Origin of the sequence: Mycolicibacter algericus DSM 45454 (assembly GCF_002086455.1) — a bacterium.
Classification (GTDB): domain Bacteria; phylum Actinomycetota; class Actinomycetes; order Mycobacteriales; family Mycobacteriaceae; genus Mycobacterium; species Mycobacterium algericum.
On sequence record NZ_MVHC01000014.1, the window covers coordinates 1 to 100,255 of the forward strand.

Annotated in this window: 95 protein-coding genes, 2 pseudogenes and 1 riboswitch; of the genes and pseudogenes, 62 read left to right on the plus strand and 35 right to left on the minus strand. The window is 68.7% G+C overall.

Annotated elements, in window-relative coordinates; genetic code table 11:
- Positions 1-463 precede the first annotated feature (463 nt).
- Genes BST10_RS13765 through BST10_RS13780 form a run of 4 tightly spaced genes read right to left on the minus strand, consistent with a single transcriptional unit; the run spans position 464 to position 3,500 of the window.
- Complete coding sequence (locus tag BST10_RS13765) at positions 464-1,342, minus strand: SDR family NAD(P)-dependent oxidoreductase (protein ID WP_205277375.1); 879 nt, start codon at positions 1,340-1,342, stop codon at positions 464-466.
- Positions 1,339-2,220: an LLM class F420-dependent oxidoreductase gene (locus tag BST10_RS13770; RefSeq protein ID WP_083038341.1), complete on the minus strand. Its 882-nt coding sequence runs from the start codon at positions 2,218-2,220 to the stop codon at positions 1,339-1,341. Before BST10_RS13770 ends, BST10_RS13765 begins: the two co-directional genes overlap by 4 nt.
- A 24-nt stretch (positions 2,221-2,244) precedes the next feature.
- Positions 2,245-2,997: an SDR family NAD(P)-dependent oxidoreductase gene (locus tag BST10_RS13775; RefSeq protein ID WP_083038343.1), complete on the minus strand. Its 753-nt coding sequence runs from the start codon at positions 2,995-2,997 to the stop codon at positions 2,245-2,247.
- Positions 2,994-3,500: a nuclear transport factor 2 family protein gene (locus tag BST10_RS13780; protein WP_083038346.1), complete on the minus strand. Its 507-nt coding sequence runs from the start codon at positions 3,498-3,500 to the stop codon at positions 2,994-2,996. The genes BST10_RS13775 and BST10_RS13780 overlap by 4 nt, the downstream gene beginning before the upstream one ends.
- Before the next feature lie 547 nt (positions 3,501-4,047).
- On the opposite strand from BST10_RS13780, the gene BST10_RS13785 reads away from it, so the two are divergent.
- From BST10_RS13785 to BST10_RS13805, 5 genes are all read left to right on the plus strand, one after another.
- The gene (locus tag BST10_RS13785; RefSeq protein WP_083038348.1) at positions 4,048-5,142 is read left to right on the plus strand and encodes a CaiB/BaiF CoA transferase family protein; all 1,095 of its coding nucleotides are present in this window, start codon (positions 4,048-4,050) and stop codon (positions 5,140-5,142) included.
- A 40-nt stretch (positions 5,143-5,182) separates the two neighbouring features.
- Complete coding sequence (locus BST10_RS13790) at positions 5,183-5,764, plus strand: nuclear transport factor 2 family protein (RefSeq protein ID WP_083038350.1); 582 nt, start codon at positions 5,183-5,185, stop codon at positions 5,762-5,764.
- Between the two features lie 132 nt (positions 5,765-5,896).
- The gene (locus BST10_RS13795) at positions 5,897-6,787 is read left to right on the plus strand and encodes an alpha/beta fold hydrolase (RefSeq protein WP_083038351.1); all 891 of its coding nucleotides are present in this window, start codon (positions 5,897-5,899) and stop codon (positions 6,785-6,787) included.
- Positions 6,788-6,810: 23 nt separating this feature from the next.
- Entirely contained in the window at positions 6,811-8,043 is a 1,233-nt protein-coding gene (locus BST10_RS13800; protein ID WP_083038456.1) for a WS/DGAT/MGAT family O-acyltransferase, read from the plus strand.
- Positions 8,044-8,053: 10 nt separating this feature from the next.
- Positions 8,054-8,575 (plus strand): DoxX family protein, encoded by a 522-nt coding sequence (locus BST10_RS13805; protein ID WP_083038460.1) that lies wholly within the window; start codon positions 8,054-8,056, stop codon positions 8,573-8,575.
- On the opposite strand, the gene BST10_RS13810 is transcribed toward BST10_RS13805, so the two are convergent.
- Positions 8,536-10,020, minus strand: a complete 1,485-nt coding sequence (locus BST10_RS13810; protein ID WP_083038458.1) for a short-chain fatty acyl-CoA regulator family protein — start codon at positions 10,018-10,020, stop codon at positions 8,536-8,538. The two genes, BST10_RS13805 and BST10_RS13810, sit on opposite strands and share 40 nt — an antisense overlap.
- A gap of 120 nt (positions 10,021-10,140) precedes the next feature.
- Between BST10_RS13810 and prpD the strand changes: the two genes are divergently transcribed.
- The 5 genes from prpD (at position 10,141) to BST10_RS13835 (ending at position 16,744) form a co-directional block, all read left to right on the plus strand.
- Positions 10,141-11,646 carry a 2-methylcitrate dehydratase PrpD gene (prpD, locus tag BST10_RS13815; protein WP_083038352.1) on the plus strand — a complete coding sequence of 502 codons (1,506 nt, stop codon included), beginning with the start codon at positions 10,141-10,143 and terminating at the stop codon, positions 11,644-11,646.
- Positions 11,643-12,560 carry a methylisocitrate lyase gene (prpB, locus tag BST10_RS13820; protein WP_083038354.1) on the plus strand — a complete coding sequence of 306 codons (918 nt, stop codon included), beginning with the start codon at positions 11,643-11,645 and terminating at the stop codon, positions 12,558-12,560. The genes prpD and prpB overlap by 4 nt, the downstream gene beginning before the upstream one ends.
- Complete coding sequence (locus BST10_RS13825; protein WP_083038357.1) at positions 12,557-13,675, plus strand: bifunctional 2-methylcitrate synthase/citrate synthase; 1,119 nt, start codon at positions 12,557-12,559, stop codon at positions 13,673-13,675. Before prpB ends, BST10_RS13825 begins: the two co-directional genes overlap by 4 nt.
- Before the next feature lie 116 nt (positions 13,676-13,791).
- Positions 13,792-14,952: an acyl-CoA dehydrogenase family protein gene (locus tag BST10_RS13830; protein ID WP_083038360.1), complete on the plus strand. Its 1,161-nt coding sequence runs from the start codon at positions 13,792-13,794 to the stop codon at positions 14,950-14,952.
- Positions 14,953-14,998: 46 nt separating this feature from the next.
- Positions 14,999-16,744: a DUF3556 domain-containing protein gene (locus tag BST10_RS13835; protein ID WP_083038362.1), complete on the plus strand. Its 1,746-nt coding sequence runs from the start codon at positions 14,999-15,001 to the stop codon at positions 16,742-16,744.
- Positions 16,745-16,807: 63 nt separating this feature from the next.
- Here the strand turns inward: BST10_RS13835 and BST10_RS13840 are convergent, their stop codons facing one another.
- The 3 genes from BST10_RS13840 to BST10_RS13850 all read right to left on the minus strand — a co-directional run bounded on the left by BST10_RS13840 (position 16,808) and on the right by BST10_RS13850 (position 21,129).
- Positions 16,808-17,686 (minus strand): crotonase/enoyl-CoA hydratase family protein, encoded by an 879-nt coding sequence (locus tag BST10_RS13840; RefSeq protein ID WP_083038364.1) that lies wholly within the window; start codon positions 17,684-17,686, stop codon positions 16,808-16,810.
- A 130-nt stretch (positions 17,687-17,816) separates the two neighbouring features.
- Positions 17,817-20,087, minus strand: coding sequence for a 5-methyltetrahydropteroyltriglutamate--homocysteine S-methyltransferase (gene metE, locus BST10_RS13845; RefSeq protein WP_083038365.1), 2,271 nt, complete (start codon positions 20,085-20,087; stop codon positions 17,817-17,819).
- Between the two features lie 150 nt (positions 20,088-20,237).
- Positions 20,238-20,407: riboswitch (cobalamin riboswitch) on the minus strand.
- Between the two features lie 71 nt (positions 20,408-20,478).
- Entirely contained in the window at positions 20,479-21,129 is a 651-nt protein-coding gene (locus BST10_RS13850; protein ID WP_083038462.1) for an SDR family oxidoreductase, read from the minus strand.
- A gap of 115 nt (positions 21,130-21,244) precedes the next feature.
- Between BST10_RS13850 and BST10_RS13855 the strand changes: the two genes are divergently transcribed.
- From BST10_RS13855 to BST10_RS13870, 4 genes are read left to right on the plus strand one after another with little or no spacing between them, the layout of a single operon-like run.
- Positions 21,245-22,390, plus strand: a complete 1,146-nt coding sequence (locus BST10_RS13855; protein WP_083038366.1) for a thiolase family protein — start codon at positions 21,245-21,247, stop codon at positions 22,388-22,390.
- Positions 22,387-23,175, plus strand: a complete 789-nt coding sequence (locus BST10_RS13860) for a crotonase/enoyl-CoA hydratase family protein (RefSeq protein WP_083038367.1) — start codon at positions 22,387-22,389, stop codon at positions 23,173-23,175. Before BST10_RS13855 ends, BST10_RS13860 begins: the two co-directional genes overlap by 4 nt.
- 4 nt (positions 23,176-23,179) lie before the next feature.
- Positions 23,180-23,698, plus strand: coding sequence for a gamma carbonic anhydrase family protein (locus BST10_RS13865; protein ID WP_083038369.1), 519 nt, complete (start codon positions 23,180-23,182; stop codon positions 23,696-23,698).
- Between the two features lie 44 nt (positions 23,699-23,742).
- Entirely contained in the window at positions 23,743-24,462 is a 720-nt protein-coding gene (locus BST10_RS13870) for a CPBP family intramembrane glutamic endopeptidase (protein WP_083038371.1), read from the plus strand.
- A gap of 102 nt (positions 24,463-24,564) precedes the next feature.
- On the opposite strand, the gene BST10_RS13875 is transcribed toward BST10_RS13870, so the two are convergent.
- Positions 24,565-25,374, minus strand: coding sequence for an enoyl-CoA hydratase (locus tag BST10_RS13875; RefSeq protein WP_083038373.1), 810 nt, complete (start codon positions 25,372-25,374; stop codon positions 24,565-24,567).
- 51 nt (positions 25,375-25,425) lie between these two features.
- Here BST10_RS13875 and BST10_RS13880 point away from each other — a divergent pair, with 51 nt between their 5' ends.
- The 3 genes from BST10_RS13880 to BST10_RS13890 are packed head-to-tail and all read left to right on the plus strand — an operon-like array spanning position 25,426 to position 28,344.
- Positions 25,426-26,511, plus strand: a complete 1,086-nt coding sequence (locus tag BST10_RS13880; protein ID WP_083038374.1) for a CaiB/BaiF CoA transferase family protein — start codon at positions 25,426-25,428, stop codon at positions 26,509-26,511.
- Between the two features lie 41 nt (positions 26,512-26,552).
- Complete coding sequence (locus BST10_RS13885) at positions 26,553-27,305, plus strand: 3-hydroxyacyl-CoA dehydrogenase (protein WP_083038376.1); 753 nt, start codon at positions 26,553-26,555, stop codon at positions 27,303-27,305.
- Between the two features lie 40 nt (positions 27,306-27,345).
- Positions 27,346-28,344 carry an NAD(P)H-dependent flavin oxidoreductase gene (locus BST10_RS13890; RefSeq protein ID WP_083038378.1) on the plus strand — a complete coding sequence of 333 codons (999 nt, stop codon included), beginning with the start codon at positions 27,346-27,348 and terminating at the stop codon, positions 28,342-28,344.
- Positions 28,345-28,617: 273 nt separating this feature from the next.
- Here BST10_RS13890 and BST10_RS24185 read toward each other — a convergent pair whose 3' ends face one another.
- Positions 28,618-28,743 carry a hypothetical protein gene (locus tag BST10_RS24185; protein WP_019738104.1) on the minus strand — a complete coding sequence of 42 codons (126 nt, stop codon included), beginning with the start codon at positions 28,741-28,743 and terminating at the stop codon, positions 28,618-28,620.
- 165 nt (positions 28,744-28,908) lie between these two features.
- On the opposite strand from BST10_RS24185, the gene BST10_RS13895 reads away from it, so the two are divergent.
- Positions 28,909-29,547 (plus strand): class I SAM-dependent methyltransferase, encoded by a 639-nt coding sequence (locus BST10_RS13895; protein WP_083038380.1) that lies wholly within the window; start codon positions 28,909-28,911, stop codon positions 29,545-29,547.
- A gap of 32 nt (positions 29,548-29,579) precedes the next feature.
- On the opposite strand, the gene BST10_RS13900 is transcribed toward BST10_RS13895, so the two are convergent.
- A complete protein-coding gene (locus tag BST10_RS13900) occupies positions 29,580-30,299 on the minus strand; it encodes an NAD-dependent deacylase (protein WP_083038382.1) in 720 nt (239 codons plus the stop codon).
- Positions 30,300-30,327: 28 nt separating this feature from the next.
- Between BST10_RS13900 and BST10_RS13905 the strand changes: the two are divergent.
- Positions 30,328-30,687 (plus strand): annotated as a pseudogene (locus tag BST10_RS13905) (Rv1152 family transcriptional regulator); the annotation flags it as partial.
- 20 nt (positions 30,688-30,707) lie between these two features.
- Here BST10_RS13905 and BST10_RS13910 read toward each other — a convergent pair.
- The gene (locus BST10_RS13910; protein WP_013828080.1) at positions 30,708-31,529 is read right to left on the minus strand and encodes a class I SAM-dependent methyltransferase; all 822 of its coding nucleotides are present in this window, start codon (positions 31,527-31,529) and stop codon (positions 30,708-30,710) included.
- A 24-nt stretch (positions 31,530-31,553) separates the two neighbouring features.
- Positions 31,554-32,072, minus strand: coding sequence for a DUF1697 domain-containing protein (locus BST10_RS13915; protein WP_041319627.1), 519 nt, complete (start codon positions 32,070-32,072; stop codon positions 31,554-31,556).
- Positions 32,073-32,124: 52 nt separating this feature from the next.
- On the opposite strand from BST10_RS13915, the gene BST10_RS13920 reads away from it, so the two are divergent.
- Both BST10_RS13920 and BST10_RS22575 read left to right on the plus strand, forming a co-directional pair.
- On the plus strand, positions 32,125-32,568 hold the full coding sequence (locus BST10_RS13920) for a PPOX class F420-dependent oxidoreductase (RefSeq protein ID WP_083038384.1): 444 nt from the start codon (positions 32,125-32,127) through the stop codon (positions 32,566-32,568).
- A 69-nt stretch (positions 32,569-32,637) separates the two neighbouring features.
- Complete coding sequence (locus BST10_RS22575) at positions 32,638-32,811, plus strand: DUF5302 domain-containing protein (protein WP_013828083.1); 174 nt, start codon at positions 32,638-32,640, stop codon at positions 32,809-32,811.
- Here BST10_RS22575 and BST10_RS13925 read toward each other — a convergent pair whose 3' ends face one another.
- Entirely contained in the window at positions 32,812-33,108 is a 297-nt protein-coding gene (locus BST10_RS13925; RefSeq protein ID WP_041317379.1) for a hypothetical protein, read from the minus strand.
- Between the two features lie 97 nt (positions 33,109-33,205).
- On the opposite strand from BST10_RS13925, the gene BST10_RS13930 reads away from it, so the two are divergent.
- Together BST10_RS13930 and BST10_RS13935 are read left to right on the plus strand one after the other, a co-directional pair.
- A complete protein-coding gene (locus BST10_RS13930; protein WP_083038464.1) occupies positions 33,206-33,814 on the plus strand; it encodes an HhH-GPD-type base excision DNA repair protein in 609 nt (202 codons plus the stop codon).
- Positions 33,811-33,957 (plus strand): hypothetical protein, encoded by a 147-nt coding sequence (locus tag BST10_RS13935; protein WP_013828086.1) that lies wholly within the window; start codon positions 33,811-33,813, stop codon positions 33,955-33,957. The genes BST10_RS13930 and BST10_RS13935 overlap by 4 nt, the downstream gene beginning before the upstream one ends.
- A gap of 4 nt (positions 33,958-33,961) precedes the next feature.
- On the opposite strand, the gene BST10_RS13940 is transcribed toward BST10_RS13935, so the two are convergent.
- On the minus strand, positions 33,962-34,996 hold the full coding sequence (locus BST10_RS13940; RefSeq protein ID WP_083038387.1) for an Rv1157c family protein: 1,035 nt from the start codon (positions 34,994-34,996) through the stop codon (positions 33,962-33,964).
- A gap of 86 nt (positions 34,997-35,082) precedes the next feature.
- Between BST10_RS13940 and BST10_RS13945 the strand changes: the two genes are divergently transcribed.
- Positions 35,083-36,369, plus strand: coding sequence for a mannosyltransferase (locus BST10_RS13945; RefSeq protein ID WP_083038389.1), 1,287 nt, complete (start codon positions 35,083-35,085; stop codon positions 36,367-36,369).
- Here the strand turns inward: BST10_RS13945 and BST10_RS13950 are convergent.
- Complete coding sequence (locus tag BST10_RS13950; RefSeq protein ID WP_083038391.1) at positions 36,347-36,631, minus strand: 4a-hydroxytetrahydrobiopterin dehydratase; 285 nt, start codon at positions 36,629-36,631, stop codon at positions 36,347-36,349. The genes BST10_RS13945 and BST10_RS13950 overlap by 23 nt on opposite strands.
- A 33-nt stretch (positions 36,632-36,664) precedes the next feature.
- On the opposite strand from BST10_RS13950, the gene BST10_RS13955 reads away from it, so the two are divergent.
- The 14 genes from BST10_RS13955 to BST10_RS14020 all read left to right on the plus strand — a co-directional run bounded on the left by BST10_RS13955 (position 36,665) and on the right by BST10_RS14020 (position 54,361).
- Positions 36,665-37,057, plus strand: coding sequence for a (deoxy)nucleoside triphosphate pyrophosphohydrolase (locus tag BST10_RS13955; RefSeq protein WP_083038392.1), 393 nt, complete (start codon positions 36,665-36,667; stop codon positions 37,055-37,057).
- A gap of 151 nt (positions 37,058-37,208) precedes the next feature.
- The gene (locus BST10_RS13960) at positions 37,209-40,931 is read left to right on the plus strand and encodes a nitrate reductase subunit alpha (RefSeq protein ID WP_083038394.1); all 3,723 of its coding nucleotides are present in this window, start codon (positions 37,209-37,211) and stop codon (positions 40,929-40,931) included.
- Between the two features lie 2 nt (positions 40,932-40,933).
- A complete protein-coding gene (gene narH, locus BST10_RS13965; protein WP_083038396.1) occupies positions 40,934-42,544 on the plus strand; it encodes a nitrate reductase subunit beta in 1,611 nt (536 codons plus the stop codon).
- Positions 42,541-43,209 carry a nitrate reductase molybdenum cofactor assembly chaperone gene (narJ, locus tag BST10_RS13970; protein WP_083038397.1) on the plus strand — a complete coding sequence of 223 codons (669 nt, stop codon included), beginning with the start codon at positions 42,541-42,543 and terminating at the stop codon, positions 43,207-43,209. Before narH ends, narJ begins: the two co-directional genes overlap by 4 nt.
- Complete coding sequence (gene narI, locus BST10_RS13975) at positions 43,206-43,955, plus strand: respiratory nitrate reductase subunit gamma (protein WP_013828094.1); 750 nt, start codon at positions 43,206-43,208, stop codon at positions 43,953-43,955. The genes narJ and narI overlap by 4 nt, the downstream gene beginning before the upstream one ends.
- The gene (locus BST10_RS13980; RefSeq protein ID WP_013828095.1) at positions 43,952-44,278 is read left to right on the plus strand and encodes a DUF732 domain-containing protein; all 327 of its coding nucleotides are present in this window, start codon (positions 43,952-43,954) and stop codon (positions 44,276-44,278) included. The genes narI and BST10_RS13980 overlap by 4 nt, the downstream gene beginning before the upstream one ends.
- A 30-nt stretch (positions 44,279-44,308) precedes the next feature.
- Complete coding sequence (locus tag BST10_RS13985; RefSeq protein ID WP_083038399.1) at positions 44,309-44,695, plus strand: RidA family protein; 387 nt, start codon at positions 44,309-44,311, stop codon at positions 44,693-44,695.
- A gap of 39 nt (positions 44,696-44,734) precedes the next feature.
- Positions 44,735-45,124: a MarR family winged helix-turn-helix transcriptional regulator gene (locus BST10_RS13990; RefSeq protein WP_083038400.1), complete on the plus strand. Its 390-nt coding sequence runs from the start codon at positions 44,735-44,737 to the stop codon at positions 45,122-45,124.
- A 63-nt stretch (positions 45,125-45,187) separates the two neighbouring features.
- Positions 45,188-47,071 carry a translational GTPase TypA gene (gene typA, locus BST10_RS13995; protein WP_083038402.1) on the plus strand — a complete coding sequence of 628 codons (1,884 nt, stop codon included), beginning with the start codon at positions 45,188-45,190 and terminating at the stop codon, positions 47,069-47,071.
- A gap of 23 nt (positions 47,072-47,094) precedes the next feature.
- Positions 47,095-48,999: an ABC transporter family substrate-binding protein gene (locus BST10_RS14000; protein WP_193374417.1), complete on the plus strand. Its 1,905-nt coding sequence runs from the start codon at positions 47,095-47,097 to the stop codon at positions 48,997-48,999.
- A 357-nt stretch (positions 49,000-49,356) separates the two neighbouring features.
- Positions 49,357-50,160, plus strand: coding sequence for a hypothetical protein (locus tag BST10_RS14005; RefSeq protein WP_083038404.1), 804 nt, complete (start codon positions 49,357-49,359; stop codon positions 50,158-50,160).
- Positions 50,161-50,199: 39 nt separating this feature from the next.
- The gene (gene mshB / locus BST10_RS14010) at positions 50,200-51,126 is read left to right on the plus strand and encodes an N-acetyl-1-D-myo-inositol-2-amino-2-deoxy-alpha-D-glucopyranoside deacetylase (protein WP_083038406.1); all 927 of its coding nucleotides are present in this window, start codon (positions 50,200-50,202) and stop codon (positions 51,124-51,126) included.
- A 174-nt stretch (positions 51,127-51,300) separates the two neighbouring features.
- Positions 51,301-51,699 (plus strand): hypothetical protein, encoded by a 399-nt coding sequence (locus BST10_RS14015; protein WP_109559520.1) that lies wholly within the window; start codon positions 51,301-51,303, stop codon positions 51,697-51,699.
- A 58-nt stretch (positions 51,700-51,757) separates the two neighbouring features.
- On the plus strand, positions 51,758-54,361 hold the full coding sequence (locus tag BST10_RS14020; protein ID WP_083038410.1) for a bifunctional FO biosynthesis protein CofGH: 2,604 nt from the start codon (positions 51,758-51,760) through the stop codon (positions 54,359-54,361).
- Positions 54,362-54,395: 34 nt separating this feature from the next.
- Here BST10_RS14020 and BST10_RS14025 read toward each other — a convergent pair whose 3' ends face one another.
- Both BST10_RS14025 and BST10_RS14030 read right to left on the minus strand, forming a co-directional pair.
- Positions 54,396-56,426, minus strand: a complete 2,031-nt coding sequence (locus tag BST10_RS14025; protein ID WP_083038412.1) for an NADPH-dependent 2,4-dienoyl-CoA reductase — start codon at positions 56,424-56,426, stop codon at positions 54,396-54,398.
- 10 nt (positions 56,427-56,436) lie between these two features.
- Entirely contained in the window at positions 56,437-56,985 is a 549-nt protein-coding gene (locus BST10_RS14030) for a PadR family transcriptional regulator (RefSeq protein WP_083038414.1), read from the minus strand.
- A 167-nt stretch (positions 56,986-57,152) separates the two neighbouring features.
- Between BST10_RS14030 and dapC the strand changes: the two genes are divergently transcribed.
- From dapC to BST10_RS14050, 4 genes are all read left to right on the plus strand, one after another.
- Positions 57,153-58,262 (plus strand): succinyldiaminopimelate transaminase, encoded by a 1,110-nt coding sequence (dapC, locus tag BST10_RS14035; RefSeq protein ID WP_083038416.1) that lies wholly within the window; start codon positions 57,153-57,155, stop codon positions 58,260-58,262.
- Between the two features lie 388 nt (positions 58,263-58,650).
- The gene (locus tag BST10_RS14040; protein ID WP_235673562.1) at positions 58,651-59,775 is read left to right on the plus strand and encodes a PPE family protein; all 1,125 of its coding nucleotides are present in this window, start codon (positions 58,651-58,653) and stop codon (positions 59,773-59,775) included.
- A gap of 355 nt (positions 59,776-60,130) precedes the next feature.
- Positions 60,131-60,430 carry a PE family protein gene (locus BST10_RS14045; RefSeq protein WP_013828108.1) on the plus strand — a complete coding sequence of 100 codons (300 nt, stop codon included), beginning with the start codon at positions 60,131-60,133 and terminating at the stop codon, positions 60,428-60,430.
- 9 nt (positions 60,431-60,439) lie between these two features.
- Positions 60,440-61,627 carry a PPE family protein gene (locus BST10_RS14050; protein ID WP_083038420.1) on the plus strand — a complete coding sequence of 396 codons (1,188 nt, stop codon included), beginning with the start codon at positions 60,440-60,442 and terminating at the stop codon, positions 61,625-61,627.
- 13 nt (positions 61,628-61,640) lie between these two features.
- Here the strand turns inward: BST10_RS14050 and BST10_RS14055 are convergent, their stop codons facing one another.
- On the minus strand, positions 61,641-62,525 hold the full coding sequence (locus tag BST10_RS14055) for a GmrSD restriction endonuclease domain-containing protein (protein WP_083038466.1): 885 nt from the start codon (positions 62,523-62,525) through the stop codon (positions 61,641-61,643).
- 83 nt (positions 62,526-62,608) lie between these two features.
- On the opposite strand from BST10_RS14055, the gene BST10_RS14060 reads away from it, so the two are divergent.
- Together BST10_RS14060 and ctaD are read left to right on the plus strand one after the other, a co-directional pair.
- Positions 62,609-63,511 (plus strand): pseudouridine-5'-phosphate glycosidase, encoded by a 903-nt coding sequence (locus tag BST10_RS14060; RefSeq protein ID WP_013828111.1) that lies wholly within the window; start codon positions 62,609-62,611, stop codon positions 63,509-63,511.
- Between the two features lie 147 nt (positions 63,512-63,658).
- On the plus strand, positions 63,659-65,380 hold the full coding sequence (gene ctaD, locus BST10_RS14065; protein ID WP_013828112.1) for an aa3-type cytochrome oxidase subunit I: 1,722 nt from the start codon (positions 63,659-63,661) through the stop codon (positions 65,378-65,380).
- 21 nt (positions 65,381-65,401) lie between these two features.
- Here ctaD and BST10_RS14070 read toward each other — a convergent pair whose 3' ends face one another.
- Positions 65,402-66,136 carry a helix-turn-helix transcriptional regulator gene (locus tag BST10_RS14070; RefSeq protein ID WP_013828113.1) on the minus strand — a complete coding sequence of 245 codons (735 nt, stop codon included), beginning with the start codon at positions 66,134-66,136 and terminating at the stop codon, positions 65,402-65,404.
- A 131-nt stretch (positions 66,137-66,267) separates the two neighbouring features.
- Between BST10_RS14070 and BST10_RS14075 the strand changes: the two genes are divergently transcribed.
- The gene (locus tag BST10_RS14075; RefSeq protein ID WP_083038422.1) at positions 66,268-67,668 is read left to right on the plus strand and encodes an acyl-CoA synthetase; all 1,401 of its coding nucleotides are present in this window, start codon (positions 66,268-66,270) and stop codon (positions 67,666-67,668) included.
- A gap of 40 nt (positions 67,669-67,708) precedes the next feature.
- Positions 67,709-67,996 (plus strand): hypothetical protein, encoded by a 288-nt coding sequence (locus BST10_RS14080; RefSeq protein ID WP_083038425.1) that lies wholly within the window; start codon positions 67,709-67,711, stop codon positions 67,994-67,996.
- A 15-nt stretch (positions 67,997-68,011) separates the two neighbouring features.
- Here BST10_RS14080 and BST10_RS14085 read toward each other — a convergent pair whose 3' ends face one another.
- Positions 68,012-68,704, minus strand: coding sequence for a TetR/AcrR family transcriptional regulator (locus tag BST10_RS14085; RefSeq protein ID WP_083038468.1), 693 nt, complete (start codon positions 68,702-68,704; stop codon positions 68,012-68,014).
- Positions 68,705-68,830: 126 nt separating this feature from the next.
- Here BST10_RS14085 and BST10_RS14090 point away from each other — a divergent pair, with 126 nt between their 5' ends.
- Positions 68,831-69,256, plus strand: coding sequence for an MmpS family transport accessory protein (locus tag BST10_RS14090; protein ID WP_013828117.1), 426 nt, complete (start codon positions 68,831-68,833; stop codon positions 69,254-69,256).
- Positions 69,253-72,138: an MMPL/RND family transporter gene (locus tag BST10_RS14095; RefSeq protein WP_083038427.1), complete on the plus strand. Its 2,886-nt coding sequence runs from the start codon at positions 69,253-69,255 to the stop codon at positions 72,136-72,138. Before BST10_RS14090 ends, BST10_RS14095 begins: the two co-directional genes overlap by 4 nt.
- 8 nt (positions 72,139-72,146) lie before the next feature.
- Here the strand turns inward: BST10_RS14095 and dapD are convergent, their stop codons facing one another.
- A complete protein-coding gene (gene dapD, locus BST10_RS14100) occupies positions 72,147-73,100 on the minus strand; it encodes a 2,3,4,5-tetrahydropyridine-2,6-dicarboxylate N-succinyltransferase (RefSeq protein WP_109559518.1) in 954 nt (317 codons plus the stop codon).
- A gap of 103 nt (positions 73,101-73,203) precedes the next feature.
- Here dapD and dapE point away from each other — a divergent pair, with 103 nt between their 5' ends.
- Positions 73,204-74,280 (plus strand): succinyl-diaminopimelate desuccinylase, encoded by a 1,077-nt coding sequence (gene dapE / locus BST10_RS14105; protein ID WP_083038431.1) that lies wholly within the window; start codon positions 73,204-73,206, stop codon positions 74,278-74,280.
- Here dapE and BST10_RS14110 read toward each other — a convergent pair.
- Positions 74,270-76,333 carry an ATP-binding protein gene (locus tag BST10_RS14110; protein ID WP_083038432.1) on the minus strand — a complete coding sequence of 688 codons (2,064 nt, stop codon included), beginning with the start codon at positions 76,331-76,333 and terminating at the stop codon, positions 74,270-74,272. The two genes, dapE and BST10_RS14110, sit on opposite strands and share 11 nt — an antisense overlap.
- A gap of 47 nt (positions 76,334-76,380) precedes the next feature.
- On the opposite strand from BST10_RS14110, the gene BST10_RS14115 reads away from it, so the two are divergent.
- The 7 genes from BST10_RS14115 to BST10_RS14145 all read left to right on the plus strand — a co-directional run bounded on the left by BST10_RS14115 (position 76,381) and on the right by BST10_RS14145 (position 82,017).
- Entirely contained in the window at positions 76,381-76,944 is a 564-nt protein-coding gene (locus BST10_RS14115) for an LOG family protein (RefSeq protein WP_013828122.1), read from the plus strand.
- Positions 76,945-77,037: 93 nt separating this feature from the next.
- Positions 77,038-78,819 carry a long-chain-acyl-CoA synthetase FadD6 gene (gene fadD6, locus BST10_RS14120; protein ID WP_083038434.1) on the plus strand — a complete coding sequence of 594 codons (1,782 nt, stop codon included), beginning with the start codon at positions 77,038-77,040 and terminating at the stop codon, positions 78,817-78,819.
- A 177-nt stretch (positions 78,820-78,996) separates the two neighbouring features.
- A complete protein-coding gene (gene folP, locus BST10_RS14125; protein WP_235673707.1) occupies positions 78,997-79,821 on the plus strand; it encodes a dihydropteroate synthase in 825 nt (274 codons plus the stop codon).
- Positions 79,818-80,765: a glucosyl-3-phosphoglycerate synthase gene (locus BST10_RS14130; protein ID WP_083038438.1), complete on the plus strand. Its 948-nt coding sequence runs from the start codon at positions 79,818-79,820 to the stop codon at positions 80,763-80,765. The genes folP and BST10_RS14130 overlap by 4 nt, the downstream gene beginning before the upstream one ends.
- 37 nt (positions 80,766-80,802) lie before the next feature.
- Positions 80,803-81,114: a DivIVA domain-containing protein gene (locus tag BST10_RS14135; RefSeq protein ID WP_013828126.1), complete on the plus strand. Its 312-nt coding sequence runs from the start codon at positions 80,803-80,805 to the stop codon at positions 81,112-81,114.
- Positions 81,111-81,683 carry a DNA-3-methyladenine glycosylase I gene (locus BST10_RS14140; protein ID WP_013828127.1) on the plus strand — a complete coding sequence of 191 codons (573 nt, stop codon included), beginning with the start codon at positions 81,111-81,113 and terminating at the stop codon, positions 81,681-81,683. The genes BST10_RS14135 and BST10_RS14140 overlap by 4 nt, the downstream gene beginning before the upstream one ends.
- A gap of 166 nt (positions 81,684-81,849) precedes the next feature.
- Positions 81,850-82,017 carry a DUF3117 domain-containing protein gene (locus tag BST10_RS14145; RefSeq protein WP_003885506.1) on the plus strand — a complete coding sequence of 56 codons (168 nt, stop codon included), beginning with the start codon at positions 81,850-81,852 and terminating at the stop codon, positions 82,015-82,017.
- Between the two features lie 26 nt (positions 82,018-82,043).
- Here the strand turns inward: BST10_RS14145 and glgA are convergent, their stop codons facing one another.
- Entirely contained in the window at positions 82,044-83,210 is a 1,167-nt protein-coding gene (gene glgA / locus BST10_RS14150; protein WP_083038440.1) for a glycogen synthase, read from the minus strand.
- 121 nt (positions 83,211-83,331) lie between these two features.
- Here glgA and glgC point away from each other — a divergent pair, with 121 nt between their 5' ends.
- Positions 83,332-84,546 (plus strand): glucose-1-phosphate adenylyltransferase, encoded by a 1,215-nt coding sequence (gene glgC / locus BST10_RS14155; protein WP_083038442.1) that lies wholly within the window; start codon positions 83,332-83,334, stop codon positions 84,544-84,546.
- 18 nt (positions 84,547-84,564) lie between these two features.
- On the opposite strand, the gene BST10_RS24355 is transcribed toward glgC, so the two are convergent.
- The 6 genes from BST10_RS24355 to BST10_RS14185 all read right to left on the minus strand — a co-directional run bounded on the left by BST10_RS24355 (position 84,565) and on the right by BST10_RS14185 (position 90,605).
- Positions 84,565-85,869 (minus strand): DUF2599 domain-containing protein, encoded by a 1,305-nt coding sequence (locus BST10_RS24355; RefSeq protein WP_163762301.1) that lies wholly within the window; start codon positions 85,867-85,869, stop codon positions 84,565-84,567.
- 97 nt (positions 85,870-85,966) lie between these two features.
- Positions 85,967-86,641 (minus strand): methyltransferase family protein, encoded by a 675-nt coding sequence (locus BST10_RS14165; RefSeq protein ID WP_083038444.1) that lies wholly within the window; start codon positions 86,639-86,641, stop codon positions 85,967-85,969.
- A 10-nt stretch (positions 86,642-86,651) separates the two neighbouring features.
- Positions 86,652-88,289: an ABC transporter permease gene (locus tag BST10_RS14170; protein WP_205277376.1), complete on the minus strand. Its 1,638-nt coding sequence runs from the start codon at positions 88,287-88,289 to the stop codon at positions 86,652-86,654.
- Entirely contained in the window at positions 88,286-89,191 is a 906-nt protein-coding gene (locus tag BST10_RS14175) for an ABC transporter ATP-binding protein (protein ID WP_013828133.1), read from the minus strand. Before BST10_RS14175 ends, BST10_RS14170 begins: the two co-directional genes overlap by 4 nt.
- Positions 89,181-89,807, minus strand: coding sequence for a TetR/AcrR family transcriptional regulator (locus tag BST10_RS14180; protein ID WP_013828134.1), 627 nt, complete (start codon positions 89,805-89,807; stop codon positions 89,181-89,183). Before BST10_RS14180 ends, BST10_RS14175 begins: the two co-directional genes overlap by 11 nt.
- Positions 89,808-89,933: 126 nt before the next feature.
- Positions 89,934-90,605 (minus strand): O-methyltransferase, encoded by a 672-nt coding sequence (locus tag BST10_RS14185; protein WP_083038446.1) that lies wholly within the window; start codon positions 90,603-90,605, stop codon positions 89,934-89,936.
- 192 nt (positions 90,606-90,797) lie between these two features.
- Here BST10_RS14185 and sigE point away from each other — a divergent pair, with 192 nt between their 5' ends.
- From sigE to tatB, 4 genes are all read left to right on the plus strand, one after another.
- Complete coding sequence (gene sigE, locus BST10_RS14190) at positions 90,798-91,589, plus strand: RNA polymerase sigma factor SigE (RefSeq protein WP_041317407.1); 792 nt, start codon at positions 90,798-90,800, stop codon at positions 91,587-91,589.
- Positions 91,590-91,734: 145 nt separating this feature from the next.
- The gene (gene rseA / locus BST10_RS14195; protein WP_013828137.1) at positions 91,735-92,142 is read left to right on the plus strand and encodes an anti-sigma E factor RseA; all 408 of its coding nucleotides are present in this window, start codon (positions 91,735-91,737) and stop codon (positions 92,140-92,142) included.
- 84 nt (positions 92,143-92,226) lie between these two features.
- Positions 92,227-93,726, plus strand: a complete 1,500-nt coding sequence (gene htrA, locus BST10_RS14200) for a serine protease HtrA (protein WP_041317411.1) — start codon at positions 92,227-92,229, stop codon at positions 93,724-93,726.
- A 12-nt stretch (positions 93,727-93,738) separates the two neighbouring features.
- Positions 93,739-94,125: a Sec-independent protein translocase protein TatB gene (gene tatB / locus BST10_RS14205; protein ID WP_083038448.1), complete on the plus strand. Its 387-nt coding sequence runs from the start codon at positions 93,739-93,741 to the stop codon at positions 94,123-94,125.
- 100 nt (positions 94,126-94,225) lie between these two features.
- On the opposite strand, the gene BST10_RS14210 is transcribed toward tatB, so the two are convergent.
- From BST10_RS14210 to BST10_RS14225, 4 genes and pseudogenes are all read right to left on the minus strand, one after another.
- Positions 94,226-95,380 carry an Mrp/NBP35 family ATP-binding protein gene (locus tag BST10_RS14210; protein ID WP_013828140.1) on the minus strand — a complete coding sequence of 385 codons (1,155 nt, stop codon included), beginning with the start codon at positions 95,378-95,380 and terminating at the stop codon, positions 94,226-94,228.
- Positions 95,381-95,429: 49 nt separating this feature from the next.
- Positions 95,430-96,815, minus strand: coding sequence for a lytic transglycosylase domain-containing protein (locus BST10_RS14215; protein ID WP_013828141.1), 1,386 nt, complete (start codon positions 96,813-96,815; stop codon positions 95,430-95,432).
- Between the two features lie 118 nt (positions 96,816-96,933).
- Positions 96,934-97,455 carry a DUF1003 domain-containing protein gene (locus tag BST10_RS14220; protein WP_083038450.1) on the minus strand — a complete coding sequence of 174 codons (522 nt, stop codon included), beginning with the start codon at positions 97,453-97,455 and terminating at the stop codon, positions 96,934-96,936.
- Positions 97,454-98,750: pseudogene (locus BST10_RS14225) on the minus strand (magnesium transporter MgtE N-terminal domain-containing protein); the annotation flags it as partial. The gene BST10_RS14220 and the pseudogene BST10_RS14225, both read right to left, overlap by 2 nt.
- A gap of 24 nt (positions 98,751-98,774) precedes the next feature.
- Between BST10_RS14225 and BST10_RS14230 the strand changes: the two are divergent.
- Positions 98,775-99,743, plus strand: a complete 969-nt coding sequence (locus tag BST10_RS14230; protein WP_083038452.1) for an HpcH/HpaI aldolase/citrate lyase family protein — start codon at positions 98,775-98,777, stop codon at positions 99,741-99,743.
- Positions 99,744-99,830: 87 nt separating this feature from the next.
- On the opposite strand, the gene BST10_RS14235 is transcribed toward BST10_RS14230, so the two are convergent.
- The coding region (locus tag BST10_RS14235; protein WP_133054434.1) for a DUF4190 domain-containing protein at positions 99,831-100,255 on the minus strand (425 nt) is incomplete at its 5' end.

Sequence of the window (100,255 nt, forward strand, 5' to 3'; positions counted from 1 at the left end):
TAGCATCCACCACGACTCGTTGATCACCACGCGTGACTCACGCCGATCCGAAGTCCACCACCCCACGGGGCACTGCCGGCGCCAATCGCAGCTGCGGCCGTTGGTACGCCGGCTGGTAGGTCTGACTTTCAGCGGCCATTGGGCTGATCCGATTCGAGGAGAGCGGTATGACCGGTACTGCTCATCTACAGGAACCTCCTTGTATCCGAGGGGGTGCAGCGGGACGGGCGGATGCGAGACGGGCGCTTGTTACCGGTCACAATACGACGCGCGCCTGTGCGGAACCGGCGCTTGCACCTGCCTCAACGACTTACTGCTCAGGCCACCATGGTCGCGGTTGCGCCTCGGCTGGTCGCGAGACCAGGTGTCGTTATCGGTGTCCTTCGCGTTTCGCGTTTTCAACACGGTGTCGGCACTATTGCCCAGCCCAGCTATTTCCGTCCTGGCGCCGATGCTGAGCAGATCAGGCCGGTGCCCCACCGTCGCACTGATTCAGCCAGCGGGTCAGCGGCCGATCGCTGCCGCCGACCGGGGGAACGGCCACCGCGCCGACCGTCCACGATGCCGGGTCGGCGTCGACCGCCACCACGTCCCCGACGCCGACCGCCACCCGGCTGACCGCTCCAATCCCGACTTCGAAGGCCTGGCCGGTAACGGTGGTGGTGTCATGGGCTAGCCACAACACCACCGGCGAGACGTCCGACGCAGGGGCGTACCGGTCGATCGCGTCCTGCAAATCGGGCGCGCCGGCGGTCCGGGCGCGCGCCAGCCGCGACGCTGCGAACGGCGCCACCGCATTGGCGGTGATCCCGAACCGGGCGCCTTCGAGTGCGAGCGACTGTGTCATCCCGTGCAGTGCACCCTTCGCTGTGGTGTAGGGCAGCGCGCGCGGCAGGCCGAAGTACCCGGCGGCCGATGTGGTGGTCACGATTCGGCCGTGGCGCTGCTCGACGAAGTGCGGCCAGGCCGCCGAGCACACCGTCCAGGTGCCGAGCACGTGCACCCGGAAAAAGTCGATCAGCAGCTGCGGTGTGACGTCGCGCAGCGGGGTAATCTGGTCGATGCCCGCATTGGCGACCACCACGTCGATCCGGCCGAATTGGGAAATAGCCCTAGCTACCGCTGATTCAGCAATATCAGGCGCGCTTATGTCGCCGCGGTGCGCGATCGCCGAGCCGCCGCCGGCCAGGATCTCGCCGGTGACCACGGCGGCGCTGTCGTCGAGGTCGTTGACCACGACGGCGGCGCCGCGTTCAGCGAACGCCAACGCGTGTGCCCGCCCGACTCCGCGTCCGGCGCCGGTGACCAGCACCGCGCGATCGGCGAATGACAGGCCGCTCACAGTGCCGCCGTCGGGCCTACGAGCTCATCGCCGAGTCGGGCGACCTCGTCGCGCATCTCGGCTACGGTGCGGGCGCGGACCGCGACGGTCAGCCGATGCACCCCGAACTCGGCGTACACCTTTGCCTCGTCAACGGTGCGTGCGCCGCCCGCGGTGAACTCCATCGCCTCGGGGTCGCGCCCGGCTGCCGCGGTCTCCGCTCGCACCCGGCCCAGCAGGCGCGGCAACTCGACGAGCGGGTCCTGGCCGGGGAAGACGAACGGGAAATAGCCGTCACCGCGGATTGCGGCGCGCCGGATCGCCGCGTCCGAGGCACCACCGATCAGCAGCGGTATCGACCGGCGCACCGGCCACGGCCGGGACTCCACCTGATCGAAGCGGACGTAGTCGCCGTGAAACGACGCCGTGTCCGCACGCCACAGCAGCCGTATCGCGTCGATGTACTCGTCCATTCTGCGGCCGCGATCACTAAAGTTCATGCCGACCGCCTGATACTCCTCGGGCAACTCGCCGACGCCCACCCCGAGCATCAGCCGGCCGCCGCAGAGGTGGTCCAGCGTCGCGGCGGATTTCGCAAGTACCGCTGGTTGATGTTCCGGCAGGATCAGCACGCCGGTGCCAAACCGGATGCGCGTGGTGTGCCCCGCGACGTAGGCGAACCAGATCAGCGGGTCGGGAATGCCGCCACGGCGACCCAGCCGGGCCATGCTGCCGTCGGTCGAGCCGCGATAGGGGGTTGCGTCTGGGCTCTTCGGCATGATCACGTGCTCGGGTGCCCACAACGATTCGAAGCCGGCCCGCTCGGCCGCCTGTGCCAGGGCCACCGCACTGTCAGGGTCGGGAAACCCTGTGCTGGCGAAGACAATTCCCCACTTCACTTGGTTCTCTCCTTGCTCAGGGAGTCATCTCAGATAGTCGAACCCACCGTCGACCATCAGCGTGGTTCCGGTGATGTAGCCGGAGTCGGGCCCAGCCAAAAAAACCACTGCGCGGCCAATATCGTGCTCGGCGTCGCCGAGGCGCCCGAGCGGAACCTGGCTCACGAGCTCGTCGCCCGCGCCGGGTAGGTCGGTCATCCAGCTATCCATCCCGGGCGACGCTGCCAGGGGACAGACGACGTTGACCCGTATCCCGTAGCGGCCCCACTCCGCGGCGGCGACCCGGCTCATCGTCCGCAGCGCCTCCTTCACCGCCGCGTAGGCGCCCATCGCCGGCCGCGCGGTCAACCCGCTGCCCGAACCCACGTTGATCACTGCGCCCCGGGTGGCCCGCAGGTCGTCGAAGCAGGCCTGCATCATCCGCAGTGATCCGACCGCGCCGGACTGCCACACCGCGTCCAGGTTGTCCTCGGTGAGCTTGCGCAGCGACGAATAGTGTGTCTGCTGAGCGGCATTGACCAAGCAGCTGATCGGGCCCAGCTGCGCGCGTACCGCCGCCACGCAGCTGTCGACCTCGCCGCGACGGGTGATGTCGGCTGCGACCGCGACGGCCCGCCCGCCACGCTCGGCGATTTCGGCGGCCACCGTCTGGCATTTCGCCGCGGTGCGGCCCACCACCGCAACCTGTGCGCCGTCCGCGGCCAGGGCTAGCGCGATGCCGCGCCCGACGCCTTGTCCGGCGCCGGTGACCAACGCGACCGTACCGTCCAAGATCACGCCGGCCGCCGATACGCCAGATCGCTGCGGTCACGGCGCGGCAGGTACTCGCCGAACCCGCCGATCCGCCCGCGGTCGGCCTCCCAGGCGTCGGTCCACTCGATCACGGTGACCCGCGCGGCGATACGCCACTGGCCGTCCCGGCGGGCGAAGGTGTCGACGTAGCGGAACCCGGCGACGTAGTTCCAGCGCACGTCACCGGGCGGTTCACCGGAGTGATACGCCACCCCGTACGTCTCGGCGTGCGCGCTGTCGCCGTCGAGGTCGATCAAGATGTTGCCCAAATGGTGCATGGTCATCGTGTGCCGTCGCAGCAGTGGCCCCACCCACGCCACGAACTCGTCACGTGTTCCGGTGAACGGCCCGTGCCGGTCGGTGGCCTCCGGCCAGTAGCAGTCGCGCAGCAGTTCGATGTCGAGCCGGTCGATCGCGCGGCAGTAGGTGAGCAGGACACGGCGGATAGCGCGCTCGTCGAGCAACGCTGCGAGCTCATCGGTGACCACACCTTAACCAAGCCACTTTTGACAGTGAAATGTCAAGAGCGTGGCCGCGGTAGGTTGCCCATTGGCGGTCGTCCCTCGGCATTGTCCGTGGTCCGTTCGTGGTGTATGGCAGTGTACTGTCATGTGTCAACATGAAGCGCTGAACGGCGCCCAAAAGGCGATGCGCTGACGTGCCCGCGCCTGACGCACCGGCGGTGGTTGGGTTCACGCGTGAGCACCGGTCGGGCACGCGACGGTGGGATTTGGCGGAGCGAGCCGCACTGGAGTCCCTGCAGCAGCGCGTGTGATGGCCGCGGCATTGGCTCGGATGCAAGAACATACTTGAAATGTCTTTTGCCGGACCGAGGATCGTTCCTGAACGGGCTAGCGGACGGCGCACAAGTCCGAGGCCTTCGACGTAACTCGGCCGAGCTCTTCGAAGGGAACGGGAGTCGCCCTGTCAGGTGTTCATGATTGTCAGATTGGGTTACGGCACTCGCAGCACGGGCTGCTATGAGACCAAGATGATGGTCGATCGCGGCAAGTCTAATATGTACAGCATGTCAGAATGGCGGCCCCGAGGGTGACGCACGGATTCGCCCTTGCGCGGATACGGGTCGTCGAACTCGCTGGTATGGGGCCGGGTCCTCACGCCGCGATGGTGCTGGCCGATCTGGGCGCAGACGTCGTGCGGGTGCAACGCCCCGGGCAGGCGGGTGGCCGATCAAATCCGCAACTGCGGGGCCGGCGGATCGTGGAGGCGGATCTGAAGAACCCAACCGAGCATGCGGGGGTCAAACGGCTCATCGACCGGGCCGACGTGCTGATCGAGGGATTCCGGCCCGGTGTCACCGAACGACTCGGTCTGGGGCCCGACGTCTGCTTGGCCACGAACCCGGCTCTGGTGTACCTGCGAATGACCGGATGGGGGCAGACAGGGCCACGTGCTCAGCAGGCGGGCCACGATATCAACTACATCGGGTTGACCGGGTTGCTGCATGCGATCGGTCCCGCCGCGCACCCTCCGGTTCCGCCGTTGAATCTGATCGGCGATTACGGCGGAGGCTCGATGCCAGCCGTCATCGGGGTGCTGGCCGCGCTCATCGAGCGCCACGCCTCAGGCCGCGGCCAAGTGATCGATGCCGCCATCGTCGACGGCGCAGCCCAACTCTCGCAGGCGATCTGGTCGATGCGTGTCGATGGCCGATGGTCCGACGAGCGGGGCACCAATATCTTTGACGGATCGGCTCCGTTCTACCGCACCTACCGCTGCGCGGACGGTCGCTATGTTGCAGTCGGAGCGCTCGAGCCGGAGTTCTTCGCAGCGATGTTGGCGGTGTTGGATATCGACCCCGAGGTTCTCGGTCCGCAGCGTGACACGTCGCGGTGGCCGGCGATGCACTCAGTGCTGTCGGAAGCATTCGCGCAACGGTCCCGCGATGAGTGGTCCGAGGTGTTCGCGAGCACGGATGCATGCGTGACGCCGGTGTTGAGCATGACCGAAGCGGCTTGTGACGAACACCTGTCCGACCGTGGCGTGTTCATCGAGGTCGACGGCGTGACGCAACCAGCACCAGCGCCGCACTTCTCCCGAACTCCGCGGCCACCGCCATCGGGGCCGCCTCGCCACCGCGAAGCGCTCGACGCTGTTTGGCAGGACTGAACACAGGCCATGTCGGCAACGATTCAGAGAGGACACTGCAATGGCGGACCGTGATGAGGTCGAACGGGAGTTCCGGCGCTACTACATGACCGGGCCCGTGATGGAGGACTGGACCGGCTGGGCCAATCTCTTCACCGAGGACGCCTCCTACTTCGACCATTTCTACGGCACCTTTACCGGTCCAGATGAGATCGGACCGTACCTCGAGGGCACCATGGGTGCCGCGCCCATGGTGTACACCGTGCTGAAGTGGTACGTCATCGACGGAGAACGGGTGGTGTACGAATGCGTCAACCGTGCCGATAACCCGGAACCGGGGGCACCACCGATCGATTTCTCGTCCTATCAGATCGTCGACTACGCCGGCGGCGGCCAGTGGTGCCGAGAAGAGGACATCTGGATCATGGCCGAAATGAAGCGGTTTGCGCAGCGCTACCGGGACGCAGAGCGATCATTTCCGCAGACACTTGAGGACAAGCTCAGTCGGCGAGATTGGGGCCAATGGGTCGAGTGGGCCAGACCGCAACCCGGTCATCGCGCCAGCCCGTCGTGGTCAACCAAGCCGGATTTCACACCGTTCCGTGGGATTGGTGACATCGAATTCGGTATTCGTTCGCACTGAGCTATCCCGTCAGTCTGGTCGCGGGAGCCGTTCCCCGGTCGGAGAGGTCCGGATGCAGCGTCCGGGTCGTCCTGGAAAAGATCGGCGGACGTGGGCTGCTCTTGTGCTCGACACCATCTAGAATTCGCGGTGATGCCTGAACCACGCTGGATCGAGGTAGCTGCTCCCGAGGTGGCGCTCAAGGCGCTGAGTTGGGGCACGCCCGGTAATCCGGTGGCGTTGTGCCTGCACGGTTTTCCCGACACCGCCTACGGATGGCGCCGGCTCGCGCCCCGGCTGGTCGACGCCGGCTGGCATGTGGTGGCACCGTTCATGCGGGGTTACGCGCCGTCGTCGATCCCGGCCGACGGCAGCTACCACATCGGCGCACTGATGGAAGACGCGTTGCGGGTGTACGAAACCGTCGGCGGCACCGGCGGTGACGTGGTGATCGGCCACGACTGGGGTGCGCTGGCGGCCACCGGATTGGCCGCGTGGCCGGACAGTCCGTTCACCAAGGCGGTGATCATGTCGGTGCCCCCACCGGCGGCGCTGCGCAAGGTCGGGGCGGCAGACCGGGTCACCATGACCGGTTATCTGCCGGCGCAGATGCTGCGTAGCTGGTACATCGGCTATTTCCAGCTGCCATGGCTGCCGGAGCGGTCTGCGTCCTGGGTGCTGCCGCGGCTGTGGCGGCGATGGTCGCCGGGATACCCAGCCGAGGAGGATCTGCGACATGTCGACGCCGCGATCGGGACGCCGGAAGGCTGGCGTGCGGCGCTCGGGCCGTACCGCGCGCTGCGCAGTGTCCGGGCGCCGGCCCGCTACGCGGAGCTGCACCGGCACTGGCTGCAGCTTCCGGTGCTGCCGAGCCTGTACCTGCACGGGCGCACCGACGGCTGCATGTCAGCGACGTTCGCCCGGTGGGTGGGCCAGGCGCTGCCCGACGGCAGTGACGTGGCCGTGGTGGAGAACGCCGGGCACTTCCTGCAACTCGAGCAGCCCGACGAAGTCGCTGATCGGGTGCTGCCCTTCTTGACGTGAGCCGGGTCTGGCGTGAGCCGTTGATGCGTGGACACCCGATGGCCGCGATCGACGCGCAGTTCTACTGGATGTCGGCCAAGATCCCCAGCGATCAGTTCCTGTTGTACGCCTTCGCCGGCGTGCCGGCCGACGTCGACGGTGCGGTCGCCGCTGTGCTGGATCGCGCTCGGGCCAGCCCGGAGCTGACGATGCGCGTCGAGGACACCGGCGGGCTGGGTTATCCGCTGTGGGTGCCGGCGGCCGACCAGCTACCTGCTGTCGTCCACCGCACCCCGGACTGGGCCGGCTGCCTGGATGCGGTCACGCGGTTCACCGGTGACCAACTCGATGTCCGGATAGCGCCGTGGCGGTTGCACCTGTTCGCCGGTGTGGACGGTATCCCCGGTCACCGCGGCGCCGGTACGGTGGCGGTGTTGCAGGTCGCCCATGCCCTGGCCGACGGCGCGCGGGCGTCTGCGTTGGCGGCGTGGCTGTTCGGCCGCGACGCGCCGGTCGCCGCGGTGGCTGCACCGGCGCGCGGTTTTCTGCCCTGGCGCGCGATCGTGGCAGCACGGGCTCACCGCGGCCGCGTCGAGGACACTCGGGCCGGGCTGTTGCCGGCGCCGGTCGGCGACCGGCCGCCGTTGGCCACCAACAATCGGCCGGCCGGAACTCGTGCGATACGCACCCTGGTGCGCCGGCGCGCCGAGTTGGGCGGTCCGACCGTCACCGTCGCAGTGCTCTCGGCGGTGTCCGCGGCGCTGACGGAGTATCTCGGCGAGCCGTGTGATGAGCTGGGTGCCGAGGTGCCGATGGCCAAAGCCGGTGCCCGACTGGCGAATAACCACTTCGGAAACATTCGGGTGGGGCTGTACCCGCAGTGCGATCGGCTCACCCGTGAAGGGCGGATCGTCGCCGAGGTGGCCGGGGGCCGGTTACGCGCCCGTCATCCCGCAACGGCTGCCGCCGACCGGGCATTCGCCGCGACCCCGGCGGCGCTGCTGCGCTGGGGCGTACAGAAGTTCGACCCGCAGACTCCACCGGTGCGGGTAGCCGGCAACACCGTGGTGTCCAGCGTGCACCGTGGCGCTGCCGACCTGCGCTTCGGTAGCGCGCCGGTGGTGTTGACCGCGGGATTCCCGGCGCTGTCCCCGGCCATGGGGCTCACCCACGGCGTGCACGGCATCGGGGACACCGTGGTGGTCAGCGTGCACGCGGCCGAGTCGGCGATCGCTGATATCGACGTCTATGCGCGGCTGCTGGAGGCGGCATTGTAAGTTGGGGTATATGGCTACTGCTGCTGATGTCGCATTGCTGATCTTGCGGCTGGTTCTGGGTCTGACGCTGGCCGCGCACGGCTTCAACAAGTTCTTCGGCGGGGGCCGCATCCCTGGAACCGCGCGATGGTTCGAAAGCATCGGGATGAAGTACGGGAAATTCCAGGCGCTGACGGCGGCCGTCGCCGAGATCGCCGCCGGGCTGGGATTGGCCGTGGGGCTGTTCACTCCGATCGCCGCTGCCGGATTCGTGGCGCTGATGGTGGTCGCGGCATGGACCGTGCACCGCAAGAACGGTTTCTTCATCGTCAAGGAGGGCTGGGAGTACAACCTCGTACTGGCCGCCGGCGCCGTCGCGGTGGCGATGATCGGACCGGGCTACCTCAGCCTGGACCACCAGATCTTCTGCCACTGCTGGCAAAACGGCTGGCCCGGCCTGTGGATCTCGGTCGGCCTCGGCCTGGCGGGCGCGATCGGCCAGCTGGCGCTCTTCTACCGCCCGCCGACCAAGTCCGACGTGACCGGCGAGTAGGGCAGCCCGCTGCCGGCGTTCTCGTCGACGAGGACCGGTCGGCCCAGATAGGGGAATGCGCGCTGGGGGCATGTCTTGCGGTCGCAGATCTTGCAGCCCGCTCCGATCGGCACCACGGTGGCCTCGTCGTCCAGGGCGACACCGGTGGAATACACCAGCTTCTCGGCATGCGCCAGATCACAGCCCAGCCCGACGGCGAAGGTCTTGTGCTGGCCCAGATAGCCGCGGCCCTCGGGCGGCGTGGTGGTGGCGATCCAGAAGTACTTCCGCCCGTCGGGCATCTGCGCGACCTGAGTGATGATCCGACCGGGTTGGCTGAACGCGTCGTGCACCACCCACAGCGGACAGCTCCCCCCGACCCGGCTGAAATGAAAAGCGGTGGCCGACTGCCGTTTCGAGATGTTTCCCGCCTTGTCGGTGCGGACGAAGATGAATGGCACCCCGCGCCGGCCCGGCTGTTGCAACGTCGAGAGCCGGTGGCACACCGTCTCGAACCCGACCTCGAAACGGCGGCCCAACAGGTCGATGTCGTAACGCAGCTCGGTCGCGGACCGGTGGAACTGCCGGTAGGGCAACAGGAACGCACCGGCGAAGTAATTGGCCAACCCGATTCGGGCCACTCCCCGCGCCTCCGGGCTCAGGAGTTGATCCTGCGCCACGATGTCCGAGAGCAGCTCAGCGTGGGTCAGCAGCGCCAGCTGGGTGGCGATCTGGAAAGCACGCTGGCCCGCAAGCAACCAGTGCGCGATGCGCAGCACCCGAGTCGCCGGATCGAAGATGCGCTTGGTCCCGGAGGGCAGATCGTCGACGACTGCGACGGTGATCCCGAAGCGATCGGCCAACAGTGCCGACAGCTGAATGTCCAAGCCACCAAAGCGCATCCCGGTGTCGACGAACATTCGCTCAGCGACGGTGTCGAGCTCGCCGATGTAGTTGTTGCGGTCGTAGAAGAAGTCCCGGACTTCCTCGAACGGCATCGGGCGTGTCTGCGCCTGTGCCGGGTCGCCGGAGACCCGCGAGCGGTAAGACTCCAATTCGCCGGTGGCGCCGCGCAGTCGGCGGTGCATGGTCAACAGGCTGTTGCCGATCTCCGGCATCCGAGCGACGAGTTCCTCGATCTGGCTGTCGCTGGCGGCGTGCTCGCCGGCGGCGACGAACATGTCGCGCAGGTCGGCGACCAGCCGGGCGTCGGAGTCGCCTGAGAAGTATTGCGCCGGCAGGCCGAATCGTTCGGTGAGCGCCAGCAGTACCGATACGGTGAGCGGCCGCTGGTCGTTCTCGAGCTGGTTGACGTAGCTGGTGGACAGGTTCAGCTCGCGGGCCAGCGCCACCTGGGTCAAGCCGCGCTCCTCGCGCAGTCGTCGTAGCCGGGCGCCGACGAACGTCCGGCTGGTGGTGGACCTGATGGTGGACCCGATGGTGGGCCTGGCGGTGGACGATGCCATGACATGCACCATAACTCCGGATTGCATTCGCAACGTTTGCAAAACCGGCCGACCTAGGACGCTTTGATACGCATTTACGGCGCATATCATCGGACGCGGATCGTGCGTAGCATGTGAAACATGCAGGTACATGACGTTAAAACACGCCGCAGCGCCGAGGACTTTCCCCGTTCCGAACACCTCGCCTGGAAGATCGCGGAGGTCGCCGCGGACCCGGTGGCAGTCCCCGATGACACCGTCGAGATGGTGATCAACCGCATCATCGACAACGCCGGTGTCAGCGCGGCGTCGGTACTGCGCCGCCCGGTGACGGTTGCCCGCCGGCAGGCACAGGCACACCCGTCGACTCCGGGTGCGAGCGTGTTCGGCATCGAGGGTAGCTACTCGGCGGAGTGGGCCGCCTGGGCCAATGGCGTCGCGGTGCGCGAACTGGATTTCCACGACACGTTCCTGGCCGCCGACTACTCCCACCCCGCCGACAACATCCCGGCATTGGTGGCCGTCGCCCAGCAGCTCGGGGTCTCCGGCGCCGACCTCATCCGTGGCCTGGCCACCGCCTACGAGGTGCAGATCGACCTGGTCAAGGGAATCTGTCTGCATGAGCACAAGATCGATCACGTCGCACACCTGGGCCCGTCGGTGGCCGCCGGGATCGGCACCATGCTGCGGCTGGACCCCGAGGTGATCTACCAGGCGGTAGGCCAGGCGCTGCACCTGACCACCGCCACCCGGCAGTCCCGCAAGGGGCTCATCTCGAGCTGGAAGGCCTACGCACCTGCGCTGGCCGGCAAGGTGGGCATCGAGGCGGTCGACCGCGCGATGCGCGGCGAGGGCTCCCCGGCGCCGATCTGGGAGGGCGAGGACGGGGTGATCGCGTGGCTGCTGTCCGGGCCCGATCACACCTACCAGGTACCGCTGCCCGGCCCCGGCGAGGCCAAGCTCGCCATCCTGGACAGCTACACCAAGGAGTACTCGGCCGAGTACCAGAGCCAGGCGCTGATCGACCTGGCCCGCCGCCTGCGGCAACGCATCGGCGACCTGGAGCAGGTCGCGACGATCGTGCTGCACACCAGCCACCACACCCACTACGTGATCGGCACCGGATCCGGCGACCCGCAGAAGTTCGACCCGGACGCCTCCCGGGAGACCCTGGACCACTCGTTGATGTACATCTTCGCCGTCGCGTTGCAGGATGGCAGCTGGCACCACGAACGGTCCTATGCTCCGGAACGCGCTCACCGGCCCGACACCGTTGCGTTGTGGCGCAAGATCTCCACCGTCGAGGACCCGGAGTGGACCCGGCGCTACCACTCGACCGACCCGAATGAGAAGGCCTTCGGAGCGCGCGCCGAGATCACCCTGGCCAGTGGGGAAGTCATCACCGACGAGCTCGCGATCGCCGACGCGCACCCGCTGGGGTCCCGGCCGTTCGAGCGCAAGCAGTACGTCGGCAAGTTCACCGAACTGGCCGAGGGCGTGGTAACCGTGGGCGAACAGGAGCGGTTCCTCGCCGCCGCAGAAGGCCTTGCGGGCCTGTCCGGCGCTGAGCTGCAAACGCTGAACATCGTCGTCGAGCCCGCGGTGTTGGACCGGGCGCCGGCGACCCCCGATGGGATCTTCCGGTGAGTGGGCTGCTCGGGGCCACTGCGGCTCCGTCAGACAAGCGGACGGCATTTCGGGCAGGCTTGGCATCTGGTCGGCTGCAACGGTTTCCAGGCGCGTTTTCGCCGCTGGTCGCCAAACTGATCGTCGAGATCGGGTTCGAGGGCGTCTACGTCTCGGGTGCGGTGCTCTCGGCCGACCTGGGGCCGCCGGACATCGGGCTGACCACGCTGACCGAGGTGGCCGGTCGCGGCGCGCAGATCGCGGCCGCCACCGACCTGCCGACATTCATCGACGCCGACACCGGGTTCGGCGAGCCGATGAGCGCCGCGCGTACCATCACAGTGCTTGAAGACTCCGGGTTGGCCGGGTGTCACCTCGAGGACCAGGTCAACCCCAAGCGGTGCGGGCACCTCGATGGCAAAGCGGTGGTGCCGGCAGGCGAGATGGTCAAGCGACTGCGGGCGGCGGTCGCCGCACGCCGTGATCCGGACTTCATCATCTGTGCCCGTACCGATGCCGCCGGAATCGAAGGGCTTTCGTCCGCGATCGATCGGGCGAAGGCCTACGCCGACGCCGGAGCGGATCTGATCTTCACCGAAGCGCTGCGCGGGCCGGCCGATTTCGAACAGTTCCGCGCCGCGGTCGATGTCCCGCTGCTGGCGAACATGACCGAGTTCGGCAAATCGGAGCTGCTGACCGCTGCTCAACTGTCCGACCTCGGCTACAACGCCGTCATCTACCCGGTAACCACGCTGCGGCTGGCGATGTTCGCCGTCGAAGTGGGGTTGCGGGAGATCGACACGGCCGGAACGCAATCCGGGTTAGTGGACCAGATGCAGCACCGCAGTCGGCTCTACGAGCTGCTGCGCTACGCCGAGTACAACCAGTTCGACGACGACATCTTCAACTTCACGTTAGAGGGAGGCCACCGGTGACCACTGCCGAGATTCACAAAGGACTCGCCGGGGTGGTCGTCGACACCACCGCCATCTCCAAGGTGGTGCCGGAGACCAACTCGCTGACCTACCGCGGCTACCCGGTGCAGGACCTGGCCGCTCGTGTGAGCTTCGAGCAGGTCGCCTATCTGTTGTGGCACGATGAGTTGCCGACCGACGCCGAGCTGGCGTTGTTCTGCCAGCGGGAGCGGGCGGCGCGGCGGGTGGACCGGTCGCTGCTGTCGCTGGTGGAGAAGCTGCCCGACAACTGCCATCCGATGGATGTGGTGCGCACCGCGATCAGCTACCTAGGTGCCGAAGACGCCGAAGAGGACGACCCTTCCGAGTCGGCGAACTTCGCCAAGGCGCTGCGGATGTTCGCAGTGCTGCCGACGATCGTCGCCGCGGACATGCGCCGCCGGCGCGCTTTGGCGCCGATCGCGCCGCACAGCCACCTCGGCTACGCCGAGAACTTCCTGCGGATGTGCTTCGGTGAGGTGCCCGAGCCGGTGATCGTGTCGGCATTCGAGCAGTCCATGACGCTGTACGCCGAGCACAGCTTCAACGCGTCCACCTTCGCCGCACGGGTGGTCACCTCCACCCAGTCCGACATCTACAGCGCCGTGACCGCGGCCATCGGCGCGCTCAAGGGCTCGCTGCACGGCGGGGCCAACGAGGCGGTCATGCACGACATGATCGAGATCGGTGAGCCGGCCAACGCCGCAGAATGGCTGCACGGCAAGCTGTCCCGCAAGGACAAGGTGATGGGATTCGGTCACCGCGTCTACAAGCACGGTGACTCCCGGGTGCCGACCATGAAGGCGGCGTTGGAACGTGTCGCGGCGGTGCGCGGCGGCCAGCGCTGGTTGGACATGTACCAGATCCTGGAGGCCGAGATGTTCGCCGCCACCGGGCTCAAACCCAATCTGGATTTCCCGACCGGACCGGCCTACTACCTGATGGGCTTCGATATCGCGATGTTCACGCCGCTGTTCGTCATGAGCCGCGTGGTCGGGTGGACCGCGCACATCATCGAGCAGACCGCAGCCAACGCGCTGATCCGCCCGCTCAGTGCCTATTCGGGCCAGGCGCAGCGCTCACTCTACGACGGCTGACCTTTCCCACCGCGAGCAGTCACGAAAACCCCAAAAAGGTCGGCTTGGGGGACTGTCGCTGGGGGCACCTCCCGCTTGCGGGGGACTGCTCGCGGGGCGGTGATTACCATTCAGTCATGTCGCAACTGTTCCCCGATTACCGCCCGCTCTGGGAGACCGACCAGCACCGCGAACTGCGCAAACACACCGCGGAATTCCTGCGCAAGGAGGCCACACCCAATCAGGAGCGCTGGGTGGCCCAGCACGGGGTGGATCGCGAGTTCTGGAACAAGGCCGGCGACGCCGGGCTACTGGGTCTGGACCTGCCCGAGGAGTTCGGCGGGGCCGGCGGCGACTACGCCATGCACTGCGTGGTGCAAGAAGAACTCGTCTACGCGCACGACCAGTGCTTCGGCTTCTCGGTGCACTCGCCGATCGTGGCGCACTATCTGTATGCCTACGGCAACGACGAGCAGCGCCGACGCTGGCTGCCCAAGGTCATCAGCGGTGAGGCGGTGCTGGCCATCGCGATGACCGAACCGGGCACCGGATCGGATCTGCAGTCGGTGCGCACCACCGCGGTACGTGACGGGGACAACTACATCATCAACGGGTCGAAGACGTTCATCTCCAACGGGACTCACTGCGATCTGGTGGTGATCGTCGCCAAGACCGATCCGTCGCAGGGAGCCGCCGGGGTGTCGCTGATCGTCGCCGAGACCAATGGTTTGGCGGGCTTCGAACGGGGCCGGGTGCTGGAGAAGATCGGTCAGCACGGTCAGGACACCCGAGAACTGTTCTTCGCCGACATGCGGGTGCCGGTCGCCAACCTGCTCGGCGAGAAGGAGGGGCTGGGCTTCTACCAGCTGATGGAGCAGCTGGCCCGGGAGCGGCTGATCATCGGAACACTGTGTGCGGCACTGGCCGAAGCCGCCGTGCTGGAGGCCATCCGCTACTCCAAGGAACGCGAGGCGTTCGGCCGACCCATCGGCAACTTTCAGCACACCAAATTCGTGCTGGCCGAATGCAAGACCGAGACACTGGCGATCAAGACGCTGGTCGATTACGCGATCAGCCAGTACGTCGAGGGCAAGAACGACCCGATGACCGCGTCGATGGCCAAGCTGTTCGCCGCGGAGAAATCTGATCAGGTTGTCGACAAGTGCCTACAGATCTTCGGCGGCTACGGCTACATGGCCGAATACCCGATCGCCAACATGTACACCGGTTCGCGGGTGAACCGGATTTACGGCGGCACCAGCGAGATCATGAAGGAGATCATCAGCCGGTCGCTGTGACGCGGTTTCGCCGCGGCCATCTAGAACGCGTTCTAGTCTGACGATCATGGGATTTCTCAAACCTGAACTGCCCGTTGTCGACTTCGCCGAATGGAGCACAGGCAGTCGCAGCGAGAAGATTCGCCCGATGGCCCGGCACTGGGCCGAGGTGGGCTTCGGCACACCGGTCGTGCTGCACCTGTTTTATCTGGTCAAGATCGCCCTCTACATCCTCGGGGCCGTGCTATTCGCGCTGGCCACCCGGGGCATCGACGGGATCACCAGCGTGGGGCAGTGGTGGAGCGAACCCATCGTGTTCGAGAAGGTTGTGCTCTACACCATGGCATTCGAGGTCATCGGACTGGGCTGCGGCTTCGGGCCGCTGAACAACCGGTTCTTCCCGCCGATGGGATCTGTCCTGTACTGGTTGCGGCCCAACACCATCCGGCTGCCGCCATGGCCGCGGCGCGTTCCGCTGACCGCCGGCACCAACCGCACGCCGCTGGATGCGGTGCTCTACGCCGCTTTGCTGGTGATGCTGCTGGTGGCGCTGTTGTCTGATGGCACCGGCCCGATCCCGCAACTGGACACCGAGGTCGGGGTGTTGCCGCACTGGCAGATCGTGGCGATCGTGGCGATCTTGGCGGTGACGGGTCTGCGCGACAAGGTGATCTTCCTGGCCGCGCGCGGCGAAGTGTACGCCCCGCTGGCAGCGGCGTTCCTGTTCGGTGGCGTCGACATGATCATCGCCGCCAAGGCGATCTTCATGGTGATCTGGATCGGTGCCGCCACGTCGAAACTCAATCGGCACTTCCCGTTCGTAATCTCGACGATGATGAGCAACAACCCGCTGATCCGGCCGAAGGCGCTCAAGCGGCGCTTCTTCCGGAACTTCCCCGAGGACCTGCGCCCCGGCCGGCCTTCGATGATCCTGGCGCATTTCAGCACGCTGATCGAGATGGGTGTCCCGTTCGCGCTGTTCTGCTCTCATGGCGGCTGGCCGACCGCGATCGCGGCGTTCGTCATGGTCTGCTTTCACCTGGGCATCCTGGCGGCGATCCCGATGGGGGTGCCGCTGGAGTGGAACGTCTTCATGATCTTCGGGGTGCTGGCCCTGTTCGTCGCGCACGCCGATCTCGGGGTGTCCGACCTGAACAACCCGTGGCCGGTGGCGCTGCTGTTCGGTCTCAGCGCCGGTGTGGTCGTACTGGGCAACCTGTTCCCGCACAAGGTGTCGTTTCTGCCGGGCATGCGCTACTACGCCGGCAACTGGGATACCACCCTGTGGTGTCTGACCGCGTCGGCGGAGGAGAAGATCGCGCGCGGGGTGGTTGCGATCGCCAGCATGCCGGCCGCGCAGTTGGAGCGCTTCTACGGCAGCGCCGAGGCCGCGCAGATCCCGATCTACATGGGATATGCGTTCCGTGGCTTCAACACCCACGGCCGGGCGCTGTTCACCCTGGCGCACCGGGCGATGGCCGACCGGGACGAGGCGGACTACACCCTGACCGACGGGGAGCGGATCTGTTCGACGGCGCTCGGCTGGAACTTCGGTGACGGCCACATGACCAACGAGCAACTGATCGAGGCGCTGCAGCAGCGGTGCGGATTCACCCCCGGCGAGGTGCGGGTGGTGATCCTCGACGCGCAACCGATCCATCGGCAGACCCAGGCCTACCGCCTGGTGGACGCCGCCACCGGTGAGTTCGAGCGCGGCCACGTCAGGGTCGCGGACATGGTGGCTCGCCAGCCGTGGGCCGACGACGTGCCGGTGCACGTGGACCCGCCAGTCCATCCTGACCGCCGAGCGTGAAGTTGGCTTCACCTTCGTTGTGCGAGCGTGAGGCCAACTTCACGCTGGGCGGGGGTGAGCGGGCTACCCGCCGTTGACCCAGTCGTCGTAGAACGGTGGCATCGCCGAAGCCCGGGAGGTGAACTGCGGGTCGCGCTTGTCCAGGAAGGCGCGCACCCCGTCGGCGCCGTCGCCGATGCTGGTGTAGAACATCGCCAGCGAGTCCACCCGGTGCGCTTCCACCGGGTCGGGCTGGGCGGAGTTGCGGTAGAGCATCTGGCGGATCAGCGCGAACGACACCGGTGAGCGGCCCTTGGTCCAGGCGTCGGCGAGGACGCGCGCCTCGCCCAACAGCACTTCGGGTTGATAAACCGCCTGGGCCAGGCCGCAATCCCGCGCGGCTTCGGCGTCGAGGATGTTGGCGCGGTACAGCAGATCCAAAGCCGTTGGCATTCCGACGATCCGGGGCAGAAACCACGTCGAGCACGCTTCCGGGGTGATACCCAGCTTGCCGAACACCAGCCCGAACCGCGCCTTGGTCGAGAACAACCGCGCGTCCATCGCCAGCATCATGGTGGCGCCGATGCCGACTGCGGGCCCGTTGACCGCGGCGATCACCGGCTTGCGGCAGTTATAGATCGCCAGCGTCACCCGACCGCCGGTGTCGCGCACCCGGGCCAGCTCCGGATCGTCGAGGTCGGCCATGTCGGCCAGGGCCGGCGACTTGGATTCGTCGAGACCGAACACGTTGCCGGTGCCCGACAGGTCCATCCCGGCGCAGAACGCCCGCCCGCAGCCGGTGACGATCACCGAACGGACGGCGTCGTCGTCGTTGACCTCGACGAAGGTGCGTTCCAGCTCCTCGGCCATCTGCACGGTGAACGCATTGAGCTGGTCCGGTCGGTCCAGGTAGACGGTGAGGATGCCGTCCTCGAGCTCATGGCGGATGGTGGTGAAGTCCATCGCTTGAGGCTAACGGTCGGCCCGGCGGCCGCGGCGAGCAGACGCGAAAGCCCCCAAAACCGGAAGATTTCGGGGGCCTTCACTCGGGGCACCCCCCGGCTCGCGGGGGACTGTTCGTGCGGATTTAGGGTTAGACGCTGGCGCGGGCCTGCTTCGCGGCGGCGACCAGGTTGGCCAGCGAGGCGGTCACCTCGTCGGTCTTGCGGGTCTTCAGTCCGCAGTCCGGGTTCACCCAGAGCCGTTGCGCTGGAACGGCATCGAGGGCTTCACGCAGTGATTCGGCCATCTCGCCGGTGGACGGGACCCGCGGGGAGTGGATGTCATAGACGCCCGGACCAACCCCGTTGGAGAACCCGATCGCGTTGAGGTCGTCGAGCACCTCCATGTGCGAGCGGGCCGCCTCGAGCGAGGTGACGTCGGCGTCCAGGTCGGCGATCGCCCCGATCACCTCGCCGAACTCCGAGTAGCACAGGTGGGTGTGGATCTGAGTTGCGTCGGTGACCCCCGACGTGGAGAGCCGGAAGGCGCCGACCGCCCAGTTCAGGTAGGCCTGCTGGTCGGCCTTGCGCAGCGGCAGCAACTCCCGCAGCGCCGGCTCGTCGACCTGGATCACCGCGATGCCGGCTTTCTCCAGATCCACCGTCTCGTCGCGGATCGCCAGGGCCACTTGGTTGGCGGTGTCGGCCAACGGCTGATCGTCACGGACGAACGACCAGGCCAGGATGGTCACCGGACCGGTCAGCATGCCCTTGACCGGCTTGTCGGTCAGCGACTGGGCGTAGGTGGCCCACTCCACCGTCATCGGATGCGGGCGCAAGACGTCGCCGAACAGCACCGGCGGCCGCACGCACCGGCTGCCGTAGGACTGCACCCAGCCGTTGGCGGTGGCGAAGAATCCCTCCAGCTGCTCGGCGAAGTACTGCACCATGTCGTTGCGCTCCGGCTCGCCATGCACCAGCACGTCCAGCCCAAGCTGCTCCTGCAGGGTGATGACGTCGGCGATCTCGGCTTTCATCCGGCGGGTGTACTCCGCCTCGTCGATCTCCCCGGCGACCAGCGCCGCCCGGGCCTTGCGGATGTCGACGGTCTGCGGGAACGACCCGATGGTGGTGGTCGGCAGCGGCGGCAGGTGCAACCGCTCGAGCTGGGCGGCGCGCCGGGCCTCGGCGCTGCCCCGCTGGGCACCGGACGCGGTGATCGTCTCGATCCGGCCGCGGACGTCGGCATTGCGCAGACGCGGGTCGGCCTTGCGGGACTCCACCGCGGCGTTGGAAGCGGCGATCTCGTCGGCGACGGCGTCGCGGCCCTCGGTCAGTGCTCGGGCCAGCGCGGTGACCTCGCTCACCTTCTCGGCGCCGAACGCCAGCCAGCTGCGCAGGTCTTCGTCGAGACCGGTCTCACCGTCGAGCGTGTAGGGCACGTGCAGCGTCGAGCAGGACGTAGAGACGGCCAACGAGCCGACCGAACCCAGCAGCGACGCCAGTTTGGCCAGCGCCGCCTGCAGATCCGTGCGCCAGATGTTGCGGCCGTCGACCACACCGGCGACCAGGGTCTTGGAGGCCAGCTCCGGCACCGATGCGATCTTGGTATTCGGGCCGTAGACCAGATCGACACCGATCGCCTCGACCGGGGTGCGGGCCAGTGCGGGCAGGGCCGCGCCCGGGTCGCCGAAGTAGGTGGCGACGAAGATCGCCGGTCGATCGCTCAGTCCGCCCAGCCGGGCGTAGACCTGGTCGGCCAACGCGGGGGCGTTCTCGGATACGTCGGTCACCAGCACCGGCTCATCGATCTGCACCCACTGTGCGCCGGCGGCGGCCAGCGTGGACAACAGTTCGGCGTAGACATCGGTGAGCTCGTCGAGGCGATAGATCGGCTCTGGAGCGCCATCGACAGCCTTGCTCAGCAGCAGGAAGGTGATCGGGCCGATGATCACCGGCCGAGCCGAGATTCCTTGCTCCTGGGCTTCTTTGAGCTCTGCGAGCACCTTCGTCGGGTCGAGCGTGAACGTGGTATTCGGGCCGATCTCCGGAACGATGTAGTGGTAGTTGGTGTCGAACCACTTCGTCATCTCCAGCGGGGCGACGTCGGCGTTGCCCCGGGCCGCGGCGAAGTAGCGGTCCAGTTCGTCGGCCACACCGCCGACCCGCTCCGGGAGCGCGCCGAGCAGCACCGCAGTGTCGAGCATCTGGTCGTAGTAGGAGAACGTGTTCACCGGCACCGAGTCCAGCCCGGCGGCGGCCAACTGTGCCCAGGTGTCGCGGCGCAGGTTGGCCGCCACCTTCTTCAGTTCGTCCTGTCCGATCCGGCCGGCCCAGTAGCTCTCGGTGGCGCGCTTGAGCTCGCGGCGCGGCCCGATCCGGGGGGAGCCGAGGACGGTGGCGTTAAAGGTTTGAGCGGTCACGATTTGATCCTTCGATTAGCGAGGGTGGGTCACCGCCGGCGGTCGTCCGGCCCGTCAGTCTCGTGCAATTTAACGCACTATAACCCTGGAAAACCAGACGCCCATTCCGCGAGGCGTTGATCCGCCGGGCGCGGCGCGCCCGGCACAACAGGCAGGTCTTCGGACTCGCAGGCGCGCACCCGGGGTGCTCCTAGTAGCCGTCGCTTCCCAGTCTGGGGCGAACCCCTGACCAGTGCCGTGTGACGGCGGTCGTTCCTGCATACCGCTGCGGGACAGTCCCGGATTCTCACCGGGTTCCCTCTCGCGCCCCGCGGAAAACCGCGGTGCGCTCGATGCCGACGCCGCCTTGCGGCGATGTTGACAAACCTGTTGCATGATCAAGATTACCTGGTCAATCGGCTTGAAGTGCCTCTGGGATGGGCGTCTCGCCGTCGTTGAACTCGATGGTGCGGCGAATCGTCGCGTCGTCGGCTAGGCAGGCTGCGATCACCTCTGCGACGTTGCCGCGCGACACCTCGCCCTTGCCGAGCGCAGCGCCTGTCTCGATGCGGCCGGTGGCCGGTTCTTCGGTCAACCGACTCGGCCCCAGCACTGTCCAGTCCAAGTCGGCGTCGCGCAGATGGGCGTCGGCGGCGGCCTTGGCTTGTGCATACGGGAAGAACGGCTCATCTTGGGGCACACCGTGGTCGGGGCCGGCGCCGAAGTAGGACACCATGATGAAGCGCCGCACCCCGGTTGCGACGGCAGCGTCGATGGTGCGGATGGCGGCGTCGCGGTCGACGGCGTAGGTGCGGTCCGGGTTGCCGCCGCCGGCGCCGGCGGAGAACACCACCGCGTCGTGGCCGGCCAGCACGGCGGCCAGCGCGCCGGTGTCGAGCTGCTCAAGGTCGGCCACCACCGGGCTCGCCCCGGTCACCGCGACCTCCTCGGAGTGGTCGGGGTTGCGGAACACCGACGTCACCTCGTCACCGCGTTCGGCCAGGATGGGGCTGAGTAGTAGGGCGACCTGGCCGTGGCCGCCGATGATCACAATGCGTGCCATGACTTCGACGGTACGCGAGCGCCGGGCCACCCCCCTTGACGCAAGCCGAGCGGTCCGGTCGACAATCGACGTACGAAACCGGTGAAATATTTCGAAATATATAAGGAGAGCACTCATGGCCGAAGCCGTCATCGTCGAAGCGGTGCGCTCGCCCATCGGCAAGCGCAACGGCGGATTGTCGGGGGTGCACCCCGCAGAGTTGTCCGCCCAGGTACTCAACGGGCTGGTCGGCCGGGCCGGGGTGGACCCGGCGCTGGTGGACGACGTCATCTGGGGTTGCGTCATGCAGGCCGGTGAGCAGGCACTGGACATCGGGCGCACCGCCCTGCTGACCGCGGGGTGGCCGGAGAGCGTGCCTGGGGTGACGGTGGACCGCCAGTGCGGGTCCAGCCAGCAGTCGGTGCACTTCGCCGCCGCCGGCGTGGTCGCCGGCCACTACGACGTCGTTGTCGCCGGCGGTGTCGAGTCGATGTCACGCACCCCGATGGGCTCGTCGCTGGCCAACGGCGGACATCCCTACCCGGAGGCCTTCAGGGCGCGTTACAGCCAGACCCCCAACCAGGGGACGGGCGCGGAGATGATGGCCGAGAAGTGGGGGTTGAGCCGCACCGCGCTGGATGAGTTCGCGTTGGCTTCACATGAGAAGGCCGCTGCGGCGCAGGATTCCGGTGCCTTTAAGGACGAGATCGTCTCGATCAAGGACGCCGAGGGCAACGTCGTCAGCGACGACGAGGGTATCCGGCGCGGCACCACCCTGGAGAAGATGGGCCAACTCAAGCCCGCGTTCAAAGAGGACGGTGTGATCCACGCGGGGAACTCCTCGCAGATCTCCGACGGCTCGGGTGCATTGCTGTTCATGTCGGCGGCCAAGGCGCGCGAACTCGGGTGTACGCCACTGGCGCGGGTACACACCGCGGTACTGGCCGGCGCCGACCCGGTGATGATGCTCAGTGCGCCCATCCCGGCCACCCAGAAAGCGCTGCAGCGCTCCGGGCTGAGCCTCGACGACATCGGGGTGTTCGAGGTCAACGAGGCGTTCGCCCCGGTGCCGATGGCCTGGCTCGCAGAAATCGGCGCTGACCCGAAGAAGCTCAACCCGAACGGCGGGGCGATCGCGCTCGGCCACCCGCTCGGCGGCTCCGGCGCCCGGATCATGACCACGATGCTGTATCACATGCGCGCCAATGGGATTCGCTACGGACTGCAGACCATGTGCGAGGGCGGCGGCCAGGCCAACGCCACCATTCTGGAGCTGCTGTGACCGAGTCGGCCGTCCTCGTCGAGCGACGGGGCAACGTACTGCTGATCACGATCAACCGGCCCGAGGCTCGCAACGCCGTCAACGGTGCGGTCAGCAACGGCATCGGCGACGCACTGGCGCAGGCCCAGACCGACGACGAGGTGCGCGCGGTGGTGATCACCGGGGCCGGTGACAAATCATTTTGCGCCGGAGCCGATCTCAAGGCCATCGCCAATCGGGAGAACATCTACCACCCCGACCGCCCGGAGTGGGGCTTCGCCGGCTACGTGCAGCATTTCATCGACAAGCCGACGATTGCGGCGGTCAACGGCACCGCGCTCGGCGGCGGGACCGAGCTGGCCTTGGCCAGCGACCTGGTGGTTGCCGAGCAGCGCGCGCAGTTCGGGTTGCCCGAGGTCAAGCGCGGCCTGATCGCCGGTGCCGGTGGGGTGTTCCGTATCGTCGACCAGCTGCCCCGCAAGGTCGCCCTGGAGCTGCTGTACACCGGGGAGCCGATCTCGGCCGGCGACGCCGCCCGCTGGGGGCTGGTCAATCGAGTGGTCGACGATGGTGGGGCACTGGACGCCGCGCTGGAGCTGGCCGCCCAGATCACCGGTAACGCGCCGCTGTCGGTGCGGGCCAGCAAGCGCATCGCCTACGGTGTCGAGGACGGCGCCATCCCCGGCGAGGCGGCGGGCTGGGCCCGCACCGGCCGGGAGTTCTCCGCGCTGCTGAAATCCGAGGACGCCAAGGAAGGGCCGCGGGCGTTCGCCGAGAAGCGCGCGCCGGTGTGGAAGGCCCGTTGAGCCGATGGCCGACCCGCTGATCATCGGAATTGGTGGCCGCTACCCGCAGCTTCATCCCGAGGCGTGGGCGGCGCCCAACGCCAGCCTCATCGGCCAGGTCAGCCTGGCCGCCCGGGCCAGCGTCTGGTATTCGGCTACGCTCCGCGCCGAGGCGGAGCCGATCGAGATCGGCGTCGACTCTAATATCCAGGACGGCGTGACCATTCACGTCGACAAGGAGTTTCCGGTGCGGGTCGGGGCCCGGGTCAGTGTGGGACACAACGCGGTGCTGCACGGTTGCACCATCGGCGACGACTCCCTGATCGGGATGGGTGCGATCGTCCTCAACGGAGCCACGGTGGGAGCCGGGTGTCTGGTCGCGGCCGGCGCGGTCATCCCGCAGGGCATGGTGGTGCCGCCCCGGTCACTGGTGTCGGGGGTGCCCGGCCGGGTGCGACGGGAGCTCAGCGAGGCCGAAATCCGCAACAATCGGCACAATGCTTCGGTGTACCGCCGGCTGATCGAAGTCCACCGGGCGAACTGACGCATTCAGGCCACCGACGGGCCTAGGGCCGCTACGTTTTAGGCATGACCCAGACCAGTCCGGCCCGACCTGGCCTGATCCGCGAGTTCACCGACATCATCACCAAGGTGACGCTGCCCTACCACGAGCCGAACGCCGTTGTACTGCGTCGGCGCATCGTGGTTGCGGTGATGCTGGTGCCCGGCGCTGCGCTGCTGGCCTTCATGCACACCAAGCAGCCGGGGGAGGCGTGGTTCTACTGGTTGTCGCTGGCGCTGGCGGCGGTCTGGGCGGTGGGCGCGCTGGCGTCCGGGCCGCTGCATCTGGGTGTGGTGCGGTTCCGCGGGCGCAACGAACGGCCGGTGTTCACCGGCACCGGCGTCGGGCTGGCGGTCGGCGGGTTCTTTGTGCTGGGCGCCCTTGTGGTGCAGCAGATTCCGCTACTTGCCGGTCAGGTCATCGCGGTCCTGGAGTACACCACCGAGGTGTCCTGGCGGTTGGTGGTGCTGATCGCCATCGTCAATGCGATCGCCGAGGAGATGTTCTTCCGCGGCGCGCTGTTCAGCGCGTTCGGCCGTCACTACCCGCTGGTGTTGTCGACGGCGCTCTACACGGCGGCGATGTTTGCCGCCGGCAATCTGATGGTGGCGGTGGCCGCGCTCGTGCTCGGCACCGTCTGCGGCATCGAGCGCCGCGCCACCGGCGGTGTGCTGGCACCGGTGCTGACCCACCTGGTGTGGGGCCTGATCATGGTGCTCGCGCTACCACCGATCTTCGGGATGTAAGCAGCCCGCCCCCTCCGCGAGCGGGCGTGTTCGTACCGCGACGCGCCGCCCCGGGCGGCATTCTGTGCACGCTCGCCGGGGGTGGGACGCAGCCTCGCCGGATCAGACGTCGGTGAAGTCCGGGTTGCGCCGGTCCTGGAACGCCCGGGTGCCCTCGCGGAAATCGTGGGCCTTCAACAACGCCGACTGCCCAACGAATTCGCGGTCCAGCGCCGCGTCCAACTCGCTCAGGGTCGCCGCGTTGACGGCGTGCTTGGTCTTTGCGAAAGCGACCGCCGGCCCGGCCAGCAAGGCGGCCAGCAGCTTGTCGACCTCGGTGTCGAACTGCTCGGCGGGGTACACCGCGCTGATCAGCCCGGCATCCAAAGCGTCGGCGGCCGGCAGTCGCTCGGCCAGCAGCGCCATCCGCATGGCGCGGGCCCGGCCGATCGCAGCGGCCACCAGCGCGGAGGCGCCGCCGTCGGGCATCAGCCCGACCTTGGTGAACGCCAACATAAAAAAGGCCTTGTCCGAGGCCACCACGAGGTCACAGGCCAGCGCCAGCGACACCCCGACGCCGGCGGCCGGGCCCTGCACCACGGCCACCACCGGGCGGGGCAGTGCCACGATCGCCCGGATCGCGCGGTTGGCCTCGACGATGATCTCCGTCGGCACCCCGTCGGCGGCGTCTTCGGCGCTGATGCCGGCGCCCGAGCTGAACCCGCGCCCGGCGCCGCCGAGCCGCACCGCGCGCACCCGGGGGTCGCGGGCGGCGCCTTCCATGGCGTCGGCGATGCCGGCCAACACCGGGGTGGTCACCGAGTTGAGGCTGTCGGGGCGGTCGATGGTCACCGAGAGCACCCCGTCGGCCACAGTGACGGACAGGCCGTCCACCGGTGCCAGAGTGTCGATGCCGGAGTCAATTGCGGTCATGGGTCTCACCCTAGGATGCACATCACGGGCGCTTACGACTAGGAGGCACACATGGCAGGTCCACTGGCGGGGTTGCGAGTCATCGAGTTGGCCGGGATCGGGCCGGGGCCGCACGCGGCGATGATCCTCGGCGACCTGGGTGCCGAGGTGGTGCGGGTGGACCGCCCGCCGAAATTCGGTGGCGGCGCGCCGAAGGACACCATGCTGCGTAATCGTCGCTCGGTGACCGCTGACCTGAAGTCACCGGAGGGGCGGGACCTGGTGCTGCGGCTGGTCGCCAAGGCCGACGTGCTGATCGAGGGTTTCCGGCCCGGCGTCACCGAGCGGCTCGGCCTGGGCCCGGAGGACTGCGCCCAGGTCAACGGCAAGCTCATCTACGGCCGCATGACCGGCTGGGGGCAGACCGGGCCGCGCGCTCGGCAGGCCGGTCACGACATCAACTACATCTCGCTCAACGGCACCCTGCACTCGATCGGGCGCAAGGGGGGGCGCCCGGTGCCCCCGCTGAACCTGGCCGGCGATTTCGGTGGCGGATCGCTGTTCCTGCTGGTCGGCATCTTGTCAGCGCTGTGGGAGCGGCAGACCTCCGGCAAGGGGCAGGTGATCGACGCGGCCATGGTCGACGGTTCGAGCATGCTCGCGGCGATGATGTGGAGCTTCCGTGCCCAAGGCTTGTGGAGCGACGAGCGGGGCGTCAACATGCTCGACACCGGCGCGCCCTACTATGACACCTACGAATGCGCCGACGGGCGCTACGTCTCGGTGGGATCGATCGAACCGCAGTTCTTCGCCGAATTGCTGGCCAAGCTGGGGCTGAACCCGGCAGAGGTGCCGGAGCAGAACGACAAGAGCCGCTGGCCGGAGTTGCGGGAGGTATTCACCAAGGCGTTCGCGGCGCACGATCGGGACCATTGGGCCAAGGTGTTCGCCGACTCCGACGCCTGCGTGGCGCCGGTGTTGGCGTTCGGCGAGGTGCTCTCGGATCCGCACGTCGCGCAGCGCGACACCTTCTACGACGCCGACGGCTTCCTGCAGCCGATGCCGGCGCCGCGGTTCTCCCGCAGCGTGCCCGATCTCCCGACCCCGCCGGTCGTATTGGGGACCGACAACGAGGCCATCCTGGACGACTGGGTATAGTCCCGACCAACTAGACGGTTGGGGCTGAGAGGAGTCAGGGAGTGCAGATCAAGGATGCGGTTGCCGTCGTCACCGGCGGTGCCTCCGGATTGGGATTGGCAACCACAAAGCGCCTGCTCGACGCGGGAGCGCAGGTCGTCGTCATCGACCTGCGGGGCGCCGATGCTGTCGCCGAACTCGGTGACCGGGCGCGCTTCGCCGAGGCCAACGTTACCGACCCCGACTCGGTGAGCGCCGCACTCGACGTCGCCGAGTCGCTGGGACCGCTGCGGATCAACGTCAACTGCGCCGGTATCGGCAACGCAATCAAGACGTTGAGCAAAAACGGCGCGTTCCCGCTCGATGAGTTCAACCGGGTCGTGCAGGTCAACCTGATCGGCACGTTCAACGTGCTGCGACTGGCCGCCGAGCGGATCGCCAAGACCGAACCGATCGGTGAGGAGCGCGGCGTCATCATCAACACCGCCTCGGTGGCCGCGTTCGACGGCCAGATCGGCCAGGCCGCGTACTCGGCGTCCAAGGGCGGGGTGGTCGGCATGACGCTGCCGATCGCCCGGGACCTGTCCCGCGAGCTGATTCGGGTCTGCACCATTGCGCCGGGCCTGTTCAAGACGCCGCTGCTGGGTTCGCTGCCCGAGGAGGCGCAGAAGTCGCTGGGCGGGCAGGTTCCGCACCCGGCGCGGCTTGGCGACCCCGACGAATACGGCGCGCTGGCCGAGCACATCATCAGCAACCCGATGCTCAACGGCGAGGTGATCCGCCTCGACGGCGCGATCCGGATGGCGCCGCGATGAGCGCTTGCGCGAAGATCATCAAACACAGCAAGGAGTCCGTATGAGTCTGACAACGAAGTTCACCGAAGCCTTCGGCGTCGAACACCCCATCGCACAAGGCGGCATGCAGTGGGTGGGACGCGCGGAACTGGTTGCGGCGGTAGCGAACTCCGGCGCGCTAGGTTTTCTCACCGCGCTCACCCAGCCCACACCGGCGGACCTGGCCAACGAGATCGCCAAGACTCGTGATCTCACCGACAGGCCGTTCGGAGTAAACCTGACCATCCTGCCGGCGATCAACCCGCCGCCGTATGACGAATACCGGCAGGTGATCGTCGACGCCGGAATCAAGATCGTCGAGACCGCAGGATCCAATCCGGCGCCGCACCTGCCGATGTTTCACGACAACGGAATCAAGGTGCTGCACAAATGCACCTCGGTGCGCCACGCGGTCAAGGCCCAGAGCTTGGGCGTGGACGGCATCAGCATTGACGGATTCGAGTGCGCCGGGCACCCCGGCGAGGACGACATCCCTGGTCTGGTGCTGATCCCGGCCGCGGCCGCCCAGATCGAGATTCCGATGATCGCCTCCGGAGGCTTCGCCGACGCCCGCGGCCTGGTCGCTGCGCTGGCGCTCGGTGCCGACGGCATCAACATGGGGTCGCGATTCATGTGCACGGTGGAGTCGTGCATCCACCAGAACGTCAAGGAAGCCATCGTCGCCGGCGACGAGCGCGGCACCGAGTTGATCTTTCGGCCGCTGCGCAACACCGCCCGGGTGGCGTCCAACACCGTCTCGCGCGAAGTCGTCGACATACTCGACAAGGGTGGGCAATTCCCCGACGTGCAGGAACTGGTAGCGGGGGTGCGCGGGCGCAAAGTGTTCGACGACGGCGACGTCGAGGCCGGCATCTGGACGGTCGGCACCGCCATGGGGCTCATCGACGACATCCCCACGGTCGGCGAGTTGGTGTCGCGGATCGTGACCGAGGCCGAGGAGCTGATCTCGGGGCGCCTGGCGGACATGCTCGAGGCCGACGACGAGGAGAACGTCGCCTGACGACGGCGGTCTAAAGCCGACCTACTACGCCGAACGTGCAGCTGCTGCGAAACGGTTTTTCGCAGTGGTGGCACGTTCGGCGTTGTCATGTGATGCGCCCGCGGAAGTTGCTGGGCGGCGATGCGACGGGTGACGCTCCGAGGACGCCGAGCGGCCCTACCTGAATGTAAGAGAAATGGGATGACTCACCGGTTGCGGACGACCCGGATGTGGGCGGCCGCCGTCGCGCAAGGGCGCGATATCGAAAGGCGCCGCTGCCGCGGCGCCGATCAATCAACTGGCCAGCGGGTGCCAGTCGTCAAGCTGCTCCGAAGTGTCACCCTCGACCAGGACATCGCCGTGGTACAGGGCCTCGAAGTCGACCTTGATGACGTCGGCACTTGAGTCGTCGATCCACATGACACTGAGCCTATGGGTCACTATTAAGGGATCTTTGAGTCACGATTCGGGAAATGGTGGCAATCTTACCGGCCGGTAGCTTTTGCCGGACTTTTCGGCTGAGACCGGCCTCATTGGCTGACTGACGGTGCGCTCGGAGATTTCTGGTACCGCTAAGGTGGCCTCATGGCCTCACCCGCGACCCTGGACAATCCGCTGTTCGCCCGGATCTGGACGTTCATGTCGAGCCGCGAGACCGACTGGCTGCGCGACCGGCGCCGGGAGAATCTGGAAGATCTGTCCGGCCGGGTGCTGGAGGTCGGCGCCGGCACCGGAAGCAACTTCGCGTTCTACCCCGAGACCGTCACCGAGGTCGTCGCCCCCGAGCCGGAATCGCGGCTGCGGGCGGCTGCCGGCGACGCGGCGGCGGTCGCGCCGGTGCCGGTGACGGTAGTGGCGAGCACCGTCGAGGCCTTGGACGCCGGCGAACCGTTCGACGCGATTGTTTGCTCGCTGGTGCTGTGTTCGGTGGATCAACCTGAGCAGGTGCTGCGCCAGCTGTACACGTTGCTCAAGCCCGGCGGCGAGCTGCGCTACTTCGAGCACGTCGCCAGCAGGGGAGCGCGCGGCGGGCTGCAGCGACTGGCCGACGCCACCATCTGGCCGAGGCTGTTCGGCAATTGTCATACCCATCGCGACACCGAGGCGATGATCACCGCCGCGGGCTTCACCGTCGCCACCTCACGGCGCGGGCACCAGTTCCCGGCGTGGGCGCCGGTGCCGGTCTCGGAGTTCGCGCTGGGCTGCGCCAGCCGGCCGGCCTGAGCCGCGCTGACGCCGACCGGCCCGGAGTCGGGTTAGCGCTGCCCCAGCAGGAAGGGCAGCCGCTGCACCATTCCCGGTAGTGCCGCCGACGCGGTGGTGCGCAGATACGTCGTGGCCCGCTCCGACAGCGGGGTCGGCTCGGGGTTGACCTCGATGACGACCTTGCCTAGGTCCAATGCCCGCTCGGGCAGGCCCGCCGCCGGATAGACCACGCCGGAGGTGCCCACCACGATCAGCGCGTCAGCGTTGTCGATGGCCTCGACCGCGGCGTTCCACGGACCCGCGGGCAGGTCCTCGCCGAACCAGACGACATCCGGGCGGACCAATCCGCCGCACTCGCACACCGGCGGCGCCACTTCGAGCACCGGCTCGGTCATCACCGGCACCTCCGGGTACTGCGGCTGATCGCAATCCCCGCAACGGAACGTGAACATCCGGCCGTGCAGATGGTGGACGGTGGAACTGCCGCCGCGCTCGTGCAGATTGTCGACGTTCTGGGTGATGACGTGGACCTCGGCGTGCTGCTCCCAGTCGGCGACCGCACGATGGCCGAGGTTCGGTTGGACGTGGCGGGCCAGCTGGCAGCGCCACAGGTACCAGGCCCAGACCAGTTCCGGCTGACGGTTCCAGCCGTCGATGCTGGACACCTCGTAGGGGTCGTACTGCGACCACAGCCCCTTCTCGTCATCACGAAAAGTGGGCACCCCGCTCTCCGCCGAGATCCCCGCACCGCTGAACACCGCCACCTGCACGCCACCAACATAGCTGGATACTGGGCGAATGGACTTCACCAAGCTGCTGCGGATCGACACGCGGCCGGACGGGCCGCTGTTCGAGCAGGTCAGGACTCAGCTGATCGACGCGGTGCGACAAGGAGCCCTACCGGCGGGAACCAGGCTGCCGACCGTGCGAGAGCTGGCCGGGCAGCTCGGTCTGGCGGTCAATACGGTGGCGCGGGCCTACCGGGAACTGGAGGCTGCCGGCATCGTCGAAACCCGCGGCCGTTTCGGCACTTTCGTGGCGAGCAGCGATCCGGCGGATGCGGCCATGACGGCCGCGGCCGCTGCCTTCGTCGCCGCGGCCAGCACGGTCGGCCTGGCCAAGGCCGACGCGCTGCGCTACCTCGACGCGGCGTTCGGCAACGCCGAGACGAGTGGTCGTCAGCCGAATTCCAGCAGCGTCAGCGACGGCCGCGCATCGGCCAGGGATCGCAGTCGGTAGGCGTTCGGCAGCACGGTGTTGAACAACCACCCGCGGCCCCGCGGCAGTTGCAGGTCGTGGACCGCCCGGATGCCCGGCACGGTGTCCACCAGCTTGGCGGTGTCGGCAGCAGACAGCGTGAACGGCATCGACGGCGCCCGGTAGCGCAGCGATGTCGGCACGCCGTGGCGGATCAGCCAGCCGATCCAGGCCGGCGGCAGGTCGAAGATCATCCGGCCGCCCGGAAAGCGGCGCGCGCACTCGGCGATGAGCCCCAGCGACTGTTCGGGCTGCAGGTACATCAGTAGGCCCTCGGCGCTGATGAACACGCCCTCGGAATTGTCGACCTGGTCCATCCAGCTGTAGTCCAGTGCCGATTGCGAGCACACCGACACCCGCGGCTCCTTCGGCAACAGTCGCTGGCGGATCTCGATGATCGGGGGCAGATCCACTGTGAGCCACCGGAATTGCGGATCCGGCACCGCTTCGCTGAGTCGCCAGAAGCTGGTCTGCAAGCCTTCGGCCAGTGCCACCACGGTGCCCGTCGGGTGTTGCCGAAGGAAGCGCTGGGCCTGGGCGTCGATGCCCAGCGCGCGTACGGCGATGTCTTGGCGCGTCGAGCCGAATTTCGCGAAGTCGAAGTCGATCGAATCCGCCAGCCGGACCGCCATCGGATCGTTGAGGATGCGGTCGGGACGGCGGGCTTCGGTCGCCCGTGCGTTCAGCGTCAGCAACGCGGTCTCGGAGACACCGGTCAGGGAAACTTTCTGTGCCTGGCTCACCTGGGCGACTTTACCGTCGGCACCTCAGCGCAGCACCTTGCTCAGGGTGCGCAGATTGCGGGTGGTCGTCGACGACGCGTACCGCTTGGCGCCCATCGTCTTGCCCAGCGTGCTCCCCAACGTGTCGCCCTTGGGGATCTGCCAGTAGATGACCCCGTCGCCGGGCGTGATCTTTCCGTCGGAGCCGAGCCCGGCCAGCGCGGACAACTCGGCCAGCACCGCCGGGTCGGCGACGAACGTGACATAGGAGTGGGCCCCGGGCACTTCGGGTTCGAACGGATAGGCGGCGACGATCGCACGCACCGCCTCGACCTCGTAGACCAGCACCCGGGCCGGATAGCCGAAACGCTCCTGCAGCGCGGCCTCGGCGGTGGTGCGCACCGTCGCGGCATCGTTCGGCGATTCGAGCAGCACGTTGCCACTGGCGAGGACGGTGCGGACCCCGGTGAAGCCGGCTTGGGTCAGCGTGGCGGCCACGTCAGCCATCTTGAGGTTGACTCCGCCGACGTTGACACCCCGCAGAAACGCCGCGTACCGGACCATCTGCGCGATGGTAACGACGGCGAAGCCCCGCATCAATCGGTACGCTTCGAGGATGGGACGCCAGGTGTTCGACGACAAGTTGCTGGCATTGATCAGCGGAAACTCGCTCGGCGTTCTTGCCACCGTCAAACGCGATGGACGCCCCCAGCTGTCGAACGTGCAGTATCACTTCGATCCCCGCGCGGTGACGGTGCAGGTGTCGGTCACCGAACCGCGGGCCAAGACCCGCAACCTGCGGCGTGACCCGCGGGCGTCGGTTCTGGTCAGTTCCGACGACGGATGGGCCTATGCCGTCGCCGAAGGCGACGCTGCGTTGACGCCGCCGGCGGCCGCTCCCGACGACGACACCGTCGAGGCGCTCGTTGCGCTGTACCGCAACATCGCCGGCGAGCACCCGGATTGGGACGAATACCGCCAGGCGATGGTCACCGATCGCCGCGTGTTGCTGACGTTGCCGATCACCCACCTGTACGGCATGCCGCCGGGCATGCGCTGAGCTACGCCACGGCGGCGACCCGCTTCGACCGGCTGCGCCGCTCTTGCGATCCCCGCTAAGCTCCAGGTCATGCCCGAATCAGATTCCGCCGCAGCCGAGAACAAGCGCAAGTTCCGCGAGGCGTTGGAGCGCAAGAACGCGAAATCGGCGGGGGGTTCTGAGCACAAGGACGCCGGTGCCAAGCAATCCAGGTCGCATGGCCCGTTGGAGAGCCGCCGGGAGTTCCGCCGTAAGAGCGGGTAGTTACTGCACGGGGCAGGCGTACTGGCGGGCCACATCCATCAGCCGCTGGCCCGCTCCGGGGCCGATGACTCCCTGCGCGGTGAGCTCCCACCCGATAAGACCCGGAAGGCCGCCCTCACACGCCTGATGGGCGACCCGCCACGCCGTATCGGGATTCAAGTTGAACCCGTTGCGTTCCAGGCCCTGCATATACGTGTCGAACTCGGGCGTGCCCTGCTCGGGGATCGCACCGGCCGTGGCAGCCAAGGCGAGTGCGGTAACCATCGCTCCGATCAGAGCTGTCACTCCACGTCTCATGGCTGCCTCCTGCAAGTCGGTTGTCGTTAATACCGTTCCACAGTCCACCGACACGGACACGCGCACCGCGGAATCGGGTTCGTTCTACACTGACGGCGTGCCGAAGCTGCAGCTGGTGGGTGACACCGACGCCGATGCGTTGTTGGGCGCCGACCCGTTCGCGCTGCTGGTCGGCATGCTGCTCGACCAGCAGGTCCCCATGGAGGTCGCGTTCGCCGGCCCGAAGAAGATCGCCGACCGGATGGGTGGGCTCGACCCGCACGACATCGCCGGCCGCGACCCCGAAGAATTCGCCGCACTGTGCGCGGAAAAACCTGCGGTGCACCGGTTTCCGGGATCAATGGCGGGCCGGATCCAAGCCCTGGCCCGCGCGGTCATCGACCAATACGGCGGCGACACCACCGCGCTGTGGACGGCCGGTGAGCCCGATGGGGCCGAGGTGCTCAAACGGCTCAAGGCATTGCCCGGCTTCGGCGAGCAGAAGGCGCGGATCTTTCTGGCGCTGCTCGGCAAGCAGTACGGCGTGACCCCGCCGGGTTGGCGGGCCGCCGCGGGAGCTTACGGTGAGGACGGCACTCATCTGTCGATCGCCGACGTCGTCGACGAGGCGTCGTTGCAACAGGTGCGGTCCACCAAGAAGGCCCAGAAGCAGGCTGCAAAGCAAGCCCGGACAGCTGAGAGCGCAACGGAAAGGCGGCGACAATGAAGACCCACCTGAACTGCCCGTGTGGCGAGGCCATCGTCGGCAAGGACGAAGACGACCTGGTCGACCTGGCCCAGAAGCACCTCGCCGATGCGCACCCCGGGATGAGCTACGACCGGGACGCCATCTTGTTCATGGCCTACTGACGGCTCAGGGCACCACCGTCGAGCCGATGGTGGGCAGGAAGTTGCACTGGTGATCCTTGGTGCTGACCTGCCCGAAAATCGTCGACATGATGCTGCCCGAGCCGGTGTCGACGATCGCGGTCAGCGTCGTCGGACCCTCGGCGTTGATGTCTGAGCGCGGCTGCAGGGTCGCGCTGCCGGACTTGCCGGTGGTCAGGTTCACCCAGGTGACGTTCAACGGCAGCCTCTGGGTCTCGGCGGGGCCCGGCGTGCCGACCGCGGTGAACACGTAAGCGGTCTGACCGGCCTTGGGGCCCGGGGTCGGAATGGTGGCCGGGCCGGCCACTGACAGCGCGGTGGCGATGACGTTGCCGCCGTCGGCCAGGCAGTTCTGGCCGATGGACGGGTACATGAAGTCCTGGGTCGGCGGCGCGTCCGGGCCGAATCCCGGGTTGGCGGCGGCCGGTGTCGCCTCGGGCGCGGCGGCCTCGGCTGGGACGGCTTCGGCCGGCGGCGTGGTGACAGCGCCGGCGGCGGCCGCTGCGCTTTCCGGGGGTGCGGGAATCGCTTCGGCGGGAGCCGGCACGGCTTCGGGTGCGCTCGGCGCGGCCTGGGGCACCGGTCCCACCGATTTGGCGGGGTCGACACCGCTGGGCAGGTGGGCCACCAGGCCCGGCGCCGATCCGGCCGTCGGCACGTGCTGGCCCGGCAGCGTGGCCGGCGCTTCGGGCGGCGACTGCACGAACTGCGCCACCGAGTCGGCCACCTGCCGGGACCCGGCGGGGGCCGAGGAGTTCCCGGCGAACGCCGCGGCCGCGGCCATCAGCAGCTGGGACGCCCCGGCCGGGTCGGCCGCGGCCTGCTGGATCACCGGGCTCAGCTGCTCGATCGCGGGAAGGCCGGGAAACCCTGCGGCCGGCAGCGGCAGGGCCGGGACCGCCGGGTCGGCGGCAGCGATGGCGCCGAAGCCGGGGAGGCCGCCGAAGAGCAGCGCGGCTGAGGAGCCGACCGCGACGGTCGCGGTGGCGGTGGTGTTGAAAAGTGTCCGGAAGCGCGACATGGGTTCCCCAATTCCTCGGCGGTGGCTTCTACGAAATTCGAAGCTAGCCTGTTGCTGATGAGGCTCAAGTGACACCAGTGTCATTTATGGGACTGTTACGGACCCGAGCCGCGACGGTGATCGGACCGCTGTTCGATAAAGTCGTGGCGGTAGACACCACCCTCGATCCCCCCGCCGCGCGTTCCTGGGCGAACCGATTGACCGCCGCGGCCCCGCTGCTGCTGGCGGTCAGCATCGTGGCGCGAATCGCGTGGACCTACCTCACCCCACGCGGCGCCAACTTCGTCGACCTGCACGTCTACATCAGCGGCGCGGCCGCGCTGGGCCGGCCCGGCGAACTGTATGACTACGTCTACGCCGACCAGACGCCGGACTTCCCGCTGCCGTTCACCTATCCGCCGTTCGCCGCGGTGGTGTTCTACCCGCTGCATTTCCTGCCGTTCGGATTGGTCGCCTTACTGTGGCAGATCGGGACCATGGCCGCGGTGTACGGCGTGGTGCGACTGTGCCAGCGACTACTCGGGGAATCGGCCACCGCGGGCCGGCGGGTTGCGATGCTGTGGACCGCGGTCGGGATCTGGACCGAACCATTGCGCAGCACCTTCGACTACGGCCAGATCAACGTGATCCTGGTGCTGGCGGTGCTCTACGCGGTCTACAGCAGCCGGTGGTGGGTATCGGGTCTCTGTGTCGGGCTGGCCGCCGGGGTCAAGCTGACCCCGGCGATCGCCGGGGTCTACCTGGCCGGGGCGCGGCGCTGGGCCGCCGCGGTGTTCTCGGCGGTGGTCTTCGCCGGCACGGTCGCGGTCTCGGTGTGGGCCACTGGTGACCAGGCCCGCCGCTACTTCACCGAGCTGCTCGGTGATGCGCACCGGGTGGGGCCGATCGGAACGTCGTTCAACCAGTCCTGGCGCGGTGGGATCTCCCGGATCCTCGGCCATGACGCCGGCTACGGCCCGCTGGTGCTGATCGCGATCGCCGTCACGGCGGTGCTGGCGGTGCTGGCATGGCGTGCGCTGGACAGCAACCCCGTCCGGCCCGACCCGCTCGGCCTGCTGCTGGTGGTCGAGCTGTTCGGGCTGTTGGCATCGCCGATCTCCTGGACCCACCACTGGGTGTGGCTGCTGCCGCTGATGATCTGGCTGCTGCACGGCCCGTACTCGGATCGCCGGGGTGCTCGGGTGCTGGGCTGGGGCTGGCTGGCGGTGACCCTGATCGGGGTGCCGTGGCTGCTCAGTTTCGCGCAGCCGACCATCTGGCAGGACGGCCGGCCGTGGTATCTGGCGTGGGCCGGCCTGGTCTACATCGTCGGCGTGCTGGCCACCCTTGCCTGGATGGCCACCACCCGCGTCAGCTCGCCAGAATCCGGTTGATCTCGCCCGCCATCGCCACGTCCTTGTCGGTGATGCCGCCCTCGGAGTGCGTCACCAGTGCGAACGTCACGGTCCGCCAGCGGATGTCGATATCGGGGTGGTGATCGGCCGCCTCGGCGCGTTCGGCGACCCGCCGCACCGCTTCGATGCCGGCCAAAAACGAGTCGAACTTGACCGAGCGGCGCAGCGCACCGTCGGTCCGCTCCCAGCCGTCGAGGTCGGGTAGTGCGGCATCCACTTGTTCATCGGTTAACAAGGCCATACCCGACGGTAGGACGGGATAGCCTCACACGCCATGCCCACCCAGATCGTCGTCGCCGGAGCCGTGATCGTCGGGTCTACGGTGTTGATCGCGCAGCGACGTCGCCCGCCGGAGTTGGCGGGTCTCTGGGAGCTGCCCGGCGGCAAGGTCATGCCCGGCGAGAGCGAACCGGCTGCGCTGGTCCGCGAGCTCGCCGAAGAGCTGGGGCTGGACGCCGCGGCGATCATGGTGGGCGAACGCCTCGGAGCCGACGTGGTGCTGAATCCGCAGATGACGCTGCGTGCCTACCTGGTCAGCCTCAAATGCGGCGAGCCCCGGCCCGACGACCACCAGGCGCTTCGCTGGGTGACAGCTGTGGAGTTGCGTGACGTTGACTGGGTACCCGCCGATAGAGCTTGGCTCGCCGACCTGGCTCGGGCACTGTAGGTGAAACAGCTCTGTTAATTCTGCCGATGAATTCGGTCGTTAGGCGATATACCCCACTACGCTGGGGTTTCGGCCTGAGACGGTGTGCTGATGCGGCCCCGCCCTGCCACCTGAACCGCTTGAGTGCGGCGACCCGCTAAGGAGTACCCGGATGACACTCGCAAAGCCGCCCACTCCCCGTATCGGCGGCCCGCTTGAAGAACTGCTGGAACGCAGCGGTCGATTCTTCACGCCGGGGGAGGTCTCCGCCGACCTGCGCACGGTCACCCGCCGGGGCGGCCGCGAGGCCGACAGCTTCTACCGGGACCGCTGGAGCCACGACAAGGTGGTCCGCTCCACCCACGGGGTCAACTGCACCGGATCGTGCTCGTGGAAGATCTTCGTCAAGGACGGGATCATCACCTGGGAGAACCAGGCGACGGACTATCCCTCGGTGGGGCCGGATCGGCCCGAATACGAACCCCGCGGCTGCCCACGCGGCGCGTCCTTCTCCTGGTACTCCTACTCACCGACCCGCATCCGCTACCCGTACGCCCGGGGACCGCTGGTGCAGATGTTCCGGGAGGCCAAGGCCCGCCTGGGTGACCCGGTGCTGGCCTGGGCCGACATCCAGGCCGACCCGGAACGCCGCCGCCGCTACCAGCAGGCCCGCGGCATGGGCGGCCTGGTTCGGGTCAGCTGGGCCGAAGCCACCGAGATGATCGCGGCCGCCCACGTGCACACCATCAAGAGCTACGGCCCGGACCGGATCGCCGGGTTCTCGCCGATTCCGGCGATGTCCATGGTGTCGTTCGCCGCCGGATCGCGGTTCATCCAGCTGCTCGGCGGGGTGATGACGTCGTTCTACGACTGGTACGCCGACCTGCCGGTCGCCTCCCCGCAGGTGTTCGGCGACCAGACCGACGTGCCGGAATCCGGCGACTGGTGGGATGCGGCCTACCTGATGATGTGGGGCTCCAACGTCCCGATCACCCGCACCCCCGACGCGCACTGGATGGCCGAAGTGCGCTACCGCGGCACCAAGGTGGTCAGCGTCAGCCCCGACTACGCCGACAACACCAAGTTCGCCGACGAGTGGATGCCGTGCGCTGCCGGCACCGATGGCGCGCTGGCCATGTCGATGGGCCACGTCATCCTCTCCGAGTGCTACGTCAAGCAAGAGGTGCCGTTCTTCACCGACTACGTGCGTCGCTATACCGATCTGCCGTTCCTGATCAAGCTGGAGGAGCGCGACGGCCGGCTGGTGCCGGGCAAGAACCTGACCGCCGCCGATCTGGGTGGGGCGGCGGCGGCATCGGAGAATGCCGCGTTCAAGCCGGCCCTGCTGGATGAAAGCACCGACAGCGTTGTGGTGCCGAACGGCTCGTTGGGCTACCGCTGGGGCGACGAGGGGATCGGCAAGTGGAACCTGGACCTCGGTGAGGTGCGCCCGGCCTTGACCGTGCTGGATACCACGGAGCGCAACGGCCACCGGCGGACCGCGTTGGTGTCGCTGCCCGGCTTCGACGCCGTGGACGGCCACGGCACCGTCGTCGAGCGGGGGGTGCCGGTCCGTCAGGTCGGCGAGCACCTGGTCTGCACAGTCTTCGACCTGATGCTGGCCAACTACTCGGTGGGCCGGCCCGGGCTGCCCGGCGAATGGCCCACCGGATACGACGACGGCACGCAGGTCAACACCCCGGCCTGGCAGGAGCCGATCACCGGGGTCTCGGCCTCCCAGGCGATCCGGATTGCACGCGAATTCGCCCGCAACGCAGAGGAATCCGGCGGGCGGTCGATGATCATCATGGGCAGCGGGATCTGCCAGTGGTTCCACGGCGACGCCACCTATCGGGCGGTGCTGGCGCTGCTGATGCTCACCGGGTCGATGGGCCGCAACGGCGGCGGCTGGGCACACTATGTCGGTCAGGAGAAGGTGCGGCCGCTCACCGGCTGGCAGACCATGGCCGCGGGCAATGACTGGTCGCGGCCGCCGCGCCAGGTACCCGGCACCTCCTACTGGTATGCCCACACCGACCAGTGGCGCTACGACGGCTACGGGGCGGACAAGCTGACCACCCCGGTGGGCCGCGGCCGCTTCGCCGGCAAGCACACCATGGACATCCTGGCCTCGGCGACCGCGATGGGCTGGAGCCCGTTCTACCCGCAGTTCGACAAGTCCAGCCTGCAGGTCGCCGACGAGGCCGAGGCCGCCGGCCGCGACGCCGGAGAGTACGTCGCCGAGCAGCTCGCCGCCGGTGAGCTCAAGCTGTCGGTGACCGACCCCGACAACCCGGTGAACTGGCCGCGGGTGCTGACGGTGTGGCGGGCCAACCTGATCGGTGCATCCGGCAAGGGCGGGGAGTACTTCCTCAAGCACCTGTTGGGCACCGACGCCAGCGTGCTCGGCGAGCCGCCGGCCGACGGTGTGAAACCGCAGGACGTCCGCTGGGACAACGACATTCCCGAAGGCAAGCTCGACCTGCTGATGTCGATCGATTTTCGGATGACCTCGACCACGCTGATGTCCGATGTCGTGCTGCCTGCCGCGACCTGGTATGAGAAGGCCGACCTGTCGTCCACCGACATGCACCCCTATGTGCACTCGTTCGCCGCGGCGATCGACCCGCCGTGGGAGACCCGCAGCGACTACGACGCTTTCGGCGCGATCGCCCGGACCTTCAGCGGGCTGGCCAAAAAGCACCTGGGTGTCCGCAACGACGTGGTGCTGACCGCGATGCTGCACGACACCGCCGACGCGATGGCCTATCCCGAAGGGAGCGAACGCGATTGGCTGCGCACCGGTGAAACACCCGTTCCGGGCAAGACGATGCCCAAAGTCACCGTGGTGGAACGGGATTACGCCGCGATCCACGACAAGTGGCAGACGTTGGGCCCGCTGGTCGAGACCCTGGGGCTGACCACCAAGGGCTACACCGTGTTCCCGCATGAGGAGGTCGAGGACCTGGCCGGCCGGTTCGGGGTGATGAAGTCCGGTGCCGGACAGGGCCGCCCGGCACTGACCACGGCCACCCGGATGGCCGACACGGTGCTGGCGTTGTCGGGCACTACCAACGGCCGGATCGCCACGGAGGGCTTCCGTGAGCTGGAGAAGCGCACCGGTCAGCGGCTGGCGCACCTGTCCGAGGGCAGCGAGGAGAAGCGGATCACCTACGCCGACACCCAGGCCCGTCCGGTGCCGGTGGTCACCAGCCCGGAGTGGTCCGGCAGCGAGACCGGTGGCCGGCGTTACGCGCCCTTCACGATCAACATCGAGTGCCTCAAGCCGTTCCACACCCTGACCGGACGGATGCACTTCTACACCGCGCACGACTGGATCGAGGAGCTCGGCGAGCACATGCCGGTGTATCGCCCACCGCTGGACATGGCTCGGCTGTTCGACGCCCCCGAACTCGGTGAGGTCGGCGACGGCATCGGGATCACCGTGCGGTATCTGACCCCCCACTCGAAGTGGTCGTTCCACTCCACCTACCAGGACAACCTGTACATGCTGTCGCTGTCGCGCGGCGGGCCGACCATGTGGATGAGCCCGGGCGACGCCGCGAAAATCGGTGTGAAGGACAACGATTGGATCGAGGCGGTCAACGTCAACGGCATCTTCGTCGGCCGGGCGATCGTGAGCCAGCGGATGCCGGACGGGGTGGTGTTCGTCTACCACGTCCAAGAGCGCACCGTGGACACCCCGCGCTCAGAGACCAACAACAAGCGCGGCGGCACCCACAACTCGCTGACCCGGATCCGGGTCAAGCCCAGTCACCTCGCCGGCGGCTACGGCCAGCACGCGTTCGCGTTCAACTACCTGGGCCCGACCGGCAACCAGCGCGACGAGGTGACGGTGGTGCGGCGTCGTCGCAACCAGGACGTGAGGTACTGAGCATGAAAGTAATGGCGCAGATGGCCATGGTGATGAACCTGGACAAATGTATCGGCTGCCACACCTGCTCGGTGACCTGCAAACAGGCCTGGACCAACCGCGAGGGCACCGAGTACGTGTGGTTCAACAACGTCGAAACCCGCCCCGGTGGTGGGTATCCGCGCACCTACGAAGACCAGAGCCGCTGGAAGGGCGGCTGGACGCTGGACAAAAAGGGCCGGCTGCGGCTGCTGGCGGGCGGCCGCGTCCACAAGCTGCTGAACATCTTCGCCAACCCCAACCTGCCCGGCTTGAAGGACTACTACGAGCCGTGGACCTACGACTACGAGAACCTCACGTCGGCCCCACTGGGGGACACCATCCCGGTGGCCGCGCCGCGGAGTTCGATCACCGGCGACCCGATGAACATCGAGTGGGGGCCCAACTGGGACGACAACCTCGCCGGCTCGCCGGAGAACCTGGTCAACGACCCGATCCTGGCCAAGGTCAGCGACCAGGTCAAAAGCGAGTTCGAAGAAACCTTCATGTTCTACCTGCCGCGGATCTGCGAGCACTGCCTGAATCCGTCGTGTGTGGCGTCGTGCCCGACCGGCGCGATCTACAAGCGCGAGGAAGACGGCATCGTGCTGGTCGATCAGGACCGCTGCCGCGGCTGGCGGCTGTGCGTGTCGGGCTGCCCGTACAAGAAGGTGTACTTCAACCACAAGACCGGCAAGGCCGAGAAGTGTCACTTCTGCTATCCCCGCATCGAGGTCGGGCTGCCGACCGTCTGCTCGGAGACCTGTGTGGGCAGGCTGCGCTACATCGGGCTGGTGCTCTACGACGCCGACAAGGTGCTCGAAGCGGCGTCGGTGGAGAAAGACACCGACCTCTATGAAGCCCAGTGCGGCGTATTCCTGGACCCGACCGACCCCGAGGTGATCGCCGGCGCACGCGCCGAGGGGATCTCCGACACCTGGATCGAGGCCGCGCAGCGGTCGCCGATCTACGCGCTGATCAACACCTACAAGGTGGCGCTACCGCTGCACCCGGAATACCGGACCATGCCGATGGTCTGGTACGTCCCGCCGCTGTCGCCGGTCGTCGACGCCGTCAGCCGCGACGGGCACGACGGCGAAGACCTGGGCAACCTGTTCGGGGCGCTGGAGGCGCTGCGCATCCCGATGGCCTACCTCGCCGAACTGTTCACCGCCGGCGACACCGCTGTCATCGAAGACGTGCTGCGACGGCTGGCGGCGATGCGCTCCTACATGCGCGACATCAGCCTGGGCCGTGACACCCAGCCGCACATCCCCGCCTCGGTCGGCATGACCGAAGAGCAGATGTACAACATGTACCGACTGCTTGCGATCGCTAAATACGAAGAGCGGTACGTGATTCCGACCGCCTACAGCCAGCAGGCCCACGAACTCGAACACATGGGATGCTCCATCACCGGCGGCCCCAACGGGTACGAGGACGACCCGTTCGTGAGCGCCGACGGCGAGTCGGGGTCGTCGTTTCACCTGGTCGAGAACGGTGGGCACGCCCAACGGCCGCGGGGCCGGACCAACCTGCTCAACTGGGGCGGCGGCGATCAGGCGGTGCCCGAGATGTTCCCGGAGCACCGGTGAAGCGGTTCATCCGGTCGCTGCGGCGGCAGCCCGGCGGGCCGTCCGACCGGGCGGTGTGGCAGGCCGCGTCGTTGCTGCTGGCCTATCCCGACGAGCAGCTGCACCAGCGACTCGATACCGTCGACGCGCTGCTCGTCCACGCCGATGAGGCACCGGCTGGCCTGTTGGCGCGCACCGTGACCGCGCTGCGCGCATCGGACCCGATGGCCGCGGCCGTCGATTACGTCGAAACCTTCGACATGCGACGTCGTTCGACGTTGTTTCTGACCTACTGGACCGGTGGGGACACCCGCAACCGGGGGATGCAGATGTTGGCGTTCGCCACCGCCTACCGCGACGCCGGCGCCGAGCCGCCGCCCGGGGAGGCACCCGATCACCTGCCGGTGGTGCTGGAGTTCGCCGCGCAGGTCGATCCGCAGGCCGGACGCCGACTGCTGCTGGCGCACCGGGTGCCGATCGACGTGCTGCACAAGTCGCTGACCGACGCCGGGTCACCGTATGCCCACACCATCGCCGCGGTGTGCCACACGCTGCCGGCGGCAACCGATCAGGAGGTACGGAACGTGAGCGAGCTGATGACGTCCGGCCCGCCGGCCGAAGCCGTTGGGCTGCAGCCGTACTCGGCGACCGTTGTGCTGGGGATGCCGAAGGTGCCGACCCGATGACGCATATAGCGATCGTCAGCACCGCGGAGCTGTGGTGGGACATCGTGCCCTACTTCGTGCTGGCCATCGCGGGCGTGGCCACCTGGTGGCGCTACAAATACGACAAGTTCGGCTGGACCACCCGCTCGTCGCAGCTGTATGAGTCCAAGCTGCTGCGCATCGGCAGCCCGATGTTTCACTTCGGCAGCTTCGTGGTGATCATGGGCCACATCATGGGACTGTTCGTCCCGGAGTCCTGGACCCGCGCGCTGGGAATGAGCGACCGCGTCTATCACCTGCAGGCGTTGATCCTCGGCCTTCCCGCCGGTATAGCCACGCTGGTCGGCGTCGGGTTGTTGATCTATCGCCGCCGCACCGAACGGTCGGTGTTCAAGGCGACCAGCGTCAACGACAAGCTGATGTACGCGGTGCTGGGGTGTGCGCTGGTGGCGGGCATGTGTTGCACGCTGTTGGGCACCACCGCCTACGGTGAGGAGCACGACTACCGGCAGACGGTGTCGGTCTGGTTCCGGTCGATCTTCACCCTTGACCCGCGAGGAGACCTGATGTTGCAGGCCCCGATCTACTTCCAGGTGCACGTGCTGATCGCGTTTATCCTGTTCGCGCTGTGGCCGTTCACCCGTCTGGTGCACGCGTTCAGCGCGCCGATCGGCTATCTGTTCCGGCCTTACATCGTCTACCGCAGCCGCGATTACGCGAAGAAGAATCAGCCGATGGGCTCCCGGGCGCCGAGGCGGGGCTGGTGAAGGCCCTCGCCGCGCCGCTGGGGGCGCTGCTGATGCTGGTGGCGGCCGGGCCCGCGCAGGCCGATCCGGCCGATGTCGACACCGACTTCTTGGCGGCCCTGCAGGCGGCCGGCATCACCTACAACCGCCCGGATCAGGCCATCGTCACCGCGAAAATGGTGTGCAGGTTCATCGCGGAGGGCAAACCGAGCCCCGAGGTGCTCGACGGCCTCAAGGAGCGCAATCCCGGACTGACGACCGAGCACGGGAGCATGTTCGTCGGGATCGCGGCACACTCCTACTGCCCGGACCAGCTGGTGCAGAACCCGGTTCCGGCCCCCTAGGGGCACGGCTGAACGGCGCGAGGAGATCCCATGGTCCGCACCGTGATTCCGGCGTGGATGCAACCGATGTACGACGCCTATCACTTCGCGCCTGCGGTCATCGACGGCGAGTACCTGCGCTGCTCGGGCATGATCGGCTTTCGTCCCGACCTGACCGTGCCCGAAAATCTGACCGAGCAGTTCACCCTGGCTTTTGAGAATCTGCGCGGCCTGCTGGCCGAGGTGGGGCTCACCTTCGCCGACGTGACGGAGATGACCACCTACCACGTCGGCCTCGCCGCGCACTTCGACGAGTTCTGCGCGGTCAAGGACGCCTTCCTGCGCGAGCCGTACCCGGCGTGGACCGCGGTCGGGATTTCCGAATTGGCGGCCCCGGGGGCCGCGCTCGAGGTACGGGTCACCGCACGGCTGCGCTGATTTCCGCGCGAGCCAGCCGATCAGCATAAAGTTACCGGCGTGGCCCTGCCTGACGACGTCTACACCCGGCTGCTCACGTTCCGGACCCGACTGCGGCGCTTCGAGCGGTGGAGCGCCGACCAGGCCCAAGCCGCCGGGCTCACCCCGGCGCAGCACCAATTGCTGCTGGCGATCCGCGGGCACGCCGACTCGCGGGGGCCGACGGTCGGTGACATCGCGGAGTACCTGCTGTTGCGCCACCACAGCGCCGGGGAGCTGATCCAGCGTGCCGAGGCGGCCGGATTGGTCATCCGGGTCCGCGACAACGAGGACCAGCGGGTGATCCGGCTGCAGCTCACCGAGACGGCGGCGCAGTGCCTCCAAGCGCTGACCGAACTGCACCTCGAAGAGCTGGAGCGGTTCAGCGCCGAGTCCCCGCTGGGCCTGTGACAGCCACTGTGAGATAGCTTTCACGTTTTCGCGATTGGCAGGTTGCGCTGGCAGAATCGCCCGGTGAACTTTCGTAACGTCGCCATCGTCGCGCACGTAGACCACGGCAAGACCACGCTGGTCGACGCGATGCTGCGCCAGTCCGGCGCGCTGGCCGAACGTGGCGAGGCGCAAGAGCGGGTGATGGACTCCGGTGACCTGGAGCGCGAAAAGGGCATCACGATCCTGGCCAAGAACACGGCCGTGCACCGTCACCACGCCGACGGGACCGTCACCGTCATCAATGTGATCGACACGCCGGGCCACGCCGACTTCGGTGGCGAGGTGGAGCGCGGGCTGTCCATGGTCGACGGGGTGGTCCTGCTGGTCGACGCCTCCGAGGGGCCGCTGCCCCAGACCAGGTTCGTGCTGCGCAAGGCGCTGGCCGCGCACCTGCCGGTGATCCTGGTGGTCAACAAGACCGACCGTCCCGACGCCCGAATCGCCGAGGTGGTCGAGGCCAGCCACGACCTGCTGCTCGATGTGGCCAGTGACCTCGACGACGAGGCGCAGGCCGCCGCCGAGCACGCGCTGGGACTGCCGACGCTGTACGCCTCGGGGCGTGCCGGGGTGGCCAGCACCACCGCACCCGCCGACGGCTCCGTCCCCGATGGGGAGAACCTCGACCCACTGTTCGACGTGCTGTTCGAGCACGTGCCGCCGCCGTCGGGCGACCCGGACGCGCCGTTGCAGGCACTGGTCACCAACCTCGACGCCTCGGCGTTTTTGGGACGGCTCGCGCTGATCCGCGTCGCCAACGGCCGGATCCGCAAGGGGCAGCAGGTCGCCTGGCTGCGCGAGGTCGACGGCGAGCCGGTGACCACCACGGCCAAGATCACCGAGTTGCTGGTCACCGAGGGGGTGGAGCGCACCCCGACCGAGGAGGCCTGCGCCGGCGACATCGTCGCCGTCGCCGGGATCGGCGAGATCATGATCGGCGACACCCTGGCGGACCCCGCCGACCCTGTCGCGTTGCCGCGCATCACCGTCGACGAGCCGGCGATCTCGGTGACGATCGGCACCAACACCTCCCCGCTGGCGGGCAAGGTCTCCGGGCACAAGCTGACCGCCCGCATGGTGAAGACCCGGCTGGACACTGAGCTGATCGGCAATGTCTCGGTGCGCGTGGTGGACATCGGGCGCCCCGACGCCTGGGAGGTCCAGGGCCGCGGCGAACTGGCGCTGGCGATCCTGGTCGAGCAGATGCGCCGGGAGGGCTTCGAGCTGACCGTCGGCAAGCCGCAGGTGGTGACCAAGAAGATCGACGGCAAGGTGCACGAACCGTTCGAGCACCTGACCGTCGACTGCCCCGAGGAGTACGTGGGCGCTATCACCCAACTGGCGGCGGCACGCAAGGGCCGGATGACCGAGATGGCCAACCACACCACCGGTTGGGTGCGGATGGAGTTCATCATCCCCAGCCGCGGGCTGATCGGCTGGCGCACCGACTTCCTGACCGAGACCCGCGGCACCGGTATCGCCAACGCGGTCTTCGACGGCTACCAGCCGTGGGCCGGCGAGATCCGCGCCCGGCACACCGGCTCGCTGGTCTCCGACCGGCCCGGGTCCATCACGCCGTTCGCGCTGATCCAGTTGTCCGACCGCGGCCAGTTCTTCGTCGAGCCGGGCCAGGACACCTACCAGGGCATGGTGGTGGGGATCAATCCCCGCGCCGAGGACCTGGACATCAACGTCACCAAAGAGAAGAAACTGACCAACATGCGGTCCTCGACGGCCGATGTGATGGAGACGTTGGCTCGCCCGATCGAGCTGGACCTGGAGCAGGCGATGGAGTTCTGCGCCGTCGACGAGTGCGTCGAGGTCACCCCCGAGGTGGTGCGGGTGCGCAAGGTCGAGCTGGACTCGACGTTGCGGGCGCGCAGCCGCGCCCGGGCCAAGAACCTATAGATTTGGGCCGCCCGGATACCCTGGTGGCCGTGCCGAAGCCCGTCCGCTGTCCCCGTGTGATGGCGGGAGCACTGGCTTCGGTGATGCTGCTGGTGTTGACGCAGCTCACGGCGGCGTGCACCGTCAACCCGCCGCCGGCGCCGCAGAGTACCGAGACGCCGAAGAGCACCGCGCCTCCGCCGAAACGGGTCAGCCAGATCATCATGGGCATCGACTCGATCGGCGCCGGCTTCAACCCGCATCTTCGCTCCGACCTGTCAGCGGTCACCGCGGCCATCAGCGCCCTGGTGTTGCCCAGCGCCTTCCGGCCGATCCCCGACGCCGGCACGCCGACCGGTTCACGCTGGGAGATGGACCCCACCCTGTTGGTGTCGGCCGCGGTGACCGCCGAGGCGCCGTTCACGGTGACCTACCGGATCCGACCGGAGGCGTCCTGGACCGACAACGCACCCATCGCCGCCGACGACTTCTGGTACCTGTGGCAGCAGATGGTCAGCCAGCCGGGCGTCGTCGACCCGGCCGGTTATGACCTGATCACCGGCGTGCACTCGGTCGAGGGCGGCAAACAGGTGGTGGTCACCTTCGCCAAGCCGTACCCGGCGTGGCGGGAGCTGTTCAGCAACATCCTGCCCGCGCACATCGTCAAGGACGTGCCCGGCGGCTTCCCGGCCGGACTGGCCCGCGCGCTGCCGGTCACCGGCGGCCAGTTCCGGGTGGAGAACATCGATCCGCAGCGCGACGCGATCCTGCTCGCCCGCAACGACCGCTACTGGGGCCCGCCGGCCAAACCGGACCTGGTGCTGTTCCGCCGGGCCGGGTCGCCGGCTGCGCTGGCCGACTCCATCCGAAACGGCGACACCCAGGTGGCCCAGGTGCACGGCGGTTCGGCGGCCTTCGCCCAACTGTCGGTGATCCCGGGTGTGCAGACCTCGCGGGTGGTCACACCGCGGGTGATGCAGTTGGCGTTGCGGGCCGGACAACCCAAGCTGGCCGACGTGCGGGTCCGCCGGGCGGTCCTGGGACTGCTCGACGTCGGGTTGCTGGCCACCGTGGGTGCCGGCAGCGACAACACCGTCACCCTGGCGCAGGCCCAGATCCGCGCCCCCAGCGACCCCGGCTACGTGCCGACCGCGCCGCCGGCCATGTCCGATTCGGCGGCGCTCGCGCTGCTGCAGGCGGCCGGTTACCGCGTCGAAAAGGATGCGCCGCCGTCCGCGCTGGTCCCCCCGGCGGGCGCCGAGCCCGCCCCGCCGCATCCGCCCGAGATCACCCGCGGGCGGATCAGCAAGGACGGCGAACAACTGTCGCTGGTCATCGGGGTGGCGGCCAACGATCCGACCTCGGTGGCGGTCGCCAACACCGCCGCGGACCAACTGCGCAACGTCGGCATCGCCGCGACCGTGTTGCCGCTGGACCCGGTGAAGCTCTACCGGGAGGCGCTGGTGACCCATCAGGTCGATGCCATCGTCGGCTGGCAGCAGGCCGGGGGCGATCTGGCGACGCTGCTGGCATCGCGATACGGCTGCATCGCGCTGGAGTCCACCACCGTGCCGACGTCCAGCGGCCCCGCCCCCGCCCCGGTTCCGGCGCCATCGTCACCGCCGGTCACGGGATCGCCGACGCCGACGTCGCAGGCGCCGCCGCGCCCGGCCGGATCGGGCGCGTTGGTGCAGGCTCCGTCGAACGTCACCGGCGTCTGCGACCACGGCATCCAGACCGAGATCGACGCGGCGCTCGACGGCGGCAAGACCATCGGTGAGGTGATCTCGGCGGTCGAACCCCGGCTGTGGAGCATGGCGACGGTGCTGCCGATCTTGCAGGACACCACGATCGTGGCCGTGGGTCCGAGCGTGGCGAACGTCAGCCTGACGGGAGCGGTGCCGGTCGGGATCGTCGGTGACGCCGGAACCTGGGTGAAGCGGCCCTGACGCGTCGGCGGCATCGACCGCGGCGGTGCAAACCCGAAGAACAGGCGAAGCAAATACTTCCGGTTTGCTGAGAGTGGGCTCCGCACGGGGTGCGAATCGGCCGTCCGGAGTTAGGGTCGCTGCACGGGAGTCGGCCAACGGGGTGGCAAGGGGCTGCGTCGGCCGCCGAAGTCGGGCGAACTGAGGGCTTGCGCACAGATAATCCTTGGTTATTATTAAGCAGCTTGCACGCCGACACGTGGAGGGGATGGTCATATGGAACACCTCGCTCACCGGTGCGCCACAGTAGCGACTGCAGCCCTGGCCGTAGGCGGGCTTGTCACGGCACTGACGTCGACGACACCCGCCCTTCCCGACGTGCAGATTCATGACATCGACATGGCCGCGGCGAACGTCGACACGAACTCGATCATCGAAACCATCGAGAACCACGTCCGCCCGGACATGGCCGGCAGCGGCGGCACCGACGAGATACAGCAGATCAACCTCGGCGATCTGCTCACCGGCAACGGCGACGGTGAACTCGGGGACGGCTCGCCGTTCAACGCCGGCGACCTGGACCAAAGCGCGCTGGACGCCGTGCTCGGCGAGAGCGGGGGATTCGACGCGCAGAGTGTGATGGGCACCCTGCCGTTCGCCCCCGACCTCGGTGTTCTCGGAGTTCCGTCGGTCAGCGCGTTCACCGGAACCGAGACGGCCGCCAGCAGCGCGGCTGCCAGCGCCTTCGCCGGCATCGCCCTGGCGCTCAACGGCCTCCCGGCCGCCTACCAGTCGCTGCTCACCGGCATTGCGAGCGCCGAATTGGCGTTCAACAACGCCCTGGTGGAGGCACAGTTGGGTGTGGTCGGGCAGTTGGACGACGGCAGCGCGGCCAGCGAGATCGCCCACTTCATCTTCTTGGCCAACAACTCGATCGTCGCCCAGAACGAGCACGCGCTGAACAGTCTGCTCGGCATCGATCTCGGCGGGGACACCCTGCACAACAGCTTGTTCGGCGATTTCGACGCCAGCAGCGCCGCGTTCGGAGCCGACTGGGATGCCCTGCTGGCCTCCTTCAGCCCGGACGTGGTCTCGGCGGTGCTGCACGACAACCTCGCGTTGCTGCTGACCGACCTCGACATTCCGAGCTACCTGGCGAGCTTCCTGCTGAGCCTCTTCTGACAGCCGGGCGTCCTTCGACCGATCGGTAGAGTTCGGGCCGTGTCGGATCAGACCCCACGGTTGTTGTTCGTGCATGCCCACCCCGACGACGAGACGCTCACCACCGGCGCGACCATCGCCCACTACGCCGCGCGCGGCGCCGACGTACATGTGGTGACCTGCACGCTGGGCGAAGAAGGTGAGGTCATCGGCGACCGCTGGGCACACCTGGCGGTGGACCACGCCGACCAGCTGGGCGGCTACCGGATCAGCGAGCTCGCCACCGCGCTGCGGGAACTCGGGATCGGTGACCCGCAGTTTCTCGGCGGCGCCGGGCGCTGGCGCGACTCGGGGATGGCCGGCACTCCGCCCCGGCGACAGCAGCGATTCATCGACGCCGCCGACGCCGAGACCGTGCCGGCGCTGGTGGCCGTCATCCAGCGGGTGCGGCCGCACGTCGTGGTCGGCTACGACCCGTACGGCGGTTACGGCCATCCCGACCATGTGCACGCCCACCGTGTCACCACCGCGGCGGTGGCGGCCGCGGCCGCCGATGACGCCGGTCCGGGCAGGACCTGGGCCACGCCGAAGTTCTACTGGACGGTGACCGCCGCCAGCGCCTGGCGCGACGCCCGGCGGGCTCTGCGGGACCCCGACCGGCTGCCGCACTGGTCGTTGCCGGGCGAAGGCGACACGCAAAGCACGGTCGGGGAGTTCCCCGACGACCGGATCGACGCCGTCATCGAGGCTCCCGGATCACGCGCGGCCAAGCTGGCGGCCATGGCGGCGCACGCCACCCAGGTGGCCGTCGGCCCCACCGGCCGGGCGTTCGCGTTGTCCAACAACGTGGCTCAGCCCATCTTGGACAGTGAGCACTACGTGCTGGCCGCCGGCAGCGCCGGCCCGCGCGATGGCCGGGGGTGGGAGACCGATCTACTGGCCGGACTTGGGCTCGCTGGCGCCGGGCAGGCGGTAAGCTCCTGCTGAGCAAGTACCCGACACGTTAGGGCTAGGTGGTTAAGGCATGGATCCCGATCTGGACCCGAACTTGGAGCACTGGCAGTGGTGGCTGGACAGCTATCAGTGGATGGTCGGTTCGATGGTCAGCCAGCTGGACAGCATCCCGACTTGAGCCCGGTCGCGACGCTCACCGAGCCCGCGATGAACACCGATCCGCCGGGTCGGGCCGTCAACTACCCGGTGCTGGCCCTGTTGGCCGTCGACGGCGTGCTCTGCGCCGTTTCCACCGCCCTGCTGCTGCCCGCGCACATCGGCGCGGTTCCGTTTCCGCTCAGCGCACTGGTGGGCGGCTTGGTCAATGCGGGTCTGCTGTGGGTCGCCCTGCGCTGCACGTCCTCGCTGCGGCTGGCCGCGCTGCCGCTGTGGACCTGGCTGCTGACGATCGCGCTGATGACCCTCGGCGGGCCGGGCGATGACCTGATCTTCGCCGACCGCGGCGTGATGGCCTACGGCGTGCTGTTGATGATCGTGCTGGGCAGCGCCCCGCCGGGGTGGCTGCTGTGGCGGCGCCGCCTGGCGCTGTCGGCCGGCGAACCCTGACGACCGGGCGGGCGCGCCCTGCGCGCGTCGGGCCGGCGGCTACTGTGGCGCATATGGCATGCGCGAGATTCCGGGTTCGGGTGCAGCGCGGATGACGAACCCGTCGGCGCTGCGGCGAGTCCTGCGGCGGGCCCGCGACGGCGTGCTCCTCAACATCGAGGAAACCGCCATCGCGATGAGTGCCCGCGGTCCCGACCTGGCCGACCTGTGCGCCAGCGCGGCCCGGGTCCGCGACGCCGGCCTGGTCTCGGGCGGCCGGCGCGGGCCGGGTGGCAGGCTGCCGGTCAGCTACTCGCGCAAGGTGTTCATCCCGGTCACGCACCTGTGCCGGGACACCTGCCATTACTGCACGTTCGTCACCGTTCCCGGCGTGCTGCGGGCGCAGGGCAAGCAGATGTATCTCGGGCCCGACGAGATTCTCGAGATCGCCCGCCGAGGCTCCGAATTGGGGTGCAAGGAAGCGCTGTTCACCCTCGGGGACCGGCCCGAGGAGCGCTGGCCCGAAGCGCGGCAGTGGCTCGACGAGCGTGGCTATGACAGCACGCTGGCCTACGTGCGAGCCATGGCCATCCGGGTGCTGGAGGAGACCGGCCTGCTGCCGCACCTGAACCCCGGCGTGATGAGCTGGTCGGAGATGTCGCGGCTCAAGCCGGTGGCACCGTCCATGGGCATGATGCTGGAGACCACCTCGCGGCGGCTGTTCGAGACCAAGGGGCAGGCACACTACGGCAGCCCCGACAAGGATCCGGCGGTACGGCTGCGCACCCTGGCCGATGCGGGCCGCCTCTCGATCCCGTTCACCACCGGCCTGCTGGTCGGCATCGGCGAGACGCTGGCCGAGCGCGCCGACACCGTGCACGCGATCCGCAAGGTGCACAAGGAGTTCGGGCACATCCAGGAAGTGATCGTGCAGAACTTCCGGGCCAAAGAGCACACCGCGATGGCGTCGACGCCGGACGCCGGCTTCGAGGAATTCCTGGCCACGGTGGCGGCGACCCGGCTGGTGCTGGGACCGAAGATGCGGGTGCAGGCGCCGCCCAACCTGGTCTCGACCCAGGAGTGTCTGGCGCTGATCGGCGCCGGGGTCGACGATTGGGGCGGGGTGTCGCCGCTGACCCCCGATCATGTCAATCCCGAGCGGCCCTGGCCGGCGCTGGACGATCTGGCCGCGGTCACCGAGCGGGCCGGCTACGACCTGGTGCAGCGGCTTACCGCCCAGCCCGACTACGTGCAGGCCGGCGCGGCGTGGATCGACCCGCGGGTGCGCCCGCACGTCGCGGCGCTGGCCGACCCGGACACCGGGTGGGCGCGCGACGTCAACCCGGTCGGGCTGGCCTGGCAGGAACCCGACGAGGTGGTCTCGGCCGGCCGGGTGGACCTGCACACCGCCATCGATGTCGACGGCCGGGCCACCGAGACCCGCAGTGATCTGGGTAGCGCCTTCGGGGACTGGGAGTCGATCCGCGAACAGATCCACCAACTGGCCGCCCGCGCCCCCGAACGCGTCGACACCGATGTGCTGGCCGCGCTGCGCTCAGCCGAACGCGACCCGGCCGGCTGCACCGACGCCGAGTACCTGGCACTGGCCACCGCGGACGGTCCGGCATTGGAAGCCGTTGCCGCGCTGGCGGATTCATTGCGTCGCGAGGTTGTCGGCGACGACGTCACCTACGTGGTCAACCGTAATATCAACTTCACCAACATCTGTTATGTCGGCTGCCGGTTCTGCGCGTTCGCCCAGCGCAAGGGCGATGCCGACGCTTTCTCGCTGTCGAATGCCGAGGTCGGCCAGCGCGCCTACGAGGCGCACCTGGCGGGCGCCACCGAGGTCTGCATGCAGGGCGGGATCGACCCGGAACTGCCGGTCACCGGTTACGCCGACCTGGTGCGCGCGGTCAAGGCCCGGGTGCCGTCGATGCACGTGCACGCCTTCTCACCGATGGAGATCACCAACGGGGTGTCCAAGAGCGGCTTGAGTATTCGGGAGTGGCTGATCAGCCTGCGCGAGGCCGGCCTGGGCAGCATCCCGGGCACCGCCGCGGAGATTCTCGATGACGAGATCCGCTGGGTGCTGACCAAGGGCAAGCTGCCGACCTCGATGTGGGTCGAGGTCGTCACCACCGCGCACGAGGTCGGGCTGCGGTCGAGTTCGACGATGATGTACGGCCACATCGATTCGCCGCGCCATTGGATCGGGCACTTTAAGGTGCTGCGCGACATCCAGGACCGCACCGGCGGATTCACCGAGTTCGTACCGCTGCCGTTCGTGCACCAGAGCTCGCCGCTGTACCTGGCCGGCGGCGCGCGGCCCGGCCCGAGTCACCGCGACAACCGTGCGGTGCACGCGCTGGCCCGGATCATGCTGCACGGGCGCATCCCCAACATCCAGACCAGCTGGGTCAAGCTGGGGGTGGAGCGCACCCAGGTGATGCTCAACGGTGGCGCCAACGATCTGGGCGGCACCCTGATGGAGGAGACCATCTCCCGGATGGCGGGCTCCGAGCACGGCTCGGCCAAGACCATCGCTGAACTGGTGGGCATCGCCGAGGGCATCGGCCGCCCGGCTCGCCAGCGCACCACCGACTACGCGCCCCTATTACCGCGAGCTGGGGGCACCACCCGCTTGCGGGGGAGCGCGTCCCCGGCCGACACGCCGGGCTGACAACCGGATTTGCGCACGGTCGCGGGCGGGTGGACTACAGGCGCGCGGCCAGCTCGGTGCCCTGTTTGATGGCCCGCTTGGCATCCAGTTCGGCCGCCAGCGCGGCCCCGCCGATGACGTGCGGGCGCATCCCGCGTTGCCGCAAGCCGTCCTCGAGGTCACGCACCGATTCCTGCCCGGCGCAGATCACCACGTTGTCGACTGCCAGTAGCTGCGGGCGCGACCTTTTCCGGCCGTAGCTGATGTGCAACCCGTCGTCATCGATGCGTTCATAGTTCACCCCGGAGAGCTGTTGGACGCCTTTGGCTTTCAACGACGCCCGGTGCACCCATCCGCTGGTTTTGCCGAGGTTGCGGCCCTGCGCGCCCGCCGTCCGTGCCAACAGGTACACCTGCCGGGCCGGCGGCGCCGGATCCGGTGGCATCAGCGCCCCCCGGGCGTCCCACGGGTCGGCGGCGCCCCATTCGGCCCGCCACTCTTTGAGGTTCAGCGTCGGCGAGGACTCCGGGTTCGCCACGACCAGGAATTCGCTGACGTCGAACCCGATTCCGCCGGCGCCGATCACCGCCACCGCGTCACCCACCGGCCGGCCGTTGATCGCCTCGGCATACGACAGCACCATCGGGTGCTCGATACCGGGAATCTGCGGGATCCGCGGCTTCACGCCGGTGGCCAGGATCACCTCGTCGAAATCGGTCAATTCCTCGACGCTCGCGCGACTGCCCAATCGCACGGCCACCGCATACTTCTCCAGCATCGTGGTGTAGTAGCGGATCGTCCCGGCGAATTCCTCTTTGCCGGGAATCCGCTTGGCCAGGTCGAATTGGCCGCCGATGAACTCGTTGGCCTCCCACAGCGTCACGTCGTGGCCGCGCTCGGCGGCCGTCACCGCCGCCGACAGCCCGGCCGGTCCGGCGCCGACGACCGCGACCCGCCGGCCGTGCCGTGTCGGGCGCAAGACCAGCGTCGTCTCATGGCCGGCCCGGGGATTGACCAGGCACGAGACCTTCTTGTGCACGAAGGCATGGTCCAGGCAGGCCTGGTTGCAGGCGATGCAGGTGTTGATCTCATCGGCCCGGCCGGCGGCGGCCTTGCGCACCCAGTCGGGGTCGGCCAGCATCGGGCGGGCCATCGACACCAGCTGGACCGAGGTCTCGGCGAGGATCTGTTCGCCTGCCTGCGGCATGTTGATCCGGTTGGACGCCACCACCGGGATCGCGACGTGATCGGCGACCGCGTGGGAGATGTCCACGAACGCGCTGTTGGGGACCGACGTGACGATGGTCGGCACCCGGGCCTCGTGCCAGCCGAACCCGGAGTTGATCATGGTGGCCCCGGCGTCCTCGACTTCGGTTGCCAGCGCGAGGACCTCGTCCCAGCTCTGCCCCTCTTCGACGTAGTCGGCCAGCGACATCCGGTAGCAGATGATGAAGTCGGGACCTACCGCGCCGCGGGTGCGCGCCACCACCTGCACCGGGAAGCGGCGCCGGTTGGCCGCGGTTCCGCCGTAGCGGTCGGTGCGTTTGTTGGTGCGCGGCGCCAGGAATTGGTTCAGCAGATACCCTTCGCTGCCCATGATCTCGACACCGTCGTAGCCGGCCTCGCGGGCCAGTTCGGCCGCCCGGGCGAAGTCGTCGATGGTCGAGTCGACCGCCCGCGACGACAGCGCCCGCGGCCGGAACGGGTTGATCGGAGCCTTGATCGCCGAGGCGCTGACCGAAAACGGGTGGTAGGCATAGCGTCCCGCGTGCAGCACCTGCAGCAGGATCTTGCCGCCGGCATCGTGCACGGCGTCGGTGACGCGGCGGTGGCGGCGGGCATCGGCGGAGCTGATCATGGCCGAGGCGAACGGCAGCAGCCAGCCGGTCCGGTTCGGGGCGTATCCGCCGGTGATGATCAGCCCCACGCCGCCGCGGGCGCGTTCGGCGAAGTATTCGGCCAGCTTGCCGATGTCGGAGGCCCGGTCCTCCAGGCCGGTGTGCATCGAACCCATCACCACCCGGTTGTCCAGGGTGGTGAACCCGAGATCCAACGGGGACAACAGTATCGGGTATTGCGCTGTCACAGTGCCGCCTTCACCGCAGTGCCTCTTTCACTTCGTCGAGCCAGTCGATGGCGCTTTCCTCGGCCCGGATGCCGCCGCGCAACACCAGGTACTGGTGCAGCGCGGCTCCGGACAGTGAGCCGGGATCCGGGAACTGCTTCTTCTCCAGGGCGCGGTAGACGTCGAGTCGCGCGGAACGTTCGGAGCGCAACATGACGGCCTGTTCGCGCACTGCGGCGGCGTCGCCGTACCCGGCGCCGCGGATCTTGACCGCCAGTTCCCGCAGCCGGTTGTCCACGATCGAGCTGCCGCGACCGGCGAGCGGTGCGGCGAGCCAACGGGCCAACTCGTCACGCCCGGCCTCGGCGACGGTGTAGACCTTCTTGTCCGGGCGGCCGCGCTGGGCAACCTCGGTGGCGACCACCCAGCCGTCGGCTTCCATGCTGCGCAGCGTGCGATAGATCTGCTGGTGGGTGGCGCTCCAGAAGTAGCCGATCGAACGATCGAATCGGTTGGCGAGTTCGTAACCGGAGCCGGCCTGCTCGGACAGCGACACCAGGATCGCGTGGGGAAGGGCCACGACGGCAAGGATAGGCACCCCGTCGCCAGCTATGCAACTAGTTGCAGTGCAACTGCGTGCATAGCCTCGGTTATGCTGGTCGGCGGCGCGCCGTCCCGCCGCGGCTACTATCAGAAACTGATGAATCCGCCGCCGCCCCGCCGCCCCGCCGCAGCCCCGTGAGTCCCGTGTATGGCGGCAGATCGGCCGCGCTGCCGACTTTCCCGTGGGACACGCTGGCCGACGTGACGGCGCTGGCCAAGGCCCACCCCGACGGCATCGTCGACTTATCGGTCGGCACCCCAGTCGACCCGGTCGCCCCGGTCATTCGCGACGCCTTGGCGGCGGCCTCGTCGGCGCCGGGATATCCGACCACCGCCGGGACACCGGGACTGCGGGCCTCGGCGGTCGCGGCGCTGGCCCGCCGCTACGGCATCACCGGCGTCGCAGAGTCGGCGGTACTGCCGGTGATCGGCACCAAGGAACTCATTGCCTGGCTGCCGACCCTGCTCGGTCTCGGCGGCGACGACGTGGTGGTGATACCCGAATTGGCGTATCCCACCTACGAGGTCGGGGCCCGGCTCGCCGGAGCGTCGTGGGTGCGCAGCGACGCGCCGCAGCGCCTCGACGGCGCGCCGCCGGCCCTGGTGTACCTGAACTCGCCGAGCAACCCGACCGGAGCCATCCTGACCGCCGGTGAGCTGCGCGCCCTCGTCGGCTGGGCCCGCGAGAACGGGGTGCTGCTGGTCTCCGACGAGTGCTACCTGGGGCTGGGCTGGGACGACACGGCACCGCGGTCGGTGCTGCACCCGCAGGTGTGCGACGGCGACCACACCGGTCTGCTGGCCGTGCACTCATTGTCGAAAACGTCGTCGCTGGCCGGCTACCGGGCCGGATTCGTCGCAGGCGACGCTGCCGTGGTGGCCGAACTGCTCGCGGTGCGCAAACACGCCGGGATGATGGTCCCGACCCCGGTGCAGGCGGCGATGGCCGCCGCCCTCGAGGACGACGAGCACGAACACGAGCAGCGCGACCGGTATGCGCGCCGCCGCGCGTTGCTGCTGCCGGCGCTGCGTGCGGCCGGATTCACCGTCGACCACTCGCAGGGCGGGCTGTACCTGTGGGCCACCCGCGGCGAAGCCTGCCGGCAGACCCTCGGATGGCTCGCCGAGCGCGGCATCCTGGTCGCGCCCGGCGAGTTCTACGGGCCGTCCGGCGCCCAGCACGTCCGGGTGGCGCTCACCGCCCCCGACGAGCGAATCGCCGCGGCGGTCGACCGAATCGATCCGGACCGCTAGGCCGCACTAACGACCAGCGCGTCGCTACGGTCAGGGTTTAGCGGCTGCGAGATTCTATCTGCGTCCAGCGGCTCGGGCCGACATATCGCGGCGGACGAACCTGGCCCGCAAGCTACCGTCACAACGAGCATTGCCGCAGGTGAAAGCCGTAGAACAGGCTCGCCGCGTGGCCGATGCAGACCGCGGTCGCGAACCGGCACCCGCCGGGTGTCGCCGGGTATACGCCGTCGCCGGCCGGCGGGAGGTGCGCGGTCGTCGTACTAACCTCGCCTCAAACCGCCGGCCGTGGACGGCGACGCAGGGCTCTCCCAAAGATGAGCTCCGTTGCCGCTGAAAGGCCGACGGATGACGGGGATCGGTCCGGCGATATGCGCGAAGGGTTGTGGTGATGGACTTCGCAGCGTTGCCGCCGGAAATCAATTCGGCGCGAATGTATTCCGGCGCCGGGTCGGCGCCGCTGCTGGCAGCGGCGACCGCGTGGAGCGCTGTTGGGAAGGAACTGTATTCGGCGGCCGAGCTCTACGGATCGCTGATCTCCCAGATCGTCGAGGCCTCGTGGTGGGGACCGTCCGCAACGACGATGCTGACAGCGGTAGGCCCCTACGTGTCGTGGATGACCGCGACCGCCACCGAAGCCGAGCAGGCCGCCGACTACGCCCGCGCCGCCGCCGGCGCGTATGAGATCGCCTACGCGGCAACGGTCCCCCCGAGCGAAGTCGCCGCCAATCGCAGCCTGCTGGCCCTGCTCGTGGCGACGAACCTGCTGGGGCAGAACAGCTCCGCGATCGCGGCCACTGAGGCGCACTACGCCGAGATGTGGGCACAGGATGCCGTGGTGATGTACGGCTACGCGGCGGCCTCACGGGTCGCCACCATGGTGACACCCTTCCAGACACCACCGGAGACCACTGCCGCGGGCGGCGAGGAACACCAGCGGGACGCCGTGACTCGAGCCGTGGGATCGGCGGCACAACAACAGGTCTCGACCGATCTGGTCGAGGCCATCCGACAATGGCTGCAGCACCTCTCCGCATCGCCGTCGCAGTATGCGGTATGGGAGGACCTCAAAGCGAACCTGCCGCAGATGCTGAAGAGCTCCACCAGCACGGTGCAGATCGTCCAGCGACTGGCCTCGACCCCGACGAACATCATGAACATCGCCAAGGGGATCTTGCCGCCCGCTTCCAGCGCCACCGCGGTGCCGCCGGTGCCCAGCGGGCCGATCCCGCCGGTGACGGCCGGCGCGGGCGGAGTGCCCGCAGCGGGTGTCGGACGCGCAGGCACCGTCGGCCGGTTGTCGGTGCCTCCCAGCTGGTCCGGCGCGGTAACCGAGACGACTCCGCAGCCCCTGCCGCCGCCGGCTGCCGCCACCTCGTCCGGCGAGAGCCAGCCTCGGGGGATATTGCGGGGGATGCCGATCAGCGGCGGGGGTGCCGCTCGCCGCAGCGACGGCTACGTCAACCGATACGGCTTCCGGTACAGCGTGTTGACGCGCCATCCGGCCGGTGGCTGACCGGCCGGTCTCCTTCTGACATCGCCGCCCGACCCACTTCCGTTGCGCCGTAGCAGAATCCGATGTCGGTCGATACCGGACTTTAACCGCGACGGGATTCTTTTTCTCACACCGCACACTGAGCGGGTGATCACCAGCCGATGCGTTTCGGTCTTCGAGCGGGGTTTGCGGTGGTCAGGGGCACTTGAGCGACACCCACGGGCCAGAAGTGAATCCCGGGTGCGTGCGAACGACGCCGAGGTGCGGTGATTGCGTGGCCGGGCGCCGGTAACAGCAGGTCCGAAAAATCTCTTAATCTCACAATCAGCAAGATTCGCGAAGTGCCATGGCGCAGACAATGATCAGGAGGTGGCAGATGTCGTTCGTCAACACCCAGCCGGAAGCGTTGGCCAGCGCTGCCAGTGAACTGCGGGGCATCGGATCGGTGGTAGCGGCGCAGAACATGGCAGCCGCCGGGCCGACCACGGTGTTGCCGCCGGCGGCGGCCGACGAGGTGTCGGCGTTGACGGCGGCGCTGTTCTCCGCTCACGCACAGGCATACCAAGAGGTCAGTGCTCAAGCCGCCGCCATCCACGAGGCATTCGTGCGGACATTGGCGCTCAGCTCCGAGTCGTATGCGGCAACCGAGGCGGTCAACGCCGCTGCGGCAAGTTAGCTCACGACAATGGATTTCGGGGCGTTGCCGCCGGAGGTCAACTCGGCGCGAATCTATTCCGGGGCGGGCTCGTCGCCGCTGATCGCCGCCGCGTCGGCCTGGAGCAGGCTGGCGGCCGAACTGACCTCGGCCGCCACCGGATACGAGGCGATCGTGATGCGCCTGGTCGGCGAGGATTGGCTTGGGCCGTCATCGGCCTCGATGGCGCAAGCGGCCACGCCGTACCTGGAGTGGATGCATGCCACCGCGGCGCGGGCCGAGCAGGCCGCAACGCGGGCCCGGCAGGCCGCCGCGGCCTACGACTGCGCCGTGGCGGCCACGGTGCATCCCGCCGACGTCGACGCCAACCGCATCCAGCTGTCGTCGCTGTTGTCGACAAACGTTCTGGGACAGAACACCTCGGCGATCGCGGTGACCGAGGCCGACTACGGCGAGATGTGGGCGCGTGATGCCGCCGCCATGTACCAATACGCCGGTGAGTCGGCATCGGCGTCGCAGGTGGCGCCGTTCAGCGGCCCCGACCCGACCACCACCGGCAATTCACCGTCCTCGCACCTGGTTTCCACGGTCCAGTCGGCATTGGCGAGCTTGACCGCCCCCGCCTCATCGGCGGCGGGTGCAGCGGATGCGTCGACGTCACCGCTGGATGACATGCTGGGCGATCTGTACGCCATGGTGGGCCTGAAGTACACCCCCGAAAGCCCGATAGCCAACCTGCTCGCCCCGTGGACGTCCTATGTCGCCCCGGCGCAAAGCAGCATCGCGATAGCGCACTTCTCCACGGGTGCGATCAACAGCGGGGTGTCGTTGTCCAAGGCACTGGCGCCGGCTGCCGCTGCGACGAAGGCTGCCGGCGACGGCGCCAAGGCGGCTGCGGGGGCGTTGCCCGCGGCGCTGCCAGCCGCCGGTTTGGCCGCCCCGCTCGGTGGCGGGTCACCGGTGGCCGCCGCCCTGGGCAATGCCGCGGCGGCCGGACGCCTGTCGGTGCCGGCCGGCTGGACCGCGGCCGGCCCGGCAGCAGGCGCGGTCCCGCCGATCCCGGTCAGCACGGTCTCGGCCATCAGCCCAGACGCGGAGGGCTCCGGAAACCTGCTGGGCGGGATGCCGCTGGCCGGTGCCGGGGCCGGCGGGAGGGGATCCGGTCCCAGGTACGGATTTGCGCCCAAGGTCATGGCCCGCCCGTTCTCCGCCGGGTGACCGATGCCGCGCGCTATTCGCAGGCGATGCCGTCGCCGTCGCGATCCAACCCGGGCCGATACCCGGGCTGCCCGATCAGTATCGGCGCGGCGCCGGCGGCCCGGGCGGCGGCGCAGTTCGGGAAATACCCCGGCAGGCCGTCGGTCGAGCCGACGAACGGCACCGGTTCGGCCGGAGGCTGCTCGATCGGGGGCTCGCTCTCCGGCGGGGCTTGCGGGTCGGCGGGCGCACCGCACTCGCCGGTCAGGATGCGCGCGATCGCATCATGTTCTGCCTGGGTGACCCACAGGCCGTAGCCGGACTTCACCGCCACGATGCGCGAGACATACTCGCAGCGGTAGGACTTGTTGGGCGGCAACCAGGTTGCGGCGTCACCGTCGCCCTTCTGCTCGTTGATCGGCCCGCTGGTGGCCTGCAGGTTCAGCGGGTCGTTGGCGAAGTTGCGGCGAGTCGGCTCGTCCCACTGCTGGGCGCCCTTCTGCCAGGCGTCCGACAACGCCACGACGTGGTCGATCTGCACCGCCCGGGAGGTGCCCGGGCCGCGCTGAAAGGCGATCGCGGTACCGGTGTAGGGATCGTTGAGAACCCCGGAGAGCACCACGCAATCGTTGGTGCCCGGCTTGAAATCGATGTCGACCAGATCGCGGCGCAGGATGTCGTTGCGGGTGTCGCAGCCGTTGTGCCCGCCCGGCACCGTGACGTCATCGCTCCAGGCTTGTCCGAATAGCGCGCGGTCATAGCCGGTCTTGGGGGCACGGCCCTTGATCGGCAGGGTGTCGAGTTCGGCGAGTTCCACCGGCCCGGCAACACCGGGTTCCGCTCGGACCGCAGCGTCGGATGGCAGGCCCACAGCGAGCGCGAAGGCCAGTGCGACGGCCGGGATCCGACGGTCGACCACAACTAGCCTCCGGTTCCTCTTGGTGGACTACGGCGGACGCTATCAGTGCCCTGCGACGGGTCCGGGCGATTACGGTTGAAGCCGTGCGCGTTCACCCCGAAGTCGCCGATGCGCTGGCCGCCGGCCGGGCCGTGGTGGCGCTGGAGAGCACGATCATCACCCACGGCCTGCCGCGGCCGGACAACCTGCGCATCGCCCGTGAGATCGAGGACGCGGTACGCGCCGGCGGTGCGGTACCGGCCACCATCGCCATCGTCGACGGCCGCCCGCACATCGGCCTGGACGAACCGGCGCTGCACCGCATCGCCACCGGCGGCACGGCGATCAAGGTCAGCGTCCGCGATATCGCGATGGTGGCCGCCATGGGCGGCGATGGTGCGACCACGGTCGCCGCGACCGCACACCTGGCGGCGGCAGCCGGCATCACGGTGTTCGCCACCGGTGGGCTGGGCGGCGTGCACCGCGGTGCCCGGGACAGCTACGACGAGTCCGCGGACCTGGTCACGCTCTCGCGCACCCCGGTGCTGGTGGTGTGCTCGGGCGTCAAGTCGATCCTGGACATCGGTGCGACGTTGGAGCGGTTGGAGACACTGTCGGTGGGCGTGATCGGCTACCGCACCGACCGCTTCCCAGCCTTCTACCTCACCGACTCCGGCTACCCGCTCGATTGGTGGGTCCAGACCCCGAAACAGGCCGCCGCGGTGCTGCGTGCCCGCACCCGACTGCGCACCGACGGGTGCGGACTGGTGCTGGCCAACCCGATCCCCGCCGACGCCGAACTCGACCGCGCACTGCACGACCGGGTGCTCGCCGATGGGCTGGCCGCCGCCGAGGCGGCCGGGGTGCGCGGCAAAGACGTCACCCCCTTCCTGCTCGATCACTTCCACCGGGGCACCCACGGCGCGTCGGTCGCCGCCAATGTCGCGCTGGTGCTGGCCAATGCCCGGCTGGCCGGGGAGGTCGCGGTCGCCTTCGCGGCTCGGTGAGCGACCGGGTGAGCGGCCGACGCGTCGCAGGGATTTCCCGTACCATAGGTCGTTATATCCGCTGGTCTGGCCGGCACGCGCTGCCGACGGGGCTACGACTTCGGCGGGAGGTGTGCCGATGGCAGATGTGGTCAGCCGGGGTGCCGCATGAGCCTGACGAGCATTCCCGGCAAGCAACTGTTACCGCTGCGCCCGTATCCGCCCAGGGCCGGCCCCCGCGGGGCGCTGGTCTACCGGGTGATCGCCACCACCGACCACAAGCTGATCGGCATCTTGTACATGGTGACGACGTTCAGCTTCTTTCTGATCGCCGGACTGATGGCCTTGCTGATGCGCACCGAGCTGGCTGCGCCGGGCCTGCAGTTCCTGTCCAATGAGCAGTACAACCAGCTGTTCACCATGCACGGCACCATCATGTTGCTGCTGTATGCCACCCCGATCGTGTTCGGCTTCGCCAATCTGGTGCTGCCGTTGCAGATCGGGGCGCCGGATGTGGCCTTCCCGCGGCTCAACGCCTTCAGTTACTGGCTGTATCTGTTCGGCGGGCTGATCGTCGTCGCCGGGTTCCTGACGCCGGGCGGTGCCGCAGATTTCGGCTGGACCGCTTACGCGCCGCTGAGCGGCGTCGTCCATGCCCCCGGCGCCGGGGCCGACCTGTGGATCATGGGGCTGGCGGTCTCTGGGCTGGGCACCATCCTGGGCGCGGTGAACATGATCACCACCGTGGTCTGCATGCGCGCCCCCGGGATGACGATGTTCCGGATGCCGATCTTCACCTGGAACGTGCTGATCACCTCGATCATGGTGCTGATCGTCTTCCCGCTGTTGACCGCGGCGCTGCTCGGCCTGGCAGTCGATCGTCACCTGGGCGGGAACATCTTCGAGGCAGCGAACGGCGGAGCGTTGCTGTGGCAGCACCTGTTCTGGTACTTCGGCCACCCCGAGGTGTACATCGTCGCGTTGCCGTTCTTCGGCATCGTCACCGAGATCTTCCCGGTGTTCGCCCGCAAGCCGGTGTTCGGCTACAGCCAGATGGTGTACGCGACGATGAGCATCGCCGGCCTGTCGACGGCGGTGTGGGCGCACCACATGTTCGCAACCGGCGCGGTGCTGTTGCCGTTCTTCGCGTTCATGAGCTTCATGATCGCGGTGCCGACCGGTATCAAGTTCTTCAACTGGATCGGCACGATGTGGCGGGGCCAGTTGACGTTCGAGACGCCGATGCTGTTCTCGCTCGGGTTCGCGGTGACGTTCCTGGCCGGCGGGCTGACCGGGGTGATGCTGGCCAGTCCGCCGCTGGACTTCCACGTCCACGACAGCTATTTCGTGGTGGCGCACTTCCACTACGTGCTGTTCGGCACCATCGTGTTCTCGACTTTCGCCGGGATCTACTTCTGGTTCCCGAAGATGACCGGCCGGCTGCTCGACGAGCGGCTGGGCAGGCTGCACTTCTGGCTGACGTTCATCGGCTTCCACACCGCGTTCCTGGTGCAGCACTGGCTGGGCAACATGGGGATGCCGCGCCGTTACGCCGACTACCTTTCCACCGACGGGTTCCAGCCGTTCAACATCGTCTCCACCATCGGGGCGTTCATCCTGGCGGCATCGGTGCTGCCGTTCCTGTGGAACGTGTTTCGCAGTTGGCGCTACGGCGAGGTCGTGACCGTCGATGACCCGTGGGGCTACGGCAGTTCACTGGAGTGGGCGACCAGTTGCCCACCGCCGCGCCACAACTTCACCGAACTGCCCCGAATCCGTTCGGAGCGGCCGGCATTCGAACTGCACTACCCGCACATGGTGCCGCGCCTCCGCGACGAGCTGCACATCGGGCGCCGTGAGGTCGCCGAGCCGCTCGCATCGCGCGACTGATCGTGCCGGTGCCGGGACCGGTCAGCGACCGATCACCCTGGCGATGCACAACTCCGGCTCGACGAACGGCTCCAACTCGGCGTGCAGCGCAGTGTTCTCGTCGCCGTCGGCATCGGTGCTGAGCAGCCCGCGCAGCAGACCCAGGTGCATGGCGCAGCTGACTTCCGGATGGGAGCGCGCCAGGTCGCGGACCGGACAGGCGTGCAGCCGGATCGCGCACTCGCGGTGGCCGTCGCCGACGTCGGCCGGCGCGGTGATCTCCGGCCCGAACCCCATTCGCTCGAAGGCGTCGGCGATTCGGCCGGTGCGGTCGTCGAGTGCCGGTGCCGGTTCGCCGTTCCGGGCGGCGTCAGCGGACTCGTCGGAGCCGTCCTGGGCCATGATCCGGTCTGCCCAGCGCCGGCCGGCTCGTTCGGCGCGCTGCCGGCGCTCGGCGGCGGTGTCGCCGAGTTCCATCGCGAGGATCTCGGCCAGACCCCGGTAATCCAGCCGGTCGCGCACCGCGACGTAGCCGGTGCGGGGGCGACCGACGCCGTCCCGCTTGATCCGGGTGCGCGCGACCGAGCCGTCCTCACACAGTGCGTCGAGGTGGAACCGCACGGTGGTGACGTGTAAGCCCATCTGGGTGGCGATCTCGGAGGCATCCACCGCGCCGGTGGCGCAGGTGACCAGTCGCAGCACCCGTTCCCGCTGCTGGTTGCGCGGCAACCGCCGGGTGCGATTGGCCCCGCGCCGCTGGTCGGACTGGTCGTGCATCGGTATGCCTCTCGTGATCCCGTCCCCACAAATTTAATGGAACAAGCTCCTTGATACCAGCTACGACGGTGGCCGGTGGACCGGCTGAGCGGCCAACGCCGGCCGGGCAGGCAACCGGTAACGTCCCCCGGGTGCTGCTGACCTCGCTGGACACCCACGTCGACGATATCGCCGATGCGGTACGCATCGACAACACCGCGCTCAGCCGGGCCGACTTGCGCGCTGCGGCGGCAGCGGCGCACGAAGACCTCGGCGGGGCGGGGCGGGTGGCGGTGCTGGCCACCCCGACGGCGTCGACCGTGCTCGCGGTCGCCGGGTGTCTGCTCGCCGGGTTGCCGGTGGTCCCGGTCCCCGCCGACGTCGGCGTCGCCGAACGCGCCCACATCCTGCGTGACTCGAACGCGCAGGCCTGGCTGGGGGAGCGGCCCACCGAACTCGCCGGCCTGCCGCATGTGCCGGTACGGCGCGGTGCCGGATCGGCCCAGCCGCCCCCCGAACCGGCGGGGGACGACGCCGCGCTGGTCATCTACACCTCCGGCACCACCGGCCCGCCCAAGGGTGTGCAGTTGAGCCGGCGGGCGCTGGCCGCGGACCTGGACGCGCTGGCCCAGGCCTGGCAGTGGAGCCCCGAGGACGTGTTGGTCCACGGCCTGCCGATGTATCACGTGCACGGCCTGGTGTTGGGACTGCTGGGCTCACTGCGGGTCGGGAACCGCTTCGTGCACACCGGCAAGCCGACGCCGCAGGCCTACGCGGCCGCCGGCGGCACGCTGTATTTCGGGGTGCCCACCGTGTGGTCGCGGGTGGTGGCCGATGCCGGTGCGGCCGAAGCGCTGCGGCCGGCCCGGCTGCTGGTCTCGGGCAGTGCGGCGCTACCGGTTCCGGTGTTCGACGCGCTCGTCGCCAGGACCGGCCACCAGCCCATCGAACGCTACGGCAGCACCGAGTCGCTGATCACGGTGAGCACCCGCGTCGACGGCGAACGCAGACCCGGCTGGGTGGGGCTGCCGCTGCACGGGGTGCAGACCAAGCTCATCGGCGAGGACGGCGAACCGGTCCCGCACGACGGGGCGACCATCGGGCGGCTGGCGGTGCGCGGGCCGACCTTGTTCGACGGCTACCTCAACCTGCCCGAGGCGACCGCGGCGGCCTTCGACGCCGACGGCTGGTACCGCACCGGGGACGTCGCGGTCATCGACGCCGACGGGATGCACCGGATCGTCGGCCGCGAATCGGTGGACCTGATCAAGACCGGCGGCTTCCGGGTCGGGGCCGGTGAGATCGAGACCGCCCTGCTCGGCCATCCCGCGGTGGCCGAGGTGGCCGTCGTCGGGCTGCCCGACGAGGATCTGGGCCAGCGCATCGTCGCGTTCGTCGTCGCCGCCCCGGACGACACGGCGACATCCGATGAGCTGATCGACTACGTCGGCCGACAACTGTCGGCCCACAAACGCCCGCGCGAAGTGCGGATGGTGGATGCGCTGCCGCGCAACGCAATGGGAAAGGTACTCAAGAAGGCGTTGCTGCCGTAGGCTCGCGCTTGCGCGAACCGAAACCAGAAGGAGTGGCGCTGTGAAAAATTGGACTCTTGCCGTCGGCGCGCTCCTCGCCGGTGCGACGTTCCTGCTCGGTGGATGCTCGGAGGTCAGCAAGGTCGTCAACAAGGGCGGCGACACCACCTGTCAGGAGTTCAACAGCCACGACGACGAGAAGCAGCGCTCGGAAGTCTCCAAGATGCTCAAGGACAAGAACGGCAACGAGCCGTCCAACATGGAGCTGTCCGCGACGCGGGTGGCGGTGAGCGCCTACTGCAAGACCATCGGCAAGGACAGCGACAAGATCAGCAACGCGATGCTGTAGCCGTCGGCTGCACGTTCAATCGCCGTCGGGATGTCCACTGAGACGGTCAGCGCCGGGGCCGGCTGGTTCCCAGGTCCGCATCGCGGCGTCGACGCCGTCGTCGTCCAGCGCCTCCACCGGCAGCGGCGAATGGTCAGTGCGGTAACGCATCCCGTCGAGGAGTAGGGCCACATAGCGGCGCCACAGGTCTGCGTCGACGTGGCCGGCGAACTCGCTGACCGTGCCGGCCAGCAGACCGAAGATGGGCATGTCGGTATCGGACAGTTCGGGACGCAGCCGGCCGTCGGCCCGCGCGCGCTCGACGAGCCGTTTCAGGATCGGGACAAGCCGCTCCTGGGCGGCGGTCACCCGATCGCCCCCGTAGGTCTTGCTGAAGGCGATCTCCCGCAATCCGCGGTCTGTCGCGGTGAGCTGACACATCTGCTCGACGTACCATACGAACCCCTGCCATGGATCTGGTTGGCGCAGAGCTGATTCCGCCAAGTCGGCCAGCTGATGGAGGCCGTCGGCGAAGATCGCCTCGAATAGCTCCTCCTTGGTGGCGAACCTGCGGTACACGGTGCCGACGCCCACGCCCGCGTGGTGTGCGACGTCATTGAGGTTGGGTTCGAGGCCTTTGCGGGCAAACAGATCTCGGGCGGCCTCCAGGACTCGCTTGCGATTGCGCTCGGCGTCCTTGCGCAACGGGCGGGCGGTGTCCTCACTCACACTCACCCCTCCGAGTGTAATGCGAACAACACGTAAACCGGATTGACTTAATCCACTTACATAATTAGCTTAGCTACCTGGAACTGCGTCGTCGGCCGAACCCGGTCAGCGTCGGGGAAGGTGACGATGAAAAGGCTGATCAGTCGGGTGTGGCTGCCCGTCGTGATCGTGGCGGCAGTCACGGCAGGCGCCGTCACGGTCGCCCAGTTGCGGACCGTCTTCGGGTCGCATCCCGTCGTCATCACCGACATCTCCTCGGACAACGCGGAGGACTTCAACCCCAAGTTCGTGACCTACGAGGTCTTCGGTTCGGGCACCACGGCCGTCATCAACTACATGGACCTGGAAGGGAAGCCGCAGCGCATCCCGAGTGCCGCGCTGCCGTGGACGCTGACACTGCAGACCACCCTGCCTTCGGTGATGCCCAACATCCTGGCCCAGAGCGACGGCGACAGCATCAGCTGCCGGGTCACCGTCGACGACGAGGTCAAACAGGAAAGGACGGCTACCGGAGTGAATGCCGAGACCTTCTGCTTTGTGAAGGCAGCATGACCGCGCCGACCGAGCCGATTCCGGTGACGAGTCGCGTGGCGCGCCCGGGGATACCCCGGTTCATCCGGAAATTCGCGGTGCCGATCATCCTGGCGTGGATCGGGTTGATCGCCGCGCTGAACATCGTCGTCCCGCAACTTGAGGACGTCGGCAAGCTGCGCGCGGTTTCGATGAGCCCCAACGACGCACCGTCGCTGATCGCCACCAAGCGCGTCGGCAAGGTGTTCGAGGAGTACGACACCAGCAGTTCGGTGATGATCGTGCTCGAGGGCGACGAGCCGCTGGGCGCCGCCGCACACGAGTTCTACGACCAGATGGTGCGTGATCTGCGCGCCGACACCGCCCACGTGCAGCATGTGCAAGACTTCTGGGGCGACACGCTGACCGCCAAGGGCGCCCAGAGTGTCGACGGCAAGGCCGCCTACGTTCAGGTCTACATCGCCGGCGACCAGGGCGAGACGCTGGCCAACGAATCGGTGGACGCGGTGCGCCACATCGCATCCGACAGTCCCGCCCCCGCCGGGGTGAGGGCCTACGTCACCGGGTCCGCGGCCACCAGCACCGATCAGAACCACGTCGGCGACGCGAGTATGAAGCTCATCGAGCGGCTCACCTTCGCCGTGATCACGGTGATGCTGTTGACCGTCTATCGATCCGTCCTCACCACCCTCATCGTGTTGGTGATGGTCGTACTGGAGCTGTTCGCCGCCCGAGGACTGGTGGCATTCCTGGGATTCCACAACCTGTTCGGGTTGACCACCTTCGCGACCAACATGCTGGTGACCTTGGCCATCGCGGCTTCCACCGACTACGCGATCTTCCTGATCGGCCGGTATCAGGAGGCGCGGAGATCCGGGGAGGACCGAGAAGCCGCCTACTACACCATGTTCGGAGGCACCGCACATGTGGTGCTGGCCTCCGGGCTGACCATCGCCGGGGCGACGTTCTGCCTGCACTTCACCCGGCTGCCGTACTTCCAGACGATGGGTATCCCGTTGGCGGTCGGCATGGTGATCGTGGTGGCGGCCGCCTTGACGCTAGGGCCCGCCGTCATTTCGGTGTGCAGCCGGTTCGGTCGTCTACTGGAGCCCAAGCGCATCACCGCATCGCGTGGCTGGCATCGGGTCGGCACCTCAACCGTCCGCTGGCCCGGGGCAGTTCTGGTGGTCGCCGTCGCGGCGTCGCTGATCGGTCTGCTGGCGCTACCGGGTTACCACACGAGCTACAACGACCGCATCTACCTGCCCGATGACGTCCCGGCGAATGTCGGCTACGCGGCCGCAACCCGGCACTTCTCCGAGGCGAAGATGAACCCGGACCTGATGATGATCGAAACCGACCGGGATCTGCGCAACCCGGCAGATTTTCTGGTGATCGACAAGATTGCCAAGGCTCTTAAGAACGTGCACGGTATCGCCCAGGTGCAGACCATCACCCGGCCCGACGGCGATCCGATCAAACATTCGACGATCCCCTACACCATCGGGCAGAGTGGCACCGCCGCACTGATGAACAACGACTACATGCAGACCAACCTGGAGAACCTGCTCAATCAGGCCGACGATCTGCAGGCCAGCATCGACTCGATGACCGAGATGATGAATATCCAGCAGGATCTGGCCGAGGTGTCCCAGCGGATGGCCGACAAGATGGCGAACACGGCGGTCGACATCGGGGACATGCGGAATCACATGGCCGATTTCGACGATTTCTTCCGGGTGTTCCGCAACTACTTCTACTGGGAGCCGCACTGCTTCGACATCCCCATCTGCTGGTCGCTGCGGTCGATCTTCGACGCCCTGGACGGCGTTGACACCATGTCCGCCGACTTCGACGACTTGGTTCCCGACATGCAGCGGATGGCCGAGCTGATGCCACGGATGGTCGCCGTGATGCCGGCGCAGATCCAGTCGATGAAGAACCAGAAGCAGACCTTGCTCAACCAGTATCAGGTGCAGAAGGCCCAGCAGGACCAGAACATGGCGATGCAGGAGAATTCCACCGCGATGGGCGAGGCGTTCGACACTGCCAAGAACGATGACTCGTTCTACCTCCCGCCCGAAGCCTTCGACACCGCCGATTTCAAGCGGGGTATCAAGCTGTTCCTGTCACCGGATGGACATGCGGTGCGGTTCACCATCATTCACCAGGGCGATCCGTTGACGCCCGAGGGAATATCGCGCATCGAATCGCTCAAGGTCGCCGCGGCCGACGCGATCAAGGGGACACCGTTCGAGGGCGCCCGGATCTACCTCGGCGGCAGTGCGGCGATGTTCCACGACATGCAGCAGGGCGCCAACTTCGACTTGCTGATCGTCGTGACGGCCGCGCTGGTGCTGATCTTCATCATCATGATGGTCCTCACCCGAGCCGTGGTGGCCGCAGCGGTGATCATCGGCACGGTGGTGACCAGTCTGGGCTCGGCGTTCGGCGTGTCGGTGGTGCTCTGGCAACACCTCGTGGGCATCCCGCTGCACTGGATGGTGCTGCCGATGTCGGTCATCGTGCTGCTTGGTGTCGGCGCGGATTACAACCTGCTGCTGGTCTCGCGCATCCGCGAGGAGATCCACGCCGGCCTGCACACCGGGCTGATTCGCGCCATGGTCGGCACCGGTGCCGTGGTCACCGCTGCCGGTCTGGTGTTCGCCTTCACCATGGCCTCCATGGCTGTCAGCGCATTGATCGTGATCGGCCAGGTCGGCACGACCATCGGACTGGGTCTGCTCTTCGACACCTTGATCGTTCGGTCCCTGATGACGCCGTCGATCGCCACCCTGCTCGGGCGCTGGTTCTGGTGGCCGCAGATCGTGCGTCCGCGCCCGCGTCCGCAGCCCTGGCCGCAACCGACCCAGCCCGCGAAGGAGGAGCAGGCGCTGGTCTGACGGGCCCGCTAGTTGGCGTGCAGGTCCTCGTTGAGCGCGATGCCCTGACCGTCGCGGGCGACCACCTCGACCGCCCCGGTCGACGAATTGCGCCGGAACAACAGGTTATTGCCGCCGGCCAGCTCCCGGGCCTTGACCGTCGTCCCGTCGGGCATGGCGACCTTGGTGCCGGCGGTGACATAGAGTCCGGCCTCGATCACGCAGTCGTCGCCCAGCGGGATGCCCAGCCCGGAGTTCGCTCCCAGCAGGCAGCGCTGGCCGATCGAAATCACCTGGGTGCCACCGCCGGACAGCGTTCCCATGATCGACGCGCCGCCGCCGACGTCGGAGCCGTCACCGACCACCACACCCGCCGAGATGCGGCCCTCCACCATCGAGGTGCCCAGCGTGCCGGCGTTGAAGTTGACGAATCCCTCGTGCATCACCGTGGTGCCCGGCGCCAGGTGCGCGCCCAGGCGCACCCGGTCGGCGTCGGCGATGCGCACCCCGGACGGCAGCACGTAGTCGACCATCCGCGGGAACTTGTCCACGCCGTAGACGGTGACCGGACCGCGGCGCCGCAGCCGGGCTCGCACCGACTCGAAACCCTCGACCGCGCACGGCCCGTGATTGGTCCACACCACGTTGGTCAGCACACCGAACAACCCGTCGGCGTTGAGTCCGTGCGGCGCCACCAGTCGGTGCGACAGCAGATGCAGCCGCAGGTAGGCGTCGTAGGCGTCGGCGGCCTTGTCCGCCAGTGCACCGACCACGGTGCGCACCGCCACCGTCTCGGTGCCGCGGTCCTCGTCCCGCCCGAGCAGCCCGGCCAGGTCGGCGGGCACGTCGGCAGCGGCCAAGCGGGCGGTGCCCGGGTCGCCCGAGCCGTCCAACTCCGGTGCGGGAAACCAGGTGTCGAGAACCGATCCGTCTGCGGCCAGCGTCGCCACGCCGACGCCCGAAGCTCCAGTCACGCCGGTCAGGCTACTTTCCCCCGGCGACCAGACGCAAAAGCCCCCTGCGCGCCCGAGAATTGGGGGCTTTCACGTCTGCTCGCCAGAAAAGGCGACCCGCTACGCTGGGGCGGTGCTGGACCTGCGCTCCGACCCGATCGCGCTGACCGCGGCGCTGGTCGACATCCCCAGTGAATCGCGGCACGAGGCACGGATCGCCGACGAGGTGGAAGCCGCGCTACGGGCCCAAACCTCCAGCTTCGAGATCATCCGCGACGGCGATGCGGTACTGGCTCGTACGCGGCTGGGGCGACCGACTCGGGTGCTGCTGGCCGGGCATCTGGACACCGTCCCGGCGGCTGGCAATCTGCCCAGCCGCCGCACCACCGAGGCGGAAGGTGATGTACTGCACGGCTGCGGCACCGTCGACATGAAATCCGGCGACGCCGTCTTCCTGCACCTGGCCGCCACCATCGCCGAACCGGCACACGACTTGACCTGCGTCTTCTATGACTGTGAGGAGATCGACGCGGCCGCCAACGGGCTGAACCGCATCGAACGCAACCTGCCGGATTGGCTGGTGGCCGACCTCGCCATCCTCGGTGAGCCCACCGGCGGGTTTATCGAGGCCGGCTGTCAGGGCACGTTGCGGGTCGTCGTCACCGCCGGGGGCACCCGGGCGCATTCGGCGCGGTCCTGGCTGGGCGACAACGCCATCCACAAACTGGGGGCTGTGCTGGACCGGCTCGCCACCTACCGGCCGCGCAGCGTCGACATCGACGGCTGCGTCTACCGCGAGGGGCTCTCGGCGGTGCGCATCGACGGCGGGGTAGCCGGCAACGTGATTCCCGACGCGGCCACTGTCACGGTGAACTTCCGCTTCGCGCCGGACCGCTCGCCCGAGCAGGCACTGACCCACGTGCGGGAGGTCTTCGACGGGCTCGACGTCGCGATCGACCAGACCGACGTCGCCGCCGGCGCCCTGCCCGGGCTCACCGCGCCTGCGGCGGCTGCCTTGGTGGCCGCCGCCGACGGACAGGTACGCGCCAAGTACGGCTGGACCGACGTCTCGCGGTTCGCCGCCCGCGGCGTTCCCGCGGTCAACTACGGGCCCGGCGACCCCAACCTGGCCCATTGCGTCGACGAGCGGGTGCCGGTCTCCCAGATCAGCGCGGTGACCGACCTGCTGCGACGGTTCCTCACGGGTTAGCCCGGGCCGCGGCCAGCGCCTGCCGGCCGACCGCGCAATCGACCTCCTCGCACAGTCGGGCCAGCGGGTCGACGGCCCGGGCATCACCGAGCTGGACCGCCACCTGCCAGGCCTGCAGCGCAACCGCGTACTGCCCGCTGCGTTCGGCCATCCGGGCGGCGTCGCGGGCAGCGGTGACCCCGCCGTGTCGGTCCCGCATGCCGGCCCGCTGCCAGGCGCGCGCCATACCCAACTCCGGGGCGAACAGCGCCGACTTCGTTCCGTGCCGGGATTCCGCTCGGCTCAACGCTTTTGCCGCCCCGGCGATGTCGGACTGCCGCGCCAGGGCGGTGGCCAGCAGGGTCAGCGACAGCGGACCCCACGAATACCCGGTCCGCTCCAAGGTCGCCGCGGCCGGTGCCAGCAGCTGGGCCGCGGCGTCGAATTCGCCGGCCGCGATCAGCACCTGCGCCACCAGCACCTCGCCGATCGCCCGGCCGGGCTGGGCCAGTTCAGCGAAATCGGTGAACTGGCGGGCAGTTTCGTGTGCCTCGGTGAGCCGGTCGGTCAGCAGCAGCACGGTGATCTCGGCCAGCCCGATGGTGAACCGCAGCAGGCCGGGATGTTCGGCGTCGGTTGCGCGGCGCGCCAGCGCCCCGACGTCGTCGAACCGGCCGGCCCTCGCCGCGCACAGTGCCGCGGCGCTGCCCGCCCAGGCCACCGCCATGTCGTCGGCGGCCGGGTCGGCCAGCACCGCGGCCGCGGCCTCGACGGCACGGCCGATGTTGCCGGCATTCATCGCGAAGGTTGCGCCGAGTGCGTCCAGGGTGATGCGCGGGGTCGTGCCGGTGACCCGGCCGCGGGTGGCGGCCAAAAACGCCGCGGCGCGCTCGGGCTCGCCCAGCATGAAGAACTGGTTGGCGGCTCGCGGCAGCGCCCAGGCCATCAACTCCGGTTCGGTCAGCTCGGCCGGGTCGACCGCCGCCAGCACCGCGTCGGCGTCGCGCCCGCGGCCCTGCCAGCCCAGCGCGTGAGCCAGCGCCAGCCGGGCCGGTAGACCTCCGGAGCGGTCGAGCGCACTGCGGGCCAGCCGCTCACCGAGCTTCAGATCCCCCAGTCGCAGTGCCTGCTGGGCGGCGCCCACCAGCTCCCCGACGGGCTGGGGCGCGTCACTGTCGGCGGTCAGCGCCGCCAGCCGCAACTGCTCACCGACGTGCTCGCACGGCCGGTTCGACAGCACCGCGACCACCTCGGTGCGCAGCCGGCGGGCAGCCTCGCCGTCCGGGGCGCCCAGTGCTCCGCGCGCCCGCTCGCCGAACAGCGGGTGGGCGGTGTAGACCACCGGGTCCGGGCCGTGACCGCCGCGGCTGCGGATCTCGACCGCGCCGAGTTCTTCGGCCTGGCCGACGGCGCCGGCACTGGTCAGCTGGGTCAGATCGGCCAACGGCAGCGGCTCGATGACAGCCAGGTAATCCAGCACCGCGCGTGCGGGCGCCGGCAACTCGGCCACAAAGGCTTCGATATTAGCGACGTCGTGGCCGGCTTGGGTTGCCTCGTCCGGTGCCGCGATGTCGATGCGGGCCAGCAACTCATCGCCCCACAACGCGGCCACGGGCGGCGCCGCGATGGGCGCGGCGTCGGCGCAGCCGGTGATGATCATCCGGGCCGCGCCGGTCAGCGCCAGCTGGTAGACCAGCGTCGCCGAGAGGATGTCGAGCTGATGCGCGTCGTCGACCACCAGCAGCAGCTCGCCGCCGTCGCGAGCCTCCTCGGCCAGCGATTCGCGTGCTGCCCGCAGCAGCGCGGCGGGCTTGCCGATGTCGGCGACCCGGATCAGATGGCTCAGGGCACCGAACGGCACCGTGCGCTCCGCGGGGGTGCCGATCACCCAGCGGATGCGAGTGGTCGGGTGCCGGCGGGCGCGGTCCTCGGCGGCCAGCCGGGCCAGCGTGGACTTGCCGCAGCCGTCGGGGCCGAGCACCACCGCACCCGCGCGGACCCCGGCTGCGTCGAGCGCTTCGGTCAGTCGGTGCAGGGCGGCCGAATGCTCGGGGACGTTCCACCGGATCGGCATCGCGCAGATTTTACGGTCTGCGCCATCCGCCGGTTAGCCTTTCGGGTGTGCGGGGCAGCGAATGGGCGGTGTGCGTCTACTGTGCGTCCGGCCCGACCGACCCGGCGCTGCTGGCGCTGGCCGCCAAAGTCGGTGCGGCGATCGCGCAACGGGGCTGGACGCTGGTGTGGGGTGGCGGCAACATCTCGGCGATGGGCGCACTGGCGGTGGCCGTCCGGCAGCACGGTGGCCGCACCGTCGGAGTGATCCCCAAGGCGTTGCTGCACCGCGAGGTGGCCGACGTCGAATCCGACGAGCTGATCGTCACCGACACCATGCGGGAGCGCAAACAGGTCATGGACCAACGCGCGGACGCGTTTCTGACCCTGCCCGGCGGGATCGGCACGTTGGAGGAGCTGTTCGAGACGTGGACCGGCCGGTATCTGGGACTGCACGACAAACCGGTCGTGCTGCTGGATCCGGACGGCCACTACGCGGGATTGTGGGCCTGGATGTCGGGGCTGCTCGACGCCGGGTTCGTGTCCCAGCGTGCGATGGACCGGCTGCTGGTGGTCGACGAGCTCGAGACGGCACTGGACGCCTGCGCACCCGGTACTGCCGGTACCGACTAGGCTGTATTTTCGCAGCCGACCCGCTGCGCCCGGCGCCGCCGTGCTGGCGTCGTCTGGGCTGCCTTCAGCACCTGCCTACCCCGAGGGGATACCGTGTCCGATCACAATTCCGGGACCCGGATCGGGCTGACCGACATCGCGACTCGGCTGCCCGTGCTCGTCGCCGACTTGCCGGCGATGCTGCGTGGGATGCGGACCGGCCTGCTGGCCCGACCCACCTCCAAGGCGTCGATCGGCAAGGTCTTTCAGGACCGCGCCGCCAAACACGCCGACCGCGTCTTCATCCGGTTCGGTGATCAGCAGCTGACCTACCGGGAGGCCAATGCGACCGTCAACCGCTTTGCCGCGGTGTTGGCCGCTCGCGGCGTCGGCCACGGCGACGTCGTCGGGGTGATGCTGCGCAACTCACCCAATGCGGTGCTGATGATGCTGGCCGTCGTCAAATGCGGTGCGATCGCCGGGATGGTCAACTACCACCAGCGCGGCGACGTGCTGGTCCACAGCCTCGGCCTACTGGAAGCCAAACTGCTGATCGTCGAGTCGGATCTGGTCAGCGCCGTGCACGACAGCGGCGCGACCGCCGAGCCGGTCACCATCGAGGAGTTCGAGCGGCTGGCCGCCACCGCGCCCGCCGACAACCCGGTCTCGGTCGAGGCGGTGCTGGCCAAGGACACCGCGTTCTACATCTTCACCTCCGGTACCACCGGCTATCCCAAGGCCAGTGTGATGACGCACTACCGGTGGCTGCGGGCGCTGGCCACGTTCGGCGGAATCGGGCTGCGGCTGCGGGGCAGCGACACGCTGTACTGCTGCTTGCCGCTCTACCACAACAATGCGCTGACGGTCGCGGTGTCCTCGGTGCTCAACTCCGGCGCGACACTGGCGCTGGGCAAATCGTTCTCCGCCTCACGATTCTGGGATGAGGTGATCGCCGCGGACGCCACCGCGTTCGTCTACATCGGCGAAGTCTGCCGGTACCTGCTCAACCAGCCGGCCAAGCCGACCGACCGGGCCCACAAGGTGCGGGTGATCGCCGGCAACGGGCTGCGGCCGGAGATCTGGGACGAGTTCACCGACCGGTTCGGCATCAAGCGGGTCTGCGAGTTCTACGCCGCCAGCGAGAGCAACAGTGCATTCCTCAACGTGCTCAACGTGCCGCGCAGCACCGGGTTGTACCCGCTGCCGCTGGCCTACGTGGAGTACGACCACGACACCGGGCAACCGCTGCGCGGCGAGGACGGCTGGGTGCGCCGGGTGCCGTCGGGGCAACCCGGGCTGCTGCTGAGCCCGGTGAACAGGCTGTCGCCGTTCGACGGCTACACCGATCCGGAGGCCAACGAGAAGAAGCTGGTGCGCAACGCCTTCCGGGACGGGGACTGCTGGTTCAACACCGGTGACCTGATGCGCCCGCAGGGTATGGGCCACGCCGCGTTCGTCGACCGGCTCGGCGACACCTTCCGGTGGAAGGGCGAGAACGTCGCCACCACCCAGGTCGAGGCCGCGTTGTCCGCCGACGAATCGGTCGAGGAATGCGCCGTCTACGGCGTCGAGGTGCCCGACACCGGTGGCCGTGCCGGGATGGCCGCGGTCAAACTGCGTGACGGTGCGTCGTTCGACGGGGCCCGGCTGGCCGCCACAGTCTACGACCGGCTGCCGTCGTATGCGGTTCCGCTGTTCGTGCGGCTGGTGGAAACGATGGCGCACACCACCACATTCAAGAGCCGCAAGGTGGAGCTGCGGGAGCAGGGCTACGGCGGCGGTGGTGCGGTCATCGAGGACCCGCTGTACGTGCTGGCCGGCCGCGGCGAAGGCTACGTGCCCTTCTACGCCGACTACCCCGGCGAAGTAGCGGCGGGTCAGCGACCGAAGGGCTGACTCTTCTGCTTCTGCACCGAAACCGACGTTTTGCAGGCCGCTACTCGGACTTTCTCTGCGAAACGTCGGTTTCGGCGGGTCAGGGCTGACGATTGCGGTCCCACATCCACCAGGCACCATGGAGCAGTGCAGTCCCACTTCTGCGGTCGTCCGGTAGCGGCCGATCGCGCGCTGATCATGGCGATCATCAACCGCACCCCCGACTCCTTCTACGACGCCGGCGCCACCTTCGACGACGACGCGGCCAAGTCGGCGGTGCACCAGGCGGTGGCCGACGGGGCAGACGTCATCGACATCGGCGGGGTCAAGGCCGGGCCGGGGCAGACCGTCGACGCCGATGCCGAGACCGCCCGGGTGGTTCCGTTCATCGAGTGGCTGCGCGGCGCCTACCCCGACCAGCTGATCAGTGTCGACACCTGGCGCTCGGAGGTGGCAAAACGCGCCTGCGCCGCGGGCGCCGACCTGATCAACGACACCTGGGGTGGTGTCGACCCGCAGCTGCCGGCGGTCGCCGCGGAGTTCGGTGTCGGCCTGGTCTGCTCGCACACCGGCGGCGCCGCGCCGCGGACCCGCCCGTTCCGGGTGAGCTACGGCACCACCGTGGACGGGGTGGTGGATGCGGTGATCGACGAGGTCACCGCGGCCGCGCAGCGGGCGGTGGCGGCCGGGGTGCCGCGCGAGAAGGTGCTGATCGACCCGACCCACGATTTCGGCAAGAACACCTTCCACGGGCTAGCGTTGTTGCGACACACGGAGAGGCTGGTCGCTACCGGATGGCCGGTGCTGATGGCGCTCTCCAACAAAGACTTCATCGGGGAGACTCTCGGTGTGGGTCTGACCGAACGACTGGAGGGAACGCTGGCGGCCACCGCGCTGGCGGCGGCCGCCGGAGCCCGGATGTTCCGGGTGCACGAGGTCGGGCCGACTCGGCGCGTCCTGGAGATGGTGGCATCCATCCAGGGCGTGCGGGCCCCGACCCGCACAGTAAGGGGTTTAGCATGACCGACCTGGTCGCGGGGCTGGGTGACACCCGGCTGGCCGGGCGCACCTGGAACCGTCCGGACTGGACGGTCGCCGAGTTGGTGGCGGCCAAGGCCGAGACCGGGCGCACCGTCTCGGTGGTGCTGCCCGCGTTGAACGAGCAGGCGACCATCGAATCGGTCATCGACAGCATCACCCCGCTGCTCGACAACCTGGTCGACGAACTGATCGTGCTGGATTCGGGTTCCACCGACGACACCGAGATCCGGTCCATCGCCGCGGGCGCTCGCGTCGTCAGCCGCGAACAGGCCGTCCCCGAGGTGCCCCCGCAGCCCGGCAAGGGCGAAGCGCTGTGGCGCTCACTGGCCGCGACCAGCGGCGACATCGTGGTATTCGTGGACTCCGACCTCATCGACCCCGACCCGATGTTCGTTCCCAACCTGGTCGGGCCGCTGCTCACCGGCGACAACGTCCATCTGGTCAAGGGCTTCTACCGGCGGCCGCTGAAGGTCAACGGCACCGAGGACGCCACCGGCGGCGGCCGGGTCACCGAGTTGGTCGCCCGCCCGCTGCTGACCGCACTGCGGCCCGACCTGGGCGCTGTGCTGCAGCCGCTGGGCGGGGAGTACGCCGGCAGTCGCGAGCTGCTGGCGTCGGTGCCGTTCGCGCCCGGCTACGGCGTGGAGATCGGCTTGTTGATCGATACCTACGACCGGTTGGGCCTGGATGCGATCGCCCAGGTCAACCTGGGAGTGCGGGCCCACCGCAACCGCCCGCTGGCCGAGCTGGCCGTGATGAGCCGCCAAGTGGTCGCCACCCTGTTGTCGCGGTGCGGCGTCCCCGACTCCGGCGTCGGGCTCACCCAGTTCTTCGCCGCCGGTGCCGACGGCACCGACTACCTGCCGCGCACCACGCCGCTGTCACTGGTGGACCGGCCGCCGATGAACACGTTGCGTCAGCGCTGAGCACACCCGTGCGGTCGAATGAGGCACTATCGATCCCGTGACACTGGTGTTGCTGTATCTCGTGGTGCTCGTCCTGATCGCGTTGCTGCTGTTCGGGGTGGCCAGTGTGCTGTTCGGCCGGGGCGAGCAGCTGCCGCCGCTGCCCCGGGCGACGACGGCGACCATGCTGCCGGCCTCCGGGGTCACCGGCGCCGACGTCGAGGCGGTGAAGTTCTCCCAGGTGCTGCGCGGCTACAACACCGGTGAGGTCGACTGGGTGCTGGAGCGCCTCGGCGCAGAACTCGACCAGTTGCGCGGGCAGCTGGCCGCGGCGCAGGCGCTCGCCGCGGATCCGTCGGAGCAGAATTGACCGGCGCGCCCGACGACGGCCTGGTGCGGTGCGCCTGGTCCGATGGATCAGCGCTGTACCGCGATTACCACGACCGGGAGTGGGGCCGTCCGGTGCGTGAGGCGACCGCACTGTTCGAGCGGATCAGCTTGGAGGCCTTCCAGAGCGGGCTGTCGTGGCTGGTGATTCTGCGCAAGCGGGAGAATTTCCGGCGCGCGTTCGCCGACTTCGATGTCGAGACCGTCGCGCGCTACACCGATGCCGACGTGGCCCGGCTGATGGCCGATGCCGGCATCGTGCGCAACCGGGCCAAGATCGAGGCGACGATCGCCAACGCGCGGGCCACCATCGCCCTGGGATCCACCGATTTGGCGGAGCTGTTGTGGTCATTCGCCCCGCCGGCGCGCCCCCGGCCCGCCGATCTGTCGGAAATTCCGGCCGTCACGCCAGAATCCACGGCGATGGCGCGCGAATTGAAGCGGCGCGGGTTCCGATTCGTGGGACCGACGACCGCCTACGCATTGATGCAGGCCACGGGCATGGTCGACGATCACCTTCAGTCCTGTTGGGTGCCGACGGTGACCGCCTAGATCCATTAAAATGCACTCCGGAATCGGGTCTTGTGCACGCGGCGACGCTGATAGGGAAGAATGGCGTGGTGAAACTGCAGTTCGATGCCGGATGCTGCGATCGCGGTGCACAGCCGGCGCAGATCAAGGGCACGGCCGGTGGGCTGGTACCTGGAGGGAGCACTCGATGGCGGCGATGAAGCCCCGGACCGGTGACGGTCCACTGGAAGCGACCAAAGAGGGGCGCGGCATCGTGATGCGGGTACCGCTTGAGGGTGGTGGACGACTGGTCGTCGAACTGACTCCGGACGAGGCCGCTGCACTGGGCGACGAACTCAAAGCCGTCACGAGCTGACCGGCGGTCCGCCTGCCGGCGGACTGTCAGCCGGCGCCCAGTTGCCGATACACGGCGTGGGTCTGCTCGGCGACGCGCGGCCACGAGAAGACCTCCTCGCAGCGGAGCCTGCCGGCCTCGCCGTAACGCCGGGCGGTTGTCGGGTCGCCGATCAGCGCGTTGACCGCCGCGGCCAGGCCGGTGCAGTAGCCGTCCGGGTCGGCGGGGTCGTAGTGCACCAACGACCCGGTGACGCCGTCAGTGACCACCTCGGGTATGCCGCCGACGTCGGAGGCCACCACGGCCGTGCCGCAGGCCATCGCCTCGAGGTTGACGATGCCCAACGGCTCGTAGACCGAAGGGCAGACGAACACGGTTGCTGCCGAGAGTAACTCGCGGATCTGCCGTGCCGGCAGGGTCTCCTGGATCCAGAACACCCCGCTGCGGGTGGCGGCCAGAGCCGCGACGGCGGCGCTCACCTCGGCGGCGATCTCCGGGGTGTCGGGCGCGCCGGCGCACAACACCAACTGCGCCTCCGGATGGAACCGATGCGCGGCGGCCACCAGATGGGCGACCCCCTTCTGCCGCGTGATCCGTCCGACGAACGCCACCATGGGCCGGTCAGGCTCCACGCCGAGTTCGGCCAGCATCGACGACGCCGTCGTGGCCGGCTGCGGACACCACACCTCGGTGTCGATGCCGCTGTAGATGACGTGGACGCGGTCGGGCCGCAACTCCGGGTAGACCCGCAGCAGGTCGTCGCGCATAGCCGAGCTGACCGCGATCACGGCGTCGGCCGCGGTCGTCGCCAGCTGCTCCACCCAGGACGACACCCGGTAGCCGCCGCCCAGTTGCTCGGCCTTCCAGGGGCGCAGCGGCTCCAGCGAATGCGCGGTCAGCACATGGGGGATGTCGTAGAGCAGTGCCGCCAGTCGGCCGGCCAGAGCGGTGTACCAAGTGTGTGAGTGAGCGACGTCGGCCGTGCCGACGGCGTCGGCCATCGTCAGGTCCGCCGACAGGGTGCCCAGCGCCGGATTCGCATCCCGCAGTGCCGGATCCGGCTGATGCGCCGTCGCACCCGGCCGGGGCGCGCCCATGCAGTGCACGTCGACGTGGCACAACCGGCGCAATGCCTCCACCAGGTTCGTCACATGGACGCCCGCGCCACCATAGATATCCGGGGGGTACTCCCGGGTCAGCATCGCCACCCGCATAACGCACCGTAGCGGTCGGCGGCGGGTGGGCGCGCGGCGGATGACCCGCCGATGCGGACCAACGGTCAACAATCGTGCTGTCCACTGGCAGGTCCTCGAAACGGCCGATAGGTTTGGGGCTATGAGGGAAGCGCCGCACGTTCTGGGCATCGTGCTGGCCGGAGGAGAGGGCAAGCGGCTTCATCCGCTGACCGTCGACCGGGCCAAGCCGGCTGTTCCGTTCGGCGGCGCCTACCGGCTCATCGACTTCGTGCTGTCGAATCTGGTCAATGCGCGTTACCTGCGGATCTGCGTTCTGACGCAGTACAAGTCGCACTCGCTGGACCGGCACATCTCGCAGAACTGGCGGCTGAGCGGCCTGGCGGGGGAGTACATCACCCCGGTGCCGGCCCAGCAGCGGCTCGGGCCGCGCTGGTACACCGGGTCCGCCGATGCCATCTATCAGTCGCTGAACCTGATCTTCGATGAAGACCCGGAATACATCGTGGTTTTCGGCGCCGACCACGTCTACCGGATGGATCCCGAACAGATGGTGCGTTTCCACGTCGACAGCGGCGCCGGTGCGACGGTCGCCGGGGTGCGGGTGCCGCGCGCCGAGGCGTCGTCGTTCGGCTGTATCGACGCCGACGAGTCCGGGCGGATCCGCAGCTTTGTGGAGAAGCCGGCGAACCCGCCCGGTACGCCGGACGACCCGGAAAGCACCTACGTCTCGATGGGCAACTACATCTTCACCACCAAGGTGCTCATCGACGCGATCCGCGCCGACGCCGACGATGACCACTCCGACCACGACATGGGCGGCGACATCATTCCCCGCCTGGTGGCCGACGGCATGGCCGCCGTCTACGACTTCTCCGACAACGAGGTGCCCGGCGCCACCGAGCGTGACCGCGGCTACTGGCGGGACGTCGGAACCCTCGACGCGTTCTACGACGCCCACATGGATCTGGTGTCGGCGCACCCGGTTTTCAACCTGTACAACAAGCGCTGGCCGATCCACGGCGCGACCGAGAACCTGGCGCCGGCGAAGTTCGTCAACGGTGGCACCGCGCAGGAATCGGTGGTCGGCGCCGGCAGTGTCATCTCGGCCGGCTCGGTGCGCAATTCGGTGTTGTCGTCCAACGTCGTGATCGACGACGGCGCGATCGTGGAGGACAGCGTCATCATGCCCGGGACCCGGGTGGGGCGCGGTGCGGTGGTGCGTCACGCGATCCTGGACAAGAACGTCGTGGTGGGTCCCGGCGAGATGATCGGTGTCGACCTGGAGAAGGACCGTGAGCGGTTCTCGATCAGCGCCGACGGCGTGGTCGCGGTCGGCAAGGGTGTCTGGATCTAACCGGCCGTCGTCCCAGGGTTAGAACGGTTCCTCGGCGCCGCCGGGGTTACAGCCGTTGGCCAACATGCTCAGCGTGCTGACGACCGGGCGCCACGGCTCCAGGTTCCAACTGGTCTTGCCGGGGAGGATGAACTCGGCGAACTGCCAGTGGCACAGGAACTGTTCGCGCATGCCGGCGGTGTTGGCGTCCGGGTTTCGGTTCACCACCTCCGACCAGGCTTGCTCGCCTTGGCGTAGCGTCCCGGCCTCGCCGGCCTCGGTTCGCCCGGTGTCGGTCGGATAGACCCGCAGACTGGTGCCGCCGTCGTATTCCACCCATTGGGTGCGCTCGACGTAGGGCGACGCACTGATGCCCGACGCGCCCAGCCAACCGCCTGGGCCGCCGAGACCACCGGCGCCGCCCTCGCCTCCCAGACCGCCGTCGCCGCCGCGGCCCAACAGCAGCCCGCCCGCGCCGCCGTCGCCGCCGGCACCGCCGTTGCCCGCCTCGATGTCCGCCCATCCGGCACCGCCGTCACCGCCGGCGCCGCCGGAGCCGCCGCTGCCCAGCCACCAGCCCCCGGCACCGCCGGTTCCGCCGTTGCCGCCGTCACCGCCGAGATCACCGTCGCCGCCGGCCCCGCCGGTGCCGCCGATGCCCATGAACCACCCGCCGGCGCCACCGTCGCCGCCGACGGCACCGGTGGCGCCCAGGCCGCCGGCGCCACCGTGACCGAAGAACCCGGCGTCACCGCCGGCACCGCCGGCACCGTCTACACCGGCTCCGCCGTTGCCGAACAGGAACCCGCCGTCGCCGGCGTCGCCGAACCCGCCCCACTGACCGAACACGCTGTCGTTGACGCCGTCGTATCCGTCGATACCGTCGCCGATCAGGTCGCGGCCGAACAACGTGACGAACGGCGCGTTGATCAGGCCGAGGCTGAACTCCCCGAACGGGCTGGTGATCCACTCCTGCAGGCTGGCGTGCAACGGGGCGTAGAAGAACTGGTCCAGCCATGCGGCCGCGTCGAAGGCCTGCCCCGGGCCCGGCAGCGCCAGTACCGCGTCGATCGTGGTGGAGAAGAACGCGTTCGTCGCCGGGTCGAGTTGGTCCACCCAGGTCTGCGCCAGTTCCATCAGGCTGCCCAGGTCGAGGCCGGGCTCGGTGGTGTCGACGGCTGCCATCGGCGCGATCAGGTCGATGCCCCAATCCCAGTCAGCCTGGGCGGGCGAGGCGGGCGTCGCCGGGGTGAGCCCGAGCACGGCCGCGGCGCCCAGCGCGCCGGCCACCCGACCGGCGGAGAGCGCCCGAATACCGCCACTGCCTCGCCGGGGTGTGCGCATAGCTCGACCAGCCTCCCTAAGTCACGTTGACCGGCCGCGTTTAACAGCCTCTGCTTAGGGAACTGTAAGCCAATGGGACTAAAAAGTGGAATATTGGCTACCAGAAATACGGAAATAGGCGGTAGCGGACTTTCCCGGTGTACTCCCGGTAGCCGCTGAGTTCAGCGGTGAGCAGGCGTTCCTCGTCCCGGATCCGCAGCACCAGCAGCACCAGTCCGGGCAGTAGCAAGACCAGCCCCCAGTAGGAGTCGAGCGCCAACGGCGTCCCGATCATCAGCAGGACGTTGCCGGTGTACATCGGGTGCCGCACCCACCCGTAGAGCCCGGTGGAGACCAGCGTCTGGCCTGCTTCCACGGTGACGTTGGCGGCCGCATAACCGTTCTGGATGACCACCACCATGGCGACGCCGAGCCCGATCGCCACCAGCGCATCGCCGAGCAGGCACACCGGTGTCGGCACCACCGACCATCCGAAGCGGTGATCGAGGGCGCTGAGCACGAACATGGCCGCGAAGCAGATGAACACGGCGGTGATCACCAGCCGTTGCAGCGGTCGGCTCTCGGCCAGCGGACCGGCCCGCATCCGCCGTTGCAACGCAGCGGGATTGGTCCGCATCAAATAGATGCTGGGGATCCAGGTGGACACCGCGAACACCGCGAGGAACACCCACGCCTGCCAGTAGTGCAGCGTCCCGGCCGGGACGAACAACAACAGCCCGAAGGCCAGCAGGCCCAACGACGCTGAAAGCAGACCCTTGCCAAAGGTTTTCACGATCTCCTCCTCAAATGTCGAGGTCTCTGCGACGGAACGCCAAGGCGCCCAGGGTGATCAACGCACTGTCGATCACCAGCAGCACCGCCAACGGCAGGGCGCTGAACCCGCTACTGACAAGCGGGACATGGCCGAACGGCTCGAGGTCGAGGATCCACTGCGGCAATCCGGCGATGGTGCCCAGCAGATTCAGCGCGACGAATCCGATCAGTACTGCCCAGGCGGCGGGAGCGAACCTGGGCGCCCGACCGAACAGCGCCACCGCCACCGCCGCGGGCAACCAGACCGCCGGCAGCTGCACCGCGGCGCTGCCCACCACGGTGCCCAGTTGTCCGGTGACGTCGCCGGCGGCTGTCCCGTATACGATCCCGGCCACCCCTCCGGCGGCCAGCATCGCGATCGCCGACCCGGCCAGCGCGATCACCAGGCGGCTTGCCAGCCACCGGTTCCGGGAAATCGATCCGGCCAGTAAGGTCTCGGCGCGCGCCGTGTACTCCTCCTGGTGCAGCCGCAGCACCAGTGACACCGCGAAGGCCGCGGCGACCATGCCCAGCATGGCGAACGCGACCGCGACGAATGCCTGCTCGAGCGCTTCGGTGCCGCCGAGCCGGATGACGATGTCGCGGGCGCTGTCGCTGCCGAGCTCGTCGCCGATCCCGTGGGTCACGCTGCCGACCAGCAGGCCGTAGAGCAGCAGGGCGGTCGTCCACAACAGCAGCGCGCCGCGATCGAGCCGCCACGCCAACCCGAACGCCCCGGCCAGCGTCGGCGCGGCCCGGCGCGGGCCCGGACGATCGGCCAGCAGCCCGGCGCCGACATCCCGGCGGGCCGCGAGGCGGTAGGCCAACCAGGTCAGCGCGGCCGTTGTGACCAGATGCAGCAGCAGCACCCACCACCGCTCACCGGCGTAGGGACGTACCTGCAGCGACCATCCGAGCGGAGAGAGCCACGACAGGCCGCCGGATCCGGCGTCGCCGACCGCCCGCAAGGTGAATGCCGCGGCCAGTGCGCCGAACGCGGCACCGCGGGCGAACCGGGCGCCGGGGGACAACTGCGCGGCCACCGCTGCGACGGCGGCGAACACCAGCCCCGAGCAGGCCAGCGCCGCCCCGAACGCCCACGATCCCGCCGCCGGCACGTCGGCGGTGACCAGGCCGGCCGCCCCGATGACGCCGGTGACCACCGACGCCCCGAACGCCAGCAGCAGCGCGCCGGTCAGTCCGGCGTATCGGCCCACCGCGGTCGAGTCGATCAACTCCGTGCGGCCGGCCTCCTCGTCGGCGCGGGTGTGCCGGATGACGGTCAGGATCACCGCGATCGCGATGAGCAGGTGCGAGATCCCGGCCTTCCAGATGCCCACCGCACCGAGGGTGTCGTTGTAGACCGGGCCGTACATCGCGCGCTGCGCCGGACTGGCCATGATGGTCGCCGCCAGACCGGCGCGATCGGCCGCGGTGGGGTAGACGGCCGCCACGCTGGCGATGTAGACGCCGGCCAACGGCAGCGATAACAGCAGTACCCACAGCGGCGCGACGATGCGGTCGCGCCGCAGATAAAGCCGAAGCATGCCCAGCGTGCCGGCGAAATCCCGCCCGCGCCGGAATGGCCCGGATGCCGGCGACGCCTGGGGCGCAGCGGCGGTGGTCATGCCCGCGCCGTGTCGTAATGCCGCAGGAAGAGTTCTTCCAGCGTGGGTGGACGGCTGGTGAGGCTGCGCACCCCGGCGGCGCCGAGCACGGCGATCAGTTCAGCGAGACTGGCGCTGTCGACCTGCGCGTGCAGCACGGTGCCCTGGTAGCGCACGTCGGCGACGCCCGGGATGCGGGTGAGATCGCCCGGATCGCGCATCAGGTCGGCTTGGATCGAGGTGCGGTGCAGGTGGCGCAGCGAATCCAGTGAGCCGCTCTCGATGACGCGTCCGGCCCGGATGATCGTGACCCGCTGGCACAGTGCCTCGGTCTCGGCCAGGATGTGGCTCGACAGCAACACGGTGGCCCCCCGACGGCTCGCCTCGGCCACACACTGCTGGAACACGTTCTCCATCAACGGGTCCAGGCCGCTGCTGGGCTCGTCGAGCAGCAACAGCCGGGCGCGCGAGGAGAAGGCCGAGATCAGCGATACCTTCTGGCGGTTGCCTTTCGAGTAGGTGCGGGCCTTCTTGGTCGGGTCCAGGTCGAAGCGCTCGATCAACTCGTCGCGGCGGCGTTCGTCTATTCCGCCGCGCATCCGGGCGAGCAGGTCGATGATCTCGCCGCCGGACAGCGATGGCCACAACGTGACATCTCCCGGCACGTAAGCGATCTCGCGGTGCAGGTCGACAGCGTCGGCCCACGGGTCGCCGCCGAGCAGGCGCACGGTTCCGCCGTCGGCTCTCACCAGTCCCAGCAGGATGCGGATGGTGGTGGACTTGCCGGCACCGTTGGGGCCGAGGAAGCCGTGCACCTCGCCGCTGTGCACCGTCAGGTCCAGCCCGTCGAGTGCGGTGACCTGTCCGAATCTCTTCTGCAGTCCCCGGACTTCGATTGCCGGCCAACGGTCCTCAGGTCGCATCGGTCTCCCTCTCCAAGAAGGCGTCGTACATGGTGCGGTCGGCCAGTAGGCCCTCGGTGTAGATCTCCAGCGACGGCAGCACCATGTCGCGGGAGTAGTCGCGCAACACCGCACGCAGATCCGTCGGGTTCTCGTGCATCTGCAGGTACATCAGGAAGGCGCCGCCGCCGGTGATCGCCACGTAGCGGGCCCTGGCCTTGGGATCGCGGCTGGGTTTGAGGGTGCCGGCCCGCACGCCCTCGTCGAGGTATTCCTCGGCGTTGTCGACCATCCGCCGCCACAGCGTGGTCGCCAGTTCACCGCCGGACTGCATGGTGCGCACCAGGTAGGCCATCAGCGGTGCGTAGGACTCGATTTCGGCCATCGCGGCGAACCAGGTCGCCGGGTCGGCGGACCGCATCGCCTCGGACTTCCCGCTGCGGATCTCTTCGGCGACGAACTCGTCGCAGGCCCGGCGCAGCCCCTCCTTGGAGCCGAAATGGTGCATCACCAGGGCGGCGCTCACCCCGGCGGCCTCGGCGATGGCCCGGACGCTCACCCCGAAGCCGTGGCGGCCGAACTGCTCGATCGCCGCGTCGCGGATTTTCGCGCTGGCCGTCAGGTCCGCTGAACGCATGTTCAATATGCTAAACGCACGTTCAGCCGACCGTCAACGCCTTGGCCAAGCAGACACGAAAGCACCCTGTTTGGGCGCGAAATGGGGGCTTTCGTGTCTGCTCGGCGGAGGAAGGTGGCGCGAAAACTAGTCGCGGACGGCGGCCAGCAGTCCGTCGCCCAGCGGAATCAGCGCCGGGGTCAGCCGCTCGTCCTCGGCGATCAGCCGGGCCGCTTCGCGCACCGCGACCACCTCGGCGTCGTTGGCCGCCGGGTCTCCGGCCCGGCCGCCCAGCGCGGCCCGATGCATCACCACCACCCCGCCGGGCCGCAGCAACCGCACCGCCTCCAGCACGTAATCGGGCTGGTCGATCGGGTCGGCGTCGACGAAAACCAGGTCGTAGGACTCGTCGGCGAGCCGGGTCAGTACCTCCTGGGCGCGGCCGCTGATGAACCGGGTCCGGCCGGGCCCGATGCCGGCGTCGCCGAACGCCTGTTTGGCGGTGCGCTGGTGCTCGGGCTCGATGTCGATCGTCGTCAGGACACCGTCCTCGCCCATGCCCGACAACAGCCACAGCCCGCTGACGCCGGCCCCGGTCCCGACCTCGACGACGGCCTTGCCGCCGCTGAGCTTGGCCAGCAGGCTCAGCAACGCGCCCACCGCGGCGCTGATCGACCCGACGCCGATCTCGCCGGCCCGGTCGCGGGCGGCCGTCAGCACCGCGTCCTCGGACATCGAGCCCTCGGCGTGCGCCAGCAGGGCCTCGGCCCGGCTGGGTGGCGGCGACTGCGGCCCGGAAGTGTCGTCGGTGCTGGCCATATGCGCAGCGTAAGTCACACCCGCGATCGGCGGTGCACAGGCTCGCCCGCGCGACACGCCCGGGACGCGGCCCGTGTCCGAACCGTTACCTGGAGTCGTACCCGCACCGTGCGGCCCATTCGAACACAAGTTCACAGTCGACGTTCAGGGCCGGCACAGAGCCGACATACCGGGATAGGCAACGGTAGCCGCATGGAACGAGGTAGCAACCCGCCTCGAGGCACCCGGAATACCGGGGGCCTGTCGCACGTTGATCGCGATACCGCAGTGCCGTCGCCCGACGGCGGATCTGAGACGGAGGATGTCACCATAACCACCCTGCTGCCCCCGGTCGCCATGTCGCACCCGACCACCCACTCGGACCGCTACTCCGACACCGAATGGGTCGAGCCGTCTGAGGAGCCGCAGGGGACCGCGGTGTTCGACGCCACCGGCGATGTGGCGGCCATGCCGTCCTGGGATGAGTTGGTGCGCCAGCACGCCGACCGGGTGTACCGGCTGGCCTACCGGCTGTCCGGCAGCCAGCAGGACGCCGAGGACCTGACCCAGGAGACGTTCATCCGGGTGTTCCGCTCGGTGCACAACTACCAGCCCGGCACGTTCGAGGGCTGGCTGCACCGCATCACCACCAACCTGTTCCTGGACATGGTGCGCAGGCGCGGCCGCGTCCGGATGGAGGCCCTGCCGGAGGACTACGACCGGGTTCCGGCCGACGAGCCGGACCCCGAGCAGATTTACCATGACGCGCGGCTGGACCCCGACCTGCAGGCGGCGCTGGACTCGCTGGCGCCGGAGTTCCGGGCGGCCGTCGTGCTGTGCGACATCGAAGGGCTGTCCTACGAGGAGGTCGGGGCCACCCTCGGGGTGAAGTTGGGCACCGTGCGCAGCCGCATCCACCGCGGCCGCCAGGCGCTGCGCGACTATCTCGCGAACCGCTCCGGCCAGCGCGACGGTGCCGCGTTCGGCGGTGTTGCGGCCGGCTGAGTCTGGCCGCCGGCTCCCGGGTTGCCGCGTTGGCGCGTCAACTCGCGCTACATTCTTATAAGGGCGATCCTTAATCAAGCGCACATCAAGCGCACGTCGCTGCGAACGCCCTGGCGTACGGGCGTGTGATGGAAGGAGTCCGGTGGTGACGGACCGGGGAGGTGTCTTCCGGCGCGCATTCTCCTGGCTTCCGTCACAGTTCGCCTCGCAGAGTGACGCGCCGGTCGGCGCCCCGCGCCAGTTCGGCTCCACCGAGCACCTTTGCAGTGAGGCGGTCGCCGCCTACGTCGACGGCGAGCTGCGGATGAACGCTCACCTGCGCGCCGCTCACCACCTGTCGCTGTGCTCGGACTGCGCCGCCGAAGTGGAGTATCAGGGCCGCGCCCGCTCGGCGCTGCGCGATTCGCACCCGATCCGGATCCCGTCGGCTCTGCTGGGCCTGCTGTCCCAGATCCCCGACTGCCCCGCCGACGATCCTCCTGATGAGGCGACGACGCCGATGCCCGCTCGCTTCACCGACGGCAAGCCGCAAGATCGCCGTAAACGTCGGTAAGGTGGATGCGACGCGGCGTCAGCGTGCGTGTAAGCGCTTCGCCTGCGGCGCCTGGAAGCCGACGCGGGACCGGAAGAGGAATAGGTGAGTTCCAACAACGAGAACGCCAGCGGTAACCGCCTGGCGCCGCGGCCCGTCTACCGGCCCCCCGTGGACAATGCCTCCCAGAAGGCCTTCGGCCGTCCCGACGGGGTGCCCGGGTCGTTCATCCCGGCCGAGGTGAGGCCCAAGAAATACCGTGAACAGGGCGAGTTCACCCCGCGTGACCTGCCGCCGGACCCGGTGCTCCGGGAGGCGTTCGGCCGTCCCTTCGGCTCCGGTCCGTCGTTGCAGCGTCATCCCGCCGATGCCGGCGCGCTGCAGCGCAACGGCAAGCCGGACGAGTTCACCGAGACCGACGATCCGTGGCGTGACCCCGCGGCCGGTGTCGCGCTCGGCGGCCCCGCCGTGGTTCCGCCGGCGCCGCTGGCGCGCGGCGAGGTGGGCGGTCGGCTCGGTGTGCGTGACGTGCTGTTCGGCGACCGGATCTCCTACCGCGCGCTGGCCACGCTGGCCGCGATCGCGCTGGCGATCGGCATGGTCGGCGGCTGGGTCGGGCGGACCACGGCGCAGGTCGTCGAGGCCTTCACCTCCTCCAAGGTGACGCTGTCGACCAAGGGCAACGCCGAGGAGCCGGCCGGGCGGTTCGCCAAGGTGGCCGAGGCCATCGCCAATTCCGTGGTGACCATCGAGTCCGTCAGCGACGACCAGGGCATGCAGGGCTCCGGCGTTGTCATCGACGGCAAAGGCTACATCGTCACCAACAACCACGTGATCTCCGAAGCCGCCAACAACCCCAGCAAGTTCAAGACCACCGTGGTGTTCAACGACGGCAAAGAGGTGCTGGCCAACCTGGTCGGCCGCGACCCGAAGACCGACCTGGCCGTGCTCAAGGTCGACAACGTCGACAACTTGTCCGTGGCCCGCCTCGGTGACTCCGACAAGATCCGGGTCGGCGACGAGGTGATCGCCGCGGGCGCCCCGCTGGGCCTGCGCAGCACCGTGACCCACGGCATCATCAGCGCCGTGCACCGGCCGGTGCCGCTGTCCGGTGAGGACTCCGACACCGACACGGTCATCGACGCTGTCCAGACCGACGCCTCGATCAACCACGGCAACTCCGGCGGCGCGCTGATCGACATGGACGCGCAGCTGGTCGGGATCAACACCGCCGGAAAGTCGTTGTCCGACAGCGCCAGCGGGCTGGGATTCGCCATCCCGGTCAACGAGATGAAGATCGTGGCAGAAGCACTGATCCGGGACGGCAAGATCGTGCACCCCACGCTGGGGGTGAGTGCGAGGTCGGTCAGCAACGCCATCGCGTCCGGTGCGCAGATCGCCAACGTCAAGGTCGGCAGCCCCGCGGAGAAGGGCGGCATCCTGGAGAACGACGTGGTGGTCAAGATCGGCGACCGTACCGTGGCCAACGCCGACGAATTCGTGGTGGCGGTGCGCAATCTGACCATCGGGAAGGAAGCGCCCGTCGAGGTGGTCCGCGACGGGCGCCACGTGACGCTGATGGTGACCCCCACCCCCGACGGTTAGCAGTTCGCCTCGATGTTCGCGAATGTCGGCTGGGGCGAGATGTTGGTTCTCGTGGTGCTCGGATTGGTGATCCTGGGCCCGGAGCGGCTGCCCGGAGCCATCCGCTGGACCGCCGGCGCGCTGCGTCAGGCCCGCGAGTACGTCACCAGCGCCACCGATCAGCTGCGCGACGAGATGGGTCCCGAGTTCGAAGATCTGCGCGAGCCGCTGAGCGAGTTGCAGAAGCTGCGCGGGATGACGCCGCGGGCCGCCCTGACCAAGCATCTGCTCGACGGGGACGACTCGCTGTTCACCGCGGTCAGTTCATTGGCCGAAGATCCGCGCACCGTGGCGCCGGCACCGGCCGTGACGCCCAAGCCTGCTGCCGGGCCGGCCCCGTTCGACGCCGACGCGACCTAGACCGCGATCACCGCTGGGCTGATGGCGGTGACCCGCCGCTTGCGATCACCGCTGGGCTGATGGCGGTGACCCGCCGCGGGCGGCTCCGCCGCGCTTGCGATCACCGCTGGGTGCTGCCGGTGTTGAGGCCCAGCGACATCCCCACCAGTCCGCGGCCGCGGGTGGCCAACTGCTCGGCGATGCGGCGCAACTCCTTGCCGGCCACCGAGTCCGGCGAGAGCACCACCGGCGATCCCGAGTCGCCGCCGGTCACCATCTCGCTGTCGATCGGCACCTGGCCCAGCAGCGGAACGTCGCGCCCCATCGCCCGGGTCAGTCGCTCGGCGACCTGCTCGCCGCCGCCCTCGCCGAACAGGTGCATGGTCGAACCGTCGGGCATGGCCAGCCCGGCCATGTTCTCCACCACGCCGACGACCTGCTGTCGGGTCTGCAGCGCGATCGCCCCGGCCCGCTCGGCCACCTCGGCGGCCGCCTGCTGCGGGGTGGTCACCACCAGGATCTCGGCCGGCGGAACCAATTGGGCCACCGAGATCGCGATGTCACCGGTGCCCGGCGGCAAGTCCAGCAGCAGTACGTCCAGGTCGCCCCAGTAGACGTCGGCGAGGAACTGCTGCAGCGCGCGGTGCAGCATCGGGCCGCGCCACACCACCGGGGTGTTGCCCTTGGTGAACATCGCGATCGAGATCACCTTCACGCCGTATCCGATCGGCGGCATGATCATCGAGTCGACCTGCGTGGGCAGCGCCGTGACGCCCATCATCCGCGGCACCGAATGGCCGTAGATATCGGCGTCGAGTACCCCGACCGACAGCCCGCGCTCGGCCAGTGCGACCGCGAGATTGACGGTGACACTGGATTTTCCGACGCCGCCCTTGCCCGATGCGATCGCATAGACCTTGGTCAGCGAACCCGGCTGGGCGAACGGGATGACGGGTTCCTTGGCGTCGCCGCGCAACTGTTTGCGCAACTCGGCGCGCTGCTCGTCGCTGAACACGTCCAGGCTCACCTTGACCGGGCCGGTGCCGGGCACATCGTTGACCGCGCGGGTCACCATGTTGGTGATCTCGGCTTTCATCGGACAGCCGGCGATGGTCAGGTAGATCGTGACGTGCACGCTGTGGTCGTCGGCGATCTCGATGCTCTTGACCATGCCGAGCTCGGTGATCGGACGCTGAATGTCGGGGTCCAACACGGTGCCCAAAGCGGCGTAGATCGCCTCATGCAGGGCTGCGGTGTCGTCAGGTGTCTTGGACATCGCAACCGAGTCTAGGCCAGCGGCTCGTGCCCCTGAACTGTGATGTCTGTCAGGCGGGCGGGCCGGGCTGCGGACCATCCGGCGCCGCCGGGATCGGCGGTGCCTGGGGCGGGGCGGCCTGGGGCGGCAGCGCCGCCGGATCTGCCGGGGGAGCCGGCGCGACAGCGTAAGCCGGCATCGGCGCGGGGGGCGGTGGTGCCGCATCCGGCGGGCCGAACGGCGCCGGGGCACCGAACGGCGCCGGGGGACCGAATGCCTCCGGCGGGCCGGAAGGTGCCGGGGGGACGGACGCGCCCGGGGCAGCAGCCTGCGGCTCCAGGCAGATCATCCGGCAGGCCGCCGACGGGCGCGGCAACTGCTGCTGCTGTTGCTCGGCGGCGTTCATCCAGGGCGCGAGCCAGGGCAGGTTCGCCATCGGGCCGTCGGCGCCCGACGACTGCCCCAGGTTGATCAGCGACGATCCGGCGGTCTCGTGGACCGGCGACAAGCCGTGCATGCTGAGCGACTCCGGCCCCAACCCCTCCGGGTGCTCCAGGTGCTCCAGGTGCAGGTCGGCGATCGGCGGCGCAGGTCCGATGATCGGAGGCAGATCAACCGGCGCCACCCCGGTGGCATAGGCCGCCGCCCAGCCCATCACGTTCTCCGCGTAGGCCATCGAGTTGTTGTAGCGCAGGATCGCGGTCAGCACCTGGGAGTGTTCGCGCAGGTTGAGCCCGCCGCTGCACAGGTACCGTGCGGCCGCTAGCGTCGCGTCGTAGACGTTCTGCGGGTCGGCTTTGCCGTCGCCGTCGCCGTCGGCGGCGTAGCGCGACCAGGTTCCGGGCAGGAACTGCATCGGCCCCATGGCGCGGGCGTAGACGACCCGCCCGGGGCCACTGCTGGCCACGATGACTTCGTTTCCGGGCAGCGTCCCGTCCAGTGACGGCCCATAGATCGGCTGCAGCGCGGTGCCGCGCGCATCGGTGGCGCCGCCGTTGGCGTGTTGGGACTCGATGCGGCCGATCCCGGCCAGCAGATTCCAGCTGACCCCGCAGCCCGGGGCGGCGACGGCCATCTGATGCTCGGCATTGCGATAGGCCGCCAGCGCCGTTTTGGGAATCCCCAACGTGCCCGGCGCGTAGACGACCGCCGCCGGCGGCGCCGACGGTGCGCCCGCGGCGACGTGCAGGTTCGGTTGCGGGCGCTGCACCGCGACGACGGCCGGACCCGACGAGCGGCCCGAAGCGGTGTCTATGGCCGCCGCCAGGGGCGTCACCGCGGCATTGCGCAGCGGAAGCGAGGTCGACGGGGAGCGCGGAGTCGCGCCGACGGCACCGGCGAACACCAGCGGGGTGATGAACGTCAGGCCGAATGCCGGGCGCAGCGCGGCGCGCGCCGCGCGCCGCCATCTGGCCGCGCGCGACGGGTGTTCGGCTGCGCCGCCCCCTGTAGGCACTCGACCGCCCCTTGTCCGCCGTTATCAAGCCTTGATGAAACCGTCTTGGCTTCGTGAACTAGGTCACCATACCCAACACTGGTCCCGCTGGTGTCGGTTATGCCGGTCCGCCACGAGGTCAAACCGGGCGGCCGGTCCCCGAATCCCCGCCGGCGGGGTCGGGCTTGGGGCGCAATTCGTCGAGCAGTTCGCGGACCCGCTCGAGCTCATGGTGCAGGTAATCGCGGGTGGGGACCTCCCCGACCGCCAACCGCAACGACGCCAGTTCCCGGGCCAGGTACTCGGTGTCGGCCTTGGTCTGCGCGGCGCGCCGGCGGTCCTCATCCAGGCTGACCCGGTCGCGGTTCTCCTGCCGGTTCTGGGCCAGCAGGATCAACGGCGCAGCGTAGGCGGCCTGGGTGGAAAACGCCAGGTTGAGCAGGATGAACGGGTAGGGGTCCCACTTCAGGCTGACCGCGTAGACGTTCAGCAGAATCCAGCCCACCACCAAGATGGTCTGGATGGCCAGATAGCGCCCGGTGCCGAAGAAACGTGCCACCGACTCGGTGAACCGGCCCAGCGCATCGGGGTCCATTCGCAGGGCGGGGAAGCGCGAGGTGCGCGGGGTGGACAGCCGCTGCAGTGGCGAGCGGTCGGTCACGACGGCCTCCCGGCGAATTTGGGGCCCAGGTCCGGCTCGGGCGTTTCGCGCCAATCATGCGGCAGCAGGTGATCCAGCACGTCGTCGACGGTCACGGCCCCCAGTAGGTGATTCTGTTCGTCGAGCACCGGGCCGCAGACCAGGTTGTAGGCGGCGAAATAGCGGGTCAGCTCGGCCAGCGAGACTTCGGCGTTCAGCGCCGGCAGGTCGGAGTCGACGATTCCACCGACGAGGTCGGCCGGCGGCACCCGCAGCAGCCGTTGCAGCGGCACGCAGCCCAGGTAGTGGCCGGTTGGGGTGGCGGTCGGGGGGCGCGTCACGAACACCAGCGACGACAGCGCCGGGGTCAGGTCGGGGTCGCGCACCCGGGCCAGTGCCTCGGCGACCGAGGTGTCGGCGGTCAATACCACCGGGTTGGACGTCATCAACCCGCCGGCGGTGTCGGGGGAGTGCTCCAGCAGGCGGCGGACCGGATCGGAGTCGTCGGGGTCCATCCGTGCCAGCAGCAGCTCCGCGTCGTTGGGGTTCATCGCCCCCAGCAGGTCGGCGGCGTCGTCGGGATCCATCTCCTCCAGGACGTCGGCCGCCCTTTCGGTGCCCAGCTGGCCCAGCACCGCGGCCTGCCGCTCCTCGGGCAGTTCCTGCAGGATGTCGGCCAGCCGGCCGTTGTCCAGCGCGTTGATCACTTCGAAGCGCCGCTTGGGTGGCAGCTCGCGGATGGCGTCGGCCACTTCGATCGGTCGCCAGCCCTCGAATTGCTGCAGCAACTGCGCCACGCCCTGTCCGGGCATGGCCAGCGCGGAGGGGGTCAGCCCCTGCACGTTGTGCCAGTCGACGATGTGCACCGCGGCGCGGCGGCCCAGCCGCCGGGAGTGGCGCACTGCGATCCGCGTCACCAGCCAGTCGCGGGTGCGGCTCTGCTCGATGGCCAGGTCGGTGATCGCCACGTCGACGCCGGCCAGCTCCGGCAGTTCGGGGTCGTTGACCCGGACCTTGGTGTCCAGCACCTGTCCGAGCACCAGCACTTCACCGGGTCGCTGGGTGAACTTGCGCAGCGATACGGTTCCGGTGTTGAGGGTGACGGCATTGGGCTCGATCGCCGCGACTCGGAGAATGGGTACGAAAATGCGTCTGCGGGTGGGCAGTTCGACGACGAGGCCCAGAACGCGGGGCTGTTGCCGCACGATGCTGATGCTGACGACGACGTCGCGGACCCGCCCCACCGATTCGCCGAACGGGCCCAGCACCAGCATCCGCGCCAGGCGCGCTGCGTAAACCCTGTTGCTCGACGCCATGGTTGAAAGGGTAGGAGTGGTTAGGTGACCAACGCATATCGCCCCCGCCGTACCTGTCTGTCGGTGCCGGGCAGCAGCCAGAAAATGATCGACAAGGCCAAGGGCCTGCCCGCCGACCAGATCTTCCTGGATCTGGAGGATGCCGTCGCGCCGGCCGCCAAGGAGCAGGCCCGGGCCCGGGTGGCCGAGGCGCTGACGGCATCGGACTGGAGTGCGCCGCTGCTGGGCGTGCGGGTCAACGACTGGACGACGCCGTGGACGCACGCCGATCTGATCGAGGTGGTCTCGGCCGTCGGCGCCGCCGGGGCCCGCCTTGACGTCGTGGTGCTGCCGAAGGTGTCCGACGCGTCGCATGTACAGGCCCTGGATTTGTTGTTGACCCAGTTGGAGACCGTCCACGGGCTGCCGGCCGGGCAGATCGGCATCGACGCCCAGATCGAGGACGCGCGCGGGCTGACCAACATCAACGCCATCGCCGCCGTGCCCCGGGTGCAGGCGCTGGTGCTCGGCCCGGCCGACCTGATGGCCAGCCTCAACACCCGCACACTGGAGGTCGGCGAGCAGCCCGAGGGCTACACCGAGGGCGACGCCTATCACCACGTGCTGATGACGATCCTGGTCGCCGCGCGCGCCCACGGGATCGCCGCCGTCGACGGGCCCTACCTGAAGGTGCGCGACGTCGAGGCGTTCCGCCGGGTGGCCGGGCGCTCGGCCGCCCTGGGTTTCGACGGCAAATGGGTGCTGCACCCCGACCAGATCGCGGCGGGCAACGAGATCTTCAGTCCGCGGCAGGCCGAATACGACCATGCCGAGCTGATCCTGGAGGCCTACGCGTGGCACACCTCGCAGGCCGGCGGGGCGCGCGGTGCGGTGATGCTCGGCGACGAGATGCTCGACGAGGCCAGCCGCAAGATGGCGCTGGTGGTGGCCGGCAAGGGCCGGGCGGCCGGGATGCGCCGTGAAGCACCGCCGTTCGAGCCGCCGTCGGCCTAGCGATCTGCCCGCGAGGGGGAATCTGACGACGCGACACACCTACGTCACGTCGTCACATTCCCACTGGGCGCCTACGTCCGCCCCGGCTCAGTGCAGGGCGACCATCGCGAGGATGAACGAGAGCACCACCGCGGCGCCGCCGACCGCGGTGCCGGCCACCGCCATGCCGTGGCCGGCCTCACCGGTGCGCTTGATCTGGCCCAGGGCGATCACGCCCAGCGTGGCGCCGACGACGGCTAGTGGCCAGAACAGCAGGCCCAGCAGCGCGACCACCAGGGAGCAGATCGCCAAGACGTTCGTCTTCTGCGGCTGGCCCGGATTGAAGTAGCCGCCCGGATACGGCGTGCCGTAGCCCTGCTGCGGATACCCGGGCGGGGCGCCGTAGCCCGGGGGGTAACCGGGCGGCGTGCCGACACCCGGATAGTCGGCCGGCGGGCCGTAGCCGGGCGGCGCGCCGTAGCCCGGTGGTGGCGGCGGGGGAAATCCGCCGGTCGGCGGCGGGGGGTAGCCGC

Coding starts and splice junctions, on each gene's coding strand:
- BST10_RS13785 (WP_083038348.1), top strand. CDS start 4,048: ATGGCGGCCCCGAGGGTGACGCACGGATTCGCCCTTGCGCGGATACGG.
- BST10_RS13790 (WP_083038350.1), top strand. CDS start 5,183: ATGGCGGACCGTGATGAGGTCGAACGGGAGTTCCGGCGCTACTACATG.
- BST10_RS13795 (WP_083038351.1), top strand. CDS start 5,897: ATGCCTGAACCACGCTGGATCGAGGTAGCTGCTCCCGAGGTGGCGCTC.
- BST10_RS13800 (WP_083038456.1), top strand. CDS start 6,811: ATGCGTGGACACCCGATGGCCGCGATCGACGCGCAGTTCTACTGGATG.
- BST10_RS13805 (WP_083038460.1), top strand. CDS start 8,054: ATGGCTACTGCTGCTGATGTCGCATTGCTGATCTTGCGGCTGGTTCTG.
- BST10_RS13810 (WP_083038458.1), bottom strand. CDS start 10,020: ATGGCATCGTCCACCGCCAGGCCCACCATCGGGTCCACCATCAGGTCC.
- prpD (WP_083038352.1), top strand. CDS start 10,141: ATGCAGGTACATGACGTTAAAACACGCCGCAGCGCCGAGGACTTTCCC.
- BST10_RS13830 (WP_083038360.1), top strand. CDS start 13,792: ATGTCGCAACTGTTCCCCGATTACCGCCCGCTCTGGGAGACCGACCAG.
- BST10_RS13835 (WP_083038362.1), top strand. CDS start 14,999: ATGGGATTTCTCAAACCTGAACTGCCCGTTGTCGACTTCGCCGAATGG.
- BST10_RS13840 (WP_083038364.1), bottom strand. CDS start 17,686: ATGGACTTCACCACCATCCGCCATGAGCTCGAGGACGGCATCCTCACC.
- BST10_RS13850 (WP_083038462.1), bottom strand. CDS start 21,129: ATGGCACGCATTGTGATCATCGGCGGCCACGGCCAGGTCGCCCTACTA.
- BST10_RS13855 (WP_083038366.1), top strand. CDS start 21,245: ATGGCCGAAGCCGTCATCGTCGAAGCGGTGCGCTCGCCCATCGGCAAG.
- BST10_RS13865 (WP_083038369.1), top strand. CDS start 23,180: ATGGCCGACCCGCTGATCATCGGAATTGGTGGCCGCTACCCGCAGCTT.
- BST10_RS13870 (WP_083038371.1), top strand. CDS start 23,743: ATGACCCAGACCAGTCCGGCCCGACCTGGCCTGATCCGCGAGTTCACC.
- BST10_RS13875 (WP_083038373.1), bottom strand. CDS start 25,374: ATGACCGCAATTGACTCCGGCATCGACACTCTGGCACCGGTGGACGGC.
- BST10_RS13880 (WP_083038374.1), top strand. CDS start 25,426: ATGGCAGGTCCACTGGCGGGGTTGCGAGTCATCGAGTTGGCCGGGATC.
- BST10_RS13890 (WP_083038378.1), top strand. CDS start 27,346: ATGAGTCTGACAACGAAGTTCACCGAAGCCTTCGGCGTCGAACACCCC.
- BST10_RS24185 (WP_019738104.1), bottom strand. CDS start 28,743: ATGTGGATCGACGACTCAAGTGCCGACGTCATCAAGGTCGACTTCGAG.
- BST10_RS13895 (WP_083038380.1), top strand. CDS start 28,909: ATGGCCTCACCCGCGACCCTGGACAATCCGCTGTTCGCCCGGATCTGG.
- BST10_RS13915 (WP_041319627.1), bottom strand. CDS start 32,072: ATGGTCCGGTACGCGGCGTTTCTGCGGGGTGTCAACGTCGGCGGAGTC.
- BST10_RS13920 (WP_083038384.1), top strand. CDS start 32,125: ATGGGACGCCAGGTGTTCGACGACAAGTTGCTGGCATTGATCAGCGGA.
- BST10_RS22575 (WP_013828083.1), top strand. CDS start 32,638: ATGCCCGAATCAGATTCCGCCGCAGCCGAGAACAAGCGCAAGTTCCGC.
- BST10_RS13925 (WP_041317379.1), bottom strand. CDS start 33,108: ATGAGACGTGGAGTGACAGCTCTGATCGGAGCGATGGTTACCGCACTC.
- BST10_RS13935 (WP_013828086.1), top strand. CDS start 33,811: ATGAAGACCCACCTGAACTGCCCGTGTGGCGAGGCCATCGTCGGCAAG.
- BST10_RS13940 (WP_083038387.1), bottom strand. CDS start 34,996: ATGTCGCGCTTCCGGACACTTTTCAACACCACCGCCACCGCGACCGTC.
- BST10_RS13945 (WP_083038389.1), top strand. CDS start 35,083: ATGGGACTGTTACGGACCCGAGCCGCGACGGTGATCGGACCGCTGTTC.
- BST10_RS13950 (WP_083038391.1), bottom strand. CDS start 36,631: ATGGCCTTGTTAACCGATGAACAAGTGGATGCCGCACTACCCGACCTC.
- BST10_RS13955 (WP_083038392.1), top strand. CDS start 36,665: ATGCCCACCCAGATCGTCGTCGCCGGAGCCGTGATCGTCGGGTCTACG.
- BST10_RS13960 (WP_083038394.1), top strand. CDS start 37,209: ATGACACTCGCAAAGCCGCCCACTCCCCGTATCGGCGGCCCGCTTGAA.
- narH (WP_083038396.1), top strand. CDS start 40,934: ATGAAAGTAATGGCGCAGATGGCCATGGTGATGAACCTGGACAAATGT.
- narI (WP_013828094.1), top strand. CDS start 43,206: ATGACGCATATAGCGATCGTCAGCACCGCGGAGCTGTGGTGGGACATC.
- BST10_RS13985 (WP_083038399.1), top strand. CDS start 44,309: ATGGTCCGCACCGTGATTCCGGCGTGGATGCAACCGATGTACGACGCC.
- BST10_RS14015 (WP_109559520.1), top strand. CDS start 51,301: ATGAACACCGATCCGCCGGGTCGGGCCGTCAACTACCCGGTGCTGGCC.
- BST10_RS14020 (WP_083038410.1), top strand. CDS start 51,758: ATGCGCGAGATTCCGGGTTCGGGTGCAGCGCGGATGACGAACCCGTCG.
- BST10_RS14040 (WP_235673562.1), top strand. CDS start 58,651: ATGGACTTCGCAGCGTTGCCGCCGGAAATCAATTCGGCGCGAATGTAT.
- BST10_RS14045 (WP_013828108.1), top strand. CDS start 60,131: ATGTCGTTCGTCAACACCCAGCCGGAAGCGTTGGCCAGCGCTGCCAGT.
- BST10_RS14050 (WP_083038420.1), top strand. CDS start 60,440: ATGGATTTCGGGGCGTTGCCGCCGGAGGTCAACTCGGCGCGAATCTAT.
- ctaD (WP_013828112.1), top strand. CDS start 63,659: ATGAGCCTGACGAGCATTCCCGGCAAGCAACTGTTACCGCTGCGCCCG.
- BST10_RS14070 (WP_013828113.1), bottom strand. CDS start 66,136: ATGCACGACCAGTCCGACCAGCGGCGCGGGGCCAATCGCACCCGGCGG.
- BST10_RS14090 (WP_013828117.1), top strand. CDS start 68,831: ATGAAAAGGCTGATCAGTCGGGTGTGGCTGCCCGTCGTGATCGTGGCG.
- BST10_RS14095 (WP_083038427.1), top strand. CDS start 69,253: ATGACCGCGCCGACCGAGCCGATTCCGGTGACGAGTCGCGTGGCGCGC.
- BST10_RS14110 (WP_083038432.1), bottom strand. CDS start 76,333: ATGCCGATCCGGTGGAACGTCCCCGAGCATTCGGCCGCCCTGCACCGA.
- folP (WP_235673707.1), top strand. CDS start 78,997: ATGGCGATCATCAACCGCACCCCCGACTCCTTCTACGACGCCGGCGCC.
- BST10_RS14130 (WP_083038438.1), top strand. CDS start 79,818: ATGACCGACCTGGTCGCGGGGCTGGGTGACACCCGGCTGGCCGGGCGC.
- BST10_RS14145 (WP_003885506.1), top strand. CDS start 81,850: ATGGCGGCGATGAAGCCCCGGACCGGTGACGGTCCACTGGAAGCGACC.
- glgA (WP_083038440.1), bottom strand. CDS start 83,210: ATGCGGGTGGCGATGCTGACCCGGGAGTACCCCCCGGATATCTATGGT.
- glgC (WP_083038442.1), top strand. CDS start 83,332: ATGAGGGAAGCGCCGCACGTTCTGGGCATCGTGCTGGCCGGAGGAGAG.
- BST10_RS24355 (WP_163762301.1), bottom strand. CDS start 85,869: ATGCGCACACCCCGGCGAGGCAGTGGCGGTATTCGGGCGCTCTCCGCC.
- BST10_RS14170 (WP_205277376.1), bottom strand. CDS start 88,289: ATGACCACCGCCGCTGCGCCCCAGGCGTCGCCGGCATCCGGGCCATTC.
- BST10_RS14175 (WP_013828133.1), bottom strand. CDS start 89,191: ATGCGACCTGAGGACCGTTGGCCGGCAATCGAAGTCCGGGGACTGCAG.
- BST10_RS14180 (WP_013828134.1), bottom strand. CDS start 89,807: ATGCGTTCAGCGGACCTGACGGCCAGCGCGAAAATCCGCGACGCGGCG.
- BST10_RS14185 (WP_083038446.1), bottom strand. CDS start 90,605: ATGGCCAGCACCGACGACACTTCCGGGCCGCAGTCGCCGCCACCCAGC.
- sigE (WP_041317407.1), top strand. CDS start 90,798: ATGGAACGAGGTAGCAACCCGCCTCGAGGCACCCGGAATACCGGGGGC.
- tatB (WP_083038448.1), top strand. CDS start 93,739: ATGTTCGCGAATGTCGGCTGGGGCGAGATGTTGGTTCTCGTGGTGCTC.
- BST10_RS14210 (WP_013828140.1), bottom strand. CDS start 95,380: ATGTCCAAGACACCTGACGACACCGCAGCCCTGCATGAGGCGATCTAC.